This window comes from Exiguobacterium sp. UBA6309, from assembly GCF_002439205.1.
Lineage (GTDB): Bacteria > Bacillota > Bacilli > Exiguobacteriales > Exiguobacteriaceae > Exiguobacterium_A.
In genome coordinates this window covers 57,483-172,825 of sequence record NZ_DJTL01000017.1, presented here as the reverse complement: position 1 = coordinate 172,825, position 115,343 = coordinate 57,483, and the positions used below count along the sequence as shown (strand labels likewise).

Annotated in this window: 125 protein-coding genes, 1 pseudogene, 1 riboswitch and 1 other annotated feature (2 of these 128 cut by a window edge); of the genes and pseudogenes, 9 read left to right on the top strand and 117 right to left on the bottom strand. The window is 47.7% G+C overall.

All coding sequences use genetic code 11. From position 1 onward, the window contains the following. From flhA to smc, 45 genes are all read right to left on the bottom strand, one after another. Positions 1–1,149, bottom strand: the 5' portion of a protein-coding gene (gene flhA, locus B3M90_RS05205) for a flagellar biosynthesis protein FlhA (RefSeq protein WP_290782845.1). It extends 876 nt beyond the left edge of the window; the window shows 1,149 of its 2,025 coding nt (coding positions 1–1,149); the start codon lies at positions 1,147–1,149; the stop codon falls past the left edge of the window. A gap of 14 nt (positions 1,150–1,163) precedes the next feature. Next, positions 1,164–2,255, bottom strand: a complete 1,092-nt coding sequence (flhB, locus tag B3M90_RS05200; protein ID WP_035407021.1) for a flagellar biosynthesis protein FlhB — start codon at positions 2,253–2,255, stop codon at positions 1,164–1,166. A gap of 4 nt (positions 2,256–2,259) precedes the next feature. Beyond that, positions 2,260–3,027, bottom strand: coding sequence for a flagellar biosynthetic protein FliR (fliR, locus tag B3M90_RS05195; protein WP_035407018.1), 768 nt, complete (start codon positions 3,025–3,027; stop codon positions 2,260–2,262). Then, on the bottom strand, positions 3,024–3,296 hold the full coding sequence (fliQ, locus tag B3M90_RS05190) for a flagellar biosynthesis protein FliQ (RefSeq protein WP_023468705.1): 273 nt from the start codon (positions 3,294–3,296) through the stop codon (positions 3,024–3,026). Before fliQ ends, fliR begins: the two co-directional genes overlap by 4 nt. Before the next feature lie 11 nt (positions 3,297–3,307). Continuing rightward, positions 3,308–3,976, bottom strand: coding sequence for a flagellar type III secretion system pore protein FliP (gene fliP, locus B3M90_RS05185; RefSeq protein ID WP_035407016.1), 669 nt, complete (start codon positions 3,974–3,976; stop codon positions 3,308–3,310). Beyond that, positions 3,973–4,464 carry a flagellar biosynthetic protein FliO gene (locus tag B3M90_RS05180; protein WP_214854506.1) on the bottom strand — a complete coding sequence of 164 codons (492 nt, stop codon included), beginning with the start codon at positions 4,462–4,464 and terminating at the stop codon, positions 3,973–3,975. The genes fliP and B3M90_RS05180 overlap by 4 nt, the downstream gene beginning before the upstream one ends. Continuing rightward, positions 4,461–4,826, bottom strand: coding sequence for a response regulator (locus tag B3M90_RS05175; RefSeq protein ID WP_035407009.1), 366 nt, complete (start codon positions 4,824–4,826; stop codon positions 4,461–4,463). Before B3M90_RS05175 ends, B3M90_RS05180 begins: the two co-directional genes overlap by 4 nt. Before the next feature lie 12 nt (positions 4,827–4,838). Beyond that, positions 4,839–5,957: a flagellar motor switch phosphatase FliY gene (gene fliY, locus B3M90_RS05170; RefSeq protein WP_290782842.1), complete on the bottom strand. Its 1,119-nt coding sequence runs from the start codon at positions 5,955–5,957 to the stop codon at positions 4,839–4,841. A gap of 1 nt (position 5,958) precedes the next feature. Further along, positions 5,959–6,942: a flagellar motor switch protein FliM gene (gene fliM / locus B3M90_RS05165; RefSeq protein ID WP_029342065.1), complete on the bottom strand. Its 984-nt coding sequence runs from the start codon at positions 6,940–6,942 to the stop codon at positions 5,959–5,961. Positions 6,943–6,951: 9 nt separating this feature from the next. Continuing rightward, a complete protein-coding gene (locus B3M90_RS05160) occupies positions 6,952–7,356 on the bottom strand; it encodes a flagellar basal body-associated FliL family protein (protein WP_290782840.1) in 405 nt (134 codons plus the stop codon). Positions 7,357–7,375: 19 nt separating this feature from the next. Beyond that, the gene (locus tag B3M90_RS05155) at positions 7,376–7,612 is read right to left on the bottom strand and encodes a flagellar FlbD family protein (RefSeq protein ID WP_214854512.1); all 237 of its coding nucleotides are present in this window, start codon (positions 7,610–7,612) and stop codon (positions 7,376–7,378) included. After that, positions 7,609–8,463 (bottom strand): flagellar basal body rod protein FlgG, encoded by an 855-nt coding sequence (gene flgG / locus B3M90_RS05150; protein WP_214854514.1) that lies wholly within the window; start codon positions 8,461–8,463, stop codon positions 7,609–7,611. The genes B3M90_RS05155 and flgG overlap by 4 nt, the downstream gene beginning before the upstream one ends. Further along, positions 8,463–8,933 (bottom strand): flagellar hook capping FlgD N-terminal domain-containing protein, encoded by a 471-nt coding sequence (locus B3M90_RS05145; RefSeq protein WP_214854517.1) that lies wholly within the window; start codon positions 8,931–8,933, stop codon positions 8,463–8,465. Before B3M90_RS05145 ends, flgG begins: the two co-directional genes overlap by 1 nt. Next, positions 8,926–10,044 (bottom strand): flagellar hook-length control protein FliK, encoded by a 1,119-nt coding sequence (locus B3M90_RS05140; protein WP_290782837.1) that lies wholly within the window; start codon positions 10,042–10,044, stop codon positions 8,926–8,928. The genes B3M90_RS05145 and B3M90_RS05140 overlap by 8 nt, the downstream gene beginning before the upstream one ends. Positions 10,045–10,057: 13 nt before the next feature. Continuing rightward, positions 10,058–10,603, bottom strand: coding sequence for a MotE family protein (locus B3M90_RS05135; protein WP_290782835.1), 546 nt, complete (start codon positions 10,601–10,603; stop codon positions 10,058–10,060). Further along, positions 10,600–11,034, bottom strand: a complete 435-nt coding sequence (locus tag B3M90_RS05130; RefSeq protein WP_035406985.1) for a flagellar export protein FliJ — start codon at positions 11,032–11,034, stop codon at positions 10,600–10,602. Before B3M90_RS05130 ends, B3M90_RS05135 begins: the two co-directional genes overlap by 4 nt. Before the next feature lie 12 nt (positions 11,035–11,046). Beyond that, the gene (gene fliI / locus B3M90_RS05125) at positions 11,047–12,342 is read right to left on the bottom strand and encodes a flagellar protein export ATPase FliI (RefSeq protein ID WP_290753250.1); all 1,296 of its coding nucleotides are present in this window, start codon (positions 12,340–12,342) and stop codon (positions 11,047–11,049) included. A gap of 10 nt (positions 12,343–12,352) precedes the next feature. After that, entirely contained in the window at positions 12,353–13,078 is a 726-nt protein-coding gene (locus B3M90_RS05120) for a FliH/SctL family protein (RefSeq protein WP_290782833.1), read from the bottom strand. Next, on the bottom strand, positions 13,062–14,069 hold the full coding sequence (fliG, locus tag B3M90_RS05115; protein WP_035406978.1) for a flagellar motor switch protein FliG: 1,008 nt from the start codon (positions 14,067–14,069) through the stop codon (positions 13,062–13,064). The genes B3M90_RS05120 and fliG overlap by 17 nt, the downstream gene beginning before the upstream one ends. 4 nt (positions 14,070–14,073) lie before the next feature. Next, a complete protein-coding gene (fliF, locus tag B3M90_RS05110) occupies positions 14,074–15,609 on the bottom strand; it encodes a flagellar basal-body MS-ring/collar protein FliF (RefSeq protein WP_290782831.1) in 1,536 nt (511 codons plus the stop codon). A 61-nt stretch (positions 15,610–15,670) separates the two neighbouring features. Further along, positions 15,671–15,958, bottom strand: coding sequence for a flagellar hook-basal body complex protein FliE (gene fliE / locus B3M90_RS05105; RefSeq protein WP_035406973.1), 288 nt, complete (start codon positions 15,956–15,958; stop codon positions 15,671–15,673). Positions 15,959–15,975: 17 nt separating this feature from the next. Beyond that, positions 15,976–16,374, bottom strand: a complete 399-nt coding sequence (flgC, locus tag B3M90_RS05100; protein WP_035406970.1) for a flagellar basal body rod protein FlgC — start codon at positions 16,372–16,374, stop codon at positions 15,976–15,978. A 3-nt stretch (positions 16,375–16,377) separates the two neighbouring features. After that, positions 16,378–16,740: a flagellar basal body rod protein FlgB gene (gene flgB, locus B3M90_RS05095; RefSeq protein ID WP_035406967.1), complete on the bottom strand. Its 363-nt coding sequence runs from the start codon at positions 16,738–16,740 to the stop codon at positions 16,378–16,380. A gap of 251 nt (positions 16,741–16,991) precedes the next feature. Beyond that, positions 16,992–17,771 (bottom strand): GTP-sensing pleiotropic transcriptional regulator CodY, encoded by a 780-nt coding sequence (gene codY, locus B3M90_RS05090; RefSeq protein ID WP_023468725.1) that lies wholly within the window; start codon positions 17,769–17,771, stop codon positions 16,992–16,994. Positions 17,772–17,787: 16 nt separating this feature from the next. Next, the gene (gene hslU / locus B3M90_RS05085; protein ID WP_290759253.1) at positions 17,788–19,161 is read right to left on the bottom strand and encodes an ATP-dependent protease ATPase subunit HslU; all 1,374 of its coding nucleotides are present in this window, start codon (positions 19,159–19,161) and stop codon (positions 17,788–17,790) included. After that, complete coding sequence (gene hslV / locus B3M90_RS05080; protein WP_023468727.1) at positions 19,154–19,705, bottom strand: ATP-dependent protease subunit HslV; 552 nt, start codon at positions 19,703–19,705, stop codon at positions 19,154–19,156. Before hslV ends, hslU begins: the two co-directional genes overlap by 8 nt. A gap of 14 nt (positions 19,706–19,719) precedes the next feature. Next, on the bottom strand, positions 19,720–20,625 hold the full coding sequence (locus B3M90_RS05075; protein WP_251137861.1) for a tyrosine recombinase XerC: 906 nt from the start codon (positions 20,623–20,625) through the stop codon (positions 19,720–19,722). A 145-nt stretch (positions 20,626–20,770) separates the two neighbouring features. After that, positions 20,771–22,075: an FADH(2)-oxidizing methylenetetrahydrofolate--tRNA-(uracil(54)-C(5))-methyltransferase TrmFO gene (trmFO, locus tag B3M90_RS05070; RefSeq protein ID WP_023468729.1), complete on the bottom strand. Its 1,305-nt coding sequence runs from the start codon at positions 22,073–22,075 to the stop codon at positions 20,771–20,773. Positions 22,076–22,078: 3 nt separating this feature from the next. Further along, the gene (gene topA, locus B3M90_RS05065; RefSeq protein ID WP_214854532.1) at positions 22,079–24,175 is read right to left on the bottom strand and encodes a type I DNA topoisomerase; all 2,097 of its coding nucleotides are present in this window, start codon (positions 24,173–24,175) and stop codon (positions 22,079–22,081) included. Between the two features lie 48 nt (positions 24,176–24,223). Continuing rightward, entirely contained in the window at positions 24,224–25,051 is an 828-nt protein-coding gene (dprA, locus tag B3M90_RS05060; protein WP_290782828.1) for a DNA-processing protein DprA, read from the bottom strand. Positions 25,052–25,133: 82 nt separating this feature from the next. Beyond that, positions 25,134–26,051: a succinate--CoA ligase subunit alpha gene (gene sucD, locus B3M90_RS05055; RefSeq protein WP_035406957.1), complete on the bottom strand. Its 918-nt coding sequence runs from the start codon at positions 26,049–26,051 to the stop codon at positions 25,134–25,136. A 13-nt stretch (positions 26,052–26,064) separates the two neighbouring features. Further along, complete coding sequence (gene sucC, locus B3M90_RS05050) at positions 26,065–27,225, bottom strand: ADP-forming succinate--CoA ligase subunit beta (RefSeq protein WP_023468732.1); 1,161 nt, start codon at positions 27,223–27,225, stop codon at positions 26,065–26,067. An 87-nt stretch (positions 27,226–27,312) separates the two neighbouring features. Next, entirely contained in the window at positions 27,313–27,573 is a 261-nt protein-coding gene (locus B3M90_RS05045) for an EscU/YscU/HrcU family type III secretion system export apparatus switch protein (protein ID WP_035406955.1), read from the bottom strand. Continuing rightward, a complete protein-coding gene (locus B3M90_RS05040; protein WP_290782826.1) occupies positions 27,570–28,436 on the bottom strand; it encodes a flagellar hook-length control protein FliK in 867 nt (288 codons plus the stop codon). The genes B3M90_RS05045 and B3M90_RS05040 overlap by 4 nt, the downstream gene beginning before the upstream one ends. 12 nt (positions 28,437–28,448) lie before the next feature. Beyond that, complete coding sequence (locus B3M90_RS05035; protein WP_290759270.1) at positions 28,449–29,201, bottom strand: ribonuclease HII; 753 nt, start codon at positions 29,199–29,201, stop codon at positions 28,449–28,451. A 51-nt stretch (positions 29,202–29,252) separates the two neighbouring features. Beyond that, entirely contained in the window at positions 29,253–30,116 is an 864-nt protein-coding gene (gene ylqF, locus B3M90_RS05030; RefSeq protein WP_035409511.1) for a ribosome biogenesis GTPase YlqF, read from the bottom strand. A 147-nt stretch (positions 30,117–30,263) separates the two neighbouring features. Further along, positions 30,264–30,803 (bottom strand): signal peptidase I, encoded by a 540-nt coding sequence (gene lepB / locus B3M90_RS05025; protein ID WP_035406947.1) that lies wholly within the window; start codon positions 30,801–30,803, stop codon positions 30,264–30,266. 104 nt (positions 30,804–30,907) lie between these two features. Further along, positions 30,908–31,261: a 50S ribosomal protein L19 gene (gene rplS, locus B3M90_RS05020; RefSeq protein ID WP_023468738.1), complete on the bottom strand. Its 354-nt coding sequence runs from the start codon at positions 31,259–31,261 to the stop codon at positions 30,908–30,910. 112 nt (positions 31,262–31,373) lie between these two features. Further along, positions 31,374–32,102, bottom strand: a complete 729-nt coding sequence (gene trmD / locus B3M90_RS05015; protein WP_290759273.1) for a tRNA (guanosine(37)-N1)-methyltransferase TrmD — start codon at positions 32,100–32,102, stop codon at positions 31,374–31,376. Beyond that, complete coding sequence (rimM, locus tag B3M90_RS05010; RefSeq protein WP_290759276.1) at positions 32,099–32,608, bottom strand: ribosome maturation factor RimM; 510 nt, start codon at positions 32,606–32,608, stop codon at positions 32,099–32,101. The genes trmD and rimM overlap by 4 nt, the downstream gene beginning before the upstream one ends. A gap of 62 nt (positions 32,609–32,670) precedes the next feature. Continuing rightward, positions 32,671–32,946, bottom strand: a complete 276-nt coding sequence (rpsP, locus tag B3M90_RS05005) for a 30S ribosomal protein S16 (protein WP_023468741.1) — start codon at positions 32,944–32,946, stop codon at positions 32,671–32,673. A 93-nt stretch (positions 32,947–33,039) separates the two neighbouring features. After that, the gene (ffh, locus tag B3M90_RS05000; RefSeq protein ID WP_023468742.1) at positions 33,040–34,389 is read right to left on the bottom strand and encodes a signal recognition particle protein; all 1,350 of its coding nucleotides are present in this window, start codon (positions 34,387–34,389) and stop codon (positions 33,040–33,042) included. A gap of 12 nt (positions 34,390–34,401) precedes the next feature. Beyond that, entirely contained in the window at positions 34,402–34,722 is a 321-nt protein-coding gene (locus B3M90_RS04995; protein ID WP_023468743.1) for a putative DNA-binding protein, read from the bottom strand. A gap of 99 nt (positions 34,723–34,821) precedes the next feature. Then, the gene (gene ftsY / locus B3M90_RS04990) at positions 34,822–35,826 is read right to left on the bottom strand and encodes a signal recognition particle-docking protein FtsY (RefSeq protein ID WP_035406938.1); all 1,005 of its coding nucleotides are present in this window, start codon (positions 35,824–35,826) and stop codon (positions 34,822–34,824) included. Next, positions 35,823–39,386: a chromosome segregation protein SMC gene (gene smc, locus B3M90_RS04985; RefSeq protein WP_290782824.1), complete on the bottom strand. Its 3,564-nt coding sequence runs from the start codon at positions 39,384–39,386 to the stop codon at positions 35,823–35,825. The genes ftsY and smc overlap by 4 nt, the downstream gene beginning before the upstream one ends. Positions 39,387–39,512: 126 nt before the next feature. Between smc and B3M90_RS04980 the strand changes: the two genes are divergently transcribed. After that, on the top strand, positions 39,513–39,713 hold the full coding sequence (locus B3M90_RS04980) for a DUF1128 family protein (RefSeq protein ID WP_023468746.1): 201 nt from the start codon (positions 39,513–39,515) through the stop codon (positions 39,711–39,713). A 70-nt stretch (positions 39,714–39,783) separates the two neighbouring features. On the opposite strand, the gene rnc is transcribed toward B3M90_RS04980, so the two are convergent. From rnc to B3M90_RS04925, 11 genes are all read right to left on the bottom strand, one after another. Beyond that, entirely contained in the window at positions 39,784–40,554 is a 771-nt protein-coding gene (gene rnc / locus B3M90_RS04975; protein ID WP_023468747.1) for a ribonuclease III, read from the bottom strand. A gap of 56 nt (positions 40,555–40,610) precedes the next feature. Continuing rightward, positions 40,611–40,850, bottom strand: coding sequence for an acyl carrier protein (acpP, locus tag B3M90_RS04970; protein WP_029342095.1), 240 nt, complete (start codon positions 40,848–40,850; stop codon positions 40,611–40,613). Positions 40,851–40,920: 70 nt separating this feature from the next. After that, positions 40,921–41,652, bottom strand: coding sequence for a 3-oxoacyl-[acyl-carrier-protein] reductase (fabG, locus tag B3M90_RS04965; RefSeq protein WP_290759289.1), 732 nt, complete (start codon positions 41,650–41,652; stop codon positions 40,921–40,923). Continuing rightward, the gene (gene fabD / locus B3M90_RS04960) at positions 41,649–42,569 is read right to left on the bottom strand and encodes an ACP S-malonyltransferase (protein ID WP_290759292.1); all 921 of its coding nucleotides are present in this window, start codon (positions 42,567–42,569) and stop codon (positions 41,649–41,651) included. Before fabD ends, fabG begins: the two co-directional genes overlap by 4 nt. Positions 42,570–42,585: 16 nt before the next feature. After that, positions 42,586–43,581, bottom strand: a complete 996-nt coding sequence (plsX, locus tag B3M90_RS04955; RefSeq protein WP_035406922.1) for a phosphate acyltransferase PlsX — start codon at positions 43,579–43,581, stop codon at positions 42,586–42,588. Next, positions 43,578–44,147 (bottom strand): transcription factor FapR, encoded by a 570-nt coding sequence (gene fapR, locus B3M90_RS04950; protein WP_214854554.1) that lies wholly within the window; start codon positions 44,145–44,147, stop codon positions 43,578–43,580. The genes plsX and fapR overlap by 4 nt, the downstream gene beginning before the upstream one ends. An 85-nt stretch (positions 44,148–44,232) precedes the next feature. After that, on the bottom strand, positions 44,233–46,263 hold the full coding sequence (gene recG / locus B3M90_RS04945) for an ATP-dependent DNA helicase RecG (protein WP_214854556.1): 2,031 nt from the start codon (positions 46,261–46,263) through the stop codon (positions 44,233–44,235). Further along, positions 46,247–47,143: an L-serine ammonia-lyase, iron-sulfur-dependent, subunit alpha gene (gene sdaAA, locus B3M90_RS04940; RefSeq protein WP_023468754.1), complete on the bottom strand. Its 897-nt coding sequence runs from the start codon at positions 47,141–47,143 to the stop codon at positions 46,247–46,249. Before sdaAA ends, recG begins: the two co-directional genes overlap by 17 nt. Positions 47,144–47,147: 4 nt before the next feature. After that, the gene (gene sdaAB, locus B3M90_RS04935; protein WP_023468755.1) at positions 47,148–47,810 is read right to left on the bottom strand and encodes an L-serine ammonia-lyase, iron-sulfur-dependent subunit beta; all 663 of its coding nucleotides are present in this window, start codon (positions 47,808–47,810) and stop codon (positions 47,148–47,150) included. Between the two features lie 100 nt (positions 47,811–47,910). After that, positions 47,911–49,584, bottom strand: coding sequence for a DAK2 domain-containing protein (locus tag B3M90_RS04930; protein ID WP_414655225.1), 1,674 nt, complete (start codon positions 49,582–49,584; stop codon positions 47,911–47,913). Between the two features lie 25 nt (positions 49,585–49,609). Beyond that, the gene (locus tag B3M90_RS04925) at positions 49,610–49,972 is read right to left on the bottom strand and encodes an Asp23/Gls24 family envelope stress response protein (protein ID WP_023468757.1); all 363 of its coding nucleotides are present in this window, start codon (positions 49,970–49,972) and stop codon (positions 49,610–49,612) included. 283 nt (positions 49,973–50,255) lie between these two features. On the opposite strand from B3M90_RS04925, the gene rpmB reads away from it, so the two are divergent. Then, positions 50,256–50,444: a 50S ribosomal protein L28 gene (rpmB, locus tag B3M90_RS04920; protein ID WP_023468758.1), complete on the top strand. Its 189-nt coding sequence runs from the start codon at positions 50,256–50,258 to the stop codon at positions 50,442–50,444. A 140-nt stretch (positions 50,445–50,584) separates the two neighbouring features. Then, positions 50,585–51,988, top strand: coding sequence for an amino acid permease (locus B3M90_RS04915; RefSeq protein ID WP_290782821.1), 1,404 nt, complete (start codon positions 50,585–50,587; stop codon positions 51,986–51,988). A gap of 55 nt (positions 51,989–52,043) precedes the next feature. Here the strand turns inward: B3M90_RS04915 and B3M90_RS04910 are convergent, their stop codons facing one another. The 13 genes and pseudogenes from B3M90_RS04910 to gmk form a co-directional block, all read right to left on the bottom strand. Beyond that, the gene (locus tag B3M90_RS04910; RefSeq protein ID WP_290782818.1) at positions 52,044–52,646 is read right to left on the bottom strand and encodes a thiamine diphosphokinase; all 603 of its coding nucleotides are present in this window, start codon (positions 52,644–52,646) and stop codon (positions 52,044–52,046) included. Position 52,647: 1 nt separating this feature from the next. Continuing rightward, positions 52,648–53,208: an energy-coupled thiamine transporter ThiT gene (gene thiT / locus B3M90_RS04905; protein WP_214854564.1), complete on the bottom strand. Its 561-nt coding sequence runs from the start codon at positions 53,206–53,208 to the stop codon at positions 52,648–52,650. A gap of 59 nt (positions 53,209–53,267) precedes the next feature. Further along, a riboswitch (TPP riboswitch) is annotated at positions 53,268–53,377 on the bottom strand. Positions 53,378–53,399: 22 nt separating this feature from the next. Next, the gene (rpe, locus tag B3M90_RS04900) at positions 53,400–54,056 is read right to left on the bottom strand and encodes a ribulose-phosphate 3-epimerase (protein WP_214854567.1); all 657 of its coding nucleotides are present in this window, start codon (positions 54,054–54,056) and stop codon (positions 53,400–53,402) included. A gap of 2 nt (positions 54,057–54,058) precedes the next feature. Then, positions 54,059–54,964: a ribosome small subunit-dependent GTPase A gene (rsgA, locus tag B3M90_RS04895; protein ID WP_290782815.1), complete on the bottom strand. Its 906-nt coding sequence runs from the start codon at positions 54,962–54,964 to the stop codon at positions 54,059–54,061. Positions 54,965–54,989: 25 nt separating this feature from the next. After that, positions 54,990–56,924 carry a Stk1 family PASTA domain-containing Ser/Thr kinase gene (gene pknB, locus B3M90_RS04890; protein ID WP_214854573.1) on the bottom strand — a complete coding sequence of 645 codons (1,935 nt, stop codon included), beginning with the start codon at positions 56,922–56,924 and terminating at the stop codon, positions 54,990–54,992. 2 nt (positions 56,925–56,926) lie between these two features. Next, on the bottom strand, positions 56,927–57,661 hold the full coding sequence (locus B3M90_RS04885) for a Stp1/IreP family PP2C-type Ser/Thr phosphatase (RefSeq protein ID WP_056062297.1): 735 nt from the start codon (positions 57,659–57,661) through the stop codon (positions 56,927–56,929). Between the two features lie 18 nt (positions 57,662–57,679). Beyond that, complete coding sequence (gene rsmB, locus B3M90_RS04880; protein ID WP_290782813.1) at positions 57,680–59,011, bottom strand: 16S rRNA (cytosine(967)-C(5))-methyltransferase RsmB; 1,332 nt, start codon at positions 59,009–59,011, stop codon at positions 57,680–57,682. Then, positions 59,008–59,928, bottom strand: coding sequence for a methionyl-tRNA formyltransferase (gene fmt, locus B3M90_RS04875; protein ID WP_251137889.1), 921 nt, complete (start codon positions 59,926–59,928; stop codon positions 59,008–59,010). The genes rsmB and fmt overlap by 4 nt, the downstream gene beginning before the upstream one ends. Positions 59,929–59,952: 24 nt before the next feature. Beyond that, positions 59,953–60,390: pseudogene (gene def, locus B3M90_RS04870) on the bottom strand (peptide deformylase); the annotation flags it as partial. 9 nt (positions 60,391–60,399) lie between these two features. Beyond that, positions 60,400–62,724, bottom strand: a complete 2,325-nt coding sequence (gene priA / locus B3M90_RS04865) for a primosomal protein N' (protein ID WP_290782811.1) — start codon at positions 62,722–62,724, stop codon at positions 60,400–60,402. Next, positions 62,721–63,911 (bottom strand): bifunctional phosphopantothenoylcysteine decarboxylase/phosphopantothenate--cysteine ligase CoaBC, encoded by a 1,191-nt coding sequence (gene coaBC / locus B3M90_RS04860; RefSeq protein WP_214854579.1) that lies wholly within the window; start codon positions 63,909–63,911, stop codon positions 62,721–62,723. Before coaBC ends, priA begins: the two co-directional genes overlap by 4 nt. A 56-nt stretch (positions 63,912–63,967) precedes the next feature. Next, positions 63,968–64,171: a DNA-directed RNA polymerase subunit omega gene (gene rpoZ / locus B3M90_RS04855; protein ID WP_029342114.1), complete on the bottom strand. Its 204-nt coding sequence runs from the start codon at positions 64,169–64,171 to the stop codon at positions 63,968–63,970. A gap of 1 nt (position 64,172) precedes the next feature. Beyond that, on the bottom strand, positions 64,173–64,790 hold the full coding sequence (gene gmk, locus B3M90_RS04850) for a guanylate kinase (RefSeq protein WP_174316772.1): 618 nt from the start codon (positions 64,788–64,790) through the stop codon (positions 64,173–64,175). Between the two features lie 168 nt (positions 64,791–64,958). On the opposite strand from gmk, the gene B3M90_RS04845 reads away from it, so the two are divergent. After that, positions 64,959–66,650 carry an Rqc2 family fibronectin-binding protein gene (locus tag B3M90_RS04845; RefSeq protein ID WP_214854581.1) on the top strand — a complete coding sequence of 564 codons (1,692 nt, stop codon included), beginning with the start codon at positions 64,959–64,961 and terminating at the stop codon, positions 66,648–66,650. A gap of 63 nt (positions 66,651–66,713) precedes the next feature. Here the strand turns inward: B3M90_RS04845 and B3M90_RS04840 are convergent, their stop codons facing one another. The 4 genes from B3M90_RS04840 to B3M90_RS04825 all read right to left on the bottom strand — a co-directional run bounded on the left by B3M90_RS04840 (position 66,714) and on the right by B3M90_RS04825 (position 69,752). Further along, positions 66,714–67,625 carry an FUSC family protein gene (locus B3M90_RS04840; RefSeq protein WP_035406871.1) on the bottom strand — a complete coding sequence of 304 codons (912 nt, stop codon included), beginning with the start codon at positions 67,623–67,625 and terminating at the stop codon, positions 66,714–66,716. Further along, a complete protein-coding gene (locus tag B3M90_RS04835) occupies positions 67,622–68,524 on the bottom strand; it encodes a DUF4097 family beta strand repeat-containing protein (protein ID WP_214854582.1) in 903 nt (300 codons plus the stop codon). The genes B3M90_RS04840 and B3M90_RS04835 overlap by 4 nt, the downstream gene beginning before the upstream one ends. 204 nt (positions 68,525–68,728) lie before the next feature. Further along, positions 68,729–69,418: a metal-dependent hydrolase gene (locus tag B3M90_RS04830; protein WP_214854583.1), complete on the bottom strand. Its 690-nt coding sequence runs from the start codon at positions 69,416–69,418 to the stop codon at positions 68,729–68,731. 19 nt (positions 69,419–69,437) lie between these two features. Next, positions 69,438–69,752: a winged helix-turn-helix transcriptional regulator gene (locus B3M90_RS04825; RefSeq protein WP_214854585.1), complete on the bottom strand. Its 315-nt coding sequence runs from the start codon at positions 69,750–69,752 to the stop codon at positions 69,438–69,440. 104 nt (positions 69,753–69,856) lie between these two features. On the opposite strand from B3M90_RS04825, the gene B3M90_RS04820 reads away from it, so the two are divergent. Both B3M90_RS04820 and B3M90_RS04815 read left to right on the top strand, forming a co-directional pair. Continuing rightward, positions 69,857–70,348, top strand: coding sequence for a lactoylglutathione lyase family protein (locus B3M90_RS04820; RefSeq protein WP_023468778.1), 492 nt, complete (start codon positions 69,857–69,859; stop codon positions 70,346–70,348). Between the two features lie 2 nt (positions 70,349–70,350). Then, entirely contained in the window at positions 70,351–71,322 is a 972-nt protein-coding gene (locus B3M90_RS04815) for a zinc-binding dehydrogenase (protein WP_214854587.1), read from the top strand. Positions 71,323–71,433: 111 nt separating this feature from the next. Here the strand turns inward: B3M90_RS04815 and B3M90_RS04810 are convergent, their stop codons facing one another. The 35 genes from B3M90_RS04810 to B3M90_RS04640 form a co-directional block, all read right to left on the bottom strand. Continuing rightward, positions 71,434–72,243: a GNAT family N-acetyltransferase gene (locus B3M90_RS04810; RefSeq protein ID WP_214854591.1), complete on the bottom strand. Its 810-nt coding sequence runs from the start codon at positions 72,241–72,243 to the stop codon at positions 71,434–71,436. Positions 72,244–72,324: 81 nt separating this feature from the next. Then, positions 72,325–72,966 carry an orotate phosphoribosyltransferase gene (gene pyrE / locus B3M90_RS04805; protein WP_396136354.1) on the bottom strand — a complete coding sequence of 214 codons (642 nt, stop codon included), beginning with the start codon at positions 72,964–72,966 and terminating at the stop codon, positions 72,325–72,327. After that, a complete protein-coding gene (pyrF, locus tag B3M90_RS04800) occupies positions 72,954–73,655 on the bottom strand; it encodes an orotidine-5'-phosphate decarboxylase (RefSeq protein ID WP_214854596.1) in 702 nt (233 codons plus the stop codon). The genes pyrE and pyrF overlap by 13 nt, the downstream gene beginning before the upstream one ends. Next, a complete protein-coding gene (locus tag B3M90_RS04795) occupies positions 73,630–74,559 on the bottom strand; it encodes a dihydroorotate dehydrogenase (RefSeq protein WP_290759506.1) in 930 nt (309 codons plus the stop codon). The genes pyrF and B3M90_RS04795 overlap by 26 nt, the downstream gene beginning before the upstream one ends. Next, a complete protein-coding gene (locus B3M90_RS04790; protein WP_290759332.1) occupies positions 74,559–75,290 on the bottom strand; it encodes an NAD-dependent dihydroorotate dehydrogenase B electron transfer subunit in 732 nt (243 codons plus the stop codon). Before B3M90_RS04790 ends, B3M90_RS04795 begins: the two co-directional genes overlap by 1 nt. Next, positions 75,287–78,496, bottom strand: coding sequence for a carbamoyl-phosphate synthase large subunit (gene carB / locus B3M90_RS04785; protein ID WP_035406847.1), 3,210 nt, complete (start codon positions 78,494–78,496; stop codon positions 75,287–75,289). The genes B3M90_RS04790 and carB overlap by 4 nt, the downstream gene beginning before the upstream one ends. Next, on the bottom strand, positions 78,489–79,577 hold the full coding sequence (locus B3M90_RS04780; RefSeq protein WP_290782806.1) for a carbamoyl phosphate synthase small subunit: 1,089 nt from the start codon (positions 79,575–79,577) through the stop codon (positions 78,489–78,491). The genes carB and B3M90_RS04780 overlap by 8 nt, the downstream gene beginning before the upstream one ends. Beyond that, complete coding sequence (locus B3M90_RS04775; RefSeq protein ID WP_056062328.1) at positions 79,570–80,841, bottom strand: dihydroorotase; 1,272 nt, start codon at positions 80,839–80,841, stop codon at positions 79,570–79,572. Before B3M90_RS04775 ends, B3M90_RS04780 begins: the two co-directional genes overlap by 8 nt. Next, a complete protein-coding gene (locus B3M90_RS04770; protein ID WP_290782804.1) occupies positions 80,825–81,760 on the bottom strand; it encodes an aspartate carbamoyltransferase catalytic subunit in 936 nt (311 codons plus the stop codon). The genes B3M90_RS04775 and B3M90_RS04770 overlap by 17 nt, the downstream gene beginning before the upstream one ends. Before the next feature lie 120 nt (positions 81,761–81,880). Continuing rightward, complete coding sequence (locus tag B3M90_RS04765) at positions 81,881–83,203, bottom strand: uracil-xanthine permease family protein (RefSeq protein WP_056062331.1); 1,323 nt, start codon at positions 83,201–83,203, stop codon at positions 81,881–81,883. Positions 83,204–83,254: 51 nt separating this feature from the next. Then, positions 83,255–83,785 carry a bifunctional pyr operon transcriptional regulator/uracil phosphoribosyltransferase PyrR gene (gene pyrR / locus B3M90_RS04760; protein WP_035409506.1) on the bottom strand — a complete coding sequence of 177 codons (531 nt, stop codon included), beginning with the start codon at positions 83,783–83,785 and terminating at the stop codon, positions 83,255–83,257. A 248-nt stretch (positions 83,786–84,033) separates the two neighbouring features. After that, a complete protein-coding gene (locus B3M90_RS04755) occupies positions 84,034–84,957 on the bottom strand; it encodes an RluA family pseudouridine synthase (RefSeq protein WP_214854600.1) in 924 nt (307 codons plus the stop codon). Further along, on the bottom strand, positions 84,954–85,430 hold the full coding sequence (gene lspA, locus B3M90_RS04750) for a signal peptidase II (protein ID WP_056062334.1): 477 nt from the start codon (positions 85,428–85,430) through the stop codon (positions 84,954–84,956). Before lspA ends, B3M90_RS04755 begins: the two co-directional genes overlap by 4 nt. 72 nt (positions 85,431–85,502) lie before the next feature. After that, the gene (ileS, locus tag B3M90_RS04745) at positions 85,503–88,238 is read right to left on the bottom strand and encodes an isoleucine--tRNA ligase (RefSeq protein WP_290782801.1); all 2,736 of its coding nucleotides are present in this window, start codon (positions 88,236–88,238) and stop codon (positions 85,503–85,505) included. A gap of 57 nt (positions 88,239–88,295) precedes the next feature. Continuing rightward, positions 88,296–88,539: a binding site (T-box leader), on the bottom strand. Beyond that, on the bottom strand, positions 88,540–89,061 hold the full coding sequence (locus B3M90_RS04740; protein ID WP_023468794.1) for a DivIVA domain-containing protein: 522 nt from the start codon (positions 89,059–89,061) through the stop codon (positions 88,540–88,542). A 22-nt stretch (positions 89,062–89,083) separates the two neighbouring features. Continuing rightward, positions 89,084–89,854, bottom strand: a complete 771-nt coding sequence (locus B3M90_RS04735) for an RNA-binding protein (RefSeq protein ID WP_035406822.1) — start codon at positions 89,852–89,854, stop codon at positions 89,084–89,086. Further along, the gene (locus tag B3M90_RS04730; RefSeq protein ID WP_035406819.1) at positions 89,851–90,126 is read right to left on the bottom strand and encodes a YggT family protein; all 276 of its coding nucleotides are present in this window, start codon (positions 90,124–90,126) and stop codon (positions 89,851–89,853) included. Before B3M90_RS04730 ends, B3M90_RS04735 begins: the two co-directional genes overlap by 4 nt. Before the next feature lie 2 nt (positions 90,127–90,128). Then, a complete protein-coding gene (locus tag B3M90_RS04725; protein ID WP_230088523.1) occupies positions 90,129–90,608 on the bottom strand; it encodes a cell division protein SepF in 480 nt (159 codons plus the stop codon). A gap of 40 nt (positions 90,609–90,648) precedes the next feature. Next, the gene (locus B3M90_RS04720; RefSeq protein WP_290782796.1) at positions 90,649–91,320 is read right to left on the bottom strand and encodes a YggS family pyridoxal phosphate-dependent enzyme; all 672 of its coding nucleotides are present in this window, start codon (positions 91,318–91,320) and stop codon (positions 90,649–90,651) included. Continuing rightward, positions 91,307–92,083: a peptidoglycan editing factor PgeF gene (pgeF, locus tag B3M90_RS04715; RefSeq protein ID WP_290782794.1), complete on the bottom strand. Its 777-nt coding sequence runs from the start codon at positions 92,081–92,083 to the stop codon at positions 91,307–91,309. The genes B3M90_RS04720 and pgeF overlap by 14 nt, the downstream gene beginning before the upstream one ends. 84 nt (positions 92,084–92,167) lie before the next feature. Then, positions 92,168–93,322, bottom strand: coding sequence for a cell division protein FtsZ (ftsZ, locus tag B3M90_RS04710; RefSeq protein WP_029342137.1), 1,155 nt, complete (start codon positions 93,320–93,322; stop codon positions 92,168–92,170). Positions 93,323–93,369: 47 nt separating this feature from the next. After that, complete coding sequence (gene ftsA, locus B3M90_RS04705; protein ID WP_290782792.1) at positions 93,370–94,674, bottom strand: cell division protein FtsA; 1,305 nt, start codon at positions 94,672–94,674, stop codon at positions 93,370–93,372. Between the two features lie 229 nt (positions 94,675–94,903). Beyond that, positions 94,904–95,683 carry a cell division protein FtsQ/DivIB gene (locus B3M90_RS04700; protein WP_035406806.1) on the bottom strand — a complete coding sequence of 260 codons (780 nt, stop codon included), beginning with the start codon at positions 95,681–95,683 and terminating at the stop codon, positions 94,904–94,906. Between the two features lie 60 nt (positions 95,684–95,743). Continuing rightward, positions 95,744–96,838: an undecaprenyldiphospho-muramoylpentapeptide beta-N-acetylglucosaminyltransferase gene (gene murG, locus B3M90_RS04695; RefSeq protein ID WP_290782790.1), complete on the bottom strand. Its 1,095-nt coding sequence runs from the start codon at positions 96,836–96,838 to the stop codon at positions 95,744–95,746. Beyond that, positions 96,835–98,181: a UDP-N-acetylmuramoyl-L-alanine--D-glutamate ligase gene (gene murD / locus B3M90_RS04690; RefSeq protein ID WP_290782788.1), complete on the bottom strand. Its 1,347-nt coding sequence runs from the start codon at positions 98,179–98,181 to the stop codon at positions 96,835–96,837. Before murD ends, murG begins: the two co-directional genes overlap by 4 nt. 33 nt (positions 98,182–98,214) lie before the next feature. After that, entirely contained in the window at positions 98,215–99,177 is a 963-nt protein-coding gene (mraY, locus tag B3M90_RS04685; RefSeq protein ID WP_290782786.1) for a phospho-N-acetylmuramoyl-pentapeptide-transferase, read from the bottom strand. A gap of 22 nt (positions 99,178–99,199) precedes the next feature. Further along, entirely contained in the window at positions 99,200–100,519 is a 1,320-nt protein-coding gene (locus B3M90_RS04680) for a UDP-N-acetylmuramoyl-tripeptide--D-alanyl-D-alanine ligase (protein ID WP_251137862.1), read from the bottom strand. A 108-nt stretch (positions 100,520–100,627) separates the two neighbouring features. After that, positions 100,628–102,640, bottom strand: a complete 2,013-nt coding sequence (locus tag B3M90_RS04675; protein ID WP_231496838.1) for a penicillin-binding protein — start codon at positions 102,638–102,640, stop codon at positions 100,628–100,630. Between the two features lie 122 nt (positions 102,641–102,762). Then, positions 102,763–103,149 (bottom strand): cell division protein FtsL, encoded by a 387-nt coding sequence (gene ftsL, locus B3M90_RS04670; RefSeq protein WP_023468808.1) that lies wholly within the window; start codon positions 103,147–103,149, stop codon positions 102,763–102,765. Between the two features lie 13 nt (positions 103,150–103,162). After that, positions 103,163–104,101, bottom strand: coding sequence for a 16S rRNA (cytosine(1402)-N(4))-methyltransferase RsmH (gene rsmH / locus B3M90_RS04665; protein ID WP_056062348.1), 939 nt, complete (start codon positions 104,099–104,101; stop codon positions 103,163–103,165). A gap of 161 nt (positions 104,102–104,262) precedes the next feature. Next, positions 104,263–105,825: a bacillithiol biosynthesis cysteine-adding enzyme BshC gene (bshC, locus tag B3M90_RS04660; RefSeq protein ID WP_290782783.1), complete on the bottom strand. Its 1,563-nt coding sequence runs from the start codon at positions 105,823–105,825 to the stop codon at positions 104,263–104,265. Positions 105,826–105,854: 29 nt separating this feature from the next. Further along, entirely contained in the window at positions 105,855–106,211 is a 357-nt protein-coding gene (locus B3M90_RS04655; RefSeq protein ID WP_035406782.1) for a DUF3397 family protein, read from the bottom strand. Beyond that, positions 106,208–107,017 carry a ketopantoate reductase family protein gene (locus B3M90_RS04650; protein WP_290782781.1) on the bottom strand — a complete coding sequence of 270 codons (810 nt, stop codon included), beginning with the start codon at positions 107,015–107,017 and terminating at the stop codon, positions 106,208–106,210. Before B3M90_RS04650 ends, B3M90_RS04655 begins: the two co-directional genes overlap by 4 nt. Before the next feature lie 84 nt (positions 107,018–107,101). Beyond that, on the bottom strand, positions 107,102–107,275 hold the full coding sequence (gene rpmF / locus B3M90_RS04645) for a 50S ribosomal protein L32 (protein WP_012370841.1): 174 nt from the start codon (positions 107,273–107,275) through the stop codon (positions 107,102–107,104). Between the two features lie 46 nt (positions 107,276–107,321). Continuing rightward, positions 107,322–107,846 carry a YceD family protein gene (locus B3M90_RS04640; protein ID WP_023468813.1) on the bottom strand — a complete coding sequence of 175 codons (525 nt, stop codon included), beginning with the start codon at positions 107,844–107,846 and terminating at the stop codon, positions 107,322–107,324. A gap of 156 nt (positions 107,847–108,002) precedes the next feature. On the opposite strand from B3M90_RS04640, the gene B3M90_RS04635 reads away from it, so the two are divergent. Further along, complete coding sequence (locus B3M90_RS04635; protein ID WP_214854621.1) at positions 108,003–109,154, top strand: tRNA(Met) cytidine acetate ligase; 1,152 nt, start codon at positions 108,003–108,005, stop codon at positions 109,152–109,154. Here the strand turns inward: B3M90_RS04635 and B3M90_RS04630 are convergent. The 5 genes from B3M90_RS04630 to B3M90_RS04610 are packed head-to-tail and all read right to left on the bottom strand — an operon-like array spanning position 109,127 to position 111,963. Next, positions 109,127–110,125, bottom strand: coding sequence for a SepM family pheromone-processing serine protease (locus B3M90_RS04630; protein WP_290782779.1), 999 nt, complete (start codon positions 110,123–110,125; stop codon positions 109,127–109,129). The two genes, B3M90_RS04635 and B3M90_RS04630, sit on opposite strands and share 28 nt — an antisense overlap. Then, on the bottom strand, positions 110,125–110,616 hold the full coding sequence (gene coaD / locus B3M90_RS04625; RefSeq protein ID WP_214854625.1) for a pantetheine-phosphate adenylyltransferase: 492 nt from the start codon (positions 110,614–110,616) through the stop codon (positions 110,125–110,127). The genes B3M90_RS04630 and coaD overlap by 1 nt, the downstream gene beginning before the upstream one ends. Next, complete coding sequence (gene rsmD / locus B3M90_RS04620; protein WP_290782777.1) at positions 110,613–111,194, bottom strand: 16S rRNA (guanine(966)-N(2))-methyltransferase RsmD; 582 nt, start codon at positions 111,192–111,194, stop codon at positions 110,613–110,615. The genes coaD and rsmD overlap by 4 nt, the downstream gene beginning before the upstream one ends. A 46-nt stretch (positions 111,195–111,240) precedes the next feature. Beyond that, entirely contained in the window at positions 111,241–111,498 is a 258-nt protein-coding gene (locus B3M90_RS04615; protein WP_035406768.1) for a YlbG family protein, read from the bottom strand. Between the two features lie 24 nt (positions 111,499–111,522). Beyond that, positions 111,523–111,963 carry a YlbF family regulator gene (locus tag B3M90_RS04610; protein ID WP_035406766.1) on the bottom strand — a complete coding sequence of 147 codons (441 nt, stop codon included), beginning with the start codon at positions 111,961–111,963 and terminating at the stop codon, positions 111,523–111,525. Positions 111,964–112,085: 122 nt separating this feature from the next. On the opposite strand from B3M90_RS04610, the gene B3M90_RS04605 reads away from it, so the two are divergent. Then, positions 112,086–112,832, top strand: coding sequence for an ATP-grasp domain-containing protein (locus B3M90_RS04605; protein WP_290782775.1), 747 nt, complete (start codon positions 112,086–112,088; stop codon positions 112,830–112,832). Between the two features lie 110 nt (positions 112,833–112,942). Then, positions 112,943–113,293: a YugN family protein gene (locus B3M90_RS04600; protein WP_035406760.1), complete on the top strand. Its 351-nt coding sequence runs from the start codon at positions 112,943–112,945 to the stop codon at positions 113,291–113,293. Positions 113,294–113,440: 147 nt separating this feature from the next. Here B3M90_RS04600 and B3M90_RS04595 read toward each other — a convergent pair whose 3' ends face one another. The 4 genes in view from B3M90_RS04595 to ctaG are tightly spaced (at most 18 nt apart) and all read right to left on the bottom strand, a layout consistent with a single transcriptional unit that may run on beyond the window. Next, a complete protein-coding gene (locus B3M90_RS04595) occupies positions 113,441–113,698 on the bottom strand; it encodes a hypothetical protein (RefSeq protein WP_214854629.1) in 258 nt (85 codons plus the stop codon). 6 nt (positions 113,699–113,704) lie between these two features. Further along, on the bottom strand, positions 113,705–114,310 hold the full coding sequence (locus B3M90_RS04590; RefSeq protein ID WP_050677540.1) for an SCO family protein: 606 nt from the start codon (positions 114,308–114,310) through the stop codon (positions 113,705–113,707). A 12-nt stretch (positions 114,311–114,322) separates the two neighbouring features. After that, positions 114,323–114,784, bottom strand: a complete 462-nt coding sequence (locus tag B3M90_RS04585) for a DUF420 domain-containing protein (protein ID WP_214854631.1) — start codon at positions 114,782–114,784, stop codon at positions 114,323–114,325. Between the two features lie 18 nt (positions 114,785–114,802). Further along, positions 114,803–115,343, bottom strand: partial view of a cytochrome c oxidase assembly factor CtaG gene (ctaG, locus tag B3M90_RS04580; protein ID WP_214854632.1) — the 3' portion only. Its footprint extends 365 nt past the window's final position; only the last 541 of its 906 coding nucleotides appear in the window; its start codon lies off the right edge, out of view; it ends in the stop codon at positions 114,803–114,805.

Genomic DNA, 115,343 nt, shown 5'->3' with positions numbered 1-115,343 from the left:
TAGAACGAATCCAAGTTCAAGCGCTAGCTGCCGACGAATCATGACGACACGATCGAGTAAATCGCCGCCTTGGGCTTCATCAGCGAGTGGAATCAATCCGTAACCGAATTCGAATTCAATCGTATCGACATTGAGTAAGGAAATGACTGATTCGCTTGATCGTAAGTTTTCACTCGGTGCTTCTTCGACCGCAACTTCTTCTTGCATCGTCTTCGTCGTCTGCTTCATCCGCCAAGCGAAGAAGCCGAACAGGATTGCAATCGGCATCGTGACGTAGTCGGGAATCGCCGTGAACAATCCGAGTAAGAAGATCGCCCCAGCTGCGATTCCGACAAGTAAAGGTGTCCGTGCCAATTGACCGATGACATCCTCACCGAGGTTTCCGTCTGAAGTCGAGCGCGTGACGATGATCCCGGTCGCAACCGAAATTAAAAGGGCTGGAATCTGACTGACAAGTCCGTCTCCGACTGTCAGTAACGTGTACAGTTCGACTGAATCCGCCATCGGTAAACCTTGCTGAACGACACCGATGATCATACCGAAGATTAAGTTGATGATGACGATGATGATTCCGGCGATCGCATCTCCTTTAACGAACTTCGAGGCACCGTCCATCGCACCGTAAAAGTCTGCTTCAGACTGGATTTTTTGGCGGCGGGTCCGAGCTTGTAATTCATCGATCATACCGGAATTCAAGTCAGCATCGATTGCCATCTGTTTCCCTGGCATCGCATCAAGCGTAAAACGTGCCGACACTTCCGAGACCCGTTCCGAACCCTTCGTGATGACGAGGAACTGGATTAAGACGAGAATCAAGAAGACGACGAAGCCGACGAGCGGCTTACCGCCGACGACGAAATCACCAAATGCTTCAATGACTTCGCCACCGTTTCCGTTTGACAGGATTGCCCGTGTCGTCGAGACGTTAAGCGCAAGACGAAACAAGGTAACGATCAATAACAATGTCGGAAAGACAGAAAACTCTAGTGCCTCTTTGGCATTCATCGCAACGAGCAATACCATCAAGGCAATGAGAATATTGATGATGATCAAAAAGTCGAGCATGATAGCGGGCAGTGGAATGACGAGCATGAAGACGATCATGATGACGCCTAGCAGGACCGTTAAATCTCGTGTTGATATACTCATGATGCTTCACCCTTTCATTTTGCTTGTTTCAGTTGATAGACAAAGGCGAGTGTTTCAGCGAGCGCCTGATAGAACGTTTCATCCACTGCCATACCAATTTCTGATTGAGCGAACAACGCCCGCGCGAGCGGACGGTTTTCAACAATCGGGACCTCAGCTGCTGTCGCCTTCTCCCGAATCCGGAACGCGACAGCATCTACGCCTTTCGCAACGACGATCGGTGCCATATGTTTACCGTCATCGTATTGGATCGCTACCGCATAATGGGTCGGGTTCGTGATGACGACGTCGGCATTTGGTATTTCTTGCATCATCCGCCGCATCGCCATCTCCCGTTGTTGTTGTTTAATCTTTCCTTTGATTTGAGGGTCACCCTCTGTGTTTTTATGCTCATCCTTTAAATCCTGCTTACTCATTCGGATCGACTTCTCGAAATCAAATTTCTGATAGGCAAAATCAAGAATGGCTAATGCAATCAAGGCGATACTGACCGATAAACCGAGTAAAAATGTTAAATGACCAATGATAGCTAACGCATCGCCAATCGGTTCCGAGGTCAATCTCGAAATCTCGACCTTGTTGTTCCATAAGACTGTTCCACTTGTTACACCGATCACCAGCAGTTTAAAGACCGATTTCAAAAACTCGACGAGCGCTTTGACGCTCACGATCCGTTTGACGCCTTGAAGCGGATTGATCCGGTCCAGTTTCGGCTGAATCGCCTCACCGCTTAAAAGCACACCGATTTGGACGAAGTTTCCGAGAATACCAATCACGACCGCTGTTAAAAAGAAAGGTGCGACTAAAATCCCCATTTGCATCAGCATCTCGATGAGAATCTGTTCAACTCGTCCTTCTTCGACCGCTTGCAGGACTTGACTAGCACTAAGACCATCTTGCAGGACGAGAACGAAACGCCGTCCTAGAAACGGACCAAAAAAATAGAGGACGAGAAACATGGCGAACAACATGAAACTGCTTGTTAAATCTGCTGATTTTGCGACTTGTCCCTTCTTTCGGGAGTCATCCCGCTTTCGAGGTGTCGCCTTTTCCGTCTTTTCACCAGCGAAATACTGAAGATCAAGGCGTAATCGATATGAATGCATGTCCTCAACCTCCTAGTAAACGAATGGCATCTGCAAGTACATCCTGCAACAACGGAACGAATCGACCGATTCCTGTGATCGTTGCACCTGCTAATAAAAATAGAATCACATATCCCATCAGCAGTTTGACGGAAAAACCAATCGCGAAAATGTTGAACTGAGGTGCCGTCTTCGCGAGGAATCCGAGTGCGAGATCCACTAAAAATAGGGAAACGACAAGTGGCATCGCCATTTGTAACGCAGTTAACATGGCAAGCCCAACGACCCGGATGACAAGACTCATCCCAGCGTCGCCCGATACCGCAAGCAGACTGCCCGGCGGAAAGATTTGAAAACTCGTGTAGATTCCGTCAAGCAGGATTAAATGCATATCAGAAGCGAGTAGAACAAGTAACGTCAACATGTAATAAAATCGTCCGACGATCGGTGACTGTCCACCAAACATCGGGTCATAAGCCGAAGCCATCGCGAGACCCATCTGCAAATCGATGATCGAACCGGCAATTTGTGGCGCATACAATAAAAAACTAGCAAGTAAGCCAAGCGCTAGACCCACTAAAACTTCCGTTCCCATCCGAAAGAAAAAATCGAAGTCTTCTACTCGAACGTCTGTCTTTACAGCGTAACTCGCAAAGTAAGCAAGACCGGCCGCAAGCGCTAATTTATGTTGCGCTGGTAATTGCTTGGACGAAAACAATGGAGCTGCGACAAGAAAACCGACGATTCGTCCAAAGACGAGCAAAAAAACACTCAGGAAAGATAGTAACGTCATTTGCGGGAAACCTCAGCGATTTGCTTAAATAAGTCAATCGTAAAGGTCTGTAATTCCTGCATGATCCATGGTCCGAAAAAAACGAGTGCTAAAAATACGGCAACGATCTTCGGAACGAACGATAGCGTCTGTTCCTGAATCTGTGTCGTCGCCTGCAAAATACTGACGAGCAGACCGACGACGAGCGAGACCAGTAACAAGGGAGCTGATACTTTTAGTAATGTCCAGACAGCAGAGCTTGCCAACTGAATAATCATTTCTTGAGTCATCTTCTCTCCCCCTAACGCATACTGACGAGCAGTGATTCAACGATCAGGTGCCAGCCATCGACTAAAATAAATAACAAAAGTTTAAACGGTAAGGCAATCATGACCGGCGGTAACATCATCATCCCCATCGACATCAAGACACTCGAGACGACCATATCAATGACAAGGAATGGAATGAAGATCATGAATCCGATTTGAAAAGCCGTCTTCAATTCACTAATCGCATATGCTGGAACAAGTGCGACGAGTGGAATATCTTCAATCTTTTTCGGTTTTTCATAATTGCCGTATTTTAAGAACAACTCTAAATCATTCGTTCGCGTGTGTTTTGACATGAATCGCTTCATCGTATCCCCAGCTTTATCAAATGCCTCATCTTGACTGATTTTATCTGCCATATACGGTTTCAAGGCTGTCGTGTTCAATTCTGATAAAACGGGTGACATGACGAACAGCGTGATGAACAGTGCCAGTCCAACGAGTAGCTGGTTCGGCGGCGTTTGTTGTGTTCCAAGGGCAGAACGGACAAAAGACAACACGACGACGACACGCGTAAAACAAGTCATCAAGATCAGTAATGAAGGGGCTAGTGACAATAATGTCAGCAATACGAGTAGTTTGATCGATGTCGCCGTTCCTGAAGGAGTATCAAGTGAGATTAGATTTTCAATCGTGTTCATGAGCGTCCTCGATTCTTTTGCAATTGTTCGAGTTGTTGTTTGAATGTCTCAAGAAACGGTGAAGATCCCGTTTTAGATGAAGACTCTTCAAGATCCATCGGCTCATATCCCTCTAAATCATCAAGTGTATCTAACAACTGTACGTTCTCTCCAACACCCACGACATAAATCTTGTCCTGCACCTTCACTAACTGGACGGATCGATCCTTTCCTAGTGGTACACCACCTAGGTGAGTCAATCGACCAGAATGTCTCACACCTCGTGTCCGTTCATGAATGAATCGTGTCACGAGGATGAATCCGCCGATCAAAACGACGAGAACGACGACTCCTTTGAAGATAGTCAACGCCATGGAAGGACTCTCATCGACTTGCTGAGTCGTCGGTGCATCGCTCTGAGTTGGATTCAATTTTTCTTCGACTGTTTCCGCTTGCACAGGAAGCGCAAGCAGAAACAGGAGACAAATCAGCAAAGTCACTTTTTTCATGACGAGACAGTTTTCGAGACCGCTTCAAGCACACGATCCGCTTGGAACGGTTTAACGATGAAATCTTTTGCACCTGCTTGAATCGCATCGATGACCATCGACTGTTGCCCCATTGCTGAACACATGATGACTTTAGCGGCAGGGTTAAACGCTTTGATTTCTTTAAGCGCAGAGATTCCGTCCATCTCAGGCATCGTAATGTCTAGCGTGACGAGGTCCGGTGTCAATTCCTTGTACTTAGAGACCGCTTCGCGTCCGTTTTCTGCTTCACCGACGACATCATAGCCGTTCTTCGATAAGATTTCCTTGATCATCATCCGCATGAAAGCGGCGTCGTCTACGATTAATACTTTTGCACTCATATTAGTTCCTCCTTAGAACATCCGAAGACGTTCTTTTGTATTTACGATTTCTGTAATGCGTACACCGAAGTTCTCTTCGATGACGACCACTTCCCCCGTTGCGATCAATGTATTGTTGACGAGAACGTCAACCGGTTCCCCTGCCAGTTTATCCAGCTCAATCACGGAACCTTGTGTCAATTCCAATATGTCACGAACGGAGCGACGTGTCCGTCCTAACTCAACCGTGACGTTCAACGGAACGTCATATAACATCCCAATATTTCCTGGCGTACCCTCTACTTCCATCTCACCTAATTGGCTGAATTGAACCGGACTGACACCGACTGGCGTTGCTTTCAGTTCAGGTGATGCAACTGTAGTTTGTTGTGCCGTTGCTGGCGCCGATGGTGGTGATGGTGATGATTGTGCTTGCTCCGTTACTTGTGGTGCAGGCGCTGCTTGCTGAGTCGTACTCGCGCTAAAGAGTTTTTGAATCAATTGTTTCGAGAAGTCCAGTGGTGCTAATTGAACGATTTTTGAATCGATCATCGTGCCGATCTTAAGATCAAACTCGATGATGACCATGTTCTCCCAAAGAGAAAAGCTATCGACGATACTCTTATCTTGAGAAAAGTCGAAGATTTCAACTGCTGGCGGCGAAATATCGATTCGCATCGAGAATACAGTCGACATCGAGGTAGCAGCTGCTCCCATCATCTGGTTCATCGCTTCCTGTACGGCAGATAGAGCAATCGGGTCCATCTCCAGCGACTCGTCGATGACGCCATCGCCTCCCATCATCAGGTTCGCGATGACGGAAGCATCTCGCTGTGTCAGGATCAGGACGTTTTCTCCTTTGAACCCTTCTGTATAACCGACACGTAGCGCGACGTGCGGGATCGGATAGCGACTGCGTAATTCTTCCATGGAGATCATTCGGACGTGCGGTGTCGTAATCTCTACTTTTTGATTCAACAATGCCGATAAGGCCGTTGCTGAATTACCAAGTGAGATATTTCCGACCTCCCCTAATGCATCAATCTCCATGTCATCTAGTATTTCCTTTACGTCTGGCTCTTGCGGTTCATCGGTGGATGGCGTTCCGCGTAATAACGCATCGATTTCATCTTGCGAAAGCATATCGCTCATGTTATTCCTCCTCAATTCGTTGTAAGACTTGCAAAGCGAGGTGTTTCCCGTTTAATCCCGGTCGCGCCTTAAACATCTTCCGGTCGTCGACGAATACATCGACGGCATCCGAGGCTCGTGTCTTCAGGGATAAACAATCGCCTACTTCGAGGTGTAACAATTCACCAAACGAAAGCTCTGTTTGGCCGAGCACTGCTTTTAAATCGACGACGGAACTCATCAACTGCGTTTGCATGTGTTCAGACTCTTGATTATCTGCTGTCGTTCGCTTTTCTTGTTGCATCCAATAATGACTTGATAATTTCGGAAGAACGGATTCAAGGGTCACGAACGGCAAACAGACATTCAACGTACCGCTCACTTCTCCGACCGTTACGTAAATCGAGACGAGGATGACTGTCTCATTTGGAGAGACCAGTTGCAGGAACTGCGGATTGATTTCCAAATCATCGTATTCCGCTTCGACTTCCGTTACCGACTCCCAAGCCGCCCCGTATTGAACGAAGGCACGCTTGAACAGTTGTGTTAGTATACGTGTCTCGATTTCCGTCAAATTCTCGATCTTGTTCATTCCTTCACCTGGTCCCCCAAGTAAACGATCGAGCATCGCATAGGCGATGTTCGGATTGACTTCAAATAAGACTTTTCCATCAAGTGGATGAAGATTGACTAGATTGATCAACGTCATGTTCGGAATGGAATGAATGAATTCATCATACGGAAGTTGTTCGACCGTATTAACCGTGAACTGAACATATGTCCGAAGTTGTGCAGAAAAATGTGTCGTCAAGACTCGGGCGAACTGTTCATGAATACGCGTCAAATTCCGTAATTGATCTTTTGAGAAACGGAGTGCTCGTTTAAAGTCATAGACCTTGACTCGACGCTGCTCCTCTTGACTTCGGATTTCCTCGACTTCCATATCTCCGCTTGAAATGGCTGATAGCAAGGCATCGATTTCATGTTGGGATAATACTTCGCTCATGCTGCCACCTCACTGGATGATTTTTTTCGTCGTGTAGACACGCTGGACATCGCCTTCTTGGATGAGCTTTTTGAATTGCATCCGTAACCGCTCTTCAAGCTTCTCCATATCAGCTTTTGAGTCTAAGTCCGACTTTTTCATAGCCGAAAGGTCACCCAAGATGATGTTATTGATTTGAAACTTTCGTAATTCTAAATCGTCACGTGTTGCTTGATCATCGGTGACGATCGTGAACTGAACATTTAAGAAACGTTCGTCAGCGATGTTCGTTGTCAAGTCGTCCGTTTGCAGACTTCGTGCATCAAGTTCTTCACCTGTCGGTTGTTCAACTTTTGCTTCCGTCATGTCATTTGCTAAAAAATAATTCATGATCATGTATCCTGCCCCGATCATCAATGCTGCAACAATGATCATGATCAAGGGGATTTTCAGTTTACTCTTCTTCTTTTCCTCGGCCATCTTCGAGCCTCCTTACACTGTTCAAGCCCGCTAATCCGATTTCTTGATAAAAAGCGATTGCGATTGCTTTGACCTCTTCCATTGATTCCTTCACGACATAAATCTGTCCTCCGATGAGTTGAATCGTCGTATCCGGTGTAGAACGGACGGATTCGATCAACACGGCGTTCAGTACGAGTGGTGCGTTACGTAATGTCGTTAACGTGATCATCGTTTCAAATTGACTAGTTCCTCAAGAACCTGGTCCGATGTCGTGATGATTCGTGTATTCGCCTGGAAACCACGTTGAGCAATGATCATCTCCGTGAATTCTTCTGATAAGTCGACGTTCGACATCTCAAGCGTTCCCGACGTCAACTGTCCCATTCCGTTCAAGCTCGGTGTTCCGAGTACCGGTGGACCTGAGTTCTGTGATGCGGCGAATACGTTGACACCTGATTTTTCTAGACCACCTGGGTTAGCAAAGTTCGCGATCGTGATATAACCGACGTTTTGCAATGCTCCCGTCGTATCGACGTAAGTGACGAGACCGTCTTTACCAATCGATAAGTTACGTGCATCCGTTGGTACTTTTAGTTTTTGGAATCCTGCACCACCTGCTTCCGGAAGGGGTACCGGTGGTGTCTCCCCATCTGCAATTGCTTGAGAGTCACTACCAATTAAATAGTTTCCGTCGCCGGTAACTAAGTTTCCATCAAGATCCGTATAGAAGTTACCAGAACGCGTATAACGAATCCCTTCCGCTGTGACGACCTGGAAGAATCCTTCCCCAGAGATCCCGACATCGAGAACGCGACCCGTATTTTGAAGCGCACCTTGGTTATACACATTATCGACTGTTGACATCGATGCTCCAAGACCGACCTGTTTCGGGTTCGTCCCACCGACATTGCCGCCTGCACCAGATGATGAGCCGACCGATTGACTGACGAGGTCTTTAAACGTCACCCGTCCTTTTTTATAACCGAACGTGTTGACGTTCGCGATGTTATTCCCGACGACATCCAGTTTTGTCTGGAAGTTCTTAAGCCCACTGATTCCTGAATACATTGAACGTAACATTATTTTTCCTCCTTTGATTGAATCTGCGTCAACTCGTAAACACTGATCTGTTTTCCGTTCGATAGTTCGGCCATGATATCCAGCCCATCCCGTTTTACACTAACGACACTGGCTGTCTCTTCGACGGTCGTCGTCTGCTCAGCACCTGAAGCATCCGTCGTCTTCGACTCCGCTTCATAACTGACTTTTTTACCAATCAGATTGCTGTAGGACAGCAATGCTGTTGCATGTTGGTTCAAGACCATCGTATCCATCGTCTTCCCGATTGCTTGCATCTGTTCCAGCGACGAAAACTGGGCCATTTGAGCGATGAAATCCTTGTCTTCCATCGGTGCTGTTGGATCCTGATTCGAAAGCTGGGCAATCAGAATTTTCATGAACATATCCTTATCCATCGCTTTATTCGTCGGTACCTGTGATTTTTCAGGAAGCTGGTATGAACTACTATCCGTTTTGATTGCCTCAGTCATCGTCTTCCTCCTCTTCTTCGTCTACTGGAACGGGTGTCTCTTGATACGGTGACTCATGCTCCTGCTGATCACGTGTGAAAGATTGTTGGAACTCCCGCGCACTCGAAGCAATCATCCCCGTCTCGATCTTTACGACTGGCGTCTGTTGATGCAAGACGGTTTGTAATTTCCCAAGTTGTTGCTCGATTGATTGTTTTGCTTGCTCGGTGCTCGCAAATAGTTTGACAGTCAATGTCCCTTCTTTACGATCGAGTCGAACGACAACCTCACCAAGTTGCTCTGGGTACAGGCGAATCGACAATCGTGTGGACCCATCCGCACCTTTTATGAATGGTGCTTGTTGCAGTGCGGCCTCAATCCGTTGTTGAATCTGTTCTGGGACAGGTAGCGGCACTGGACGAATCGTTTGCAACGGAGTACCTTTGTAAATCGGCATGCTCATTGGAGTCGGCGCGACTTTTCCTTCTGAATCAACGGGCATGGTCGCTTTTCGCATGAGTGAAGCGAATGCCAACGGAAGCGGTGTCTTTCCTTTTGCCTGCTCAGATACAGCTACAGTGTCCGACTTGAGCGTTTCGACAATAGGACCAGTTTGCGGGAGCGTCTGTTTCACAGGCAACGCGGAAATGTCTCCTTCAATCGTAGGAAGTAATGGTTGTTTTAAGTTGTTCGTATGATGATCTTTCATTTTGATCGTATCGTTCGTTACTGTCTGCAAGACGACTTGCTGAAGCAATGGTGGCAATTGATCGAACTGATTTTTCGCCTGCTCGACATTTCCCTCAAGCAATTGTTTGACGAACGCTAGTAGTTGTTCCATTTTCTTTGGTTCTTGTTTTAACGTCTCTACTTCCGGTTGTTTCAGTAAAGAGAGAAGCTCGTCCGGTTGATCTACGAGTTCTTGTATCCAATCCGGTAATAGTGGTGTCTCCACTTTTGTCTCGAGTGCTGTCAAATCAGCTGAGACCGGTGACGATGACGTTGTTGGTAACTTCGTCAGATAATCCAGTAACGAAGCAAATTGACCACCAACCGTGGTCATCTCTCCTTTTTTCCCTGTTCCAGTATTCAAGTTCGGGGAGGATGATTGTATTACTTCCGTCATGTTCATCTGGCTTCCCTCCTTACTTCGTCGCGAGTAGCTGTGTTAAGGCCGCCGCTTTTTTAGCATCCATCTTGGCAATGATCGCCGCCTGTTGTTCCGCATCGATGTCCTCGATGATCGGTACGACTTCTGTCGGACTAAGTTCGTTTAAGATAAGCGCAGCATCCTTTGGTGCCATTTCAGCATAGACATCTGTCACAGATGCTGCTTTTTTCTTCGTCGTCTTCGTTTGATCCGTCGTCGCGGGCGTGGGTGTTTGTTTTAAACGATCCCGTTCTACAATCAAACGTTCGACTTCCTGTTCTTTAGCTTTTAAAGTATCCGATTGTTCCTTACTTTGATTGCGTAATTTTTTGATCTCTTGATTCGCTACTTTCAGACGACGTTCGAGTTCTGCTGATGGATTCGCCTGATTTGTAGTCGTTTTTTCGGTTGCGAACGGTAAGGATAGTAGTGGACGTCCATTCGCATAATTCAATACGAAATAAGCCGTCAACAAGATTAAAATCAAAGGAATGACCAATAAAGGTAAAATCCACCCTTTTGATGTTTTATTTTCACTCATATCATCCGTCCTCTTCCAAACTGTAACAATGCCAGTTCATCTAATTGATTTTGTTCCGTCAATGCTTCGATTCGTTTCGTTTCGACTGTATGATTCTCTTGGAGCCGGCTAAATTTCTTCTCTTCGATTAACGCTCGTTCGAGTGCTTCTTGTGTACGTTCGTAACGATTTTTCGATTGTGTCACGTACAATTGCTGTCGTTCGATTTCCTGCTTCACGACATCCCGAGCGCGTTCTCGATATTGCGAAGACGTCAGTTCCACGACGCCAATCTCATCTTGTGCCTTCAGAAAGGACTCATATCGAACGAGCAGATGATATAATTTTTCGACTTCAAGCTCATATTGCTTTTTATGAAGGCTCAGTTCTTTAGCGACGCGATCCTTCTCCGCTTCAGCTAAAGGAATGATTCGTTCATAGATCGTCTTCATCATTCGTCCTCCTTACTGAATCGTTGCCATGAGTTGATGACAAGCCGCTTCGAAATCACTGTCTTCATGAATTTGTTGTTTCAAGAAACGAATCAGCTCCGGATATGTATCGACGGCACGGTCAATTTCCGGGTTCGTTCCTGTTTTGTAGGCTCCGATATTGATTAAGTCCTCCGAATCGAGATACGTCGATAACAATTGTCGAAATGCGACAGCAGCGGTCTTTTGTTCAGATGTCGTAATTTGATTCATGACACGGCTGATGGACCGTAAGACATGAATCGCTGGGAACTGCCCTTTGTTCGCAAGGTTACGATCCAGAACGAAGTGACCGTCTAAGATCCCTCGTACGGCGTCGGCAATTGGTTCATTCATGTCGTCTCCATCGACGAGGACTGTGTAGAAAGCAGTAATCGAACCGTCTTGTGTTTTCCCGCTCCGTTCAAGTAGCTGAGGAAGCAGAGCGAATACGCTTGGTGTATATCCTTTCGACGCAGGGGGTTCACCTGTTGCAAGACCGATTTCCCGCTGTGCCATCGCAAAACGAGTAACTGAGTCCATCATCAAGACCACATTTTTCCCTTGATCTCGAAAATATTCAGCGATTGCCGTTGCCGTATAGGCGCCCTTTAGACGAACAAGTGGCGGTTGATCACTTGTCGCTACGACCAAGATGGAGCGTTTCATTCCTTCTTCACCGAGTTCTGCCTCCACGAATTCCTTGACTTCGCGTCCGCGTTCACCAATCAAGGCAATGACGTTGATGTCTGCTGTCGATCGTTTTGCAATCATACCGAGTAGTGTCGACTTCCCAACTCCTGATCCTGCAAACAAACCAACGCGTTGCCCTTGACCGACTGTCAACAGCCCATCGATGGCACGGATGCCAGTCGAGAGAACATCACTGATGCGAGGACGTTCGAGTGGACTAGGTGGTTTACGAACGATCGATGTCGTGCGTAAATTTTCTAATGACTCACCATCTAGTGGTCTTCCTAGACCATCAAGCACCTTACCAATCAGTTCGTTCCCTACTGGAACGTGGAGTGGTTTTCCTGTGGCAAGAACAATCGAGCCTGGAGCAATCGATGTCGTTTCACCATACGGCATGAGTAGGACATGCCCTTCTCTAAATCCGACGACTTCTGCTTCGATTGTCTGACGTTGTTGGATTTGGATTAAACACCGCTCACCGATTGCCACTGCTGTCGGTCCTCGCGATTCGATCATCAACCCGATCACTTGGACGACCTTACCAGAGTGCTGTACAAGTTCTTCTGAGCGAATTTCTCGAACCGCGGCCTGCATCGCATTGAGATTAAACATGATGTAAAACCTCATTTATTTTGGTTTGCAATGCTTCAAAGCCACTGGTTAAACCGCCAGTGATTGCTCCATTCTCCGAATCAATCCGATAATCGCGTGCCTTTAACGCTGGATCAAATCGCAATTGAATCGTTGCGTTGGCACCTAGAACGCCTTGTAGTCGTTCTTCAAGTAACACGACCCGTTCAAAATCAGCCGGTGACGCATAGATGATGATTTTTTCACGATCTCGGAACTGAATGATCAATTGATGTAACAATTGGTATAACGCTTCTTCCTCTTCATCATGTAACTTTTCTAAAAATTGATGTGTCACTTGGAGTCCGAGGACACATAATTCATGTTCTAGTCGCATCAATCGTTCTTGACTCTGCTCTTCTAGGCGATCAGCAAACGAATTCGTTTTGGCAATCTGCTCTTCAAACGTTGCTTGTCCTTCCGCATGTCCTGTTTCAAATCCAGCTTGATACCCTTGTTGACGTGCTTCTTCTAACGCTTGAAGGCGTTCTTGCTCGAACTGCTGTTGACGCTGTTCGAAATCTAGGAGCATCGCCTGTCGAAGGCGCTCTAACTCAGCGTGTCCTTCTGCCATCTGCTCTTCGTAGAATGTATCTGGAACGATCGCAGGCTCTTCCTGACTAGTGCGAACCTGCACGAGCGTTCGTTCCTGTCGTTCAATTACTGCTTGTCTCTTGATGACGTTAGACAACAATATCATCTCCTCCACCACGAGCAACGACGATCTCACCCATGTCCTCTAAGCGGCGGATGATTCCGACGATTCGACTTTGAGCTTCTTCGACGTCTCGGAGACGCACAGGACCCATGAATTCCATGTCCTCTTTGAACGACTCGACCATCCGTTGTGACATGTTGCGATAGACCATGTCCTTGACATCGTCTGACGATACTTTGAGTGCCAATAGTAAATCCTCGTTTGAGACTTCGCGAATGATTCGCTGTATCGCCCGCGCATCGAGTGTGACGATGTCTTCGAAGACGAACATCCGTTTTTTGATTTCTTCCGCAAGCTCTGGATCCTGAATCTCGAGCGTATCGAGAATCGTTCGTTCCGTTGTGCGGTCGACGCCATTTAATACTTGAACGACAGCCTCGATGCCTCCCGATTGAGCAAAATCTTGCATCCCTGCTTGTGACAGATTCCGTTCAAGAATTTGTTCTACCTCGCTGATGATTTCCGGATTCATCCGGTCCATCGTCGCAATCCGTCTTGCTACATCGGACTGTGCTTCTGCCGGGAGCTCCGAGAGAATCTGACCTGATTTTGCTGGATCGAGATGAGCAAGAACAAGTGCGATCGTTTGTGGATGTTCATTTTGAATGAAGTTCAGAAGCTGTTTCGGATCTGCCTTTCGTGCAAACTCAAACGGACGGACTTGTAACGTCGACGTCAGGCGATAGATGAGTTCCATCGCTTTTTCTTCGCCAAGTGCTTTTTCAAGGACAGATTTAGCAAATCCGATTCCACCTTGCGTGATATAGTTCTGCGCCATCGCTAGTTCATGAAACTCATCAAGGACGACTAACTTCTCTTCTGGATCAATCCGTTTCATGCTAGAGATTTGAAGGGTTAACCATTCCATCTCTTCTTCCGATAAATGTTTATATACACTGGCAGCGACTTCAGGACCTAACGAAATCATGAGAATCGCAGCCTTTTCACGACTGTTCATTTCTAGCTTCTTCATCTCATCAATCCTCCGCTAACCAAGTACGTAATAATTTTGCGAACTCATCCGGATTAGACGCGGCGAGTTTCTCAAGCTGTTTGCGTTTGACCGCACCATCGCTTGTATCTTCTGTTGAGAGTTCAGGAATTTCGGTTTCGATCGGCGTCCATTCCTCAAGTTCTTCGATTTCATTCGCTCTCCGTCGACGCATGAGGAGAATGACTGCTCCAATGACGAGGATTGCTGCACCACCAAGCGCGAACCATACCCACATCGGTGTCGTTGTCGTCGTTTTTGTCGCCGTCGTTGTTTTAGCGAACGGTCGAGACATGACAACGACTTTATTAGCAAGTTCTGCATCCGTCAGCGTCGTTTTCGCATCCGTCTTCGTTAACGACGTCCGGATGATGGAATACATCATCGTTTGTAAATCCGTCTGTAATTGCGGATCGATTTGATTTTGACCTTTTGGCGGCTCGACGATGATTTGAATTCCTAAATCCCGAATTTCATAAGGAGCACCTGTAATCTGTTTCGTGATGCGATTGACTTCATAGTTGATGATGTCGTGCGTCTTCTCACTCGTATCACCGGTCGTTCCAGTACCTGCTGGGAAGTTCGTCGTCTCATTTTGTCCCGTACCTGCTGTTCCGGCATTCGCAGACCCTGTATACGCCTCTGCTACTTTTTCTGCCGATGTGACAATCCCTTCGATTTTATCGGGATCTACTGGTTCAACAAGCTTTTGTTCTTCCTGACGTTTCGTGACATCGACATCTGCCGTAACCGAAACGAGCGCTTTTTGTGGACCGAGAACGACAGACAACATTTGTTGAATCTGTTTACGTAAATCGTTTTCCGTCGTTTTTTTCAGCGCCATCGGATCTGTCCCGCCCGCTGTTTGCGTAGCGTTACCTGGCTCGTAATACGTAAAGTACTGATCCATGATCGTAATATTTTCTTCTTTTAAGTTCGGGATACTCTTTGCAATCAGATGGTAAAGACCTTGGACTGTTTGATTGTTCAGATTACTACCCGCACTAGAAGTCAAGACGACAGAAACCGTTGAAGATTCTTTTTCATCGGAGAGAAAGACGCTCTTTTCTGGAAGAGTAATCATGACTTTTGCAGACTCGATCCCGTTAACTTGTGTAATCAAGTTTTCAAGTTCTGTCTGCATCGTATCGCGTTCAAGAATATTCATTTCTTTATCTGTCGTACCAAATCCAGCATTCTCACTAAAGAAGGAATAATCAATCTGACCGGACTTCGGAATACCTGCCGTTGCTAATTCGACTTTCAAGTTTTCCACGTTTGCTTCCGGAACGAGAATCGTCACACCGTTTGCTGAGCTGACGACTTCCGACGCGATTCCATCCTCATTTAGCTTTTCTGTTACTTGCCCTGCCTCTTGAGGTGACAATTTCGAATAAAGTGGCGTCATCGTTGGTTTAGATAACCAGATAATGGCGACAATCAACGCTGCTAAAACGACGACGATGCTTCCAAGAACCATCGCTTTTTTCGCAAGTGACCACTCTTTCCATGTCGTATTCATAGCTCCGAATCGAGCTTTTATTCGTTCGTTCATTCAACATCTCCCACGCTTTCCTTAACAGTCACAGTTGCATACGCATCATTTCTTGGTATGCTTCGATGCCTTTGTTTCGGACTTCAAGGGCGAGTTGCATAGAAAGCGATGCCTCTTCTGTTTTAATCATGATGTTATGTAGATCCGTCGTCTTCCCTGTCGCTAGGTCGACACGCGCTTGAGATGAGGCTTGCTGTGTTGCATTCAGTCCGTTCATCGCCTCGCTGAGCACCTCACTGAAATCACTTGGTGTCGTCTTCGCGATTGTCTGAGTGGGTAAGACCATTTGCATGTTTTGAATAGGTTGAATTGCCATCCCGTCATCTCCTCTATTTATTTACCGATCTCCATCGCTTTGACGAGCATCGCTTTTGTTGCATTTAAGGCCGTTACGTTCGCTTCGTATGAACGTGTCGCTCCCATCATGTCGACCATTTCTTTCAATAGATCGACATTCGGCATCTTGACGTATCCAAGTTCATCCGCATCTGGATGCGTCGGATTATATTCTAATTTGAACGGTTCAGGATCTTTCTTCAATTCGCTGACCGTGACCCCATTAGCAGTTTCTTTTAAAACAGCAAGTTTCCTCGCATAGGGTTGCCATTGACCGTTGACAAGCTCACCACGTGTCGTTTGAGCATTGGCGATGTTTGCTGAGACAGTATCCAGTCGTAAACGCTGGGCAGTAAGCCCAGACGCAGATGTATGAAAGCCATTGAACATACTCATCGATTATTTTCCTCCCCGGATGACAGACTGGATACCCGAGAACTTACGATTCAATTGCTCCACGAGCGCCTCATACTCAATTTGATTGCGTGATAATTCAGACATCTCAAGATCGATATCGACACCGTTTCCATCATTACGCATCGTATTTGGTCGATCGACGATACTACCGGTCGTTCCGATTGTTGCATGACGTTTTAGGCTCATCTTCATCTCTGAATCGAGAACATCTCCAAACGCCACTCGCTTCGCCTTATAACCCGGTGTATCGACATTCGCGATATTTTTAGCAATAACTTCTTGTGCCATGACCGTTCGATTGACGGCTTGCGTCATCAAACTGTAGTCAGACCCTAACCAATTCATGTTCTTTCCTCCACTCATGGAACTAGTATTCGAATTTGCGACAAATATTAAGTCATTAGTAACACATCTGAAATAATTGAAACAAATAGGTCAATGTTTGAAAAGAAGTTTTTTGAAAAATAGGGTAATGAGATGCTAATTTTCTGTTTTTTATTCCCTTTTCTTATAAAAATGATAAATAATACCTAGTCAAACAAAAGAGACCTAGTACTTTACTAGGTCTCTTATTTATTAATAGCCATTTTCTATTTTTAGTTTGATTTAATTCGCTCTAATTCATATAGGAAGTTATCATTTAAGATTTTAATATACGTTCCCTTCATACCAAGCGAACGTGACTCGATGACTCCTGCACTTTCGAGTTTACGAAGTGCATTGACGATAACAGAACGCGTAATACCGACACGATCGGCAATTTTTGAAGCGACAAGTAGTCCTTCATTACCCTCGAGTTCTTCGAAGATATGCTCGATTGCTTCGAGTTCTGAATAAGATAACGAATTGATCGCCATCTGAACGACTGCTTTCTTACGTGCCTTGTCTTCCGCTTCATGAGCCTTCTCACGAAGGATTTCCATCCCAACGACTGTCGCCCCATACTCTGCAAGCACGAGGTCTTCTTCGTTGAAGTCTTCCACCATACGGCCGAGGACAAGCGTACCAAGGCGTTCTCCACCACCGATGATTGGTACGATCGTCGTTTTCGACGTTTCGAACGTATCACGGTTGTCGACCGGGAATGCCGTATGTTCGCTGTCGATGGCAATGTTTGCTGTCGTTTCAGTGACGTTAAAAAGTTTTTTCGTGTAATCTTCCGGGAATTGGCGTTCTTCCAAGAAACCACGGACCCGGTCATTTTCGATTTGTTGCTTAATTGCGATACCTAGTAACTTACCGCGTCGACTTACGATGAATGTGTTCGATTCCATGACTTCGCTGAGCCGATCAGCCATGACCTTGAAATCAACATGTGTGCTTGCTTCTTGTTGTAACATCGTATTCAACTTCCGCGTTTTCGCCAATAAATTCATTTTTTCTTCCTCCACTTTATAAGATGAACTGACTTAAGTCTCGATCATCTGCTACTTTTCCAACACGATCCGTCACGTATTGTGGCGTGATCGTTACATCCGTTTCAGGCATGTCTGCTGCTTCGAAGGATAATTCTTCAAGTACGCGCTCCATGATCGTATACAAGCGCCGCGCTCCGATATTATCCGTCTCATCGTTTACCTGTGCAGCAATACGTGCAATTTCACGAATGGCCTCTTCTGTAAAGGTGACATGAACGTGCTCTGCCCCTAGTAATGCTTTATATTGTTTGAGTAATGCTTGATTCGGTTCAGTTAAAATTTTAACAAAGTCATCTTCCGTCAAACTGTCGAGTTCGACACGGATCGGGAAACGACCTTGGAGTTCAGGAATTAGATCAGACGGTTTCGCCATATGGAATGCACCGGCAGCGATAAACAAGATATGATCCGTCTTGACTGGTCCATATTTCGTGACGATCGTCGATCCCTCAACGATCGGCAAAATATCTCGTTGAACACCTTCTCGTGAAACACCTGCTGAATCATGTCCCTTTGTCGCAATCTTATCAATCTCATCAACGAAAATGATGCCCATTTGTTCTGCACGGCGGACCGCTTCGTCATGAACTTCATTTAAGTCAAGCAATCGTTCCGCTTCTTCTGCTGTCAAAATCGGACGTGCTTCCTTAACAGTAAGCTGGCGCTTCTTCGTTTTCTTCGGCATGACTTGTCCAAGCATATCCTGAAGATTTGCGAGCCCCTCCATGCCTTGTTGTCCGGAGAATAAATCAACTTGACGTTCTTCAACATCGACCTCGATCATTCGATCTTCGAGTTGACCTGTCAGCAATTGCTGACGGAGTAGCGAACGATCAGCTGTCGCTTCCGATGTATCTGGCTCTTGCTGCTTCTGGTTCCCACCGAACAACATCTCAAACGGATTCGTACCACCACCGAGACCAGTTGACGCTTTTTTGCCAGACAACGCATCAACGATTCGTTCGTTCGCCACTGCCTCCGCCCGATCTTTAAGCGCTTCTTTTTTCTCATCTTTGACTAGACGTAGAGACGCTTCCACAAGATCTCGCACCATCGATTCTACATCGCGACCGACATATCCTACTTCCGTGAATTTCGTCGCTTCGATTTTAACGAACGGCGCTCGGACGAGTTTCGCGAGACGTCGCGCAATCTCTGTTTTTCCGACACCGGTAGGTCCGATCATCAGGATATTCTTTGGCGTGACTTCATCCCGCATCGATACATCGAGTAATTGTCGACGGTATCGATTACGTAAAGCGATCGCCACCGCACGTTTAGCATCAGCTTGTCCGATGACATGTTCATTCAACTTCTCGACGATTTGTCTTGGCGTCAATTCATGCATGGTCATTGCCTCCGATCGTTTCTAAGATGATTTGATCGTTCGTAAAGACACAGAGTTCTCCAGCCGTCTCAAGCGCCGCACGAGCGATTTCTTCTGCCGTGAGATGACTTGCGTGTCGAGCTAACGCGCGACCTGCAGCCAGCGCATAATTACCACCTGAACCGATCGCAAGAATGCCGTCATCCGGCTCGATGACTTCTCCGTTTCCGGATACAAGTAACAGATGTGTTCCATCCATGACGAGTAAGAGTGCTTCTAGTTGACGCAACATCTTATCGCCTCGCCATTCCTTCGCCAGTTCAACAGCTGCCCGTTGTAAGTTCCCGTTATACATTTCAAGCTTCGCTTCGAATTTTTCAAAGAGTGTAAACGCGTCCGCGACACTTCCAGCAAATCCGGCAATGACTTTGCCACCATAGAGGCGCCGTACTTTTTTCGCACTTTTCTTCATGATGACCTGGTTTCCGAAAGTCACCTGTCCGTCTCCACTCATCGCGGATTGTCCGTTATGTTGAATCGCAAAAATCGTCGTTGCATGAAACATCAATGTTTCCTCCCTTAGGCACGAGGATGTGCTTGTTGATAAACATGTCGTAATCGTTCCGTTGTTACGTGTGTATACTGACCGGTCGTCGAAAGAGATGCATGTCCAAGTAGCTCCTGGACCGCTCGCAAATCGGCTCCTCTTTCTAGCAGATCCGTCGCGAAACTATGACGAAGCGCATGGGGTGTCACATGTTTCCCAACGAGTTGTTCCCCTTTTTTCATGATTTTCCGAATCGCATCCGTCGTCAATCGACGCCCTGAATGAGACAAGAACAACGCTTGCTCATGACCTGCGATTGGATCTCGTGATGGTAAGTACAGTTCTAATGCATCTTTCGCAAAGGTTCCAATTGGCGCAATGCGCTCTTTCCCACCTTTTCCATACACGTGGACGTAGGAATGATCAGTTGCGAGATCACGAAGATCCAGTTGAACGACCTCGCTGACTCGCATACCCGTCGCATATAAAAGTTCCACTAACGCGACATTCCGGTTACCAAGCGTATCACTCGATCGAAATGCATCGAGGAAACGTTCATATTCCGTTGGGACAAGGAATGTCGGAAGTCCTTGTTGTCGTTTTGGTGCTTTTAATCCATCAAATGGATTAGGTTCATCGGTGTCACGTGTCAAAAAACGACCAAATTGTTTGAGGCAGGAAACTTTTTGTGCAATCGTCGCCCGCGCCAGCTCCTGATCGTAAAGAGCATACAAATAACGCCGTGCACTTGCCAATTCAATCGATCGTAATTGATGATCGCGGCAAAAAGCGGCGTATTGTCGAAGTGTTTGATCATAAGAGCGACCTGTATTCGGAGATAATTGACGTTCAATATGAACATACCGCATGAAATCTTCTAGCAGTCGCTCAAAAGCAGTGTCTATCCCCATGAATGCGCCCCCTTCTGACCATTTCATTCTCGAATCGCCCTTAGCATAGCACAGACCAAGTAGTCTGACAATAGACCAAAAACCGAAAAATTAACGAAATTATCGCGCTTTTGTGACAAATTAAGAAATGGGGAGAAAGAGCGCTGAATCACGCCTTTCTCCCCATCAACAATCACATATCCGTGAAATCTTTGATTGCTTCAAGTGCTCGCTCTGCGTAGAGCGCATACTTCTCAGGTTTTTTCATCCGAACCGGATGACCGACGAGTGCTGGTACCAATCCGAAGTTGGCATTCATTGGCTGGAAGTTCTTCCCTTCCGTCGTCGTGATATAGTGCGACATCGCACCCATCATCGTTTCCTGCGGGAATGTTACCGGTTCCGCCTCATTGACGAGACGTGCCGCATTGATTCCTGCCGTCAAACCGGATGCTGCTGACTCGACGTATCCTTCGACCCCTGTCATTTGACCAGCAAAGAACAAATCGTCACGCGTACGTGTCTGATACGTCGGTTTCAACAAGTTCGGTGAGTTGACGAACGTGTTACGATGCATGACACCATAACGGACGATTTCTGCATTTTCAAGACCTGGAATTAAACGAATGATCCGCTTTTGTTCGCCCCATTTCAAATGTGTCTGGAAGCCGACAAGGTTGAACAATGTTCCAGCTGAGTTATCCTGACGCAATTGAACGACAGCATATGGTCGTTTGCCTGTCTTCGGATCTTCCAGTCCGACTGGCTTCATTGGTCCGAACAAGAGTGTTTTCGGTCCGCGAGAAGCGAGAACTTCAAAAGGCATACAGCCCTCGAAGTAAATCTCTTTTTCAAATTCCTTCAGTGGAACGACTTCCGCATTGATCAGCTCATCATAGAAGAGTTGGAATTCTTCTTCCGTCATTGGACAATTCAAGTAGGCAGCTTCGCCTTTATCATATCGTGATTTCAGATAAACCTTCTCACGATCAATCGTGTCTCCATCGAGAATCGGTGCCGCTGCATCGAAGAAGTATAGGTAATCTTCACCTGTGAATTGTTTAAGTGATTCCGATAAGGCCGCACTCGTCAACGGACCTGTCGCGACGATCGTCGGACCATCTGGAATCGCTTCGATTTCTTCATGATGGACAGTAACGTTCGGATGGTTTTTCAACGTTTCCGTCACATATCCTGCGAAGTCATGCCGATCGACAGCAAGTGCTCCACCTGCTGGAACGCTCGCTAAGTCTGCCGCTTTCATGATCAAGGAATCGAGCTGACGCATCTCTTCCTTTAATACACCGACTGCATTCGTCAACTGATTTGCTCGAAGTGAGTTCGAACAGACGAGTTCTGCGAATTGGTCTGTATGGTGTGCGGGTGTCTGTTTGACTGGCCGCATTTCATATAAATCTACTTGTACGCCGCGTTTTGCAAGTTGCCATGCTGCTTCAGAACCTGCAAGTCCCGCGCCGATTACCGTTACACGTTTCAACGGTCATTCCTCCTCTTGCTCCTGATCGATGCGTGTTTCATGATGTCCACAAGATGTACATTCTACTTTCACACCGTTCTTGATTTTCTTTTGTACCATCATACTGCTACATACCGGACATGGTTCTTCGACCGGTTTATCCCATGAGACGAACTCACACTCCGGATAGTTCGAACAACCGTAGAACAAACGTCCTTTTTTACTACGACGTTCGACGATGTCGCCCGTTCCACATGTCGGACACTTCACACCAATCTCGACTTGGATCGGTTTCGTGTTACGACACTCTGGGAAGTTCGAGCACGCCATGAACTTACCATAACGTCCCATCTTGATGACCATCGGATGACCACAGACTTCACAATCTTCTCCAGCCGGTTCATCTTTGATTTCAATCTTCTCGATCTCTGCTTCTGCTCGTGTCAGACGTTTCGCAAAGGATTTATAGATTGGATCGACGACTTCCGTCCACTGCATGTCGCCTTTTTCGATCGCATCGAGTAAAGCTTCCATGTCTGCCGTGAACTGGACGGTGATGAACTCCTGGAAATAGTCGCTGATCATATCGATGACGAGTTCACCGAGTTCCGTTGGTAAAAACTTTTTCTCCTCGAGTGTCACATAACCCCGTTTTTGGATCGTATCAAGTGTCGGCGCATACGTCGACGGACGACCAATTCCGAGTTCTTCCATCGCCCGGACAAGACGTGCTTCCGTATAACGTGGTGGTGGTTGAGTAAAGTGTTGTTTCGGTTCGATCGCTGATCGTTTCAACTCTTCCCCTTCATCAAGTGGAGGAAGTAGTCCTTCCTTGACGTCTGTGACGGCCTCATCATCGGTATCTTCGATGTAAACCTTCATGAAGCCTGGGAATTTAACAGTTGATCCGTTCGCACGGAACATAACATCGTTCGAGACAAGGTCAATTTTGACGGTATCGAGAATTGCTGGCGCCATCTGACTTGCGACGAATCGTTCCCAGATCAGTTTATATAAACGGAATTGGTCACGCGATAGATACGATTTAACGAGTTGTGGCTCACGCATTGTCGAAGTCGGGCGAACCGCTTCGTGCGCATCCTGTGAGTTCGCTGATTTCTTTTCTTTGCGTTTTTCACTTGCGATGTATTCTTTTCCATACGCCTGCTCGATGAACCCGTGTGCTTCGAGGTTCGCCGATTCAGACGTCCGTGTTGAATCGGTACGCATATACGTGATCAAACCGACCGTACCTTCTTTTCCGATCTCGATTCCTTCGTATAGCTGTTGTGCGATCATCATTGTCTTCTTCGCTCGGAAATTTAGTTTACGTGCTGCTTCCTGTTGCAAAGAACTAGTCGTAAACGGTAACGCTGGATTCCGTTTCCGCTCTTTTTTCGTGACGGAATCAACTGTGAAGTCTTCTGAGAGTTGATTCAAGATTTGATCGACTTCTTCTTGCGAATGAAGTTCACGTTTCTTACCATCGACTCCGTAGAAGTTTGCTTCGAGCTTTTCACCGTTTGCATCGAGTTCGAGTTTGATTGTCCAGTATTCTTCTGGCATGAACGCATTGATTTCTTGTTCCCGGTCGATAATCATCTTAACGGCAACCGATTGTACACGTCCTGCAGATAAACCTTTTTTGATCTTCTTCCATAATAACGGACTCATGCTATAACCAACAAGGCGGTCCAAGATACGACGTGCTTGCTGTGCATCCACAAGATCATAATTGAGCTTGCGTGGTCGCTTGAACGAATCCTTGATGGCATCTTTCGTGATTTCATTGAAGACGACGCGGCACTCTGTTGATTCATCAACGCCTAATGCTTTGGCTAAATGCCATGCGATCGCTTCCCCTTCACGGTCGGGGTCGGCTGCGAGATAGATTTTTTGTGCTTTTTTCGCAGCTGTCTTGAGTTCTTTTAAGACCGGACCTTTACCACGGATCGTGATATATTTCGGTTCATAGTCATGTTCGACGTCGACTCCCATTTGGCTTTTCGGCAAGTCAATGACGTGCCCCATCGACGCTTTCACGGTATAGTTGGATCCGAGATAACGTTTAATGGTTTTTGCCTTAGCGGGTGACTCGACGATTACTAGATATTTTGCCATTGCAATCGCTCCCTATTAGAGGCGTACTCCGTATTTTAATCTCACTTATCATAGTAGTCTCGATTCCCATTTGTCAACGTTCAGCCGAATAGTTTTTGAAACTTCTTCCGGATCAAGGAGTGGAATCGCTCCTTCTGCGATCAATTGATTCGTTCCGGCAAAGAACGTTTCAGTCGGACACCCCGGTAAACAATAGACATCTTTTCCTTGATCGAGCGCATGACTTGCTGTGTTCATCGTACCACTTCGTTTTGCTGCCTCGACGATGATCAACGACGAGGACAAGCCGGCAATAATCCGATTTCGTTCTAGAAATTGAAATTTTTGAATGGGTGTGCCAGGTGGATATTCGGAGAGAAGAAGACCATTCGAGAAGATACGTTCAAAAAGAGCAGCATGGGAAGTAGGATATAGACGATCAAGTCCGCCGGCCAGAACCGCAATTGTTGTCTGTTGATGTTTTAAGGATAGACGATGGACGAGGGCATCGATGCCATATGCGCCTCCGGAAACGGTGGCGAGATCTGGATGAAAGAAGGGTTGTAGAAAATGCATGCGGGAAAGGTGTTGCGGTGAGGGAGTTCGACTACCGATGATACTGATGCGTGGAAGAGTTAGGTGGGACGGATCACCGCGGTAAAAGAGGGCATAGATAGGTTGAGGAATCGTCAGTAGTACGGTTGGAAATAGTGGATCTCCTTTGACTAGAATCGACTCTTCGATCCGATCAAGTTGCAGTGCCTGTTCATATCGTTTTCGAAGCCGATTTGAAACAGGCAATTCATGACTTAGAACGATTCCGAACCGTTCAATCAATTGAACAATCGGATACGGTACCTGACACATGGCGAAGCGGACATACAGTTCTCGATTCATGAGATCAACGCTCCTTCTTTAAGCTTCTTATTTATATAGAAGAAAGCCGTCCTGATTTGATCAGGACAGCTCTTTTTTTGATTTATTTGACTGTGCTGTTCGTCACGCACTCGTCATAGATCCCTGCTTCTTTGATGACACGGATTAACGTCTCACCAATGACAGCTGGTGTTTCTGCCACTTCAATTCCGTTTGCACGGAGTGTCTTGATTTTTTCAGCAGCTGTTCCTTTACCGCCGGAAATGATCGCACCTGCGTGACCCATCCGTTTACCGGCAGGAGCCGTTTGACCACCGATGAAACCGATGACTGGCTTCGTCATGTTCGCTTTGACCCACTCAGCCGCTTCTTCTTCCGCTGTTCCACCGATTTCACCTAACATGATGACGGCTTTTGTTTCTGGATCTTCATTGAACGCTTTTAGCGTATCGATGAAGTCTGTTCCATTGACTGGGTCGCCCCCGATACCGACAGCTGTCGATTGACCGATGCCTGCCGTCGTCAATTGATGAACAGCTTCATACGTCAACGTTCCAGAACGCGAAACGATTCCGACATGTCCCGGTGTATGGATGTATCCTGGCATGATACCAAGTTTTGCGACACCTGGAGTGATGACGCCTGGGCAGTTTGGTCCGATAAGACGAACTGGCTTGCCCTCAAGGTAACGTTTTACTTTAACCATATCAAGAACTGGAATACCTTCCGTGATACAGATGATCAATGCGATGTTCGCATCTGCTGCTTCCATGATCGCATCTGCTGCGAATGCTGGTGGCACGTAGATAATCGATGCGTTCGCACCTGTTTTGTCGACCGCTTGTGCGACCGTATCGAAGACAGGAACACCACCAAGTACTTCCGTACCGCCTTTTCCTGGTGTGACACCACCTACGAGGTTTGTTCCGTAGTCGATCATCTGTTCACCATGGAACATCCCTTGATTACCTGTAATCCCTTGAATAATGACTTTCGTCGATTCGTTCACCCAAATACTCATCTTTAGCTCCCCCTTACTTCACGAGCGCAGCAATTTTTTCTGCGCCGTCTGCCATTGATGTAGCTGCTGTAATCGCTAGACCTGAATCTTTGAGAATTTGTTTTCCTGCATCAACATTCGTCCCTTCAAGACGAACGACGAGCGGCAATTCGAGACCGACTTCTTTTGTCGCCGCAACGATACCTTCTGCGATGACGTCACATTTCATGATTCCACCGAAAATGTTAACGAAAATCCCTTTAACGTTCTCATCCGACAAGATCAGTTTGAAGGCTTCTGTTACCTTCTCCTTCGTCGCACCACCACCGACATCAAGGAAGTTCGCAGGATCACCACTGAAGTGTTTGATGATATCCATCGTTGCCATGGCAAGACCAGCACCATTGACGAGGCAGCCGATATTTCCATCGAGCGCGATGTAGTTCAAATCACTCTTCGATGCTTCGACTTCGCGTGGATCTTCTTCTGTTTCATCACGTAACGCCACGATGTCCGCATGACGATATAATGCGTTCGAGTCGAAGTTCAACTTCGCGTCCAGCGCGAGAACTTCGCCATCCTTCGTCGTAACGAGTGGGTTAATTTCTGCGATTGAACAATCCTTGTCGACGAAGAAATTATAAAGTTTCGTGACCATACCGACGAACTTGTTGACGAGCTTCACAGGAACACCCATTGCGAACGCAAGTTTACGCGCTTGGAATCCTTGAAGACCAACTGCAGGATCGACGACTTCTTTAATGATTTTTTCCGGTGTCGCTTCCGCCACCTCTTCGATGTCCATACCACCTTCGCTTGATCCCATGATGACGACACGTCCTGTCACACGATCAAGTACGATTCCAAGATAGTATTCTTTATCAATCGCACAGCCTTCTTCGACGAGAAGACGTTGAACGACTTTTCCTTCGGGACCTGTTTGGTGCGTGACGAGCGTTTTGCCGAGTAACTCCGTCGCATATTCCTTCACTTCTTCTTGCGATTTCGCAAGCTTGACGCCACCTGCTTTACCGCGTCCCCCCGCGTGAATTTGAGCTTTAACGACTTTAATCGGGCCTGACAATTGTTCTGATGCATCGACCGCCTCTTCGACGGTGAAGGCTGCGATTCCGTTTGGTACGGGTACCCCGTACGAACGAAGTAATTCTTTTGCCTGATACTCATGTACATTCATGAAAAAATCCCCCTTAACCCCTTTAGTTTCGGCTCTTTCATTGTAGTTAAAATTGGAAGCGCTGTCTATCGTTATCGACCGAAAGCTTTATTTTTTCAGAATTCCATCTTGATCAAGACGATATAAAAAGGCGAATAATTCGGCAATGACACCGTATAGTTCTTCCGGGATCTGTTCTGATACTTGAACTGCATCCAGTAACGTCATCAGCGTTTCGTCCTGCCGGATCGGAATATCGTGCTTTAATGCCTCTTCTAAAATCCGTTCCGCGATGTGTTCTGATCCCTTAGCGACGACTTTCGGCGCATGCATTTGTTCTTCGTATGATAGAGCAATCGCTTTTTTCATATATGGAGATCCACCCTTCCATTACGCGTCGAGATATCATGTGGTACACGTTCTTTCGTCTGTTCGACCCAATCGAATCGCGTCAACGCATAGCCCTGTTCCTCGAGTCGTGCTTGAATCTGAGGCGTATAGGCTTGCATGAACGTATTGACGTGTGCGTTTGGATGAAAGACGGAAATCGAAACGTTCCGGTCTACGATCAAGACATCAATTGCGACCTCACCAAGCGTCGGTAATTGTAAGTATAAGACGATACGGGCATGATTTGGATCAAACGTTCGTTCGAACGGTGCTTCCATCATGAGATCAACATCTTCGAAAGGTCCGAATTGAGGTAATTGAAATAAATATACTCCTTTTCCTACTTCATTTGTTGCTTGAACGAGTTGTTGCGCTAAAATTTGATCACTCGTCTTTCGATCAAGCGATCGACCTGCCTCGTCGCCCTTTGCCAATTGAACGAGTTCAGTAAGAGCGTGTTTTAACTGCTTCGCTTCTCCTTCCGTCACGGGTTGACCGATTTGCCTTAGTAGTTCCCGTGTTTCCGCAGTCGGTACCGTCTGGCGCTGTAAAAAGGAATCGAGTAACTGGGGTAATGCTGATTTTTGCGGGACAGACTCAGTCGAGATGATTTTTAAGACCGGTTGTCCTTCTGCTGAAACGACTTGAAAGCGATACATGCTCCCTTCTTTTAGTTCAGCCGTCGTCCCTGCCGTCAAGACGCGTTGACCGACCTGTAGTTCCATTAATCCGTCCGGCAACAGTTTTAAGACTTTGCCGACGATGTTTGCGCCTTCCCGTAACGGTAAGTTCGCATGATCGATGATTTTAAATGGTAGTAAGGCACGATGTTCGATGTGCATGCTCGATCCCTCCTAGAGACGTTCTTTGACAGGACGGAATGTTTTTCGGTGAATCGGTGTGACGCCCAGTGTATCAAGCGCTTGTAAATGCGTCGCAGTCCCGTAACCTGCGTGTGTTTCAAATCCGTATCCCGGATACTCGATCGCGTATTGTTCCATCATCGCATCTCGTGTCTCTTTTGCGACGACGCTCGCTGCTGCGATGGAGACACTTCTCGCATCTCCTTTGATGAGAGAGAGTTGTGGTGTATCGTCGTCGAGTGTCATCGCATCAACCAGCAAGGCATCAGGTTTGAGTTGACGAACCGCGACTTGCATTGCCCGTTTCGATGCTTGATAGATGTTGATCTCGTCAATTTCAGCTGGTTCGATGATGCCGACCGCAATCTCTGCAACGTCTTGTAGGTGTTTAAATGCCGCTTGTCGTTGTATTTTACTCATTTGTTTTGAATCCGTTAGGCCTGGATGATAGAATCCTTCTGGTAAGATGACAGCTGCCGCGACGACTGGACCAGCAAGCGGTCCCCGTCCCACTTCATCCACTCCGGCAATCCGTCTATATCCTTGCTGATGATACTGTTCTTCGAACGTGAACCGCTCCTTGAAATCGATCCGTTGTTGCTCTTCGAGGGCAAATCGTCGTTCTGTCTGACGAAACAGTGTATGCACCCCTTTTCGCGCGTCCGATGCGAGTTCCTGCTTCAATTGTGAAAACTCCTCGATCGTGATGTTGTGTAGACGTTCCTTTAATTCCGTAATCTTCATCTGTTTCGCTCCTTTGAAAAAAACTTGGACATCGAAGGATGTCCAAGTCCGTTATGCATGCGTTTCCCATTCTTCCACTGTTTCGAGCGTCACACGCCCTAGCTTTTCCGTCCGTAGTTCATGCAGAAGCATTTCACTCGTCCGTTCGAAATCGACGTAGCCACCTGAAACGAATCCGCGCTTTTTACCGATGGCTTCGAGTACATCAACCGCTTCTCCTGATACTTCGTCGAGACGATAACGCTCACGTAACTGCTCTGGATAACGCGTCTTTAGCTCACGAAGGGCAAACAGCGCGATATCGTCGATGTTTAAGATATCATCCTTGATCGCTCCTGTCGCTGCCAACCGATACCCGACGACTTGATCGTCGAACTTCGGCCAGAGGATACCTGGTGTATCGAGTAATTCCATCTCACCTGTCTTCATCTTGATCCATTGCTGGCGTTTCGTCACACCTGGGCGGTCACCCGTGATCGCGATGTTCCGACCGGCGAGTCGATTGATGAGTGTCGACTTCCCGACGTTTGGAATGCCGATGATCAAGGCACGAATCGCACTCGGATTCCGCCCTTTCTCCCGCATTCGTGCATGTTTTTCTTTCATTAGTCGCAAAGCACCTTCATGAATTTGATTCAATCCTTTATTGTGCTTCGCGTCGACCGCGACGACATCAACACCATCTGCCCGTAATGCGTGCATCCACTGTTCTGTCACTCGTTTGTCCGCCATATCCGCTTTGTTGAGGACGATCAATCGTGGCTTACCTGCCGTGATTTGTTCGACCATCGGGTTACGGCTCGACATTGGAAGACGTGCATCGACAAGTTCGATCACGACATCGATCAACTTTAATTTTTCTGTAACTTCCCGCCGTGCTTTGGCCATGTGACCGGGGAACCATTGAATCGTCATATCCTTCACCTCGTTCATATATTCCTGGACTTCTTGCTGATCATACGATACTTGAAAAAACATCCACTCTCTAGTATACGCAACTTAAGACAAGAAAAGAAGATGAGGTACTTACTTTTCACGGTAAGCGTCTCATCTTCTTTCGTTTTAATCGACAGAGCGTACATCATTGAATGGATAGAATACGAAGTTCGTCGTTCCGACGATTTGATCCTCATCCACAAAACCGATATCACGACTATCTTTTGAATTTTGACGATTATCTCCCATGACGAATACCTTCCCTTTTGGAACAGTCGTTTTTCCTGTCCGTTCCTCAAGTGTAAAGTCCTCCGTCAATGGAACACCATTCATCTGAGCTTTGTACTCTTTTAAATACGGTTCAGCTACTTTCTTATCGTTGACGTACAACGTATCGTCTTTATAATACATCGTATCTCCTGGAACAGCGATTACTCGTTTGATATAGTCGCGTGTTTCCGTTGCATGAAAGACGACGATATCGCCTCTTTCTGGTTCATTAAAATAATACGGAATCTTATTGACGATCATCCGATCCGCATTGTGTAAGGTCGGCATCATCGATTCCCCATCGACGATGACGGGTACGAACAGGAACGTTCGAATGATGAACGCGATGACAAGCGCTACGACGAGCGCTTTTACCCAACTGAATAACTCCTTCACGAATTCCACTCCCTTGATTAACGCAATTTCTTCCTATGGACTAGTATACGCATAAACAACAAAAAAAAGAAGCTTGTCCGGAGACAAGCCACTTTTTCACATGATTAACGACGAATTTCTTTAATACGCGCCGCTTTACCACGAAGGTTACGGAGGTAGTAAAGTTTCGCACGACGGACTTTACCGTAGCGAACAACTTCGATTTGTGCAACACGTGGTGAGTGGAGCGGGAAAGCACGCTCAACGCCAACTCCGTAAGAAATTTTACGGACTGTGAATGTTTCACTGATGCCGCCACCGTGACGTTTGATGACTACGCCTTCGAAGAGCTGAATACGCTCACGCGTACCCTCGACGACTTTAACGTGTACACGGACTGTATCCCCAGGACGGAACGCAGGGACGTCTGACTTGATTTGTTCTTGTGTAAGTTCACGGAACAATTGTTGTGTGTTCATGAATGATTTCTCCTTTTTTCACCAATGTTCTTATCTTCATTTGCTTTCAGCATCCGACAGCGGAACATCGTTAATGGGTGGCTTTTGCCACATGTTTTAACTTATCATAGATTCAATCGTTTGACAATCCTGAAATCGATTCTAAATAAAGACGATCATCCTCGGTTAATGGAGCATCAGTCAACAGATCCGGACGACGCTCAAATGTGCGTTTTAATGACTGTTCCCGTCGCCATTTTGCAATCCGCGCATGATTGCCTGATAACAAGACGTCTGGTACCTGGTATCCTGCATATTCAGCAGGACGTGTATAGTGTGGATATTCAAGAAGTCCCGTCGAAAAGGAATCATCTTCATGACTCGCAGATGCACCGAGGACATCCGGTAAGAGGCGGACGACAGCGTCAATCATTGTCATCGCAGCCAGTTCCCCTCCCGTCAAGACGAAGTCCCCAAGCGAGACCTCATCCGTTACAAGATGATCATGAATCCGCTGATCAAATCCTTCGTAATGACCACATAGGAAGACCAGTTCTTCTTCTTGTGCCCACTCTTCTGCCATCCGTTGCGAAAAACGTTTACCGGTCGGTGTCATGACGATGATTCGTCGTTTTCCTTCCGGCAGACTCGCCATCGCGTCGAAGACGGGTTGAGGGGTCAACAGCATGCCTGCTCCCCCACCATACGGATAATCATCGACTTTACCATGACGATTCGTCGAGAAGTCTCGAAAATTGATTGTTTCAAGACTGACACGTTCATCATCTTGCGCTCGTTTGACGATTGAATGATCGAGCGCTGAAAACATTTCCGGAAACAGCGTCAACACTCGGATGTTCATTCTTCAATCAATCCTGGAAGCGGTGTGATCTGGATACGTTTTTGCTCGACATCGACGGAAGCAACGACTTGCTCGATATACGGGATCAGGACATCCTTTTTCCCATCGCGTTTGATCGTCCAGACGTCGTTTGCGCCTGTTTCAAGAATGTCGGATATGACTCCGATTTTCGTTTCACCGTCATAAACCGTACAACCGATGATCTCATGATAGTAAAATTCATGCTCGTCTAAGTCTTGTAAATCTTCTGCGTGGACATAGAGTTTCAATCCTTTATACTTCTCGACGTCATTGATATGGTGCATCCCTTTGAACGTCACCATGATGAATTGTTTGTGTTTTCGGTAACCACTGATCGTCACCGGTGTATACGTACCTTCAGAGCCAATGAAGACTTCCTTTCCGACTTTAAAGCGTTCTTCCGGGAAGTCCGTGCTCGCGAGTAACTTTAATTCACCTTTTAGACCATGTGTATTGGCGATTTTCGCAATTTCCAACCATTCCATTCATTTCACTTCCTTTCTTGAATTAAAAAAAGGAGGTAAGCTTTTGCTCACCTCCTAACGTCTTACTTCGCGAGTTTCGCGTTGTGGAATTTCTCCATGATACCAGCTTGTGAGAAGAGGTTACGAACTGTGTCCGAAGGTTTAGCACCTTCAGAGAGCCATTTAAGAGCTAGCTCTTCGTTGATTTTAACTTCTGCTTCTGGTTTAGCAACTGGATTGTAGTATCCGATTTGCTCGATGAAACGACCATCACGTGGTGCACGTGAGTCTGCTACTACCACACGGTAGAAAGGTGATTTTTTTGCGCCCATGCGCTTAAGACGAATTTTAACTGCCATTCGTAAGTCCCTCCAAATAATAGATGATTTTTTCGTTTAGTCAAATTGACAACTTCATTAGTATACAACGTTACAGCAAAAGAGAAAAGACTTTTAAAAGAATGGAAGGCCAAAGCCTTTCTTTTTCCCTTTGCCCATCTGTCCGGAAAATTGTTTCATCATTTTCCGCATGTCTTCGAACTGTTTAATGAGACGGTTGACTTCTTGGATACTGCGTCCGCTACCACGGGCAATCCGCTTCCGACGACTCGCATTCAAGATTTCAGGTTCAGTCCGCTCTCGTTTCGTCATCGATTGGATAATCGCTTCGACATACACGAGTTGCTTCTCATCGATTTGGGCGTTTTTCAACCCCTTCATCTTCCCTTTACCTGCCCCAGGGATCATTCCCAACAGTTCGTCGAGTGGACCCATCTGTTTCACTTGCTGCAACTGCTCGATGAAATCATCGAATGTAAACGATGCATCGCGCATTTTGCTTTCTAACTCTTTGGCACGCGTAGCGTCCATTTGTGACTCTGCTTTTTCAATCAGTGTCAGCATGTCTCCCATGCCTAGAATCCGAGACGCCATCCGCTCGGGATAGAATGGTTCGATGGCATCGAGCTTCTCTCCAAGACCGACGAACTTAATCGGTGCTCCGGTGACTGCCTTGATGGAGAGTGCTGCACCACCTCGCGTATCTCCGTCGAGCTTCGTCAGAACAACCCCCGTCACGCCAAGCTTCTCGTTGAAGCTTTCTGCGACATTGACGGCGTCCTGACCCGTCATCGAATCGACGACAAGGAAGATTTCATGCGGTTTGGCGATCTCTTTAACATCAACGAGTTCCTGCATTAGTTCCTCATCGACGTGCAGACGACCTGCCGTATCGATCAACACGATATCGTGATGATGCTCTTTTGCATAATCGAGTGCACCGGTAACGATTTCTTGCGGACTGACCTGATCTCCCATTGAGAAGACCGGCAACTCCAATTGTTTCCCGAGTGTCTCTAATTGTTTGATTGCTGCCGGACGATAAATATCCGCCGCAACAAGCAAAGGACTACGATTATGTTTTTTACGTAAATGATTGGCAAGCTTACCCGTTGTCGTTGTTTTACCTGCCCCTTGCAGACCTGTCATCATGATGACGGTCGGAGGACGGTTCGCAAGCGTCAATGGTGACACTTCCGCACCCATCAGATTCGTCAGTTCATCATGGACGATCTTGACGACTTGTTGCCCTGGCGTCAAAGATGTCATGACGTCCTGTCCGACGGCACGTTCCTTTACATCATTTACGAATTGTTTGACGACCTTGAAGTTGACGTCGGCTTCAAGTAGCGCTAAGCGAACTTCGCGCATCATCTCTTTGACGTCTGCTTCAGAAATCTTACCTTTACCTCGCATTTTAGCGAGACTGGCTTGAAGCCGTTCCGATAATCCTTCGAATGCCATTAAGAATGCCTCCTACTCTAATTGCTCCAATGTCTCAATGATCACTAGGGCTTCACCCGGAAGGTCGCATTGCTTCAGCTGATCGAGTAACTGCTTTCGCCGTTCGTGTTTCTTGAACAGGGATAGTCGTTCTTCATACTGCTCGAGCATGGCTTCCGTGCGTTTTATGTTGTCGTAGACTGCTTGTCGGCTGACTTCAAACTCATCGGCGATCTCACCTAAGGAAAAGTCATCTAAGTAATAGAGTGACATGTAATTCCGTTGTTTTGGTGTCAAAAGCTCCTGATAAAAGTCAATCAGATAGTTCATCCGGTTCGTTTTATCAAGTGTCATCCGAGCACCTCCGCAATGTTAAGTGAAATTCCTTTACAGATAGTATAGTACAGCCCTCACAGTGTGTTGTCAAGTTTTTTTCTTTACATGAAACGTCGCTTATTCTGCGCTTTCTTCCGTGTCAACGTTTTCTTTTTCTTCAAAGACATCACCGAACAATCCATAAACGAATTGTTCTGCATCAAACGGTTGTAAATCATCGATTTTTTCACCAAGACCAACGAACTTGACCGGGAGGTTCAATTCGTTCTTGATCGCAAGGACGATTCCACCTTTTGCTGTTCCATCAAGCTTCGTCAAGACGATCCCGCTGACGTTCGTCGCTTGTTTGAAGGCTTTCGCCTGCACCATCGCGTTTTGTCCTGTCGTCGCGTCAAGCGCCAGCAATACTTCATGAGGAGCGCCTGGAATTTCACGTTCGATGACACGCTTGACCTTTTCAAGTTCGTTCATCAGGTTGACCTTGTTTTGAAGGCGTCCTGCCGTATCGCAAATCAGGACATCGACCTTACGTGCTTTAGCTGCTTGGACAGCGTCGTAAACAACAGCGGCCGGATCCGATCCTTCTCCTTGACGGATGACCGGTACACCGGAGCGTTCGCCCCAGACTTGCAGTTGATCGATTGCACCCGCACGGAACGTATCACCCGCTGCTAACATGACGCTCTTGCCTTCTTGTTTCAAGCGATTCGCAAGTTTCCCGATCGTCGTCGTCTTCCCGACCCCGTTGACACCGACGAAGAGAATGACGTTCAGCTCGTGATCGAGATCAAGTGCTGTCTCTTCCTCTTCAACTAACATCTTCGCAACGACTTCAACGAGGACATCACGTACTTCTTTTGGATCCTTGACGTTACGTCGTTTAACTTCTGTCTTTAACTCTTCGACCAAATCCATTGTCGTCGTCACGCCGACGTCGGCTTGAATCAATACTTCCTCTAATTCTTCGAAGAAATCCTCATCGACTTCGCGGAAACGATAGACGAGATCATTGACGGCACTTGCTAGTCCATCGCGTGTCTTCGTCAGTCCTTGTGTGAATTTCGTCGTGACTTCTTGCGTCGAAGTCGTCAAGCGGTCTTTCAGTTTTTTAAAGAAACTCATTGTTTAATCTCCTTTGGTTCTTCACTTAATGTACGTCGTGCCTCTTCTAGTTTAACGGATAACACTTCAGATATCCCGTTTTGCTGCATCGTGACGCCGTACAAGACGTCTGCCGCCTCCATCGTCCCTTTCCGATGAGTGATGATGACGAACTGTGTCTCGCGCGCTAGCTGATGGACGAATTCGCCGAATCGCGCAACGTTCGCTTCATCAAGTGCCGCCTCGACTTCATCGAGGACACAGAATGGGACAGGACGGGTCTTTAGAATCGCGAACAAGAGAGCGATCGCCGTCAAGGCACGCTCTCCACCTGACAAGAGCGACAAATTTTGTAGCTTTTTACCTGGCGGTTTCGCGACGATATCGATTCCGCTCGTCAGTAGATCAGTCGGATCGACGAGTACAAGGTCGGCTTCTCCACCCCCGAACAACTCCCGGAACGTTTCTCGGAAATGCTCACGGACGGCATCATACGTTTGTCGGAACAATCGAATGACTTCACGGTCCATCTCTTCAATGACACTATAGAGATCCGTTTTAGCGGCGACGAGATCGTCTCGTTGCGCCGATAGGAACGTAAACCGTTCATCGACTTCCGCGAATTCTTCGATTGCACCGATATTGACGATGCCGATTTCTTCGAGTTGTCGCTTGAGCAGATGAATTTCCTCTTTCGCCTCTTCATACGATTGATCGAGCGGAGCGATCAACTCGAGCAGTAATCCCATCTCTTCCAGCATTTCTTGTCTTGTCTCAAGGCGTGTACTCGTTTTCCCTTGTGAGAGTCGTAGTTGTTCAAGTGCCTGTTTCGTCGTATGTTGATCGTCCTTCGTCTTCGCTTCGCGAATTCGAATTAAGCGCAAGGATTCTGCCTGCACTTGAATCCGTTGCCCGATCGCGACAATTTCGGTCTCGACCCGTTGTTGTTCCTGTTCCTGTTCGCGCTGCTCGCCGTGCAAGGCATCGATTTTCGCTTCATCGAATCCTTCAAGGACATGACGCAAGTCACGGCGTTTATGACCACGTTCAAGCTTCGCGTGACTGACCTGTTCCGTCAGACGCTCGATCTCTTGCGTGAGTTGCGCTTGTTTCATTTGAATCGTCCGCTCTTCAAGAACTGCTTCTGCTTGTTCCTTCTTCAGTTCGTCCATCGTGACGGCACCACGGGCTTGAGCATCCTTGAGACGATCAAGTGCTTGTCTGAGCTCTGTTTGACGTTCCGTCCATTTCGCGATCTCGACTTCTGACATTTCGATGATACGGCGTGCTTCCTGTTCTTGTTCGAGCACACGTGCCATCTGCCGATCTTCAACCGATAATTCGGACGTCATGACGGCGAGGTGACGCTTCGCATCTGCTAACGTATCCCGCGATTGCTCGAGTTGTCCTTGTAATTCTTGAATCGTTTCTGTCCGCGTCCGAGCAGTAGCATCAAACGTCTGAATCGCCGCTCTTAGATCTTCCAAGCGGCGCATCTGTTCCCGAATGACCGCTTGTCCTCGCGTCAGTCCCTCTTTTAACTCGTCGAGCTCGCGCGATTGACTGAACAATGGTGTGCCTTTTTTCCGACTTCCGCCGGTCATCGTTCCACCGACGTTGACGACATCTCCTTCGAGCGTGACGAGACGATAGCGATGTCCTGTCGAACGGGCAATTTGGTTCGCTTGTTCAAGTGATTCGACGACGAGTGTCGTACCGAGTAAGTTCATCTTTAATTTCGTCAGCGTCTCGTCTGTCGTCACAAGATCACTTGCGATCCCGACGAATCCAGACATCCCCCCGACTTGTTCTCGCACCGAACGGTTGACTTCACGTGTTTGGAGTGAGGCGAGCGGCATGAACGTCGCTCGACCGGCATTTAAGCGTCGCAGTTCCTGGATTAGACGACGTCCTGTCGCATCGGTATCAACAACGATATTTTGCATTGCCCCACCAAGCGCCGTCTCGATTGCCGCTTCAAATCGCGCAGGGACCGAAATCAACTCCGCGACCGCTCCGTGAATACCTGGGTACTGATCTCGTTGTTTTAATATCGTCTTAACGGCACCGAAATAACCGCTATAGTCGGCTTTGACGGATTCAAGAAATTCAATCCGATCTTCCGTCTTATGACGACGTCGCTCTAAATCCGCAACGGACTGTTCGACTTGGCGTAACGCATGTTGTTGTTCGTCTCGCGCCGCGAGTGCCGTTGCCTCTTCCTCAATCGCTTGATCTAATTCTGTCCGGATCGAAGCAACGTCCGCTTCTAGTCGAGCGACGTCTTCCTCGAGTTGACGACGGGTCGATTGTTTCGTACCGCTGTCCGCCGTAAAAGAACGTTGTTGTTCTTCTGCCTGCATGAGATCTTGCTTCGCCCGATTATAAGCATTATTCGTCGCAGCTAATCGGCTCGCCACTTCAAAGGCTTCCGAACGTAATGCTTCGGCTTCCTTATCAAAATCACGATCGGTTTGTGTCAGCGCTTGATCAGCTCGTTCTCGCTCAGCCGTAATCCGTTTTGCTTCCTGATCGACTTCTGCTTGACGCTCCTGTAAAGCGGTTAGTTCGAGTTCCAGTCCCTTGACGCGTTCTTCGACGATCGCGACCTCTTGTTCGAGTCGCTCTTTCGTCTCGGTACCGTGTTTTTCACGTTCTTTTGCTAGGTTAAGGGCACCTTGGATCTCAACAAGTCGCGTCGAGACATGTCGAAGTTGCTCCTGCAACGCGTTTTCTTGTTGTCGTTCTTCTTCAAGCGTCGCTTCTTGTTTCTCCCGGGACACGACGGTCTCTTCGTGAGTCGTCTTTTGAGATGCAAGACGTTCTTCACATTGTGCGATATCACGCGCCAGTGTTTCGAGCTCCGTCTGATACGTCGTGATTTCATGCGCCAAGATGCCACGTTCCAGTACATCATGCCGTTCTCGAGCGACGAGATACTCTTTCGCGAGCGCCGCTTGTTCACGTAACGGCTCGATTCGTCCACCAAGTTCATATAAAATATCATCGACACGTGATAGATTCGCTTCCGTATCATTTAATTTCCGTTCGGCTTGCTTTTTGCGATGACGATACTTCAAGACGCCTGCTGCTTCTTCGATGACAGCACGACGTTCTTCCGGTTTTCCGGAAATGACTTGTTCAACTCGCCCTTGTCCGATGATCGCAAAGGCGTCACGCGACAAGCCTGTGTCCATGAACAGATCAAGGACATCCTTCAGGCGACATGGTTTTTTATTTAAAAAATAATCGCTATCGCCATTGCGGCTGACACGCCGCGTGACACTGATCTCCTGATACGGTAACGCGACCGTTCCCGACTCGTTGTCTAAGACGAGCGTCACTTCGGCAAATTGTTTCCGGTGTTCAGACAGACTGCCGGCAAAAATAACATCTTCCATCTTCGCCCCACGTAGTGACTTCGCAGATTGTTCTCCGAGTACCCAACGGACAGCATCCGATATATTTGATTTTCCACTTCCGTTCGGTCCGACGACTGCCGTGACACCCGGAAGGAATTCTAGTTCAGTTCGACTGGCAAATGATTTGAAGCCATTAATTTCAATTCGTTTTAAGTACATCTTGATCACCCGTATGTTTAAATTTCTTTTGAATTTCTTTCAGTTTACCATAGCCGAAACGCTAGCAACATGATAGGTTTTAAGGTAGTATCATGCGAAACGAGAAGAAGAGGAGCGAATAACACGATGACGATTGAACAAATGATTGAAGCGATCTTAGATAAATTGAATATCATCAACAAAGGGGTCATTAAAGCAGAACAGTTCGATGGCTCAAAAAATGAGGACTTAAAAGAGATTTATGAGTTCGTCATGATGCGAGACTCGTTATCACTCGCAGAGGTCGACGCGATCGTCGACGAACTGAAATCCCTCAAGACCGTCTAATCAAGCGAGCCTCAGACGATAAAGGCCGATCATCTCTCACGCGTTTGAGAGATGGTCGGCCTTTTGTTGCTTAAAACTGTTTCTTTAATTCAAGTAAGGCTTGTTTTGCCGCCTGTTGTTCTGCCTCTTTTTTCGATCGGCCTGTCCCGATCCCTTCCAGCTCATCCGCGACTTGGACACGCGAGATGAATTCCCGACTATGCGCCGGACCGCGCTCCTCGATGATTTCATACTCGATGACACCTAAGCCGACACGTTGAATCGCTTCCTGTAATTGACTCTTGAAATCTGTCTGTTCTTCAAAAAATCCTGTCGCCACTTTCGGAAAAACCGCTTCGGCGAGGAATCGTTCGGCTGCTTCGATGCCTTGGTCAAGATACAAGGCGCCAATGAAGGATTCGAAGACATCCGCAAGTAAGGCTGGACGATTCCGACCACCGGTCAGTTCTTCCCCCTTACCTAACAGAATCATATCGGAAAACTGATAGTGATTCGCAAATTGGACGAGTGACGGTTCACAGACGATTGCCGCTCGCAATTTCGTTAATTCCCCCTCGGAACGTTCCGGGTAGTGTTCGAATAGATAGCGTGACACCGTCAACTCTAAGACCGCGTCCCCTAAAAATTCTAGGCGTTCGTTATCCCCTTCAGACTCGCGTTGTTCATTGACGAACGAAGAGTGCGTGAAGGCTTGTTTTAATAGCTCGACATTAGAAAACGTGATATTCAGGCGCTCTTGTAACGCTTCGAATTTCTGCTCGATTTGAGCGAGCGTCCGAGCATCCTTGCGTCGTTTTACATAGGGTCCTTTTCGGACACGACGTCCTTTTTGATTCGTCATAGTTCCTCCTAAACAGCTAAAGCCCACCGCAAATTGCGGTGGGTCAGCTTCAATGATCAGACTTGTGTTTCGATGTAGTTGACGACATCGCCGACAGTCTTCAAGTTTTCTGCTTGCTCATCTTCGATCGTGATTTCGAACTTGTCTTCTAAGTCCATGACGAGTTCCATGACTTCGAGAGAGTCAGCACCGAGGTCATCTTTGAACGATTTATCAAGTGTGATTTCACTTTGTTCTTTTCCTAATTTTTCTGCGATTGCTTCTTGTACGTCTACTAAGATTTGTTCTTTTGTCATTTTAAAATCCCTCCATGAGTTGAGTATATAAGATGATTACCGATTTGGCAAAGTACTTCCGTTAGTTCTGTTACATCGTCATGCCGCCATCGACGGCTAGAGTTTGACCTGTGATGTATCGTGCTTCATCTGAAGCGATGAAACTGACGAGTGAAGCGATATCGTCGGTTTGACCGAAGCGTTTCAACGGAATTTGCCCGAGTGACAGGTTCCGCTGTTCTTCTGTCAATTCATCCGTCATGTCCGTCTCGATGAAGCCTGGACAGATGGCATTGACTGTGACGCCTTTACTAGCGAGTTCACGTGCGACGGATTTCGTCAGCCCGATCAGACCCGCTTTCGCTGCGACATAGTTCGCTTGCCCTGGATTTCCAGAAATACCGACGACTGATGCGATATTGATGATACGACCGCTTGTCTTTAACAACGGACGTGTCGCGGCTTGTGTGACGAGGAATGCCCCTTTCAGGTTCGTATCGACGACGGCATCAAAGTCTGCTTCCTTCATACGCATCAGTAAACCATCGCGCGTGATGCCGGCATTATTGACGACACAATCCAGTTGACCGAACGCATCAATCGTTTGTTTGATCATCTGTTTGACAGCATCCGCTTCAGCGACATTCGCTTGAATCGCGAGTGCTTCACCGCCTGCCTCCTTGATTTCACGGACGACAGCTTCCGCCTTGTCCGTGCTTCCTGCATAGTTGACGACGACACGGAAACCATCTTTTGCCAATCGCTTTGCGATGGCCGCTCCGATACCGCGTGACGCGCCAGTGACGAGTGCTACTTTACTCAACGAATTCCCTCCGCTTCCAATTGCTCAAGTGTCGTGATGCTGATGATTTTCGCATCTTTTTTGATTCGTTTCACGAGACCGCTAAGTGGAGATGACGGACCGAACTCGATGAACGTATCCGCACCCTCTTCGATGAGACGCTCGACGCATGATTCGAACCGGACCGGCGAATAGAGTTGCTGAACGAGCAAACGAATCAATTCGTCTGGTTGATCGTGAAATGCACTGTCGACGTTCGAGATGAATTTCGTCTTCGCGGCTTTAAACGGTGACGAGACGAGAATATCTTCGAATCGTGGTGCGAAAGGTGTCATGAGCGACGAATGGAACGCACCCGAGACATCAAGTGGTAAGACTCGTTTTGCTCCGAGCTCTTTTAACTTCGCTGTAGCGGATTCGACCGCCGCGATTTGTCCAGAGATGACGAATTGCCCAGGACAGTTGTAGTTGGCGATTTGAACGATTTCTCCCGTTGCCGCAATTGATTCAACCGCGTGATGGGCTGCCTCGACATCATTCATGCCAATGACTGCTGCCATCGTTCCACCCGTGACTTGATTCATGAGTTTTCCGCGTTCGCGGACGAGATAGACGGCTTCAGACGGTGTGATGACAGAAGCTGCGACGAGCGCGCTATATTCTCCAACACTGTGTCCGAGTACGAAATCAGGTGTATGTCCTTGTGCTGCGTACTGCTGTGCGAGTAATGCACTGTGTGCGACGATGGCTGGTTGAGCGATATCCGTCGCTTTCAATTCATCCTTCGTCCCTGTCGTCATCAGCGTCGTCAGATCCAGACCAATTCGCGTTCCGAGGTCAGCGAGTGCTTGGCGTGTCTCGTCTTGCGTGATGAGCGTCTGTCCCATTCCAGGCGTCTGTGACCCTTGTCCCGGAAACATCCAAACTGTTTTCCCCATCTCGTCTCACTCCTTCTTAACGTGCTTCAGTTGCTTTCGCCTGAACGATTTTGGCAACGACTTCTTGTTCGACCATCTTTTCCGCTTGAACGAGCGCTCTGCTGAATGCATAGGCATTACTTGATCCATGCGCCTTGATGACCGGAGCCGCAATACCGAATAGTCCGGCACCGCCATATTCTTCATAGGCGAGCAACTGCTTCATTTTTTTCAACTTCGGTTTCAGTACGAGAGCGGCGAGCTTTGATGTCCACGAGCTCATGAATTGTTCTTTCATGACACCCATGATCATACTGGCTGCCCCTTCAGTACTCTTAAGTAACGTATTGCCAGCAAAACCTTCCGTGACGATGACATCGACGTCACCGCTCATCGCTTCTCTCGCCTCGACGTTCCCAACGAAATGAATCGGTGCTGTCTCAAGTAGCGGATACGTTTCCTTCGTCAATGCATTCCCTTTACCGGCTTCTGATCCGATATTCAGGAGCCCGACTTTAGGACGTGTGATACCGCGAACTTGTTCTGCGTAGACAGACCCCATGATGGCATAATCGAGCAAATGCTCTGCCTTCGCATCCGGGTTGGCGCCGACATCTAAGATGACGACACCCTTCCCATTACGTGTCGGGAAAGTCGGGGCCAGTGCAGGACGGTCAACTCCTTCGATCCGACCGATGACGAACAATCCGGCAGTCATGAGCGCTCCCGTGTTGCCTGCTGAAATCAAGGCATCTGCTTCTCCTGATTTCACCAGGTTTGCAGCCACAACGAGTGAGCTATCTTTCTTGCGGCGAATGGCACGTACCGGTTCATCTTCTCCGGTGATGACGGATGCTGCGTGGACGATCGTCACGCGCGGATCCTCGATTGTGTATGAGCGTAACTTCAACTCATCTCCGACTAGTCGGATATCGATGTTGTCGTTTGGACGTTCTGCCAGATAGGCAACGACCCCTTCTACGATGGCACGGGGTGCATGGTCGCCCCCCATGGCGTCAACTGCTAAAATCATTTCGATTCCTCCTTACTACTTCGATACACTGTGAATTCGCCGATAAAGACACATTCTTCACCGACATAACTCTCTACCGTGATGTCAGAACGTCCATCTTGGCGATGGGAACTGACGAATGCCTTCGCAACGACGCGTTCTCCGACGTGGACGGAGCGTGTGAACTGAACGTTCGCACGGGTCGTTAACGCGAGTTCATCATCGATGAGCGCAATCGCAAGCGAGTTTGCCTGTGCGAACAAGATATGTCCGCGGGCGATTGCATTTCGACTAAACGCATGTTCCGGCAAAACCTCAAGGATCGAGATGGCAGATGTATCGAGTTTCAGGTCAATCATATCACCAATGACTTCATTTTCAGTCAACGTACGCACATCATCCAGCCGTTCAGTCGCGACATGTTTAATTCGCTCCCGTAATTCCGGAATCTTTAATTCCATCCGGTCCAGACGAATCGTCTGGATACTGACATGGAATCGTGTCGCCAGCGCTTCATCCGTGATGAACGGATTTTGCTCGATCGTCTGTAATAATTCTTGTTGTCTCTCTTTTTTAGGTACCCGCATGTACGTTCCTCCCACAAGAAGGATGACTACTATTATTACCTGGTACTAACAGTAGTATATATCCCTTGTTGTTCACTTTCAAGTATTATTCGATTCTTTCTCCTTCAAGAAGCCCTTGCCGTTCGATATATTCACGTAAGACATCGTATTCCGGCGCTTGCCAAAAGGCGTCCGATCGCAGTAATCGGACTGCATCTTGCCGCGCCGTTTCCATGACTTGAATATCAAGTGCCGGATCGGTCAAGACGAATCTCGGTAATCCACTTTGTTCGGTACCGAAGAAATTTCCGGCTCCGCGCAGTTTTAAATCCTTTTCCGCTAGCTTGAAGCCATCGTTCGTCTCCGTCATTGTCTTGATCCGTTCTTTTCCCGTATCGGAAGAGGGATCGGCGATTAGAATACAGTAAGACTGGGCATCGCCTCGACCGACGCGCCCTCTTAATTGGTGTAACTGCGCAAGACCAAAGCGTTCTGCATCATGAATGACAATGATCGACGCGTTCGGAACGTTCACGCCGACCTCGACGACCGTCGTTGAAACAAGGATTTGAACAGTATTCTCCTTAAAAGCCTGCATGACCTCGTCTTTTTCTGAAGAAGTCAAGCGCCCATGCATCAAACCGACATGATAGGGCTTGAACCGCTCGGTCAATGTCGCATGTAATTCGATCGCATTTTGAACTTCGAGTGATTCGGATTCCTCGATCAATGGCGTGATGACGTAGGCTTGTCGACCTTGCGACAATTCTTTCTCGACGAACCCGAAAACACGTTCCATCTGTTGCGGTTTCGCCCAGTAGGTCTCGATTTCCTTTCGTCCCGCCGGCATCTCATCGATGATCGAAACATCCATATCTCCAAAGACCGATATCGCAAGCGTACGCGGAATCGGTGTCGCTGTCATATATAATACATCTGCCTGTTCAGCTTTCGCGCGCAAACGCTTCCGTTGTTCGACACCGAAGCGATGTTGTTCATCGGTGATGACGAGGTGCAATGCCTTGAACTGGACAGTGTCTTGAATCAGCGCATGTGTTCCAACCAAGACGTCGATCTCTCCTGTTGCGAGGGCTTCGAGCAAGTGTGCACGCGCTTTCCCTTTAACGGAACTCGTCAGTAGACCGACTCGGATCCCAAGTGGTTCAAGCAATGGGGCGAGCGACGCTGCATGCTGTTCCGCTAAAATTTCGGTCGGCACCATCAAGGCGCCTTGTTTTCCGGCACGAACCGTCGCGAACAAGGCGATGGCAGCGATGACGGTCTTCCCGCTTCCGACATCCCCTTGCAGCAACCGATTCATTCGTTCGCCGCGACCGATGTCGTCTAGAATCTCTTTTGTCACACGTTGCTGTGCACCTGTCAGCGGAAACGGCAGGCTCTTGATGAAATTGGCAATATCCGTTTCATGAAGGGGAAGAGCAATCCCTCGACCTTTCCGTCGTCCAAGACGTAACGCCTGTAATTTCAGCTGGAAATAGAGGCACTCCTCGTAGACATAACTGCGACGAGCAGCCGTTAACTCTTGTCGATTCGTTGGGAAATGAAGCGACTTCAACATCGTCATCCGGTCTTGCAACCGATACGTCTTCCGGATGCTATCCGGGATTCGTTCAGCTAATGTCTCAGTCTCCTTGAACGCCAAGTCGACGACGCGTCGAAACGTCTTCATCCGCATGTCACCTCGGAGCGAGTAAACGGGTGTCAATTCGCCTTCGATTGCCCCGAATTGCAATTCCGTCGCAGAGATCGTCATCCGGTGTAAATCCCACTTGCCACTGACCGTCACTTCTGCCCCGAGTTGCAATTGGTCTTTGTAGAATGCCCGGTTGAACATCGTTACGGTCACACTATACCGTTCTTCAACGAGCAGACGGAACGTCAAACGATTCTTTCCTTTGCCGTAATAGCGCACAAGTGGTTCAGACTGGACTTGACCCGTGAACTTGACTTTATCCTCATGGATTGCTTCCGTTAGACTTCCCGTCACGAAGTCGTCATAACGAAACGGGACGTGCTCGAGCACGTCCGCAACGGTGAGAATATTCATCTCTTCTAGTTTTTTCGCTAAATCCCGTCCGACACCTTTTAATGTCTTGACGTCACGTGATGGATTCATTCGATAACTCTCCGAAGATTTTTGCTTCGAGCCAGCGTCCTGTCGGTGTATTCGCGAGTCCACCTTTTGCTGTCTCGCGAAGCGCAGACGGCATCATCTGACCAATCTCATGCATGGCTGAGATGACTTCATCACACGGAATCCGTGACGTGATTCCAGCGAGTGCCATGTCGGCAGCGACAACAGCATTCGCCCCGCCCATCGCATTGCGTTTCACGCATGGCACTTCGACGAGTCCTGCAACAGGATCACAGACGAGTCCAAGCATGTTCTTCAGCGCGATCGCAAAAGCATGCGCTGACTGATCCGGTGTCCCACCTGCCATCTCAACGATGGCAGCAGCTGCCATCGCTGTCGCTGAACCGACTTCTGCTTGACATCCACCTGCCGCTCCGGAAATCGACGCATTGTTCGCGACGACAAAGCCGAATGCACCAGATGTAAACAAGAAGCGTAACATCTGCTCACGCGTCGGGTTTAATCGATCTTTGACCGCAAATAGTGTACCAGGCACGACACCCGCACTCCCAGCCGTTGGTGTCGCACAAATTTTTCCCATCGCAGCATTGACTTCATTCGTTCCGATTGCCTTACTAACGGCGTCCAGTAATAAATCACCGGATAATCCTTTACCCGAAGCACGGTACCGTTGAAGCAAGACAGCATCCCCACCGGTCAGTCCTGTCACCGATTGGACACCATCACCATCAAGTGAACGAGCGACCGCCTCTTCCATCACTTGTAGGTTTCGTTCCATCATCGCATAGACTTCATCTCGCTCCAAATGACGAACCGTCATCTCTTGTTCGATCATGACTTCCGAAATCGGAATATTGCGTTCCGTCGCGATGGCGACGAGTTCTTTCACGGATTTAAACATGTCTTCACTCTCCCATCATGACGGCACGCTCGACTTGAGGTAACCGATCGATTTCTTCCAACACTTCTGCCGTAATCCGGTCATCAATCTCAATTGCCATAAGTGCTTGTTTTCCTTTTTCATGCCGTGACACTTCCATATGCCCGATATTGATTTCGTAATCAGCCAAAATGCTCGTCACGGCTGCAATCGCACCAAAGCGGTCATGGTGCAAGACGACGAGTGCCGGTCCCCCACCGGACAAACGAAGCGGTACACCATTTAATTCTGTGATTTCAATCGTTCCCCCACCAATTGAAATACCAACCAATTCAAACTCTTCTACTCCATTCGTCAAATGGACACGAGCCGTATTCGGATGATCCGTCAACGCTTCACTCGTCTCGAAATGAATCTCAATCCCTTTCGACTTCGCGATATCGATCGATTGTGGAATCCGATCGTCAAACGTATCGTATCCGAGAACACCGCCGATGATGGCGACATCCGTTCCATGTCCACGATACGTATCCGCGAATGAACCGTAAAACGTGATGTGGATGACAGTAGGCGTTTCCCCGAATAATTTACCCGCCATCAATCCAATCCGTGCAGCCCCTGCTGTATGCGAGCTCGATGGACCAACCATGACTGGTCCGATGATGTCAAAGACGCTACGATATTTCATTTCTTTTCCCCTTTCTATGAAACAAACGAAATCCCACCTCTATTATCGCAGATGGTGGGATTCGTGAAAAGGCTAGTCGCCCTTTTTCAGTATGATGGTTTTATTCGACGCTTAAAATGTACGAATAAAGTGGTTGTTTGCCGTCGTGGACTTCCACTTCAGCATCCGGATTGACCGATTCGATGTACGCGACGAGTTCGTCGACCTCTTCCGAAGCCACGCCTTCACCGTAAAGAACCGTGACGATTTCGTCGTCCTCCGTGACGAGTGTATCGACCAGTTTCTTGACAGCACCAAGACTCGAAGTGTCCGTAGCAACGATTTGTTTTTCAGCAATCGCCATGTGATCGTCTTTCTTGATTTCAACACCATCAATATTCGTATCACGTACGGCATAAGTGACTTGACCCGACTTCACAGCTGCGATCGCATGCTCCATATGTGCTTCGTTCTCTTCAACAGTCGCTTCCGGATTATAGACGATCGTCGCCGCCAAACCTTGTGGAACTGTCTTTGATTTCACGACGGTTACGCCACAATTCGCAACAGATGCTGCTTGTTCAGCGGCCATGATGATGTTCGAGTTGTTCGGATAAACATAGACATGTTCAGCGTGTGCATCCTCGATCGCCTTGACGATGTCTTCCGTTGACGGGTTCATCGTTTGTCCGCCTTCGATGACGACACTGACACCGAGTGATTTAAAGAGTTCACTGATACCTTCACCCATTGCGACTGTGACAAGGGCCGCTTTTGCTTTTGCCTTCGGTGCAACGACTGGAGTGACTTGGTTCGCGCCCTCTTCTTCGAGGATCGTCGAGTGTTGTTGACGCATATTTTCAATCTTAACAGCAACGAGCTCACCGAAACGTTGTCCTTTTGTGATGACTTCTCCTGGCGTTTCGACGTGGACGTGAACTTTAAGGAGCTCTTCGTCCGCGACGACGAGCAACGAATCACCGAATTCCGATAATTCGTTCCGGAATGCTTCTTCACTGAACGGTGCATTTGCTAACTTGTCATCTTGGAAGCGAACCATGATTTCCGTACAGTAACCGTAATGGATCTCTTCTGTCGACATGAAGCTTTGAGCCGATTTATGATGCTCTGCTTCGACGAGTGCTTCCATGACTGGCGCATGTGGCTTATCAAGTTCTTTTCCTTCGAGTGTCGCGAGGAATCCTTCATAGATACAGACGAGACCTTGACCACCAGAGTCAACGACGCCGACTTCTTTTAATACAGGAAGAAGTTCTGGTGTACCGTCAAGCGATACTTTCGAAGCTTCGACGAGTTGACGCATCAACTCTAAGAAATCCGTCGTCGTCTCAGATTGTGCGATAGCAGCGACAGCTGTTTCACGGGCAACTGTCAAGATTGTCCCTTCGACCGGTTTCATGACTGCTTTGTATGCTGTATCGACACCTTTTTGTAATGCATCTGCGAATTCCTTCGTATCAATCGTTGTTTTGCCTTCGATTGATTTCGAGAATCCACGGAACAATTGACTTAAGATGACGCCAGAGTTTCCGCGCGCCCCCATTAATAATCCACGTGCGAAGACGTTCGCGACTTCCGATACAGAATCCGAAGTGGATTTACCTGCTTCTTTTGCTCCTGAAGTCATCGTCAAATTCATGTTCGTTCCCGTATCACCATCTGGCACAGGGAAGACGTTCAATGAATCGACGAAATCTGCGTTTTGATAAAGATTCGCCGCGCCATTTTGAATCATCTTGACTAACTGCGCTCCTGTTAAACGATCTACACTCACTAAAGTTTCCTCCTCTATTTCCGCCTTAGACATTCGTCAAGCGGACTCCTTGGACAAAGATGTTCACAGATGTCACGTCAAGACCTAGTGCCTGACTGAGCGTGTATTTCACGCGACTCTGTACGTTGTTCGCCACCTCTGAGATTTTCGTCCCATAACTTACGATAATATGCATATCGATATGAACTTGCTCTGAAGCCTGTCGAACGATGACACCGCGTGCAAAGTTCTCACGTTTTAAGAGTTCAGCAAGACCATCCTTGATTTGAGACTGGGATGCCATACCAACGACACCAAAACATTCCATTGCTGCGCCGCCCGCAAGTTGCGCGACGACATCATTATCTACATCAATCTTTCCATAGGTCGTTTTCATCTCGATCGCCACCTGAGTAGCCCCCTTTGAATATTGTATTCTTCTCATAATTCTACTATAAGGACCTACTATTGAAAAGTCGCCGTACTGACTATACAATGAATAAGTGAAAAATAGTAGCGGTCAAATGAACTTTTACCATCATCCTCATCCATTATTTTAAATTTCGAGGTTGTCTGTCAAGTTTTTTTCTTGTCAGCTACTTTTTTTATGTTGCAACCGCCCTGACACCATGCTAAGATAGCAAAGTGTCTATTAGGACGAACGCAAAACAACATAAAAGGAGGCGGAACGCATGGCACGTAAATGCTACGTTACTGGGAAATCGCCAAAGTCGGGTAACAACCGTTCACACGCATTGAACAAAACAAAACGTACTTGGGGAGTCAACGTACAAAAAGTACGTATCCTCGTCGACGGTAAGCCAAAAAAGGTTTGGGTTTCAGCTCGAGCTCTTAAATCAGGTAAAGTCGAACGCGTATAAGGCGCAACCACCGGATGGGAATCTTCCCTTCCGGTTTTTTTATGCCCTCATTTATTTTTCTCATAAACTAATTGTCGCTTTTATTGAAAACGCTTACAATAGGAACGTACTTTATTTTGTCAGAATTGGGGGAAGTCATCATGCAACTCAAACGAGAGATGACGAGTCGACACCTGTTCATGATTTCACTCGGTGGAATTATCGGAACAGGCTTATTTTTAGGGTCAGGATTAACGATTTCACAAGCAGGACCTCTCGGGGCGGTCCTCAGTTACATCGTGGGTGGGACCATCATGTATCTGACGATGTTATGTCTTGGAGAATTAGCGGTCTATCTGCCGGTCTCGGGGTCATTTCAGACCTATACGACCCGCTTTATCGGACCAGGGGTCGGCTTTGCCGTCGGTTGGATTTACTGGCTCGGCTGGGCTGTGACGGTCGCACTTGAAATCACAGCTGCAGGTAGTTTGATGGACCGTTGGTTTCCGAATGTGCCGGTCGTTGTCTGGTGTACCGTCTTTACGGTCTTGTTATTCGGTTTAAACGCCGTCTCCGCCAAAGCGTTCGGGGAAGCGGAATTCTGGTTCTCAAGTTTAAAGGTACTCGCCATTCTTTTCTTCATCATTCTTGGTGGCGCAGCTTGGTTTGGCTGGTTACCGATGGAAGCAGATCGTCCATCCTCATTGTTTGCAAACTTCACGGCAAGCGGTTGGTTTCCGAACGGAATTCTCGGTGTCTTGACGACGATGATTGCTGTCAACTTTGCTTTTCAGGGGACCGAATTGATCGGTGTCGCGGCTGGGGAGTCCGATAAGCCTGAAAAATCGATTCCAAAAGCTATCCGGAATACAGTTTGGCGCACGTTCATTTTCTTTGTCTTATCGATCACGATCGTCGGTGCATTGATTCCGTATGAGACGGCTGGCGGAGTCAGTAGTCCATTCATCATGGTCTTTGATGCGATCGGCATCCCGTATGCCGCTGACTTGATGAACATCGTCGTCTTGACAGCACTATTATCCGTCGGGAACTCGGGATTGTATGCCGCGACCCGAATGTTATGGGCAATGGCACAAGAAGGGATGATTTCAAAGAAATTATCTTATGTTAATGCCCGTGGTGTGCCGATGCGCGCTTTACTCTTTACGATGATGTTTGCGATGTTATCTCTTCTGACAGCTTTTTTCGCAGAGGATACCGTCTTTATCTGGCTCTTGTCTTTAGCTGGACTCGGTGCTCAAGTCGGTTGGATTTCAATTTCCGCTTCGCAACTTGCGTTCCGCCGTCAGTTCATCCGAAACGGACATGATCTATCCGAACTAAAGTTCAAGACGCCATTCTATCCAGCATTACCGTTGATATCGTTGACACTTAATGTCGTTGTCCTTTTCAGTCTTGCGTTTCAAGCGGATCAACGAATTGCTTTATACATCGGTGTTCCATTTTTCCTCGTCATGTGGGGAAGCTATCATCTGTTCGTTAAAGGAAAACACCTATCGGCTCAAAGTGACATTCGAGTCGCCCCTTCCCAACTCGAAGAATAATGCCATATGAAAAGAGGCCGCGGTATCATCCACGGCCTTTTTTCATATGCTTGTTCTATTCCTTAAGTGTTCGCATCATCAATAGTTCTCCTTGATGGAGCTCTACTGTCGCTTCTGACGTACTCCATTCATTACTGACGGTCAAGGAACCTCCGACCGGAACAGGATGCATATCAAGTGGATATTTGACTCCAGCTAAACTCAAGATTGACGGCACAAGTGGAATGAAAGAAAGATAATGATAGATTTCGGCTTCGACTGCATACGATCCTACTGCCAAATATCGCACCTCTTCCCGTTTCGTGACGAGTCGCGCTTCAGGGTATTGCTTCAATAAATACACATTTTGAACGGTCATGTCGAGTCGTCCACCTGTTGCTCCGACGATGATAGTATCATCAAATCGTTTCATCTCTGATACTGTACGAAGGGCGAGTTCGAGATCCGTCTCATCTTTCTCAGCCGGATGAACGATTGCTCCTTCAGGTACGTAACCAAGCGAATCAAAATCACCGATCGTCATGTCGCATGTCAGCCCAAACAATTCAATAGTCTGAACACCACCATCGACACCAATGATGAAATCACTAGACTGACAAAGCATCCGCAAATCAGGCACTTCTTCTTGAGGACCGGCGCACACGAGAATCGCCCGCATCTCAGACGCCTCGTGCTGAATAACGTAGTAAACGTGGCGCAGTTGTAAAGAGGAGACCCGCGACGACACCGCATAAAACATAAGATGGTACCATGTATGTCGCGTTATAAACTAATGAATATGGCACGACTGGACCTTCTGCATATTTCGCGAAGAACACGATTCCGCTGATGACATGACAGATATAACGGAGTCCTGCGCCTAATAGTGTTGCAAGGAGAACGAACGCCATCAAACGTTTCTTTTGTCCGTTACGTGCAGTTTGTCTAACCTGACGGGCGAACAGACCGCTCAGTCCGACGACACCGTATGCAATCGTGTAATCGAGTAATGGTTGGACGATCGTCAAGACTTGTGGGGCGAACATCAGTTGGATCGTACCAACAAGCGCTCCTGTGACGACACCTCCGATGACACCGTGGCGAAATGCCATGACAAAGATCGGTAACATCGCTAAGCTGATTGAACCGCCTTGTGGCATTTTAAATGGAATCAGTAAATCAAAGACGACCCCGAGACTTGCGAAGATGGCAATTTCCATCATCATTTGTAACCGTTTCATGCTATTTCCTCCTTCATTGTACGAGAGGACGCAAAAAGGCAATACGACGAACGCCGTACTGCCTGCGTGCGCCACATCCCTACGTCCGTTTGAACGGAACAGGTTCGAAGGGTTAAAGTCTAAAAGACTCCTCTCAGCCGCTTTTCAAGCGACACCCCTTGCGGTCATCATATTTCGTTTTCTCGTTCTTATTATACGGCAGCCCCTTGACGAATGCTAGTGATCGCTTCCGCATAATCTGGTGCATTGTAGATTGCTGATCCCGCGACAAGAACGTTCGCGCCGTTTTCGATGCAAAGTTTTGCTGTTTCCGGGTTGACGCCACCATCAATCTCGATTTCAAATGTCAGATCACGATCTGCTTTCATTTGTGCAAGTGATGCGAGTTTTGGCATGACATTCTCGATGAAGGCTTGTCCACCAAAGCCCGGATTGACCGTCATCAATAAGACCATATCGACATCCTCAAGGACGTGTTCAATCGTCGATAATGGCGTGTGAGGATTCAAGACGACCCCTGCTTTTGCACCGGATAGCTTGATTTGTTGTAAAACACGGTGGACGTGGTTCGTCGCTTCGACGTGGAACGTCACGATATCTGCCCCTGCCTTAACGAAATCTTCAACGAAACGTTCTGGCTGGTCAATCATTAAATGGACATCAAGGACCATATCCGTCTTTTGACGTAAACTGCTGAGCACAGGTAGTCCAAACGAGATATTCGGTACGAACTGACCATCCATGACATCGAAATGGATATAGTCCGCGCCTGCTGCCTCGACTGCTTTGACATCACGCTCAAGATTCGCAAAATCTGCTGATAAGATAGATGGTGCAATTTTAATCATCTTCAATACCTCCGGGCTCGATTCTTGATTTCGTCTATAAACATACCATAGTTCTCATAACGAGAGGACATGATTTCTTGTGCTTCGACGGCTTCCTTGACAGCACATCCGGGTTCATTCAAGTGCAAACATCCTCGATACTTACATTCGTCCTGTACAGCCACGAATTCAGGAAAACTCCACCGTACATCCTCGATTTCCATATCATATGGAAAATCAAGGTTCGAGAAACCTGGTGTATCAGCAATCAAGCCTTCGGCAAGTGGCATCAACGTGACGTGTCGTGTCGTATGCCGCCCACGTCCGAGTGATTTCGAAATCGCACTCGTCTCTAAGTCGAGTGTTGGTTCAAGTGCGTTCAAGAGCGAACTTTTCCCAACTCCAGATTGTCCGGCAAGAACACTCGTTTTCCCGGCCAGTAACGGACGGACTTGCTCAACACCCGACAACGTCTCACTGGATGTCTCGATGACCGTATATCCAATCTTCCGGTAAGCGGCAATTGCCTTTCTAACTGCAGGACCTTTGACATCATCAAGCAAGTCCATCTTCGTTAACAGGATGACGGGTTGGATTTCCTTCGCTTCGATCAAGACGAGGAAACGATCGAGCAAGTGCGCTGAAAAATCAGGTTCTGCAGCCGAGACGACAAGCAACGCTTGATCGATATTCGCGACAGGCGGGCGTACTAAAAAGTTGTCCCGCTCCTTCACTTCGAGAATATACCCGGTCTCACTTTCGATATGAAGAACGACTTCGTCTCCAACGACTGGACTGATGCCGCGTTTTCGGAAATTCCCTCTTGCCCGTGAACGGACCTCTCCTTCTGGTGTCATGACATCATAAAAGCCACCCTGCAGGCGTATGATCGTTCCTTCTCGATTCTCTTCGATGCGTTGTTCCGTCATCCTATGCACTCCTTTTTCATCACATTCACTGTGCGTCTTTTGCTTGATTGTACGTGATGGTTTTTGAACGATACACCGTATCGTCTTTATAAATCGTAATCTTGCCTTCTTCTCCCGGATCAATCGTCACCGGCACGTCGAATGTCTCATCTTGGTCAATTGATTCCTCGATGACGGTCCGCTTCCCTTTCGCATCTTCCGTCTCAATCCGGATGACTTGTTTCGGTGGTTCCTCGTCCTCGTTCTCGCTGACCGCGTCATAGACGACCTTTTCAGGGAACGTCGCTGTCAACGTTTTTTCTTCCTCACCTTTTGAGATGAAGACCGTCACGGAGTCGTTCGGTTCGACTTGAGTCCCTGCTTGTGGGAATTGACGGATAACTTGATCGAGTTTCACGTCGCTAGAAAATTCTTGCTCGAACGTTCCATCGAGCCCTTTTTCGTCCAGGTAGGCTTTTGCTTCGTCACTCGATAAGTTCGTCAAATCCTTCAACTCGAAGGAAGATGTTCCTTCCGAGACGGTGATCGTAATCGTTTGTTCTTTCGCGATGACCTCCGTACCAGCCGAGATCGATTGCCGGATCACATTACCTCGCTCGATTTCATCCGACTTTTCACGTTCGACCTCGACTTTAGCGAATCCAGCCTCTTTTAACGTCTCAATCGCCTCTTTTTCAGCGTCATCTGTCACATCCGGTACTTCGACCGGAGCACTTCCGGTAGAGACGACCAAGTTGACTGTCGAGCCCTTCTTGACCTGTGCGTTTTCACGCGGTGTCTGACTGATGACGTCTCCCTCATCGACCGTATCACTGTTTCGTTCTGTCGTCTCGACAACAAATCCAAGTTTCTCAAGCTTCGTTTCCGCTTCATCTCCATCCGTTTTGACGACGGACGGTACCGTAACGGTAGGATCCGGCCACATCGCAAACGTCGTAGCCGCTCCACCGAGTAATACCAGTAATAATAGGATGACCCACCAGCGTTTTTTCTTTTTCTTTTCTGACGGTTTCGGTTGAACGGTCGTGACGACAGGTGTGTCCGGTTCCGCTTTTGATTCTTCTGGCACTTGTACAGGTGATAAGACCATCGTCTTTTCCATCTCATCCTCTTCTGCACCTCGGATGCCTTCACTTGCTCGTTCGTCAGACAACGCCGTCACCATATCTGCCTTAAAGGCTGCGACGGACTGCTGACGGTCATGCGGTGCTTTTGCGAGCGCCTGCATGATACAGTTCTCAAGCGCTTGTGGCACTTTCGGATTCAAGACGGATGGACGACGCGGTGTATCTTGCAGATGCTTCAAAGCGATTGCAACCGGTGAATCACCCTCGAACGGTACTTGTCCTGTCACAAGTTCGTATAAGACAGCACCAAGCGAATAGATATCCGACTTCTCATCGGCAAATTTACCTTTTGCTTGTTCTGGCGAGAAGTAATGGACAGACCCAAGGACGGACATAGTATGCGTCAGAGTCGCATTCGACATCGCCACAGCGATTCCGAAATCCGTTACTTTGACGGTACCATCCTCTCGAATCAACATGTTTTGCGGTTTGATATCGCGATGGATGATTCGGTGTGCATGGGCATGATCGATCGCATCACAAATTTGAGCGATGATATCGACGGCCTGCGGCACAGGTAATGCTTGATTTTCACAAAATGTCTTTAATGTCATACCATCGATATACTCCATGACGATGTAATAGATGGCATCTTCTTCGCCTACATCATAGACGGCAACGATGTTTGGATGATTCAAGCTGGTAGCAGCATGCGCTTCACGTTCGAATCGACGAATGAACTGTTCGTCATGCGAAAATTCAGTCCGTAAAATCTTAATGGCAACATGACGCTTTAAAATCTCATCATAGGCTTGATAGACATTCGCCATCCCGCCACTTCCAACTAGCCGTTCTATGCGGTAGCGGTCATTTAATCGATCTCCGTATCGCATATTCAGACCCTCTTTCTTTCTTTGAACCGGATGGCGGCAATCGTAATATTATCCGCGCCTCCTCGAGCATTCGCTTCTTTCACCAATCGTCCGACGATCTCATCAAGCGGATCATCCCGTAAGATGATTTGTTCGATGACATCATCTGGCACTTCATCGGTCAACCCGTCGCTACACACAAGGACGAGGTCATAGTCTGGAGCATCTCTTACTTGAATGTCGACTTCGACCGTTTCGTTCGAGCCGACCGATCGTGTGATGACATTTTTACGTGGATGATTTTCGACTTCCTCGTCCGAAAGCTCTCCCATTTGTCGTAACATGTTGACGTAAGAATGATCATCCGTCAATTGTTTTAACGCCGTACCCTCAAGGGCATAGACCCTACTGTCTCCAACATGACCGATGACGAGCAAATCCTCGACCCAGCACACACAGGCAATGGTCGTTCCGACGATCGCAAGTTGTTCTTCTTTTGAAAACTGAAGAATCCGGGCATTCGCTTCGGCTACGCGTTGTTCTATCCATTCGGACAATTCCATCGGACGATTTGGCATGAGGGAAAAGGATGCTTCAAATACCTCGCGAACGATCGCACTTGCGATATCGCCAGCAGCGTGACCTCCCATACCATCCGCAACGACGGCAAGACCACGTTCAGCGTTCCCGATGAGTAATACCGTATCCTCATTTTTAGTCCTGACTTTCCCAGTGGTCGAAAGGTGAGCTAACTCCATGACAGTCCTCCGTTCGTATCAATCTTCTCGTTTCTTAAACGCGGCAATGTAGAAGCCATCCGTTCCGACTGTCGTCGGTAACAACTTGAGTTCTGCTCGATCTCCGATTAGATGCCGCACGGATTCTGGCATGCGTTCCGCGAAAGATGCATCAAAGTCAAAACCCTGATCGAGAATGAACGCTGTCTGCTCCTCGTTTTCGGTCGGATCAATCGTACAAGTCGAATAGACGAAGATTCCACCTTTTTTAACGAGTGGTAAGACAGATGTCAAGATGTCTCGTTGAATTTTTGGGAGTTGCTCGAGTTGTTCTGGACGTTTCGTCCATTTGATATCCGGTTTTCTCCGAATGACACCAAGTCCTGAACAAGGTGCATCGACAAGAATCCGGTCAAAGGATTCTACTTTGAAGCGTTCCCCTGCTTTACGGGCATCTAACGCTTCTGCTTGAACAGTCGTAAGACCTAATCGTGTCGCCTGCTGTTCAATCAATTTAATCTTATGTGGATGAAGATCAAGTGCCTGTAGTGTACCCGTCGTCAAACCTTCAGCAATATGCATCGCTTTCCCACCAGGTGCGGCACAGCTGTCGAGTACATGATCGGATGCTTCTGCACCAAGCGCACGGGCGACGAGCATTGAGCTCTCATCCTGAAGAGAAAGATACCCACGGTCAATCAGATCCGTTTTTTGGACGCTTCCTCGTTCGATTTCGAGACCGTCCGGCGCGACCGTAGATGGTTTTGCCGTCACACCTTGATCGAGTAGAAGCTCGATTGCTTCCTCCCGCGTCGTTTTCGTGCGATTGATGCGGACCGTGACGGGTGCCGGTGTGTTATTCAATTGACAGATCTGAAGCGTTTCTTCCGAACCAAACAGTTCGATCCAACGTTCGACGAGCCACTGCGGGTGACTCGTTTCAATGCTGATTCGTTTTGCAGCAGGCTCAATCTCAGCGAAATGAGGCATTCCCGCCCGTAATACATTCCGTAGCACTCCGTTGACGACTTTCGAGACATGGACTTTCCCACGTTTTTTAGCAATTTCAACGGCTTCATGAATGACGGCATGATCCGGTACACGATCGAGATAAAACAACTGATAGACACTCATTCGTAACAATGGGCGCATGAATGGATCAAGTTTTTTCTGTTTCGCTAAATATGGTTCTAAAATATAATCAAGCGTCAATTCACGACTGAGCGTCCCGTAAACGAGTTCCGTGAACAAGCCGACATCTGTTGCTGAGATAGCACGCTTTTCAAGCATCTGGTGGACGGTGATTGTCGAGAAGGCACCACCTTGACCAATTTTCATCAGTGTCGTTACTGCTGCGTCACGTACATTCATGCGTTCTCACCTACTTGTTGTCCGAGTTCAAGCGATTGACCGATCCCACGCATGAACGTAGCACCGTCCATCCGTTTTTTGCCGGACGGCTGTAAGTCGATCAGCTTCAACGCTGTTTCGGAACCTGTCGCGATGACGGGACCATCCGCTTCTAATGCGATGATTTCACCCGGTCGTCCCGTTCCTGAGACTTTCGTTGCGAAAAAGACTTTTAATCGATCGTTCCCAAGCATCGTATACGTACTCGGGAATGGATTCATCCCACGAATTTGATCATAGAGTGTCTCACCCGGTAGCGTAAAATCAAGTCGTTCCCGCTCACGTGAAATGTTCGGCGCAAATGTCGCTTCTTCCTCGACTTGTGCTTCCGGTGTCAATTCACCTGCGAACAGACGTGGTAACGTTTCAAGTAACAGGCGCGCTCCTGCGTCCGCTAACTTCTCGAACATCGAACCGGCTGTATCGTTCTCTTCGATTGGAACGATGATTTTTGACAACATATCACCTGCGTCTAGCCGATCGACCATATACATGATCGTCACACCTGTCTCTTTTTCTCCATCGATGATCGCTTGATGAATCGGTGCACCGCCACGATATTTAGGTAAGAGTGACGCGTGGACATTAATCGCCCCAAAACGTGGTGCTTCCAAAATAGCTGTCGGGACGATCTGACCGTAAGCTGCGGTGATGATGAGATCAGGTTTTAAATCGAGAACATCTTGATAATCCTCTCGAATTCGTTTCGGTTGCAACACAGGAATATCGTGTTCCATCGCGACGAGTTTTACAGGCGTCGGTTTGACTTCCCGTTTTCTTCCGACTGGTTTATCTGGTTGTGAGACGACACCGACGACGTCATACCCAGCATCGATCACTTCACGCAGTGTCCCTGCCGCAAACTCAGGTGTCCCCATGAAGACGACGCGCGGTTTTTCTTTCTGGACGAGTTTATCCGTGAACAGGACACCGTCTAAATGATCCATCTCGTGCTGGATGGCACGTGCAAAAAAGCCGTTTGCTTTGATTTTAACCGTCCGCCCGAGACGATCTTGAGACTTGACGACGATTCGGTCGAACCGTTCAACCGGTCCGAAGATGCCTGGCATGCTAAGGCAGCCTTCGTCATCGATTTGCGAACCATCCGCTTCGATGATTTCCGGATTGATCAGCTCGATTGGTCCCGTCTCATCATCGGTATGAACGACGGCTACACGAATCGGCTGGTTGATTTGCGGTGCGGCTAAACCAACCCCGTCATATTCGTACATCGTATCGAACATCCGGTCGATCATTTTACCGAGTTTTTTATCAAACTTCGTGACAGGTTCACACACCTGTCGTAATACATCATTTGGTACTTCTACTACTTTATACATACAGACACCTCACATGAATACAAATGGATTCAAGTCAATCGCGACTTGTGTTTTTGATTTTTGACGACGGGATAAGATATCACGAAGATGTGTCCGGACATCCTCCTGTCCTTTATGTTTAATTAAGACCTGTTGCCGGTACATATTTTTGAGTCGAGCGAGTGGTGCATCAAACGGTCCATTGACGACTAAATCCTCAGATTCAAAGGCACGAAGCTCGGAAGCGATTTGCTGCGCTTCTGCTTGTGTTTCGAGCGGATGCGCTGCTGAAACTGTAATCAGACCAAGGAACCAAAATGGTGGATGCCCACCGAGCTTTCGCAATTGCATCTCTCGCTTATAAAACGTTTCGAAATCATGCTGTTTGGCAGTTTGAATGACGTAATGCTCCGGGTTGTAGGTCTGGATAATTGACTGACCAGCGAGTTGACCCCGTCCGGCACGACCGGACACTTGGGTGATCAACTGAAACGTGCGCTCACTTGCTCGAAAATCCGGAATACCAAGCGTCGCATCGGCAGCAATCACTCCGACGAGTGTAACGTTCGGAAAGTCGAGACCTTTTGCGATCATCTGTGTTCCGAGCAGAATGTTTCCTTCCTTGCGTTCAAAGGCATCGAGTAATTTCTCATGCGCACCTTTACGCGACGTCGTATCCTGATCCATCCGGATGATTCGCGCCTCCGGAATCAAGTGTGCCAATTCTTCCTCAATCTTTTGCGTACCCGTTCCGAACTGACGAATTTTCGTCGATTCACAGGACGGACAAGTTTTCGGCATTGCGGCTTCAAACCCACAGTAGTGGCATTTCAAGCGATCTTCATGTTGGTGATAGGTTAAATTGACGGCACAATGCGGACATTGTAGCGTCTCCCCGCAATCCCGACATAAGACGAAGGTCGTATATCCGCGACGGTTCAGGAGTAAGACGGTCTGTTCCCCACGTTCGATGCGTTCTTTGATGCCTTCGACTAGCGCGAGGCTGAACGGCGTACGATTGCCCCGTTCGAGTTCCTTACGCATATCAACGATGTCAACTGGAGGCAGTTCCCCACCAAATCGTTCACGAAGCGGTAAGTAACGATAGACCCCTTTTTGTGCCCGGGCGTACGTCTCGAGTAACGGTGTTGCACTTCCGAGCACAACCGGACAGCGATGATAGGCCGCCCGCCACTTCGCGACATCGCGCGTATGATAGCGCGGATTCTCTTCCTGCTTATAAGTTGTTTCATGTTCTTCATCGAGAATGATGATGCCGATGTTCGTCAGCGGCGCAAACACAGCAGACCGTGCACCGACGACGACATCGACCTCGCCTTGGGCGATTTTGCGCCACTCATCATACTTTTCGCCGAGCGATAGACCGCTATGCAAGACAGCGACCCGTTCTCCGAAACGGCGTTTAAACCGTTTGACCATCATCGGCGTCAGACTGATCTCTGGGACGAGCAAGATCGCTTGTCTACCGCGTTCGAGTTGTGCATGAATCGATTCAAGGTACACTTCCGTCTTACCGCTTCCTGTTACGCCATGTAACAAAAATGTTCCGGTCTCAGCTTCAGCCGTAATCGCCGAGACAGCTTCCTGTTGCTTTTCCGTCAAAGAGGACGGCACAAAGATGTCTTGGACGAGATGTTCATAAGGATTTCGCCGAACATCGATCGTCTCGACTTGAATGATGCTCTTTTTCTCAAGAGCGTTCAACGTCGCGCTCGTTGCGCCCGTTGCCTGCTTGACTTCACTCCAAAGCGCATCCGGAAATTCTTGAATATACGAGTAAAGTGCCGCTTGTTGGCTCGCTTGTTTCGTAAAAGTTGCTTGCTCCTCTAGAAGACGAATCCGTTTATCGATCTTAGACGTCTTCTTCTCGCGGATGACCGGTTGAAGCGTCACGTCAGCTTGTTTCGCCGCTGTTAAGACGATTTGCTGCACTTCCGTTGGTAATTGACTCATTTTCTTACCATGATATGTCCGAAGTGGGCCCGACTCGACTATGACCAGTTTATCATAACTCACCTTTAAGGCAGCCGGCAGCATCGCAAGCAATGCCGTCGCCTGAAAACACAAAGTCGTTTCCGATAGATACGCTGATAACTCGAGTAATTCCTGTGTATAGGTCGGGGTCTCATCTAAGACACGCACGATCGATTTGACGTTCGTCAGATCAGAGGTAGCTTTCGTTCCGACGACGATTCCAAGCAACGCCCGTGGACCAAATGGTACTTCGACGCGCATACCGGGAACGATCAGCTCTTGCCAAAGTTCTGGCACGGCATAATCGAACGGACGATCGACCGTTGCTGCTGCGACGTCAACGATGACTTCGGCTATCATGCCAATGCCTCCGCGAATTGGCGCATGAGCGATTTGGCGAGCGTCGATTTCAATTGTTGATCGTATCGCGTGACGGAATCATTCTCCCCAAAAACGACGACCTCATTTTCATCACTGACGAATCCGATATCAGATCGTGACACATCATTCGCGACAATGAAATCGGCTTTCTTTCGGACGAGCTTTTGTTTCGCGAACGTCTCGACGTCCGTCGTCTCAGCCGCAAATCCGACTAATAACTGATGTTGTTTCTGCTCACCAAGTGTCTTCAGAATATCGGTCGTCTCTTCGAGTTCAATTCGAAGTGGTCCGTGGATTTTCTTTTGCTTCTGATCGTATTGGATAGACGGTCGATAGTCAGCTACGGCAGCAGACATGATGACGATGTCTTGCGTCTCATAATCACGTAACATGGCTTCGAGCATCTCTTCTCCCGATTCAACAGCAATCGTCGTTATCCCGGTCGGTAATCCGATCCGAAGTGGTCCATGGACGAGCGTGACATCGGCACCTGCGTCTCTTGCCGCTTCTGCTAGCGCAATTCCTGTCTTTCCTGAAGAATCATTCGTCAAGTAACGAACCGGATCAATCCGTTCCACGGTCGGTCCCGCACTGATCAAGACTTTTCGTCCGGCTAGATACTTCTCTTCAAAGAACGTTGAGAGTGTTGCGACTAAATCTTCCGGTTCAGGTAAACGACCTTTCCCGACCCAACCACATGCGAGATTTCCGACTCCCGGTGCAATCACCTGGACACCGTCCTGCTTCAGTTGTTCGATGTTGCGGACTGTCGCCGGATGTTCGAGCATGTTGACATTCATCGCTGGAGCGACGATGACGGGACATGTCGCTGCAAGGATCGTCGTCGTGATGAAATCATCCGCGATCCCGTGCGCGAGTTTTGCAATCAAATTCGCGGTCGCTGGTGCGACGACGATCAGGTCCGCTTCGTCCGCTAAATCGATATGGGCGATCTTTGACGGATCATGCTCGATGAAGACGTCATCATAGACCGCTTTTCGCGTCAGTGCTTCAAACGTCGTCTTACCGACGAATTGTTGCGCATTACGCGTCATCGCGACTTGAACGTGTGCGCCTGCTTGAACAAGCTTTGAAGCGAGTGCTGCTGATTTGTAGGAAGCGATTCCACCGCCGACACACAGTAGAATGTTTCGGTTGGTTAACATGTAGGTGTCCTCCTTATTGAAAAAAACAGCCACGATGACAAGTGGCTGCTTCAAAATTAGTCTTGCGGTTGGTTCGTGACGGATACTTCTTCGAAATAAAGCTCTTCTAAAGCTTTCCCGACCGGTTTATGCGATTTTGGGTTCGTGACTTTCACGCGTTTCCCGTCTTGGATTTGACGCGCACGCTTAGCGGCAACTGTAACGATTGTATATTTCGACGGTACTTTCTTTTGAAGCTTATCAACTGATGGATATAACATATCACTTAACCTCCATGGCTTTTTTATATAGGGACGCGACACGTTCCCGACTGCAATGTTCCGCTGTGACGATCGCTTGGATCCGGTCACAGGCTTTATGAATTTCGTCGTTCGTCACGACATAGTCATAGGCATCCATCATCTCGATCTCTTCCTTAGCGACGAGAAGACGTTGCTTAATGACTTCCTCCGATTCCGTTCCACGCCCTACGAGGCGGTTCCGTAATTCTTGGAGGCTTGGAGGTGCAAGGAATAAGAAGACAGCTTCCGGAAAATGTTCTTTGACCTGCATGGCCCCTTGAACTTCGATTTCGAGAATGACGTCTTTTCCTTCATCTAGGATCTGGTTCACCCATTCGACAGGTGTTCCATAGTAGTTCCCTACGAATTCAGCATATTCCAAGAGTTGATTGTTCGCAATCATCTCTTCGAATTCTTCACGCGATTTAAAGAAATAGTGGACACCATCTACTTCTCCTTCACGCGGTTGGCGCGTCGTACAGGATACCGAGTAATGCAGATCGTTATCCTGATCTTCGCGCAAGGCACGACAGACCGTTCCCTTTCCGACACCACTTGGACCAGATAATACGAGTAATAAGCCACGCTCTTTGAAAATCACTTCAAAACCCCTCCATCTCACAAACTTCACATTGTTTCATATTAGCAGTAGAGACGGGAAGTTCGCAAGTCATCTTTTTTAGCTCGACTGCTTTATCATACCATAACGATGCCATTTCTGTTACCTTTAGAAAGTGAGAACGAAATCAAGAAAGAAGGTAATCGTATGGCTTTTGACGGATTGATGACGACACGCGTCGTCAAAGAACTCCAACCGCTCGTTGGAGGACGGATCAATAAGGTATACCAACCATATACATTGGATTTAGTATTCCAGGTCCGCGCCGAGCGAAAAAACGTATTGTTGCTCGCCTCTGCGAATGCCATGTATGCACGGATGCACATTACGTCGGAAGCGGTCAGCAACCCGAGTGAACCCCCACTCTTCTGTATGATGCTTCGCAAGCATGTCGAAGGCGGATTCATCGAATCGATCGAACAACTCGAACGCGACCGAATCATTGTCTTACGTGTCCGTTCCCGGAACGAACTTGGCGATGAGGAAGCGAAAAAAATCTATGTCGAGTTGATGGGACGACACTCGAACATCATTTTGACCGATGGACAAGATAAGATCCTCGATGCGATCAAACACTTACCACTCAGTCAAAATACATTCCGGACGATCATGCCAGGGATGACCTATCAACTTCCACCAGCACAGGATAAAGTGGATCCACTCACAGGAGATATCGAAAAGGCACTCCACCGAATCGACTGGAACGCTGGGAAACTGGATCGCCAGTTACTTGGTCTGTTCAGCGGTTTGTCTCCACAAATCGCTAAGGAAGTCGTCACGCGGGCAGGTCTTGCGAACCGGACGAATCTTGCTACCGCTTTCCAGGACGTCTTAAAAGAACTAAACGGTCCTTATGTATTGCAACGGATGGAAGGCGGCAAAGAACGCTTTGCACCGGTCCGCTTAACGGAAGGTTCAATCATTGACGAAAAGACGTTCGCGACGAGTGGTCAAGTCCTCGACGCATTCTTCCATCAAAAAGCAAACCGCGATCGTGTCAAACAACAAGCGGCCGATCTCGAACGGTTCATCAAGAGTGAGTACGATAAGAATATCTTAAAGCGCTCAAAACTCGAAAAAGATTTAGAAGCGACGTTACGAATGGATGAATGGAAGCATAAAGGAGAACTGCTGACGACTTATCTCTATCAGCTCGAACGCGGGATGAAGGAAGCAACCGTCGTCGATTACTATGATCCAGACGGTGCTGAAATCACGATCACGCTTGATCCCCGCTTCTCGCCAAACGAGAACGCACAGCGTTATTACAAACGGTATAACAAATTAAAGACCGCCAAAGTCGAAGTCGCGCGCCAGCTTGAGAAGAACCAAGCCGAGATTGCGTACTTCGAAGGTTTGCTTGCGCAACTCGACGTCGCATCCCCGGAAGATATCCGGGAAATGCGCGAGGAACTCGTCGAAGAAGGTTATCTGCGCGAACGACAAAAGAAGAAAAAGAAACCGCAACTCCCACAACTCGAAGCATACCGTTCTTCGACCGGCCTTCCATTCTTCGTCGGAAAGAACAATAAACAAAATGATTACGCGACGTTCAAGTTTGGACGTCGGTCCGATACGTGGTTACACACGAAGGATATCCCAGGATCGCACGTCATCATTCAAAGTGATGCACCGGATGAGACAACGTTAAAAGAAGCAGCGATTGTTGCCGCCTACTACTCGAAAGCACGTGAATCGAGCCAAGTCCCGGTCGATTTTACGGAGTTACGATATGTCAAGAAACCGAGTGGTGCAAAACCCGGCTTCGTCATCTATACGGATCAAACGACACTTTACGTCACACCTGATCCAGATGTCGTCCAATCCTTACGTCAATGACGCTACACAAAAAAGCGCTGTTTTTCCTAAATATCACTTAGGAGAAACAGCGCTTTTTCATCTTCACTTCATTTTTTCTAACTGTTCCCGGTAATCGAGCAAATGCCCATGGATGATATCCTTCGCCTCGCTTAATTCTTGATCGAATGAGAACATCGCTTGTTTTCGTTCGTGGGAGAAGATGACATCGTAATGATGGCTGAGTAAGAAATCAATTTCCTGGCCGAGCGTCTTTTCCTGTTCTTCTGTCATCGGGATATCCCGATGACTGGCAATGCTTTCAAGCAAGACGAGCAACTTGTCTTCAAGATCGACAAGCTCCTTCAGTCGGATGAACGCTTCACTTTGACCGCTTGCCATCAATGGATATTTTTGATCTTCTTGAAGCATCAACATCATTTCTTCATGTTTGAGAATTTGTTTCCGAACGGCAAGCAACCTCGTATCATCTTGCACAAGGCTCCGCCAATCTTCCATCAACTGTTGCGTCGTTTTTTTGACAAGCAAGAGTAAACGATCCTCATAATGTGGTGGGAAGACGATGTAATTGATGAGGACAGCAGATAATACACCGACGACAGTCAGCAACGACCGTGATAAGGCATAGTGGACGTAGTCGGCGGTCGGACTCTCGAACATCAACACGATGGCAAAAGCCGCGAACGTCGACATATCCGTTCTTCCAATCATCGAATTAAGGACGAGCGAGACAATTACGGCGAGTCCAATCGTCAGCGGATTCGCCCCAAGTGTCGCAACAATCGCAAGACCACACATTAATCCAAGTACTGTTCCGAAAATCCGGTTGAAGACGATTTTAAACGACCGATGAATCGTCGGTTGCATCGCAACAATTGCTGCGACAGCCCCCATTCCCGAATAAATATCGAACACATACCAGGAGATACTAAGCGCAAGAGCTACCGCGATACCGGTCTTGACCGTTCGTAGTCCAATCCGAAACTTTAATTTCACTCGAGCGTCACCTGCCCGACTTCACTATTGACTGTCACTTCCGGTTTTTCTTGTTTCGACAGTTCATAAATTGTCTCATCCTTATTCTTTTGTTTCGTATATCGGTCAGAGGCTTTAATATCGCCTCCTGTGTCAATCGTAATCGTACCGGCTGATTTATTTGGTTTTAGCTTCGTCGCGCCGTCAATCGTTGTGACGTCGAGACTCAACTTCGCCACATATTCCGCAAGAGAAACACTTTCACCTGTCACTTGCGCATGGACGGCATCCATCTCTTTGATGGAAATCGCACGTGATGCATTCAGTGTAATTTCATCACCTTTTACTTTATCGAGACTCATCGCTTCTCCGTTCATCTCGATTGTTTTTGCGTAGATGCCCATTCCTTTAAGTGTTCCAGCATCGACATCGACACGGTTCATATAACTCGGTAGTCCCACTTGAATCGTATAGTCTGCTGTTTTTTCGCTCGGACGATTGCCGAGTCGAGACAGCCAACCATCTCGTCCTGTCACCGTTACCGTATTCGTCGATGTACTGATTTTCAGTCGTTTTCCACTCGATGCACTATCGACAAGTTTGATTTGGACGTTTCCGTCTGTGCTTCGAACGAATTGTACGGTTGCGTGCGGCGCCTCGATGGCGAGAGACTTATAGCGATTCGTCGTCTTGAATGTTTCGCCGCGCGATAACAATTCCGTTGAGACGAGCAATGTAATCGAATAGATGACGACAAGTCCGAGAACGACACCACCGTACAAATAAAGCGGTCGCTTCACTGGTCCTTTTTCTCCAATGCGGTTCAACCGTGCATCCATCTTTTGTTTTTGTTTATTTTTTAAGCGTGTGAACGACGATTGTTTTCGTTTCCGCACACTCCTACTGTTATGCTCTTCCATGTCAGTCCCTCCATCTCATGTCTACCATTATTCCGAATATCTGAATCGGCTGTCAACAGCCCCTACTTATCATAGAAGAAGTTCACTGTTTCGCCATCGGGCGGAAGAAGGAAGCGTCATCGGATGAACTACAGATATTCCAGAAGAATAATCGACAAAAAGGAGAGGAACCTTGACGTTTCCTCTCCTTTGCTTAAGAACGGATTATAATTCGAGTGACTCGCCGATCGCAAGTAAATGACCAGTTTGACCTTGCGCTTCAATTTGTTCACAGAATGCGTTCGCATCTTGTTTGATTAAATCAAATGTATCGTAGTGGATCGGTACGACTGCTTTCGCTTGCAACATATCTGCAGCGATCAACGCATCATCCGGACCCATCGTGAAGTTATCACCGATCGGTAAGAAGGCTAAATCGATTTCATGATGGGCGCCATAAAGGGCTAAATCCCCGAACAGTGCCGTATCGCCTGCGTGATAGATTTCTTTGCCTTCGATCGTCAGTAAGAATCCAGCCGGCATCCCCATATACGTAATGGTTTGTTTCTCTTCATCGATGATGCTTGATGAATGGAATGCCTGTGTCATCTTTACTTTACCAAACGAGAATTCAAACTGTCCGCCAAGGTTCATCGGGTGGACATTCAATCCTTTGAAGCTTAAATACGTTGCCAACTCATGCGTAGCGATGATCGTCGCCCCCGTTGCTTTCGCGATCCGCTCTGCATCAAGCATATGATCGGCATGGGCATGGGTTAACAAAATAAAATCTGCCTTGACGTCATCTGGATTCGTCGTCGCTTTTTCATTACCGCTAAAGAAGGGATCGATGACGAGATGGTGACCATTCGTTTCAATCGTTACTGTTGACTGTCCATGATAAGTTAGCTTCATCTAATTCACTGCCTCTCGATTAGGATTCGGATAATTGATTCCCTTCCCCCCATGCGCATAAACCTTTCATGGCTGGTTGCAGTGTAAATGCCGCTTCTGTCAATTTGTATTCGACATGTAAGACGGCTTCATCATACTCAATCCGTTCAATCATTCCGAGACGTTCGAGTTCTTTTAATTGATCCGTCAAGACTTTCCGAGAAATCCCGGGAATGGCACGTTGTAACTCTAAAAAACGTTTCTGACCGTTCTCTAACGTGCAATATAATTGTGGACGCCATTTTCCGCCGATGATGGCGAGCGCCCGATTGACCGGAAATTGTTCTGTCGACATGTTGTTCTCTCCTCCAGAGTAGTTACTTCAAAGTGCGTACTATGCAATCGAGTGTAGCGTAAGTTAGAGTATGCGTAAATCATTTTGCAAAAGGAGTGTTAAGCATGACGTATCCACGTAATTTTTCGCACATCGGTCTTTCTGTACCGAATCTCGACGAAGCCGTCCGTTTTTATCAAGAGGTGATGGGTTGGTATATCATCATGGAACCATCTGATGTCCTCGAAGATGACTCTGCCATCGGTGTCATGTGTACGGATGTCTTTGGTGCAGGATGGAACAAGTTCCGGATTGCTCACATGGCGACAGGTGACCGCATCGGAATCGAGTTGTTCGAGTTCCCGAACAATGAACAACCCGAAAATAACTTCGAATTCTGGAAAACAGGCATCTTCCATTATGCGATCCAAGATCCAGACGTCGAAGGACTCGTCGAAAAAATCGTCGCCCACGGCGGCAAACAACGGATGCCAATCCGCGAATACTATCCGGGAGACAAGCCGTATCGAATGGTCTACTGTGAGGATCCATTTGGTAATCTCGTCGAAATTTACTCTCACTCATATGAACTTACCTATTCGGAAGGAGCTTATTAAACATGAAAGCATGGTTAAATCACTCAGGTACAGCGATTGATCAATGGACATTCGAAGAGGTCAAGACGCCGACGCCAGGAGAAGGACAAGCCTTGATTCGCGTCAAGACGGTCGCACTGAATCCCGTCGACTATAAGGCGACCAACAATCCAGCTTGGACGTTCCCGCATATTCCGGGCGTCGATCTAGCGGGTGTCGTCGAACAAATCGGACCCGGCGCAGAAGTGAAAATCGGCGATCGTGTAGCGATTCATACGAACCTGCAACGCGATGGTGCTTTTGCTGAATATGCACTCGTCGATACGCGTGCCCTCGCCCTGATTCCGGAAGACATCTCATTCACTGAAGCCGCTGCGATTCTTTGCGCAGGCATGACTGCCTATGAAGCGATCGTTCAGAAGATGAACACGACAGGGAAAGAAACGATCCTCATTCATGCTGGTGCAGGTGGTGTCGGTGGCATCGGCATTCAACTCGCGAAACGCCTTGGTCTTAAGGTCGCGACGACTGCTTCGACAGAAAACCATGAGTGGGTCAAGCGACTCGGTGCCGATCTTGCCATCGACTACAAAAAAGAAAATGTCACGGATGTCATTCGCGATTGGACGAACGGTCGCGGTGCTGACTTGATTTTCAATACGGTCGGTCGAGATGAAGCAACAGCGGATCTCGGACGTCTTGCCTTCTCGGGGCAACTCGCCTTCATCGCCGGTGGTCCCGATCAGTCGGTCGTCAAGCCGTTCACGCTCTCCCCTTCGATCCATGAAGTGGCACTCGCGGCTGCTTATGCCAGCGAAGATGACCGTGCGATCCGAAACCTCGGTCATATGGCAAGTGAATTATTAAAACTCGTCGCAGCGAAAGAACTCGATCCACTCGTCACAGAGGAGATTCCAGCAACTGACATCGTCAAAGGATTACAACGTCTATCTGAACGTCACGTCCGTGGTAAAATCATCGCTAAATTTAACTAATACTTGCCGTGGCACAAAACAGCCGACTGTCCTTAGATAATAGGACGGTCGGCTGCTGTCGTACTCTATTTTTTAATTCCTGAACGTTGACTGAAAAAGCATCAGCCATGTTCACCGGTAGCGTTCTTGTTTTTTGATATGTAAGGATCGTCCGACTAACTCGAAACCGACATGCTGATAGATTTTATTCGCTGTCTGGTTCGACCAATCGGTATAGAGCGTCACGACCGGATAAGACTGTAGGAGGTGTTCAGATAGTTTTGCGACAAGATAAGAAGCATATCCATTCCCACGTAGTTTTTTCGGCGTATAGACGTAAGAAATCGTAATCCCAGTTTGCGTGGGACGTGTCGCTGCCGCCATCGCGACGAGCGTATTTCCACTAAACAATCCGAACAAGCTTCCTTGCTGAATGTGTCGCGTCATTGACTGATGGAGTTGCGTAAGCTGTCGATCAGATGGACGCGTTTCGACCTCATATAAAAATCCGGACGCAAATTCTAAGGCTTGTTGTCCTTCATCGTTCAAAACCGGTCGGAAGACGACGTTCTCCTGAACATGTGGCATCTCGACCTTCGTCAATGCATACATCCCTTGTTCCATATGTACCTCATACATGGAATGTGGGAGTAAAAGCGGCGCTAAGATGACCTGTTCTCCGACGAATCCTGGACTATCCAGAATTCGCGCAAGCTTTCGAATCCCTTCTTGCGAGAACATATCCCCTGCGACGATGACTTGCTCCGGTATCGTTTGCAATATGACGAGACGATGATCGCCTTCTTGTGCCGTTGCCATCAAGAGCGGTTCATCTCCCCGTTCCAATATACCTAGAATCAACTGATGCGTATCTGGACGTTCAAGCAGAAACGGGAGGACGACCATTTTGAATTGTTCATAATCACGATAATGCGTCACCATAGTCGACGACCTCCTTTATTTCTATAGTGTACCAAATCATGCACTAGAAATCGTAGGTCGTCCGACGGAATCTATCTGTTTTTACACGTTTGCGGTAAAACGTTCGCTCCAAGCAACTGGGTCCTTCGACCAATCTGCCAATTGTTCCTGTTCTTCTACCGTGATATCCCCTTGTTGTTGTGCCGTTTCGAGTAACGCTTCGAACGTCAGTAATGCATCCGCGTCAATCTTCGCGTCTCGGAGATTGTTCTTCAAGCGTTCCATCCCGTAAGAGAAAATCGCTTGAATCCGAATGACGTTCGCTCCCTTTGCTTGGAGTGCTTCCGCTGCCTCGATCGCAGACATCCCCGTTGACAATAAGTCTTCGATGACGACGACGCGTTGGCCTGGTTGAATAACACCTTCGATTTGATTACCTTTCCCATGTTTCTTACTGCCACTACGCACGTAGACCATCGGTAACCCTAATCGTTCCGCGACGAATGCCGCGTGAGGAATACCTGCTGTCGCTGTTCCGGCAACGACTTCGATTCCTAAATCCTTCACTTTCTCAGCGAGGGCATCGGCAATCAAGGAGCGGACTTCTGGGTACGAAAGTGTCAAACGATTATCGCAATAGATCGGAGAACGGAGCCCACTCGCCCACGTATACGGATCGTTTGGAGATAACGTGACGGCTTTGATACGGAGTAATGCATTTGCAATTGGATTTACCATGATAATTGCCCCTTCCATTCTTCGAGTAACGCCTGATAGACCTGTTCTGGATGTTTGGCACGTGTAATCGGGCGACCAATTACTAAATCCGTCGCTCCATTTCGACGCGCATCAAGAACGGTCGCGACTCGCTTTTGATCATCTGCTTCACTGCTAGAAGGACGAATGCCTGGTGTGACAAAACGGAAGTCCGTTCGGCAAACTTCGATTAGTTCAGGAAGATCGAGCGCCGAACAGACGATACCATCTAGTCCGGCTGCTTCTGCCAGTTGCGCATACTCACGAACGACTGCCGGCATCGCTCCTTCAATCTTTAAGTCGCGTAACATCGCTTCATCCGTCGATGTCAACTGCGTCACGCCGATTAGTTGTGTCTCGGCATTCGTTTCACGAAGTCCTTCTCGCGCCGCGATCATCATCTCTTTCCCACCGGCAACATGGACGTTCGTCAATTCAACACCTAATTGCCCGATGATGCGCATCGTCCGGCGCGCCGTTTCTGGAATGTCATGGACTTTGACATCGAGGAATACAGCGTGCCCACGCTCGACGAGTTTTTGGACGAACGGTCCACCTGCAGCATAAAATAATTCCATCCCAACTTTTACGGCTGGTCGTGTCTCTTTGAACTGTTCGAGGAACGAAAACACTTCTGTTTCGGTCGGAAAATCAAGCGCGATGTAAAGTTGATTCATATGCTTTCCCCCTGATGTCTAAGATATGGTCGATGCCGAGTTCATCCATGCGACCCGGTAACTGCTGGATTAATTCTTGACAGATGTATGGATTGACGAAGTTTGCGGTACCGACGGCAACAGCGGAAGCCCCAGCGTATATCATTTCTAAGACGTCATCGACTTCCATCACGCCACCCATCCCGATAATAGGAATCGAGACTGCTTGTGCGACATCATGAATCATCCGAATCGCGACTGGCTTGATGGATGGACCGGATAATCCACCAATCCGGTTGGCAAGGATTGGCTGTCCCGTTCGGACATCGATTCGCATCCCAACGAGTGTGTTGATCATCGTCAGCCCGTCTGCACCTGCTGCTTCGACGGCACGTGCCATCTCGACGATTGAAGTGACATTCGGTGAAAGCTTAACGTAAACCGGTTTGGTCGAGACCTGTTTGACTCGACGCGTTAATTCAGCGGCAAGCAACGGATCCGTTCCGAACTGGATTCCACCTGATTTGACGTTCGGACAGGAGATATTTAATTCCAATGCATGAATGCCAGGGTGACGGCTCATTTTTTCTGCGACAAGCTCATACTCTTCTGGTGTCGATCCGGCGACATTCGCAATGATTGCTGTATCAAACGTCTCAAGGAACGGTAGTTTTTTCATTAAGATACCATCGACACCCGGATTTTGGAGACCGATTGCATTCAACATCCCCATTCCACTCTCCGCGACACGCGGCGTCGGATTTCCGTAACGTTCTTCGCCCGTCGCTGCTTTGATCATGATTGCCCCAAGCTCTGATAAATCATATAACTTTGCGTATTCCTCACCGAATCCAAAACATCCAGATGCCGGCATGATCGGGTTTTTCAAGGAAAGTCCCGGCAACTCGACACGTAATCGTTCTATCATAATACGACCTCCTCTGCCCGAAAGACTGGACCATCGGAACAAGTCTTGACGTACCCGCCTGTTGGTGTTTTACAGACGCAGGCAAAACAAGCACCGATGCCGCACCCCATTCGATTTTCGATGGAGAGATACTTATGCTCAATCGGTTGTTGCTGGAGTGACCGCAACATCGGCTCTGGTCCGCAAGCGAGTAACACATCATAGTTTTCCGGATGTAAGGCAACCGTAACGAACCCTTTCATTCCATGCGTTCCATCAACCGTCGAGACCGTCGTCTTACCAAGTGCTTGGAATTCCGCTTCGTAAAAGACACTCGTTGCCGTATCAAATCCTAGAATCGCTTCACACGTCACACCACGCGCGACAAGTTGGCGCATCGTCTCATACAGCGGCGGTACCCCAATCCCTCCACCAACGAGAACGACCCGTTGATCTCGGTTGATGGCGTCGATCGGAAAACCGTTTCCGAGTGGTCCGAGGGCATCGATTTTGTCGTCGGGACGCAAGGAAGCTAGTTCTGCTGTTCCTTGTCCGATTTCTTTAAAGAGAAACGTAATCAGATCACGATCGACCCGAGCAATCGAGATCGGTCGGCGTAAGAGTGGACCGACGCGTAGATGCATGAATCGCCCCGGCGCAATGTCCTGCGGTTGCTCGAGGCGACAGACGAGTTCTGTCGCGCCTTGAGCTACCGTTCGTCGAGAGACGACCGTCAAGAGTTGCTTCATTGGATCACCACTTTCTTTTCGTGTGTGAAGGCTTGAATCGCACTCGCTTCGAACGAGCGACTCTCGATGACGCGTAGAATCGCTTCCGCCGTATCGAGTGATGTTAGACAAACGACTTGATTCTCCGCTGCTGCCCGGCGAATGATGAAGCCGTCTTTCGTGACTTGTGAGTCGCGACTCATCGTATTGATGACATACTCGATCTCCCCTTTTTCAATCACGTCGAGCATCGATTCGGAAGACGAGTCGATTTTACCGACCGTCTGAACCGGTAACCCTTGCTCCGTCAAGTACGCTGCCGTTCCTTCCGTCGCAAGCAACGTGAATCCAAGTGAGGCAAAGCGTCGTGCGAGATCTGTCATTTCTGCTTTGTCCGGGTCTGCGACCGTCAAGAGAACACGACCGTGTTCTGGAATCGCCATCCCAGAAGCAAGCAATCCTTTGTAGAGTGCTTTTTCAAGTGTTCGGTCTGTTCCGATGACTTCTCCGGTCGATTTCATTTCCGGTCCGAGCGTCGGGTCGACTTCTTTAAGCTTCGCAAACGAGAAGACCGGTACTTTGACCGAGACGAGCGATTCTTCCGGTAGGACACCACTTGTTAACCCGTAAGAAGCGAGCGTTTCACCGAGAATGATGTCCGTCGCGAGCCGCGCGACCGGAAGTCCCGTCACTTTCGAGATGAATGGCACCGTCCGGCTGGCACGCGGATTGACTTCAAGAACATAGAGTGCGCCGTCCGCATAGACAAACTGGATGTTGAGCAATCCTTTGATGCCGAATGCTTTGGCGATTCGTGTCGTGTAGTCGACGATCCGGTCCTTGATGTCTTGGGAGACACGTTGTGGCGGATAAACTCCAATCGAGTCACCTGAGTGAACACCGGCACGTTCGATATGCTCCATGATGCCTGGAATGACGACATCTGTTCCATCACAGATCGCGTCGACTTCGAGTTCGATTCCTGTCAGGTAACGGTCGACGAGGACCGGTCGTTCCGGTGAGGCGATGACCGCGTGTTTCATGTAATGTTCCAGTTCTTCTTGTGCATAGACGATTTCCATTGCCCGACCGCCGAGAACATACGATGGACGAACGAGGACCGGGTAACCGAGTGACGCTGCTGCCGTGACCGCTTCTTCGACCGTGACGGCCGTTTTACCTGGTGGCTGTGGAATGTCGAGCGCCGTCAACGCTGCTTCGAACTGTTTTCGGTCCTCTGCCCGGTCTAAATCCTCAAGCGATGTCCCGAGGATTTTTACACCTTCTGCTGCTAATGACTCAGCTAAGTTGATTGCTGTCTGTCCACCGAACTGGACGATGACACCGAGCGGACGTTCATTTCGGATGACTTCGAGGACATCCTCCGTCGTTAATGGTTCAAAGTAGAGTCGATCGGAAATCGAGAAGTCGGTCGACACGGTTTCCGGATTGTTGTTGACGATAATTGCTTCATAGCCAGCTTGACGAATCGCTTGAATCGAATGGACTGTCGCATAGTCGAACTCGACTCCTTGACCAATCCGGATCGGACCCGATCCTAAGACGAGGATCGAAGAACGATTCGTCGCGATTGCCTCATTTTCGCGTTCGTATGTTCCATAGTAGTACGGTGTATCAGAAGCGAACTCTGCCGCACACGTATCGACCATTTTATACACTGGATGAATCGCTTGCGCTTCACGCATCCGGCGAATCTCTGTTTCCGTTTGTCCTGTGATCCGGGCGAGCATTGGGTCACTGAATCCATACCGCTTCACATGAAGTAGCAGTTCAGGTGTCAAACCGGTAGCGACCGATTGCTCAAGTTGCCAAATGTGCTGTAGCTTTTCGAGGAATAAGCGATCAATTGCCGTCCAAGCATGAATCTGTTCGACGCTATAGCCGCGGACAAAACCAGCGTATAAGGCGAAAAGTCGATCATCTGTCGCCTGGCGAATCGCTTGTTGCAAAGCATCATCTGCCATTTCGATGAAGCGTGGCATGTACAAATCCGCTGTACCGATTTCAAGCGAACGAACGGCTTTCAGTAATGCCTCTTCCATCGTCCGCCCCATTGCCATAACCTCACCGGTCGCCTTCATCTGTGTCCCGAGCGTCCGATCTGCCGTTTCGAATTTATCGAACGGCCAGCGCGGAATTTTGGCGACAACATAATCGAGTGCCGGTTCGAACGAAGCAAAGCTCGTCTCGGTGATCGGGTTCTTTAATTCAGATAAGGCATACCCGACGGCAATCTTTGCAGCAAGTTTTGCGATCGGATAACCGGTCGCTTTTGAAGCAAGTGCGGACGAGCGAGAAACACGTGGATTGACTTCGATGACATAGTAGTCAAAGCTCGTCGGATCCAGCGCGAACTGGATGTTACATCCACCTTCGATACCGAGTGCGCGAATGATATCGAGTGAGACGTTACGTAGCAGTTGATAGTCGCGATCCGATAACGTTTGCGTCGGAGCAAAGACGATCGAGTCTCCGGTATGAACACCAACCGGGTCGAAGTTTTCCATCGCACAGACGATGATGGCTTGGTTCGTTGCATCACGCATGACTTCAAATTCGACCTCTTTCATCCCAGCAATTGATTTTTCAAGGAGTACTTGTGTTGCCGGACTTGCCTTGAGTCCCCCTTCGACGATTCGCGTGAACTCTTCCGGTGTATGGGCGATTCCACCACCCGTTCCTCCGAGTGTATATGCTGGACGGATGATGATTGGTAGACCAATCTGTTGTCGGAATTGTTGTGCTTCTTCGAGCGAATGCACGATTTCACTATCCGGTACGCCATGTCCGCGTCTAAACATCAGTTGACGGAACAAATCACGATCTTCTGCCTCTTCGATTGCTGATAATTTCGTTCCGAGCAACTCGACATTGTATTCAGCTAGGACACCAAGACGATCTAGTTCAACAGCCAAGTTCAGACCCGTCTGACCGCCAAGTGTCGCAAGTAAGGCGTCTGGTCGTTCCTTCCGAATGATCCGCGAGACGAACTCTGCTTGAAGAGGCTCGATGTAGACGCGATCAGCAACTGTTGGATCTGTCATGATTGTCGCTGGATTCGAGTTGACGAGGATGACTTCATATCCTTCTTCCTTTAAGGCTTGACACGCTTGTGTTCCTGCGTAGTCGAATTCAGCGGCTTGTCCGATTACGATTGGACCGGACCCGATAACGAGAATCTTCTGGATATCTTGACGTTTAGGCATGAGAGACCTCCTGTTGTTTCGTGATTTCTTCTAAAAACTGTTGGAATAGACCGTTCGCATCCATTGGACCGGGTGATGCTTCCGGATGATACTGGACGGAGAAGACAGATGCTGACGTATGACGGATGCCTTCGACCGTTCCGTCATTGATCGCAAGATGCGTCACTTCAAGCACGGTATCGCGTAATGACTGTTCATCGACGGCATATCCATGGTTTTGCGACGTGATGTCGACGCGACCTGTCCGGATATCTTGGACGGGATGATTCGCACCCCGGTGACCGAATGGCAGTTTGAACGTATCCGCGCCATGTGCTAGTGCAATCAACTGGTGCCCAAGACAAATTCCGAAGATGACGACTTTCCCTGTCAATTCTTGAATCAGCGGAATCGCTGTCGGGACATCCTTTGGGTTCCCTGGTCCGTTCGACAGCATTACACCGTCTGGACGATAGCGTAAGACTTCCGTTGCGCTCACGTCGTATGGTACGACGACAACTTCACAGCCGCGTTTGACAAGTTCGCGGACGATTCCGAGCTTCGCTCCGAAGTCGACGAGAACGATTCGTGGTCCAGCTCCTGGGATGATATACGCCCGTTCCGTTGAAGCACGTTTGACTTGATCCGTCTCGATTGGTGCATCTTGCAGGTGGCTTAATTCCTCTTCTAGGTCGAACTCTCCATCAACGAGTCGGCCGCGCATGACGCCTTTCGAGCGGATATGTCGTGTTAACTGTCGCGTATCGATTCCACTTAATCCTGGAATATCAAGATCTCGAAGAGCTGCATCGAGCGACATCTCACTGCGGAAGTTCGACGGTGTTTGGCAATGTTCGCGGACAATCAATGCTTTAGCGAGTGGACGCGTCGTTTCATAGTCTTCTCGATTGACTCCGTAATTGCCGATCAACGGATTCGTCAGCACGATCATCTGATCACAGTAAGATGGATCCGATAGCATCTCTTGATAACCAGTCATTCCGGTTTGGAAGACGACCTCTCCTGTTGTTGTCGTGTCCGATCCAAACGCCGTTCCTTCAAACGTCATACCATCCTCTAACACCAGTGTCCGTTTACGCATGTGCTATGTCCTCCTTGAATACGATTTCTCCCTTGACGAGCGTCATGACCGGGAATCCTTTTAACCGTTCTCCTGCGAACGGTGTGTTCTTACCTTTTGAACGGAACCGTTCCGGTGAAACCGTCCGCTCCGTCTCTAAATCAAGCAGGACTAAGTCTGCTTCCGCCCCCACTTCGAGTTTGCCGTAAGGTAGTTCAAAAATCGCTGCTGCCTTGTCCGTCAAATTCCGAATCAGTGTCTCAAGTGTCATCTTGCCTTCAGCGACAAGCTTCGTATAGAGGAGCGGGAATGCTGTCTCGAATCCTGTGATGCCAAACGGGGCGCGTTCGATACCGAGTGCCTTCTCTTCTGCTGCATGAGGAGCGTGATCCGTTGCGATGCAATCAATCGTTCCGTCTGCTAATCCTTCGAGCAATGCTTGGCGATCTGCCTCACTCCGCAGTGGTGGATTCATTTTAAAGTTCGGATCCTGATTCGATATGTCTTCATCGATCAATACAAGATGGTGCGGTGTGACTTCTGCTGTCACTCGGATCCCTGCTCGTTTGGCGTCACGAATGACGCGAACGGATTCTTTCGTCGAGACATGACAGACGTGATAATGACAGCCGGTTTCTTCTGCAATCAGGACATCACGTGCGATGTGGATACTCTCAGCAAGCGATGGAATACCTTGCAAACCTTCCCGTCGACTGTAGTTTCCTTCGTGCACACATCCTGCTTTTAACGAATCATCTTCGCAGTGGGCAACAATCGTCTTCCCGAGCCGTGCTGCTTGTTGCATTGCCGTTCGCATGACAGCTGCCGTCTGGACCCCGACACCATCATCCGTGAATGCCACGGCATCCGTTAATTGATCGAACGCGACGAGTTCTTGTCCGAGTTGATTTTTTGAAATCGCCGCGTAAGGCAAAACCCGGACAGATGCCGTCTCTTCAATCTTTTGGAACAATGCATCAAGTGTTTGACGATCGTCCGGTACGGGACGCGTATTCGGCATCGGGCAAATCGTCGTAAATCCACCAGCTGCCGCAGCTGCCGTACCTGTCGCAATTGTCTCCTTATGTTCGCCGCCCGGTTCCCGCAGGTGGACATGGATGTCGACGAATCCTGGTGCAACGAATAATCCGGAAGCATCAATGACCGTTTCCCCAACTTGCGGTATTGCTGCTAAGTCCGTGATTTTTCCAGCTTCGATTCGAATATCCCCTGTTCGAACTTGTCCAGCCTCGTACCATCTCGCATTTTCAATTCGTGTTGTCATCTGCATCGTCTCCTTTGATTGTTTTCATCGAAAAGCACCATTCCAGAATCGCCATTCGCGCAAAGACACCATTTTTCATCTGTTCAAAAATCCGCGATTGCGGGTGTTCGACGAGTTCGTCGGCAATCTCGACTCCGCGATTGACCGGTGCCGGATGTAGGACGATCGCTGAAGGTTTCAGTCGATTCATCCGCTCATGCGTCAATCCATGTGTGACGTGATAGACATTTGGATCAAACCGTGTCGTTCCGTCATGCCGTTCGTGCTGGACTCGAAGCAACATCAAGATGTCACACTGTTCAACTGCTTCGTCCATTGAAAGATACGGTATTCCCATCGCTTCGTCATACCATTCGCGTGGCCCTGATCCATAGACGATGGCCCCAAGTCGTTTTAAGATATCGGCATTCGACCGAGCGACACGACTATGTTGTAAATCCCCACAGATGACGACTACTTTTCCTACAATCGTTCCAAACGTCTCGACCATCGTCATCAAATCAAGCAAGGACTGCGATGGATGCTGTCCGCTCCCGTCTCCTGCATTGATGATCGGAATATCGAGTGTCTGAATCAATTCTTCATAATAACCGGTGTCACCGTGACGAATGACCAATCCATCGGCGCCAATCGCTTCGAGTGTTTTGCACGTATCGTGTAACGTCTCCCCTTTTTGCACGGATGACGTCGCTGTTTCAAACGGCAGTAGATGCATGTTCAAGCGATGCTCTGCCATTTCAAAGGAAGAGCGTGTCCGCGTCGAGTTTTCAAAAAACAGATTGACGAGTGTCTTGTCGGAAAAGTCTGGTGCCGGTTCGCCTTGTTTAAAAGCGAGACTACGTTCAATCAACGAATTGATCTCCGTTATGGATAAGCTTTCTAAATTGACGAAATGTCGGGTTTGCAAGATCGTTTTCATGTATTTCACTCCTTCAGGTCATGAAAAAGGCGCACCTTCTAAGTGAAGGTGCGCCGAAAGAAGACAGAGGAGTCCCTGCATCTTTTCATGGCCTTCACTTTATCGTTCTCTCGGAACGTCTTAAAAGTTGTTCGCTACAGATTGAGTTGTAGAGTTTTCCGTTGTTTCAGCTGTTTCTTCGACCTGTTCCGTCGTTTTCGGAAGGATCAGATTCAGGATGATCCCAAGGATCGTCGCCAGTGCCATACCTTCGAGGGAGAAGTTCCCGATTTTCAAGGCGGCCCCTCCGATTCCCGTGACAAGAATGACAGCTGTGATCGTCAAGTTCCGTTTATCAGCAAGGTCGATCTTACTTTCCGTCAGTGTCCGGAGACCGTTTGACGCGATGACTCCGAATAAGAGAATACTGATGCCACCCATGACTGGTGTAGGAATCGTCTTGATGAATCCTTCGACATATCCGAGGAATCCGAAGCTGATCGCAAGAACCGCTGCCCCACCTAGAACGAAGACACTGTAGACCCGTGTGATCGACATGACGCCGTTGTTCTCACCGTACGTCGTAACCGGTGGTCCACCAAGCATCGAAGCGACTGTCTTCGCGATTCCGTCGCCAAGTACTGTCCGGTGCATCCCTGGATCAAGGAGCGTCTCGCGCCCGATGATCCGTGATGTCACTTTTTGTTCGCCGATGTGCTCCGTCAGTGTGACGAGCGTCACGGGAACGATCAGAAGCAAGGCAGCTGTATTCCATGATGGTGTGTAATTCAAGAACGGAATCGTGAAGTCCGGCACGTGGAAGAACGTTGCCTGTTGAAGTGGTTTGAAGTCAATGATTCCGACCGATGCCGCAACGAGATAACCGACCGTGATTCCGAACAGGATCGGAATCGTGCTCCACATTCCTTTTAAATACGTCATTGCGAGAAGTGTGACACCGAGCGTGACCATCGCGACGAGGAAGTAAAGTCCGTTGTACTTACCGTCCGCTCCGTTCATCGCCATGTTGACAGCGGTCGGGGCAAGCGATAACCCGATAACCATGATGACCGGACCGATGACAACAGGCGGGAGTAAGCGAAGCAACCAAGCAGCCCCCGTGTAACGGATGAGAAGTGAGACAAGTCCGTAGACGAGTCCAGCGACCATTCCGCCGATTAAGGCGTCCTCGACACCCCACCGTTCACTGACGGCGATGATCGGGGCGATGTAGGCAAAACTAGAACCAAGATATGTGGGTACTTTGAAGCGAGTGACGGCGAGGAAAATCAGTGTGCCGACTCCGCTTGCGACGAGCGCGACCGATGTGTTGAGTCCCGTTAAGAGCGGGACGAGCACGGTCGCACCAAACATCGCGAAGACGTGTTGTAGGCTGAGCATCAGCCAATTTAGAGGGTGAGTAGGTACTTCTTGTACATCAAGTACTGCGGCATGTTTTGCCATATGGATGACTCCCTTTCTGGTCTCTCTGGACCACCTTAAAGGTTTTGATTTTTAGCGTTTAATGAATACTTGATCGGCTTCGTCGACTTCAGCGAGCGCGACGACGACTTGCTCGTCACGTGACGTCGGAACGTTCTTGCCGATGAAATCTGGACGGATCGGTAACTCTCGATGCCCACGATCGACGAGGACAGCGAGTTGAATCATACTCGGTCTTCCGTGGTCGACGAGTGCGTCCATCGCGGCGCGAACGGTGCGTCCTGTGTAGAGGACGTCGTCAACGAGGACGACGATTTTTCCGGTGATGTCTTCCGGTAGATCAGATCCTTTTATTTCTGGCTCTAAACTTCGCTTTGACAAGTCATCTCGGTACATTGAGATGTCGACGACACCGAGTAAGACCGGCTTTCCTTCAATCTGTTCGATCCGCTTCGCAAGGCGGCGCGCGAGTGTCTCGCCACGCGTCTTGATTCCGACGATCATTAAATCAGCAATACCTTTGTTACGTTCGATGATTTCATGGGCGATCCGTGTCAGTGCGCGTCCAATCGCGGCTTCATCTAAGATGACGGCTGGTTTCATGGTTTCTCCTTTCATACAAAAGACCTTCTGCGGAAATCCGCAGAAGGTCATCGAAGACAGAATCATGGCATACGTCTTGTATGCATGCCTACGCACGTTTGTGGTAGGTTCTCCCTTTCGCAGCCTCTCCGGACTCGATTAAAGGTGATACTAGTTTGGTAGGATCGTCGCTCGGACGACCGAAGTGTCAGTAGAGGATGTCTCGCATCGCTCTCTAGGTGATACTCTACCGTTTTATTAGAAAAACGTCAAGACTCTAATTCAAGTTTTTTCAGCTGACCGATTTCAAATGTCATCTCTTCTGGGAGTGGTGCTTCAAAACGCATCCATTCGCCTGTACGTGGATGTTCGAAGCCGAGAACCGCAGCATGCAAGGCTTGACCATTCATTTTCATCGTCTTACGTGGACCATATTTCGGGTCACCGGCAAGCGGGAAACCGATATAACGCATGTGGACACGGATTTGGTGTGTCCGCCCTGTTTCGAGTTTACATTCAACGACTGTAAAACCTTCGTACCGATCGAGAACACGGAAATGGGTTACGGCAGATTTTGAATTCTTATCCGTTACCGTCATCCGTTGACGATCGTTCTTATCGCGTCCGATCGGTGCTTCGATCGTTCCGAGCTCGTGAGGAATTTCACCGTGTACGAGCGCAATGTAGAGACGTTCCGTCGTTTTTTCTTTCAACTGATGCGCGAGTGATTCATGCGCTAAGTCGTTCTTAGCAACCATCAACAGACCAGACGTGTCCTTATCGATTCGGTGAACGATTCCTGGACGTTTGACACCATTAATGCCCGAGAGATCTTGACAATGATGTAATAAGGCATTGACGAGGGTTCCTGAGACATGACCTGCCGCTGGGTGGACGACCATACCTTTTGGTTTGTTGACGACAATGACATCTGAGTCCTCGTAGACGACCTCAAGCGGGATATCTTCTGGTAAAATCTCAAGTTCTACCGTTTCCGGGATATGAACGGTAATCGATTCTGTTCCCGATAATTTATAGTTTGGTTTAACGACACGACCATCGACTTCGACGCGTCCCGCTTTTAACCATTCCTGTACTTGCGAACGCGACCATTCATTTTGTTCTGCGAGCCACTTATCAATGCGCCCTGTCGCTCCATCCGCTTGTACGGACCATGTTTCTACTTCATTCATTTATCCATCGTTCCTTTCTTAGTCAACCGTTCTTCGAACATGACGCTAATCAGCATCGTGATGACACCAAACGTCAAACAGACGTCTGCGACATTAAAGATCGGGAAATTATAGCCGAACGGGAAGAAGTGGAAGAAATCAACGACTTCTCCTCGAACCATTCGATCAATGAAATTTCCGATCGCACCACTAAGTAGTAGCGAGATACTCCAAGCAAATACCTTATTTTTCGTGCCTTCCTTGTAGAGGAAGTAAATCAATCCAATGACGACGATAATCGTGACGAAGAAGAAGAAACCGAATTTACCTTCGAGCATTCCCCATGCGGCGCCACGGTTCCGATACGAGTTGAGATAAAAGAAATCCGGAATGACTGTGATCGCTTGACCGATCGTCATATTTTGAACGACGATCCATTTCGTCAACTGGTCGATTCCAACGAGTAAAGCAGCAATCCCTAAGTAAAGCCACATCCTATTGTCCTCCGCATCCAAAAATAATGAGGGACGTCCTGCGAAGTCGCAGTCGCCCCTCCCTTTGTATCATTATAAAGAATTGACGACTTCAGTACAACGTGGGCAAAGCGTCGGATGAGCCGGATCTTGTCCGAGTTCTGTCGAATATGTCCAACAACGTTCACATTTTTCACCGTCAGCTTTTTGAACTGTAATACCGGTCGTCTCATACATCTTATCCGTTGTATCCACGAATTCGAGTTGTGAGACTTGGAGCAACTGCTCAAGATGATCAATCGTTTTAAGCAATGCTTTCGTTTCTTCCTTCGGTGCAAGCAAGAGTTTTGCTTCGAGTGTCTTACCGACGAGTTTCTCGACGCGTGCTTCCTCGAGTGCTTTTAAGACATCATCACGGAATGTCAGGAACGCGTTCCATTTCTCGATGAGAGCAAGTCCTTCTTCTGAGACTTCGACCGTTTCTGGAAGGTCCGTCAAGAAGATACTCTTCGTCTCAACAGCTGGTACGAATTCCCATGCTTCGTCTGCCGTGTGTGGCAAGACAGGTGCCATCAATTGTAACAAGGCGACGACTGTATCATACATGACCGTCTGAACCGCACGACGCGATGTCGCGTCTGCTTTTTCGATATACAGGATATCTTTCGTGTAATCGAGGTAGAACGACGACAAATCAAGGACACAGAAGTTGTGGAGCAATTGATAGACCGACATGAAGTCGTACGCATCATAAGCCGCTTTTACTTTTCCAACAAGTTGGTCCAGTTTCGTACGCATGAAACGGTCTGACTCTGGTAAGTCTTCAAATGCGACTCGGTGCGTCGCAGGATCGAATTGATCCAAGTTTCCGAGAAGGAAACGAACCGTGTTCCGGATTTTACGATATGATTCTGAGACTTGTTTGAAGTTATCCATCGATGCCCGAACATCAGCTTGATAATCGACAGATGCCACCCACAAACGAAGAATCTCTGCTCCGAATTGTTGCATGACTTGGATTGGTGCAATCGTGTTCCCAATCGATTTCGACATCTTGCGACCTTGACCATCCAGAACGAATCCGTGACTGACGACCGCTTTGTATGGTGCTTTCCCAGTCGTTGCGACGGCTGTCGATAGCGACGAGTTAAACCAACCGCGGTATTGGTCAGAACCTTCAAGATAGAGATCCGCTGGACGCGTCAATTCAGGACGTGTCGCAAGGACACCGGCATGTGATGAACCAGAATCGAACCAGACATCCATGATGTCCGTTTCTTTTTTGAAGATACCGTTCGGACTTGCTGGATGTGTGAATCCTTCAGGAAGCAAGTCGACTGCTTCGCGCTCATACCAGACATTTGATCCGTGAGTTGCAAATAGATTCGCAATATGATCAATCGTTTCTGGCGTGACGATTTCCGTTCCATCTTCAGCGTAGAAGATTGGAAGTGGAACGCCCCAAGCACGTTGACGGGAGATGACCCAGTCACCGCGGTCTTTGAACATGTTGTGGAGACGTGTTTCACCCCACTCTGGTACCCACTGGACGCCTTTGATCTCATCAAGGATTTCTGCACGGAAGTCTTTGATTGAAGCGAACCACTGTGGCGTTGCCCGGAAGATGACCGGTTTTTTTGTCCGCCAGTCGTGTGGATACGAGTGTTTGATGAATGACAGTTTTAAGAGAGCGCCTGCTTCTTCGAGTGCGAGACCGATTTCTTTGTTCGCATCTTCATAGAACATGCCTTCGAATCCAGGAGCTTCTGCCGTCATGACACCTTTATCATCAACTGGGCAGAGAACGTCAAGCCCGTATGCTTGACCAATACGGAAGTCATCCTCCCCGTGTCCTGGAGCTGTATGAACGACACCCGTCGCTTCAGCTGTAACGTGGTCGCCAAGCATGACGAGTGACTCACGGTCATAAAGCGGATGTTTCGCTTTCACGTACTCGAAATCCGCACCGTTGAAGACACGTCCAATTGTTGCGCCTTCCCATCCGAGCGCTTCGATGACTTCTGGAACAAGTGTTTCCGCTACGATATATCCTTTTCCTTGATACTCGATCCGTGCATACGTCAATTCCGCACTGACAGAGATTCCAAGGTTCGCTGGGATCGTCCAAGGAGTGGTCGTCCAGATGACGAAATGATCCGTCGGCTCAAGGATGTTTTTTCCATCCATGACTTGGAATGCGACATAGATCGCAGCTGACCGTTTGTCTTGATATTCGATTTCTGCTTCAGCTAATGCTGATTCAGAAGACGGTGACCAATAGACCGGCTTTTTCCCTTTATAGATATAGCCTTTGTTCGCCATGTCCCCGAACAAACGAATTTGAGCTGCTTCAAATTCTGGTTGAAGCGTGATATATGGATTGTCATAGTCACCGAGAACACCGAGACGTTTGAATTGATCACGTTGGTGATCGACTTGTTCGAGCGCATATTTCGCACATAACTCACGGAATTCCGCGACCGTCATCGATTTGCGGTCAACACCTGCTTTTTGAAGTGCTGTCTCGATAGGCAAGCCATGTGTGTCCCAACCTGGTACGTAAGGGGACTGGAAGCCATTCATCGATTTGTAACGGACGATGATGTCTTTTAAAACTTTGTTTAATCCGTGCCCCATGTGGATGTCACCGTTCGCATAAGGAGGACCATCGTGAAGGATGAACGTCGGCTTTCCAGCATTCTTTTCTTGGACCGCAGCATAGAGATTCATCTCTTCCCATCGTGCTTGCATATCCGGCTCACGTTTTGGCAAGTTGCCTCGCATTAAAAACTCCGTTTTCATCATCAATAAGGTTTCTTTGTAATCCATCTGACCATCTCTCACCTTTCGCTTTAAAAGTACAAAAAAAACCAAGCTCATCCCTGAGATAGGGACGAGCTTGGCTGAACTCGCGGTACCACCCTACTAATCCTGCTGCTCGTATGTTCGACGACGCAGGACCGCTTAAGAACTCGTTAACGGGAGTGAACCGGCATGACTTACTGTTCGGCGAACGTTCAGTCATACACTCTAAGGGGATATCCCATCTCTTTCGTTGCTCGGGCTTCCACCATTTCCCGATTCGCTGTCAACTGTCCAAGATGCGACGTGTCCTTATCATTGATTTTATTTATACGACATCGTCGTCATTATACGCAACTGCTGGAACATCGTCAAGCGCTCCACGTGAAGAGAAATCAAATGCATCCCAGTCGTGGCTCGTCAATAATTCCATTTGAGCATCGATCAACACTTTGAAGCGATTGCGATAGAGTTCGATTTTCTTACGCATCTGTTCCACTTCGAAGTCCGTCCGTTGTGCCCGGCGTTGTGCCGCATCTTGCAATTGCTCTGCTTCGCGTTCTGCCTGTTTCAAGATCAAGCTTGCTTCTTTTGAAGCATTCGCTTTCACTTCTTCTGCCGCTTCCTGTGCGACAATAATCGATTTATTCAATGTTTCTTCCATCGAACTAAAGTAATCGACACGCGCTTGCATGTTTTGGATGACTTCCTGTTGTTGACGGTTCTCACGTAACAACAACTCAAAATCCTTGATGACCTGATCTAGGAATTCGTTCACTTCATCCTCGTCGTAGCCGCGAAACTTTCGTGTGAACTCCTTATTATGAATATCGAGTGGCGTTAATGGCATGATGAATTCCTCCTCCGCATTTTTATCCTTTTAAAATACCGTATTGTAGTTTGATTCGATCCCGTTTCGTTGATCCGAGAATCGCAATCAGTTTGACGCGTCCCGTTCCACGTAAGGAAAGCAGATCCCCTTCTTCAAGCATGAAACTCACGTCATCGACTACCTTATAATTCACTTTACTTTCACCCTGTTTAATGAGCGTCTGTGCCTTTTGACGGGAGAAGCCGAGAATTTCACTGACGACCGTATCGAACCGAAGTGAGCTGACGAACCCGAGCGTCTCTTCCCACTCTTGTTCCTTCACTTTCAAGCGATCTTCTGCGTCTACGCGCGAAAGACGAATCTTCGTCTTACCTGCGCGTTCGACGTTTGCTTCGATATATGTCGCAACTTCGTCCGCGACAGCAAATTGCACTTGATCCTGGATGATGACGTCGCCGAACTTGGCACGTTTCAATCCGACGTTCAATAATGTACCGGTGACTTGACGATGAGATAGTTCAACGAATTTAGTAGGATAATGAATGCGATAAATGGAAATGTCAAAGTCATCCGCGTTGTATTCATAATAGTCTGGTGCGAGGATTGCTCGTTTACGTTCGGCGCCTTCGAAACCGCCCTCAAAAAAGAGGGCGCATTTCGAACCGACGAGTTCTTGTGTGATTTGCTGTTCACGAGGGTCTAGAAAATCCGTTAATTTAAACGTATACGTCGCTTCCACGTGATCAATCCAGTTCAAGACCGAATCGACGAATTCCCGCTCGCTTCCACGATAATGATCATATACACTCATACGAAGAAGATAGCTCGGATACCGGATTGTGCCAAGTTCAAGACGAGAAAGGCAACAATCGGCGAGATATCTAGCATGCCTCCGATAGGCGGGATAATACGACGGAAGGGTGCTAGGAATGGCTCGACCAACATCGCGAGCACTTGTCCGAATTTCGAATCACGGGCATTCGGGAACCAAGATAGCAGAATGTACACAATCATGACATAACTATAATATTGTAATAACGTACTTAATGTACGACCAATCGCGTACATCACTTGTGAATCCATACTTACCACCCCTTATGATTAATATCATCTTCTCCTAGAAGATTCGAGATGCTACCAGCCAACTCGACATTGTTTGGAACACAGAGGAGGGTATTCTGACTGATCGTCGTGATCGTTCCATCGAGAGCGAAAACGACACCAGATAAGAAGTTGATCATCTGTCGTGATTGATCTTTTGACATACGTTGCATATTGACGATGACAGCACGGTTCTGACGAAGATGTTCCCCAATCTCTTGGGCTTCGTTAAAGACACGTGGTTCACTCAAGATGACCTGCGATTTCGTTTTTTTCGTCGCATGTAGCGGCACGATATTCGATTGTCTCACGCTGTCCTCCTTTTGAGTAACACTTGGGGTAGATTCCTCGTAATACTCTTCGTACTCTTGTTGTGAAGCACCTCTACCTTTATTTATTGTAGCATCATTTTCATATTCGAGTTCATCTAAATCATCGCTGTTGCCGAGAAATAGATTTTGCATTTTTGATTTGAAACCCATATCCATTCTCCCTTCTTCTCGTTTAGGTGTGAACGAGCGTCGTCCCGACTCGGACGAACGTCGCCCCTTCTTCGATGGCAATCTCAAAATCCGATGACATCCCCATGGATAACTCTGTACATGGAGCATACGACAATTTTTTTGCCTTGACCTCTTCTTGCAATGTTTTTAATGACCGGAATACCTCACGTACACGCGTCGTGTCTTCCGTCAACGGTGCCATCGTCATCAGTCCGATGACACGAATCGCGGGATACTGACCGATTTCGTGTAAGAACGACGGTACATCCTCCGGTGCAATACCTTGCTTCGATTCTTCTCCCGAGATATTGACTTGAATGAAACAATCAATGATTCGGTCCGTTCGTTTATTGATCTCTTCTGCCAAATGAAGACGATCGAGCGAATGCAGTACATCAATGGAATCAATGATTTGGCGAACTTTACGCGTTTGTAACGTGCCGATAAAGTGCCACGTACAGGCTGTACGTCCAAGTTCTGCTTGTTTTTCGAGCAGTCCATCCGGACGATTTTCTCCAAGATGCGTTACACCGGCCTCTAATAATTCAGAAGCAACTTGACTTGAGACTGATTTCGTCACGCCAATCAACTGTACCTGCTTTTTGGATGAACTCTTTTCACTTGCTTGTTCCATTCGTTTTGTAACCTCTTGTACATTTTCAAGAATTGACATCCAATGACTCCTTTACGATCAAACTTGCGAACCGACCGCCGTGGTCGCCGTGGCGATAAGAGAAGTAATCTTCCGCCTGACAATGTGTACATAGACCTGAGTCAAGGACATCACCCACTCCACAACGCTCAGCAAGCGCAGCATTTGTTTTTTGTAGCGATAACATCGCTTTTCCATCTTCCTTGCGTATGTAAGGAGACTCATCGAGTTCAAGTGCGTCGATCGCATCTATGACGGGTTGATCGACTTCGTAACAACAATCACGAATCGATGGACCAATGACCATCTGAATCGATGAGCGACTCGCACCTGCACGCTCCATTTGTTTGACTGTCTCTTCAACGATATTGCCAACAGTCCCCCGCCATCCAGCGTGCGTATTCGCGATGATTCCTGTCGTCGGATCACAGAAGACAAGCGGAACACAATCAGCGAAGAGCATCATCAATAAGACATTCGAATCGGTCGTCACCAATCCATCTGTACCCGGAATCGCTGTTTCGTAATCCAGAGAGCCGCGTCCGGAGTCAAGTGTCGTCACCTGTTCAACGTGATTCCCATGGATTTGCTGCGCCCAAATTGAGTTCTCAAGAGATAGATCAAGCTGTCGAGCAATGACTTGTCGGTTCTGAATGACGCCGTCACGATCATCGTTGACATGTAATCCTAAGTTACCGTTTCCATGTGGTGCTGCAAACTTCGTCGTAAAGGCGGCACGTACGGTACCTGTTGGTGTATCCCATTTGATCCATTGTCCAAACATGTTGATGCCTCCTTCGATTTTAAAAAAAGAGGCGCCGCTTTCGCGACACCTCTTGGTTTAGCAGTCGTGTCACTGGAACATCGTTCAACGATTATTCCGGCGAAGGAAAGATGGGATGTCCATCGTTTCTTCGACATCTGGCGCTTTAGCTGGTTCAGGATTTGAGCTGACAGGCGTCTCTTCGACTTGTGGTTTAGACTCCTCTGTTGGTGGTGGAGTCGCTTGTTTTTTCTTCAATAGGTTTTTCATCATCTCTTGTGCGGATGGAATTTCGAAGTCGAGTGGTTCGTTTTCGAATTCCGTCGCGATGACTGTAACGATGATTTCATCTTCTAGGTTATCATTGATGACCGAACCGAAGATCAAGTTAACTTCCTCATCTGCTGCACTTTGAACGATCTGTGCGGCTTCCGTTACTTCATACAAGCTGAGGTTCGCACTACCCGTGATGTTCATTAGAACACCTTTCGCGCCTTCGATTGATGTTTCAAGCAATGGACTTGAAATCGCTTTTTTAGCGGCTTCCGTCGCGCGATGTTCACCTGTTGCGACACCTACACCCATCAAAGCAGAACCTTTTTCAGTCATGATCGTCTTCACATCGGCGAAGTCGAGGTTGATTAGACCAGGAACGGCAATCAAGTCCGTGATACCCTGTACACCTTGACGTAAGACGTTATCCGCTTCTTTGAACGCTTCAAGCATCGGTGTGTTCCGATCGACGATTTCAAGCAACTTATCATTCGGGATGACGATCAACGTATCGACTTTTTCTTTGAAGTTCTGGACACCAGAAACAGCATGTTGCATCCGTTTACGTCCTTCGAACATGAATGGCTTTGTCACGACACCGACTGTCAATGCGCCGATTTCTTTTGAAATTTCAGCGATGACTGGAGCAGCTCCTGTTCCAGTTCCGCCACCCATACCGGCTGTGACGAAGACCATGTCAGCTCCTGAAAGGATTTCTGTTAATTGTTCACGGCTCTCTTCAGCCGCTTTTTTACCGATTTCCGGATTTGCACCCGCACCGAGACCACGTGTCAATTTTGCGCCGAGTTGTAATTTCACGTCAGCTTGTGACATGTTCAATGCCTGAGCGTCTGTGTTTACAGCGATGAACTCTACGCCTTGGACACCGTGTTCAATCATTCGGTTGACGGCGTTCGAACCGCCACCGCCTACACCGATGACCTTGATTTTTGCTACTTGGTCCATCATTTCATCAAAATGCAACATAAAAAGGGCCCCCTAATATTTTTTACTCATTGGATTTTTTGTAGGCATTAACCAAAGAATTTCTCAAAGAAACTACTGAATGACTTTTTCTCTTTTGGAGGCTGTTCACGCGTTGGTCGTTCTTCACGAGCAGGTGATGCCTGTTCGTTCATGAGCAGTGCATCCTGCTCACGTCCGGATGCTACGACTTCTTTCTCTTCTGCCCGGTCGAAACCTGATTTCGATACGGCGCTTCTTGAGAGTACATAACGTAACATACCAGCTGCAACGGCATACTTCGGATGACGAATACCAAGACTAGCAGGCTGATAGACATTGACGCTCTGCTTGAAAATCCGTTTTCCGACCTGATCGATGCCAGGTAGTGAAGAACTTCCACCACATAAGATCAAGCCGCTATTCATGTGAGCGTATCCCGCTTGCGTCATTCGTTTTTGAATCATCTCGAAGATTTCCTCAAGTCGCGCTTCTAAAACGAATCCGATCTCTGATTGTGGTTCGAAACGATGTTCCCCGTTGATCGTGACGTATGAGACTTTCTCCTCCGGATCACCGAGTGCTTCGAGTGCAACGCCGTATTCTTCTTTAGCGAGTTTCGCATCTTGGTATTTGCAGTTCATCTTGTACGTCAAATCACGTGTCAGATGATCTCCACCGTAAGGCAACGTCGTCGAGTAGACGAGATCGTTCTTTTCATAGATGGAAAGCGTCGTCGTCTCATGTCCGATATCGATGATCCCAACACCGAGTTCTAGTTCATCAATCGATGCTGCGATTCTAGATACCGCTAAACTCTCCAGCACATATCCAGCAAGCTCTAAACCAGCCCGTTCAATGGAACGTTTAATGCTATGTAGGATCGTCTTCGCTCCGATGATGAGCTTCCCTGTTACTTCGAGACGATAACCAATCATTCCTCTTGGATCAGTGATTTCTGTTTGCTGATCAACCGTAAACGTCTTCGGCAAGACATCAACTACACTGAGTTCATTTGGAATTCGCATGACCATCGCAGAATGCAAGACATCTTTCACATCATCATCCGTGATTTCATTGTCCTCACCTTTGATTGACGTCATCCCCTGGCAATCCTTGACTTGAATGTGCTCGCCCGAAATAGCGACATATACTTCACCAATTGGTTCACCAAGTGTACGTTCCACTTCTGTGACCGCTTGTTTAATGGCATGTACCGTTTGATCGATGTCAACGATGACACCTCGTTTAACACCCGCGGATGGTGCAGAACCTTCAGCAAGAACGTTCAGCGTTCCACCAAGTAGTTCACCGACGATGAGCTTCACCTCCGATGTCCCAATGTCGAGTGCGGCAATCGTACCTTTCGTTTCCATGGGAGTGACACCTCCACTTTCATAATACTAATCCCTTTTATTCCTAATTATATTCTAGGAATAGATCAGGCTTCTTCTCGTTTAAGTCTACACTATATAAATACTTACGAAAAGAAGTTATTGCCCGTCTTAGCGTCCTAATAGATTACGATTTGATGACGAATCAAACAAAGGTCGACGAATGAAAACACATGTTTGTTTTTTTGTTCGTCAGCTCTTTACGAATCTTCTATTTTTTCCCTTTATATGGTTTGAAATAGATACCACCATCAATTGTAATTGTTCCTGTCTTTCCTTTTGGTAAGGCAGAAATGACCTTTACATATTCATTCAATGAATTGGAAAAGGCAGAAGTACTGAGCAAAACCGTATTCCCATCCGTCATGAATAACTTCAGACCACCTTTGTCAGTCTTATCATTAGCGACGATCTCGGATATCCGGCTCCGTACTTTCGGCTCGATTTTAACAAGCTCCTTCGTCAATCGATTTAGAGATTGATCGGTGAAGCCAGTCAGGATCGGAGCGTCAAACAATTCTTCCTTCGACTTACCGGGAATGATCGTTCCATCCGCAAGGACGATCCGGTCTCCCGGTTTATCTTTCGCATAGGCAATCTCTTTCTCTTCCGTCACCGTCACGCGATATTGGTGCAAAAATTGCTTTTGCATCGTTGCTTCTTGAATACCTGGGACCTTCTCAATCCGTTCAAGAACGTCTTCCTCTGACACATTAAAGGCATGTGTCTCTTTCACCTTGATCCCGGATGCTTGCAAAATATCCTCTGATTTCACATTGACGTTACCATCAACATCAAATCGAGCGACCCGGGAATAGCTTGACTGCAGATAAAAGACGACACCGACCAATAGACCAATCAAAATCAGGACATAAATGAGTCTTCGGTTAGCTTTTTTGCGACGTTGTTCACGGATATAAGGTATCTTATCCTCGAGACTGCGGACGTTCTTGTCCTCTTGCGGTCGTTCGACCGCTCTCCGTTCCCTCACGTCTCATTCCTCCTCTATACGTAACAGTTCATTTCCCTATCGGTCTTTTCCTGCAATAGTTTAGTATTTTTGTCCTGTTAGTCGTAACAATTCATCAACTAAGTCTCGTGATGCATTCGGCATACCGAGCGCAAGTGCTGCTTCAGACATCTTTTGTTGTTGCGCCAATGCTTTTTCACATGCATCAAATAACCGTTCACCTGTCAGTTCTTGTTCACGAATCAATAGACTCGCACCTGTCTCGACGAGCGATGATGCATTGACTTCTTGATGGTTTTCTGTCACGTAAGGACTTGGAATGAGGACACTCGGTAATCCAAGCGTCGTCAGTTCTGCTAATGTACTTGCTCCCGAACGCGAAATGACAAGTTGACTTGCTTTTAGGATGTTCGGTAAATCATATACGAATGGACGCAGTTGAATGCGTTCAGGTACTGAGCCAACGCGTGAAACAATCGTATCGTAATGAATCTGACCCGTAACGAAGAGGAGCGACCATCCGGCTTGTTCAACTTTCGGCATCATGTCGACGACTGCTTCATTGATGGCAGGCGCACCACGACTACCACCATAGATGACGACGAGTGGACGCCCTTCCTCGAAACCGAAACGTTGACGCTCTTCCGTTGGGTTGATTTGTAACTCCGCTACTTCAGAAGCGCGTGGGTTTCCGATCAGAACCGTCTTTGTTTCGTTTTTACCGAAGTGATGACCGGATCCTTTGAAGGATAATGCGACACGGTCCACATAACGCGCTAAAAATTTATTGGTGATACCGGGAAGACTGTTTTGTTCATGAACGAGTGTCTTAAAACCCATTTTTGCTGCCGTGTACAGAACAGGTCCACAGACGAACCCACCTGTACCGACGACAATATCCGGTTGGAACTGGCGCAGTAGTCGGCGAACCCGTCGGACACTCTTGACGAACCGGATACCCGTCTTGACGTTCTCGAACGACAGCGAACGACGGATGCCAGAGATCTCAATCGATTCAAATGGAATTCCTGCCCGACGGACGATATCCGCTTCGAGACCGTTTTCTGTTCCGATATAGAGGACCTCACACGGCATGCGTTCTTCGAGCTCTCGGATCATGGCAAGTGCCGGATAGATGTGACCACCTGTACCGCCACCAGAGACGACGATTTTCATACTGTTGTTCCCCCTACTTCATGTACGGCACGAACGAAATGATCGCCGCGCTCTTCATATGTCTTATACTGATCCCAACTTGCGGATGCTGGTGATAAAAGAATGATGTCTCCAGGTTGTGATACTTCAAACGCTACTTTCACGGCTTCATCCATCGTCTTGACGACCGTTGATGAATAGCCGTTTTCAGATGCAAGCGTTCCGAAGCGATGTCCGGTTTCTCCCAGTCCGATGACATGTTTGACGTGCTTCATCGCATCGAGTAGCGGTGTCAAATCCGCTCCACGCTCGAGCCCACCACATAACCAGATGATGTTTGTCGTGAATCCAGATAGGGCTGCTTCTGTCGCGACGTTATTCGTCGCTTTCGAATCGTTATAAACTTTTCGACCAGCAATTTCACCGACGAACTGTGTCCGGTGCTCTACTCCTCCGAATGTCCGTAGCACATGCTGGACATTCGCTAATGGTAAGTCGAATGGTTCGACGAGCGCTAAGGCCGCGAGGACGTTCTCAACATTGTGACCACCACCGAGAGCAAGTTCTTTGACGGGTAGAATACTCGATCCATTGATCGTCAACACATCATTCACTATTTCTGCATAAGCAGATTGACGACGTGAGAACAGGAGCGGCGTCACATTTGCTGTCTTACCGAGCTCGTTGACCGATGCATCATCAGCGTTCAAGATAAGCCGATCCGAAGATGTCATGTTTTTGAAAATCCGAGCTTTTGCTTCTCCGTATGATTCAAAATCACCATGATAATCGAGATGTGCCGGTGATAGATTTAAAAAGGCTGCTGTGTATGGTCGGAACTGATCGATCCCCATCAATTGAAAACTCGATAATTCAATGACGATGATGTCTTCTCGTTTCGCCTGACGTGCGATTTCAATTGCCGGGAATCCAATGTTTCCTGCCAAATGCACACGTCGAGACCCTGTTTTCAACAATTCATGAACGAGTGTCGTCGTCGTCGTTTTCCCGTTTGATCCTGTGATAGCAATCCACGTCGCATCTGTTGCGTGATACGCCAGTTCCACCTCTGTCCAAACGGGAATGTTGCGTCGTAATGCTTCTTGTAACAATTCGATCTGATACGGAATCCCTGGATTCTTGACGATCAAATCGATGTCATCGAGTAGTGTAAGCGGATGCCCACCATAAACCGTTTGGACATCGAGTGATGCAAGCACTGCTTGATCACTCTCGGATGGTGTTTTCCCGTCATTCACTGTCACTTCTGCACCTACGCTCGCTAAATAACGAGCGGCTGCGATTCCACTTTTCGCCGTTCCGAGAACGAGCACCTTTTGATCATTCCATTGTCGTTGTTCCATTGTTGAATCGCTCACTTTCTCTCTTCGTTTTTATCACATAAATACGTAGGCGATGAATGCCATCAAACAGCTGATTCCTGCGAATGTACCGACAATCCGCCATTCGCTCCAACCAACCATTTCAAAATGGTGATGAATCGGACTCATTTTAAAGATACGTTTCCCTGTCGTCTTAAATGAGATGACTTGTAGAATGACAGATAGTGTCTCTACAACGAAGACAATGCCGATCAAGACAAGGAGAAGTTCTAGTTTTAGGACAATCGATAGACCTGCTAGTGCGGCACCGAGTGCAAGGGACCCTGTATCGCCCATGAAGATTTTTGCTGGATGAGCATTGTATAAAAGGAATCCAATTAGGGCACCAACTGCTGAGAAGGCAAAACAAGCAGCACCCACTTCATCCGCGATGAACCAACTGTACAAACCGAAGAAGAGGAATGTCGGAATCGCCGTAAACGATACGAGACCGTCTAACCCGTCTGTCAAGTTGACAGCATTCGAGAATCCGACTAACCAGAACAAGGCAACGAACGGATAGATGATACCAAAATCAAGTTTGAAGTCTGTGAATGGAATCGACAGATACGTCGCGTCACTCGTAAATCCACCACTCAACCAAACGAATAACAATCCGACGACGATTTGCCCAATCAGTTTTTGCTTCGAATTCAAACCGAGATTACGCTTCTTGACGACTTTGATGTAGTCATCGATGAAACCAATCGCTCCATATGCAAGTGTTAAAAAGAGTAACGATAACTGTGTCGTTGATAAATCACCCATGACGATCGCACCAAGAACACTGACGATCATCGCAACGAGAATGACGATCCCGCCCATCGTTGGCGTTCCCGATTTGACTTGATGCCATTGAGGTCCTTCTTCCCGAATTTCCTGACCGAACTTCAATCGGTGTAGAAACGGAATTGCCTTTGGCATAACAAGTAGTACAACAAGAAATGCAAGAATAAGACTGATGAATAATGTGATCATAGCAGACACCCTTTTTCAAAAATTAGTTTTCGTTCAGATAGGTCAATATCCGTTCGAGCGCCATCCCACGTGACGCTTTCAATAAAACGATTGTTCGTTCTCCAAGCAACGGACGCAATTGTTCAGCAGCATCTTCAACAGTTGCCGCAAATTGGATTTGGACGGATGGGTCGCTGATTCCTTCAGCAATCCACGCGCCTTTCTCCCCTACTAGAATAGCATGCGAGACCGGTAACGTAATCCGCTTTCCGACCGAGGCATGTAACAAGCGTTCCTGGTCTCCTAGTTCATACATATCGCCGAGCACGAGAACGCGCGTCGTATACCCTTCTAATGCAGTGATTGTCTCAATCGCTGCATTCATCGATGTCGGACTTGCGTTATACGCATCGTTGATGACCGCTGTCTCCTCAAAGAGCAGTCGTTCCATCCGCATTGGTGTCAGTTCAACCGCGTCGAATCCTTCTTGGATCCGGGCATCCGTCACGCCAAGCGCGCGCGCTGTCGCAATCGCGTACGCTGCATTTCGGACTTGGTGTTTTCCTAGCACAGGGAGATGAAAGGCAGTACCATCGTAAGCAAAGGCTGTTCCGAGAAATGTTGCTTCTGTCGTCTCGATCCGGTACGTATTCCCAATCTGATAACCGATTTTCTCCGCTTCGACTTCTGCTAGAAGTGGTTCATCCCCATCAACGAACAGATGACCTCCTGGTTTAAGACCAGACCGAATCTCAAGCTTTGCTTTGGCGATTCCACTACGTCCACCGACTTGCTCCGCATGGGATTCACCGATGTTCGTGACGAGCGCAATATCTGGTTCAGCAAGATTCGATAAGAATTCGATATCGCCAAAACCGTTCATTCCCATTTCCAGTACGGCGACTTCCGTGTCAGCCGGCATCATGAGAATCGTTAACGGCATCCCGATATCCGAATTGAAGTTCCCTTGTGTCTTATGTGTCTTGAACGTTGTCTTGAGTACACTTTCGACCATGTCTTTCGTCGATGTCTTGCCATTCGATCCAGTGATGGCAACGATTTTTGGCGCAATCCGCATTAAGTATTGTTTAGCGATCTCTTGCAAGGCAACCAGTGGTTCATCGACTTCTAAGAAAACGACATCGATGTCCGGTCGATCAATCCCTTTCTTCCATAAGGTGACGATCGCTCCTTGATTTTTTGCGCCTTCCAGGAAGCGATGACCATCGACGCGTGCTCCTTGAATCGGAACATAGAGACCATCTTCAAGATGTGCGCGTGAATCCGTTGCGAAGTGGCGGACGACCCGATCGTCTCTGACATCAAGATGCAGCCACTCAGCAATTTGCGTAATTGTTAACATGATATATACCTCCATTCGATGACAACAAAAGAGGACGAATGCAAAAGTCAACGAATGACTCCTGTTCGTCCTCGTCTTCCTGTAGAAATCAGGAAACTTGCCCCACCGTTATTCTTTAGGTTCAGCTAGTTCGACCGTCAACTTTCCATTTTCCTTCACTAGTGTACCAGTTCGAGCTGATTGTTTGGTTACAAAACCTTTACCGATGACATCGAGCTTCAAGTCATATAAGCTGACGAGCTTTTTGACGTCTCGCTGCGACCACCCCGTCAGATTCGGCATCTTAAATGTGTTCGCTGTCTTCAGCAAGACACGTTCTCCACTGACGAATTCTTGACCACGAGACGGAATCTGCGAAACGACCTCCGCTCCATCCCCAAGGATGATTGGAACAGCTTCTTGTTCTTTCGCCAAATCCGTTGCTTGTCGAGCGCTCTTCTTGATATAGCTCGGCGTAATCTTCGCTTTGACATCCACCGAATCTTTTTGCGTTTCCGGTTGAATGCTCCGGTACTGTAATGCTGTATTCATGACACTTTTGAACACCGGACTCATGATGAGTGGTCCTGAAACCGATGATTCATTTTTTGACGGACGATCGACCGCGATGTACATGATCAATTCCGGATCATCTTTTGGTGCCATGCCGATGAACGAGTGAATGAATTTTCCTTGAATGTATTTTCCGTTCTCAGAAATTTGAGCTGTACCGGTCTTACCGATGACACGGTAGTCTTTCAACTTGTACATTTGACCCGTTCCGATTTTACTGTTGACGACACCGTCCAGTGCATCCCGCGTCGCTTTGGCCGCCTCTGCCGAAATTGGCTTACCGACGACTTCTGTTTTCGCTCGGTAAGGTGCTTTATCCGTATGATCAGCTTTTTGGATGATATGCGGTTTGACCATTTCACCGTCACCAGCAATTGCTGTTGCCCCTTGGAGTAATTGCATTGGTGTGACTGCAGTTGATTGTCCCCATGAAGTGATGAGCGCATTCAGCGGTTTTGACAAATCAGACTGACTGTTTACTTCTCCCGAGATGTCTATACCCGTTCGTTGGTCAAAATGAAACTTCTTAAAGTATTCTTTATACCGTTCGATCCCAAGTTTTTCTGCTGTCAACTTCGAGAACATGACGTTCGAGGAGTGATAGACGCCCTCGATCATCGGAATTGTGCCCCAACCAACATCATTGTAATCCTTGATGACCGTTCCTTTGTAATTATAGCTACCCGATTTATACTTCTCGTTCGGACGGAAGACTCCCGCATCAATCGCTGCTGCGAGCGTAAAAATCTTCATCGTTGAACCCGGTTCGAATCGTGAGGATACGGCGAAGTTCGTAAAATCTTTCATGTCACGTAAATTCGGGTTGAACGATGGCCGATCCGCCATGGCAAGGATTTCACCAGTCTTCGCATCCATGACGATACCCGTTGCGTTTTTCGGCTTATACGTGTTGTACATTTTTTGCATCTGTTTCTCAAGCGACTGTTGAATGCGATGATCGATTGTCAAGTACAGATTCGATCCGTCCTTCGGTTCATTCGAGACACGTGAAGAACCTTGGATCAACGGATTACCACTCCGGTCTTTCTCGAAGACGCGTGCACCGTAAGACTCACTCAAGGCATTATCATACTGTTTTTCGATCCCCATTTGTCCCTGTAACGCGACACGACCATTCTCCTCGGTGATCTTTTGGACGAATCCGAGTGTATCGGACAAGAAGATACCGTTCGGATAGTATCGTTTTGGCTCTTCGATCATCCGGATTCCAGGGAGTTTTAACTTGTCGATCTTCTCTTTTTGATCGAGTGTTAAGTCATTTCCCTTTTTCCCGAATTCGATTTGCGAACGTTCTTTGTTCTCAATCAAATAGGTTTCCAGTTCCTTCGTCGTCATTCCAAGTATCGGCGCAAGACCTTCAGCCGTCTTTTTGAAGTCGACGATCGTCTCATCCGGATCCTTGACGCCACCTAGTCGGTAAATACCAATCAGGTGATACGACGGAACATTAATGGCGATTGGAGAACCGAGACGGTCAAAAATTTCACCGCGTTCTGCCCCAAGCGTCTCCTGGGACTCCCATCGCTTTTTCTCAGCATAGGCAATCATATCTTCCCCATGGAATTGTTTGGTTGTCGCTAAGTATAAAAATCTGCCAATAAACACAAAAAAGAGAGTAGCAAATATCACCATGATAAAGGCTACTCTCCAACGGGATTTTTTCAGTGGATTCATTTAGGAATCACCTTGATGTTCCCTTTACGCATATCAAGACCCTGTTCTTTTGCAATCTTATAAATCCGTTCCGGAGAGCTTAAGTTCGTGACCTCTAGTTGTAAACGTTCATTTTCTTTTTTGAGTGACTGTGTGACTTGGTTTTCTTTCGCTAAGTCACGACTGACATTGTACGCCTCGTTGTGCGTACTGATCGTCAAACTCCCAAATAACACAAGACCACCAATCATCGCACTGTATAAGAATTTTTCAAAGGGATACAAGCGATACTTCGGACGGACGGCGACGCGACGTGCGATATCTTCCGTCTTCCGTGGTTCCTGAACAGGTTGTTGACGAACGGGTTGAACCGTTTGGACCGATTTACGAAGTGGTTCTGCCATTGGAATGCTCCTCTCAAGATTCTTTCATTTTTTCAGCGATTCGTAATTTTGCCGATCGAGCGCGACGATTATCATCCAGCTCTTCGACACCAGCTGTAATCGGCTTGCGTGTGACGAGTCGGAGTTCGGGTTCCATCTCGACCGGTATCATCGGCAATCCCGGTGGAAGCTCCGGTAGTGATGATTTTTCTTTGATCGCCTGTTTACACATACGATCTTCAAGTGAATGGAACGTAATGACACATAAACGTCCACCAACCCGTAACACATCAATTGCTTGGTGTACCGCACGGTCAAAGACGTTCAATTCGTCATTGACGGCGATTCGGATCGCTTGGAACGTCCGTTTCGCAGGGTGACCACCTTTACGTCGTGCTGGTGCTGGAATCGCATCCTTGATCAATTCGACGAGTTCGAACGTCGTCTCAATCGGTTGCTCTTCCCGCGCTTTTTCGATTTTGCGTGCAATTTGTTTTGAGAACTTCTCTTCCCCGTATGTAAAGAAGATACGTACGAGATCATTGTAAGACCATTCATTGACGACTTCGTAGGCAGAAAGTGGAGAAGATTGATCCATACGCATGTCAAGACGTGCATCGTGATTGTAACTAAATCCCCGTTCCCCTTCGTCTAATTGTGGTGAAGAGACACCAAGATCGAATAAGATGCCGTCTACTTTCTCGACGCCATGTGCTGCTAATTGCTCTTTTAGATAAGCAAAATTACTCTTTATTAAAGTAAAGCGACCTTCATACGCCGCGAGACGTTCTGCTGCATGAGCAAGGGCGACATCATCTTGATCAAATGCGTATAGATGACCTGTCGTCAGTTGTTTGACGATCTCTTCGCTATGTCCTGCTCCACCTAATGTACAATCGACGTAAATACCGTCGGGTTTAATCGCGAGTCCTTCGATTGACTCCCATTTCAATACCGTTTCATGCTCAAACATGTCCTGCCTCACCTTTCACTGTCCTTGAAGGACGTTACTCTTTTTCAATGTATCACATTCTCTCATGAAAACGTTACGAAAATGAGACAGTTTCCTTGATTTATTTAACTTTTGTGTAATTTTCGCTAAAAAATCAAAAAAACCTGCTTGTTTCAGCAGGTTTAAAGGAAAATTTTCAGTTGTTCAGCCGCATTTGCCTCATAAGCGTTCCTTAAGTCCCGAACAAAATCAGGACCATGATGATTCAACCACGGTAAGATGGAGTGAATCCTTTCTTGTGGCGCTCCATCCGGTAGCAAATGATAGGCCGTTTCTTTATACTGTCGCGTCTGTCGATCAAATTGACGTCGATCTTCTGCTAACAAACTAGCAATCGATTGTTCGAGTTGTTTCTTGATTTTCTCACTCTTACTCGAAGTTCGCAGTAGCTGATGTTCGAGCGAAAGAAACTCGGAGACGAAGCTATCTTTCAGCATCGCTGCCGTCTGCAGGCGCCCTGTCATCTGCTCTTCCGAATAGACGGGAATCGGAACGCCTGACCGGACGATCTCTTCGAGCGACACGTCGAGTTTCATAAGCCGTTTTTCATCGCTATGACGCACGAGTAATCCGCCCATACGAGGGATCAATAACGGCATCGTCCACTTCAGATGGTGAAACAGTGGGCGTAAGCGCGTCCAGTAAGCTAATTCTCCCGGTCCACCAATGTAGGCAAGCGTCGGGAACAGATAATCCTGCATCAATGGTCGGGTCACGACACTGTTTGAGAATCGTTCCGGATTGGCGTACAGTAACGCGATTAATTCAAGTTCTGTATACTGATTCCCTTGTTTCGTCTCAAATCCGCTTGCTGTCGGATAAAGCAACTGACGACCGTGATCATCGATGAAAAGATGCGCGGCCTCCTCGTTCAAGAATGTGTCGGGTAATTCTTTCGTCTGTGTTATTCCGTCCGTCAATGCCTGTCTGAATTCCGCATTGTCTTGAATCAATCGTTCAAAAAACGGAATCTCGAGTTCACGGACAGGGTGTGTATCAGCATCAAAGAAGACGATATCGAAATCGATCAATTCGCCGATTAATTGTGAGAAAAACATGCCATACGATCTACATTCTTCAACGAGTTGTTTCAGCCGCGCAACTAATCGTTTCGTGTGGATCGTCTCCGGCATTGCCCGGAACGTTTCTTCAATGATTTCTAGAAGTGCCGGCTGATCAAAAGACAAGCGACTGACCGAGCGGGCAATCGTTTCCGCAGGGGCGACTGCGATTTTTCGCGTTTGAAAATCTGCTGTCGGAACATAAACATGATTGATCTCATCAAAATCGTGATCTTCGGTCGCGAGCCAAAAAATCGGAACGACAGGGCGATCAAGTGTCGCTTCCGCCTGCTGCGCGACCTTAAGACAGGTCAACAGTTTATAGATGGCATATAATGGTCCGCCAAAGATGCCGGTTTGTTGCCCTGTGACCACAGCTTGTGCCTCACCTGTACGAAGTTTCGCGACACGCTCCCGCAATCGCTCCGTCATATTTGGATTTTGGCGTTCGAGTTCGTCCGTTAGCGCCGCAAGATGCGGATAGTGACGCTCTTCAAGTAAGCGGCTTCTCGACGCTAAACCACTCGTTCCGAGGTGATCGACATATGTTAAGAATTCTTCTCGTGAAGCACGATGCATCAGCGAGTTGTCATCATATAAGGCTTCAAATGGTTGTACCTTCAAACAAAATCCCTTCTTTCTTACCTAACTCGTCAGCTGATGAACAGTTGACGTATACCGAGCACGAACAACACGAAATGAACGGGTAACGCTAGCAAGATGATGATCCGCCAACTGTGCCGAATCATTTGTCTTAAATCGACATCAAGTTGCCGAATCCGTTGCCAGAGCGCGTTCAACGCAAACACTACCAACACGACGATGACGATCCATCCTAAGTAATTTGTTCCGGTCAAGGCAATCAATGCGACATGAATGGCATATAGAACAATGAATGTCCCAACGTCGAGTGCGAATCGGACTGCCTTCCCGTGTTTTCGAAACAGAAGTAAAAAGATGAGATACAACGCAAGTAGGCTGAATAAAGGAAAAATGATGAAGACCGTCACTGCGGACCCTCCCTCTGTTTGATCTGTTCATAATAAAAAGATAAACGTGGCGTCGCAGTCGTCGCCTGACGTAACGCGTATCCAAGTATCGGTTCCACTTCTGTTTGGCGTCCTTGCTCAAGATCTCGTAACATCGAAGAACGATTTTTACTCGTGTTCTCCATGATTCGCTCGATTTCGGAATAAGTAATGCTATGATTCGGAAAAATCGTCTGCATTTCGTCAAATAATTGACGTGCTTCTTGTCGATAAGGCATTTCTAACAAGGAGCCATTCTCAACACCGTAATATGCCGTCACTGGATTGATGACGACGTTGATGAACAGTTTCGTCAATAAGACCGCTTCCATATCCGACTCGAATTCAAAACGGAGCTGTATTGACGACAAGTTCGAAATTTCTTGATTTCCGTAGCGGATGCGTCCTTGTCCAGTATGCCTGACTTCAAACGGCGCAGTGCGCATGGCTCCATGTTCGACGACACCGAATAAGACTTGCGGCAATTGCTCTTTCCATTTCAAATGATCCATTCCATTTTGCAGGAACATGACGGGACACGTCAGCCGTTTGAGGAATGGAATCACACTTTTTATATCATACGACTTTGTCGCTACAAACACCAAGTCTTCTGACTCGAGTCGATCAATCTTCCGGATTCGTACAAGTCGACTTGCCTGTCCATCGCGAATGATCGAACGTTCCTCTTCTTGTTCTTGTCGAGTATAGAGCGTGACTGCATGCTCTTCCGATAAATAAGAGGCAAACAATAAACCGATGGCTCCCGCGCCAATGATTCCAACGTTCATCTTCATCATTTCCCCTTTCATGAAAAAAGCGACCCCAAAACCGATTTCTCGATTCGAAGGTCGCTTTTATACCGATCAATCAGCTTACTTGCTGACGATTTCTTTACCTTTGTACGAGCCACATGCTTTACAAACACGGTGTGAAAGTTTCATTTCACCACAGTTTGGGCACTCGACCATACCTGGTACACGGAGTTTGAAATGAGTACGGCGAAGACGTTTGCGTGTTTTCGACGTTCTGCGGAATGGTACTGCCATCGTTGTCCACCTCCTTGAAAAAATACACTCGCCTTTACTTCAGAAATCAGGAATCCTGATCTTTTTTAAAGAACTGAGCGAGACCCGCGAGTCGCGGATCGATTTTTGGTTCGGTTTCCTCTGGATCCTCTTCAGAAAGAATCGTCCAGCCTTCCCCCTCAACCAACTGATTCTCTTCATCATCCCCATGCACTTGCACTGGCACATGAAGTAAAATCAATTCTTGCACGAGCGGTCGAAGATCGACCGTATTCCCGATCGGCACGTTGATGTCATCTGCTTCGTTCGAAACAGCATCAACCTCGAGCAGGAATGGCTCGATGGATTCAATCTCGAATGGATAAGCGACGTCATTTAGCGTCCGGGCATCCGGAAGCGTCATTTCGCCGGTAATCCGGAGATTGAATATTAATTGATTCGATGTAAACGATGCATTTGCACGAACGTGCACAGGTTGCACCGCCCGGATATCCGGATGGAGGGCGACTAGCTCATTGAGCTCGATCGTCTCGTTAACCTGAAGTTGACCCAGATTGCGCAATTTATTCAATTGCATCAGGGACCATTTCATCCGAATCACCTCAATTGCAACAATATGAATTATAGAGAGGACATCTTGTTTTGTCAATGTTTTTTCTTTACACTGAAATCGCTAGAGAACGAACACTTTTGGACGTCTTTATCCATATTACCGCACTTAATTCGGTTTGCAAAGGAGAAAGTTTTCATGAGGATGACAGCTATCATTTCAGAGTACAATCCGTTTCATAATGGACACTATTATCAAGCGACGACAGCACGACGGGAAACAGATGCCGACGTCATCGTCGCCATCATGAGCGGGACGTTCATGCAACGTGGGGAGCCCGCTTTTACAGACAAATGGACACGTGCTCAAGCAGCAGTCGCAAGTGGTGCCGTTGATCTCGTTCTTGAACTCCCCTTTTATTTTGCCGTCCAACGCGCAGATCGGTTTGCGCTCGGTGGGGTGACGATCGCTGAAACGATCGGTTGTGAGTCGCTTTCGTTCGGAAGCGAATGTGGAGACATCCATCCCTTTTTGCATGCGGCAGCGGAACAAATTGAAGAGATTCCTGCATATAAGCAAGCGTTACGTGACGGATTAACAGCTGGTCTTTCTTCTGCTCATGCTGCTAGTCAAGCGTTCAAGAGTGTCTCACAGACGCTTGATTTGACACAACCGAACAATACACTTGGTTATTATTATGCTCGCGCCGCGAAGACCGTTTCGCTTCATACGACCAAACGAATTGGAAGTGGCTATCATGACCTATCAACCGGAGCTATCATGAGCGCCACTGCGATACGCGCCCATTACCAGACGCACGGTCAGCTGCTCGCACTTCCCGAACAGACGGAGGACGTCCTGACAAACGCCTCTTTCGCTCATTTTTCGCACTATTATCCATGGATTCGACAACGCCTATTGACGACTCCCGTATCTGAGTTGATACGAATCGCCGGAATTGATGCTTCACTAGCTCCTCGTCTCATTGAAAGTGCCAAACAAGCAGAGACGTTCGATTTCTTTTTAAATCACGTCAAAACACGTCGTTATACGCGTACGAGCCTGCAGCGTGCCCTTGTCTATCTGTTGACTTCAACGACAACGGAAGAGATCGCACGGATTGATTATGACCATGTTGATTTCGTTCGCCCCCTCGCTTTTTCAGAACAAGGACGACTGGCACTTAAGAGTATTAAAACGCGTGTCCCTGTTTTAAGTACCTTCACGAGCCATCCTTGGCTAACGAAAGAAAGCCAAGTGACAGCTGCATACGCACTGCCCTTGGCTCGCTACGACGCGTTGCTCGAACACCGTCGTTTTCCTTATTTCGCTGGAAGTTCTTCTAAATAATCAATCGCATCTTCAACTGTCTTGATCGGAACGAGCTTCATGTTCGTTCCGAGTTTTTTAATGGATGGTTTTGCTTCTTTGTAGTTCTCTCCTGCTGGTACGAACATGATTTCAGCTTCTGCCTCGTCAGCAGCGACGACCTTTTGCCACGCTCCACCGATCGGTCCAACTTTACCACCTTCTTCAATCGTCCCTGTACCGGCAATCTTATGTCCTTTCGCCAAATCACCCGGCGTCAATTGATCATAGATTTCAAGCGTGAACATCATCCCGGCAGAAGGACCACCGACATCCTCAATCTGAAACTTAATAGTGGGGTCCGTCGTTACGTTTGAGATCGGTAATGGTTCATAAATACCAAGTCCGACACGTTTGACTTCTTTCGACAACTGATCCACCCGAATCGTCGTCTTCTTGATTTCCGATTTACGCGTGAACTGAATTGGAACAGCTGTTTTTGCTTTTTTCGATTGAATCGTCTTCATGAATCCGTCAAACGACGTAATCGGTTTTCCGTCGACGCCCGTGATTCGGTCCCCAGCCTTTAGTTTTCCTTCGGCTGGACCTCCTGGAATGACACCGGACACGTAAACTCCTTTAAAGTCGATATCGACCTTTTTATCAGCTAATTCATAGGCCTCGATCGTCGCATTATGTTGTGCTTCTTCCATGTATAGTTTCTGACGTGTTTCATACTGTGCGTCTGACTCACCGTCGTACAAATAATCACTTACACTAGATGTTTCAGAAAACGGCAGGAAGAGGCTTTCTACGAGGAAGTAAGGGGTTGCCCGACGTTGGGCGATCGTCAGCATCATCAAATCGCCTGGCTCCTTGTCCCCCCCAGACACATCAATCAAATCTTCCGTCGATGTCGCATCACCTGGATAGGAGATGAAATACGGAAGTGGCACGAAAAACACGAGCAAGGCAGCAATGACCGCTGCTAAGGCCGGTTTCCAAGCTTTCATCACAGTTCTCCTCTCGTATATCTCTGACGTAGCGCCTCTTCAACGGATGGCGGTACGAGATCAACGACGGAAGCCCCGTATTTAGCTGCTTCCTTGACGATCGAAGAACTTAAGAAGGAATATTGATTGTTCGTCATCATGAACAGTGTCTCGATTTGATCATTCATCTTTTTGTTGATGGATGCGACCTGCATTTCATATTCAAAGTCCGAGACCGCTCGTAGTCCGCGGACGATTGCAGTTGCGCCGACTTCCTCCGCATAATCGACAAGCAATCCATTGAAGGAATCGACCTTGATATGTGGTAGATGCGACGTCACATCTGCAATCAACTCCATCCGTTCCTCAACAGAAAAGAGCGGTTGCTTCGAAGAATTGTTCAATACGGCAACGATGATCTCATCAAAAATCGGAACAGCCCGCTCAATGATGTCTAAATGTCCGTTCGTGATTGGATCAAAGCTCCCTGGGCAAATGGCGATTCGTTTCATACGTGGTCTTCCTCCGCTTCCATGAATTCATATAACGTGATTGAGATGACAGCGGAATAACGAAGTCGACGAACGACCTCTAGCCGTCCGATTCGGTCCGGTAATACAACAGCAGAGTCATGTTCACACACGATGACACCATTGTCTGTCAGCATGTCGTGTTGCTCTATGTACGTGACGTGTTCCGTCAATCGTTCTTTTGCATAGGGTGGGTCTAAATAAATCAATTTAAACGGCTTTTCGGAGGCTAGTTCCGTCAAGGCGATCGTAACATCTTTTTTCATCACACGTGCTTGATCCGTGTAGTGTGTCGTCCGTAGGTTATCTTGAATGGTCTGGATGGCTTTATGGTGTTGGTCGACGAATACCGCCTCATCGCATCCTCTTGAAAGAGACTCGATGCCGAGACCTCCGCTACCGGCAAACAAATCAAGCGCTCGCCCTCCGTTGAAATAAGGACCGATGACGTTGAATAACGATTCTTTTACTTTATCCGTCGTCGGTCGTGTCTGATCGCCTGGAACAGCCTTTAACCGTGTTCCCTTCCGTTCTCCTGAAATGACTCGCATTTCCTTCATTCCTTTCAACAAAGAAGCGACGAGGATGTCCTCATCGCTCCATGGATTATGCTTCTTCTTGCATTTTTCCTTTTTTGTTCGCGAACGTCTCCGTGATGAACGGTCGTTCTGATCGTTTGATCGATTCGACGAACGGGAGAGTCGAAATGACTTCCATCACCTGTTCATGCTGATCTAAATCGACATACAGATGAACGTATCGTTCACGTTTAGACGTAAAGTAGACGTTCCCGTAACGGCGCAATTGACGGGATGCTTTCATCGCATTGACATAGACGATGAGTCCCACTCGTTCCTTGATCACGCCAGCCTACCCCCTTCATCTTCGTTATCCGCTACAGCTGCAGCTGCCACCGGTTGAACAGCCTCCGGCACATCCTTGATCAAAGAATGGATTCCCCGTTGGTACTTTGATTTGCGGTGATACTTCTCCAGCGAGCTTCAGACTGATTTGCCCGAGTAACGTCTCGAGTTGTTTTTCCGCTTTTTTAAACTGCGCGACTTCTTCTTGTAAATCAAGTCGCCGTTTGACTTCGTGGACCTTTTTCGTGATCGTCTGATAGTCAGGGTGATATCGTCCGAATCGTTGTACGAGTTCGTAGTCTTCCTTGACTTGATGAAAGTCTCGAATGACGGACTGTGCCTCTACTGACTCTTGCTGTGCTTGTTTCGCACATCTATATGCTTGCCCCGTTTCACTTTGAGCGAGAGATCGAATGAGGTCTTCCGCTGCGTTGATGAGGTCAATCGTCTTATCGGTATATATCACAACGAATCTCCTCCTTAACTTTACCATCTTATCATAACATTTCTCTCCCTCCTAGCCCGTTGAATTGTGTATAATTTGTTCAGAAGGAAGGAATGAACTTTATGCAACTGCTCTCTTTTAATATGTTCCGGACGATTGGAATCAAGACGGAACATGCCAAATCAGATTATCACTTTGATTCCTTGAAAAAGATTGAACAGGCGGATGTCGTCTTGTTCCCGGAATACTGGCAAATCCACTCGATCATCTATGGAATGAAGAAGCCGATTTTTCCATCTGCTGCTACGTTCCACCTAGGTCATGACAAGATTGAGATGACTCGGATTTTTCAGACCGTCATTCCGGATAATATCCCTCGAACAGGCATCTACGGGAAAAATGAGTTCACGGTCGATCGAGTCTTACGTGAATTTTCGTTTCCGTTCGTCGCTAAGACAGTCCGTAGCTCGATGGGGCAAGGTGTCCATCTCATCAAAAACGAAGCGGACTGGAAGAAATACACGGATACCCACGAGACGTTCTACATCCAAGAGTACATTCCGAACGAAAAGGATTTACGTGTCGTCGTCGTCGGTGATCAAGTCCTCGCTGCGTATTGGCGCGTCGGTGGTGCACAGTTCTTAAATAACGTTGCTCAAGGTGGCGTCCTTGATTTCGATGATGTGCCACAAGGTGCAATTGATTTCGTGCTCGCGCTTGCGAAACAGCTTGATATCGATCACGCTGGTTTTGATCTTATCATCCGCGACGGACAATGGTACGTTCTCGAGTTCAACGTCTTCTTTGGTGGTGAAGGACTTAATCACCTCGGCATTCATGCACCAGATACGATCCTTGAGTACGTTGAACGAAAATACGGAAGTTCATGAATTCTTCAAAATGACTTCACAACTTTTACGTCATCGTTTCATTCATTATGGTATGATAGTTTGGAAAGACTAGTATCTACTAGCAAACTGGGGTATAGGGGGATTCAAACATGAAGTTTGAACAATATGGCATCGAAGGCAAGGAACTGAAGTTCGGTCTTCTTGAAACAATTATGGATCATCACCGTTTCGTTCGCGAAGGACAATGGGATTACGAACGTGCGATGTACGACATGAAATACGAAAAACAATCAACAGGCGAAGTATTCTATCTCCGTGTTCCTGTCTATGCGATCCAAGGCGAGATTGAAGACCGCCATGCTGTCGTCCGTATGATGACACCACTTCTAGGGAAACACTACTATCCACACGGTGTCGAGTATGATGAGACGTTCCCTCCGGAAATCGTCAAGGACTGCGAACGTCGTTTAGCAGCATTGCTCGAAACACTCGAAAAATAAGATCCACACGTAGAGGTTCCAAATTAAGGAGCCTCTATTTTTTGTTCTTCATTCCAAACAAAAAAGCTAACGACCTCGCATCATCCACGAAATCATTAGCTGTTCTGTCCACCTGATTGTTATTCTTTAATACGCGCGAAACCGCTTTTAACGCGCGACGAATTGTACATAAGATACGACATCGTCTCCGAGCTGAATCCCAAGCTGCTCGCGTACATGAAGATAAAGCGCGTGAAGTGACGTTGCCGGTGCATTGACCTTTACGCTAAATGCAATCTCTTCCCGGTCCATCCGTTTGATCCGGGAGTGATGGATTCCATAATCCTCGATCGCACAAGCAAGTAATTCCTCGATGGCTTGAATAGAGACGGTAACATCTCCTTGCAAGTACTCTTCATAAGTCATCTACCTTCACTCCTTTGCTAATTGTGTGACCGAAGACATGACCTCTTCTAAGTCGACCGGTTCATCCGGCGTCTTCGCCATCGAAGAGATCGCCCGTACTTTATTCTCACGGTCCAAAATGAACATTTGTGTTCCGTGAGTCACTAAGCCACTCTCAGCTTTTGAGTAATAGAAATTCAACTGACGTGTCAGACGATCGATGACGACTGGATCTCCCGTCAATACTTTCCATCCTTTAGCATCCGCTTCAAAGTTCGAAGCATACTTTTTCAGGACTTTCGGTGTATCCACTTTTGGATCAACCGTCACAGCGACGAGTTCGACGTCATTTCCGTATAACTCTTCACTCCGAAGCTTCTTCTCAAGCTTTCGGTAATCATTCAATGTCAGCGGACAAATATCAGGACAGTTCGAGTAGAAGAACGTCAACACTTTGACTTTTCCGTCTTCTGAATTGAATGATTTTCCGTCTACGGCATTCGTTAATTCAAATGGCGTCGGTTCAGCGATGACAGGTAACTTTTCTTTCATGAAGAAATAATAATATCCCCCGGCTGCCGCAACTAAGATGAGGACGACGGCAGCGACCGTCAAGTAACTGTTCTTTTTCAAGTTGGCTCCCCCTTAATGACTCCAGATCGCCCGGAATACGTTCGTCGTCTCACCCGGATCGTAGACGACATATAATAAGCAATACACGATCACACCGGTGATGGCCGTCAAAAACCAAATGATCGAAGCAACTGGTCCGATTTTACGGTGACGTGCAAAGTTCTTCTTATACGCGTGATAGAGTGCCATCAAACCGAGCACCCCACCTGATGTCGCAAGAAGGATGTGGAAGATCAAGAATCCTGTGTAGTAGGCTTTGACAGACTCTGGACCGCCAAAGGCTGTGTTGCCGAGCAGAATCGTCCGCAAGGCATACATGATGAAGAATAATAAAGCGAGTGCAGCTGCAATCGTCATCACGGTTTGGTGAGCTTTCATGTTACGACGCGTTTGGGCGATCAAAAACCAGCCAATCGCTACGAAAATCGCACTGATGACAATCAGCGATACACAAATCAACGGCAAATAAATCATGTTCCAACTTCCTCCAATTTAATCCGCTTTTGGTGTGAAGGACATGCCTTCATCCACGGCAGTACTTTTTGAACGGCGCACCCATGTAAAGAAGGTCAGTCCGAAGAATAGACCATACACGAGTTCTTGACCGAGCTTCATGAGGACACCACCAAAGCGTTGGTCCTCTAATAAGTCATCTGTCGTTCCGAGCAATCGTTCCAGGTTCAATCCGCTTAAATCATTGTTAGGCATACAGTAAGCGAGTACTTTCGCGAACGTCGCCGGATCCTGATACGCTTGATACTGAAAACTTTGACTGAAGATCATGAAGGCACAGGCAGGTGTCAACAACACACCGTTCGCGACGATATAGACCATCTTCTTCAGGTCAGACAAACTATCGTTTTCGTTGACGGGTGCAATGATCGGATACCACATCGTCATGCTCAAGAAAATAAGTGTTCCATGGAACAGACGGTGAACGGTATAGTTCGTCAGGACATAATCAAAAATAAATGGCATATGATAAAACGTAAACAAGGCATTAAAGACGACGAGTGCAATCAACGGCTTGACG

Coding starts and splice junctions, on each gene's coding strand:
- flhB (WP_035407021.1), bottom strand. CDS start 2,255: ATGCATTCATATCGATTACGCCTTGATCTTCAGTATTTCGCTGGTGAA.
- fliR (WP_035407018.1), bottom strand. CDS start 3,027: ATGACGTTACTATCTTTCCTGAGTGTTTTTTTGCTCGTCTTTGGACGA.
- fliQ (WP_023468705.1), bottom strand. CDS start 3,296: ATGACTCAAGAAATGATTATTCAGTTGGCAAGCTCTGCTGTCTGGACA.
- fliP (WP_035407016.1), bottom strand. CDS start 3,976: ATGAACACGATTGAAAATCTAATCTCACTTGATACTCCTTCAGGAACG.
- B3M90_RS05180 (WP_214854506.1), bottom strand. CDS start 4,464: ATGAAAAAAGTGACTTTGCTGATTTGTCTCCTGTTTCTGCTTGCGCTT.
- B3M90_RS05175 (WP_035407009.1), bottom strand. CDS start 4,826: ATGAGTGCAAAAGTATTAATCGTAGACGACGCCGCTTTCATGCGGATG.
- fliY (WP_290782842.1), bottom strand. CDS start 5,957: ATGAGCGATATGCTTTCGCAAGATGAAATCGATGCGTTATTACGCGGA.
- fliM (WP_029342065.1), bottom strand. CDS start 6,942: ATGAGCGAAGTATTATCCCAACATGAAATCGATGCCTTGCTATCAGCC.
- B3M90_RS05160 (WP_290782840.1), bottom strand. CDS start 7,356: ATGATCATTGTTGCAGCATTGATGATCGGGGCAGGATACATGATCATG.
- B3M90_RS05155 (WP_214854512.1), bottom strand. CDS start 7,612: ATGATCACGTTAACGACATTACGTAACGCACCACTCGTACTGAACGCC.
- flgG (WP_214854514.1), bottom strand. CDS start 8,463: ATGTTACGTTCAATGTATTCAGGAATCAGTGGGCTTAAGAACTTCCAG.
- B3M90_RS05145 (WP_214854517.1), bottom strand. CDS start 8,933: ATGACTGAGGCAATCAAAACGGATAGTAGTTCATACCAGCTTCCTGAA.
- B3M90_RS05140 (WP_290782837.1), bottom strand. CDS start 10,044: ATGAACATGACGGAAGTAATACAATCATCCTCCCCGAACTTGAATACT.
- B3M90_RS05135 (WP_290782835.1), bottom strand. CDS start 10,603: ATGAGTGAAAATAAAACATCAAAAGGGTGGATTTTACCTTTATTGGTC.
- B3M90_RS05130 (WP_035406985.1), bottom strand. CDS start 11,034: ATGAAGACGATCTATGAACGAATCATTCCTTTAGCTGAAGCGGAGAAG.
- fliI (WP_290753250.1), bottom strand. CDS start 12,342: ATGCAGGCCGCGGTTCGAGAAATTCGCTCAGAAGAACTTGTACAGCAC.
- B3M90_RS05120 (WP_290782833.1), bottom strand. CDS start 13,078: ATGATATTGTTGTCTAACGTCATCAAGAGACAAGCAGTAATTGAACGA.
- fliG (WP_035406978.1), bottom strand. CDS start 14,069: ATGAAGAAGCTAGAAATGAACAGTCGTGAAAAGGCTGCGATTCTCATG.
- fliF (WP_290782831.1), bottom strand. CDS start 15,609: ATGAATACGACATGGAAAGAGTGGTCACTTGCGAAAAAAGCGATGGTT.
- fliE (WP_035406973.1), bottom strand. CDS start 15,958: ATGGCAATTCAACCTATTCAAAACATGCAAATGGTCTTACCCACTCAG.
- flgC (WP_035406970.1), bottom strand. CDS start 16,374: ATGAGTATGTTCAATGGCTTTCATACATCTGCGTCTGGGCTTACTGCC.
- flgB (WP_035406967.1), bottom strand. CDS start 16,740: ATGAATTGGTTAGGGTCTGACTACAGTTTGATGACGCAAGCCGTCAAT.
- codY (WP_023468725.1), bottom strand. CDS start 17,771: ATGAATTTATTGGCGAAAACGCGGAAGTTGAATACGATGTTACAACAA.
- hslU (WP_290759253.1), bottom strand. CDS start 19,161: ATGCATGAATTGACGCCAAGACAAATCGTCGAGAAGTTGAATGAACAT.
- hslV (WP_023468727.1), bottom strand. CDS start 19,705: ATGTTTCATGCAACGACGATTTTTGCGATTCAACATAACGGACAATCC.
- B3M90_RS05075 (WP_251137861.1), bottom strand. CDS start 20,625: ATGAAATGGTCAGAAGGGGGCGCATTCATGGGGATAGACACTGCTTTT.
- topA (WP_214854532.1), bottom strand. CDS start 24,175: ATGGCAAAATATCTAGTAATCGTCGAGTCACCCGCTAAGGCAAAAACC.
- dprA (WP_290782828.1), bottom strand. CDS start 25,051: ATGAATCGAGAACTGTATGTCCGCTTCGCCATGTGTCAGGTACCGTAT.
- sucD (WP_035406957.1), bottom strand. CDS start 26,051: ATGAGTATTTGGGTGAACGAATCGACGAAAGTCATTATTCAAGGGATT.
- sucC (WP_023468732.1), bottom strand. CDS start 27,225: ATGAATGTACATGAGTATCAGGCAAAAGAATTACTTCGTTCGTACGGG.
- B3M90_RS05045 (WP_035406955.1), bottom strand. CDS start 27,573: ATGAAAAAAGCGATTGCTCTATCATACGAAGAACAAATGCATGCGCCG.
- B3M90_RS05040 (WP_290782826.1), bottom strand. CDS start 28,436: ATGCACATCGAACATCGTGCCTTACTACCATTTAAAATCATCGATCAT.
- B3M90_RS05035 (WP_290759270.1), bottom strand. CDS start 29,201: ATGAAGATTACGGAATTAAAGGAACGTCTACACAACATCACGATCGAG.
- ylqF (WP_035409511.1), bottom strand. CDS start 30,116: ATGACGATTCAATGGTTCCCCGGTCACATGGCCAAAGCACGGCGGGAA.
- rplS (WP_023468738.1), bottom strand. CDS start 31,261: ATGAACACACAACAATTGTTCCGTGAACTTACACAAGAACAAATCAAG.
- trmD (WP_290759273.1), bottom strand. CDS start 32,102: ATGAACATCCGAGTGTTGACGCTGTTTCCGGAAATGTTTTCAGCGCTC.
- rimM (WP_290759276.1), bottom strand. CDS start 32,608: ATGGAATGGTTGGAAATTGCGAAAATCGCCAATACACATGGTCTAAAA.
- rpsP (WP_023468741.1), bottom strand. CDS start 32,946: ATGGCAGTTAAAATTCGTCTTAAGCGCATGGGCGCAAAAAAATCACCT.
- ffh (WP_023468742.1), bottom strand. CDS start 34,389: ATGGCATTCGAAGGATTATCGGAACGGCTTCAAGCCAGTCTCGCTAAA.
- B3M90_RS04995 (WP_023468743.1), bottom strand. CDS start 34,722: ATGACACTTGATAAAACGAACCGGATGAACTATCTGATTGACTTTTAT.
- ftsY (WP_035406938.1), bottom strand. CDS start 35,826: ATGAGTTTCTTTAAAAAACTGAAAGACCGCTTGACGACTTCGACGCAA.
- smc (WP_290782824.1), bottom strand. CDS start 39,386: ATGTACTTAAAACGAATTGAAATTAATGGCTTCAAATCATTTGCCAGT.
- B3M90_RS04980 (WP_023468746.1), top strand. CDS start 39,513: ATGACGATTGAACAAATGATTGAAGCGATCTTAGATAAATTGAATATC.
- rnc (WP_023468747.1), bottom strand. CDS start 40,554: ATGACGAATCAAAAAGGACGTCGTGTCCGAAAAGGACCCTATGTAAAA.
- acpP (WP_029342095.1), bottom strand. CDS start 40,850: ATGACAAAAGAACAAATCTTAGTAGACGTACAAGAAGCAATCGCAGAA.
- fabD (WP_290759292.1), bottom strand. CDS start 42,569: ATGGGGAAAACAGTTTGGATGTTTCCGGGACAAGGGTCACAGACGCCT.
- plsX (WP_035406922.1), bottom strand. CDS start 43,581: ATGATTTTAGCAGTTGACGCCATGGGGGGCGACCATGCACCCCGTGCC.
- fapR (WP_214854554.1), bottom strand. CDS start 44,147: ATGCGGGTACCTAAAAAAGAGAGACAACAAGAATTATTACAGACGATC.
- recG (WP_214854556.1), bottom strand. CDS start 46,263: ATGAATCCATCACGTGACGTCAAGACATTAAAAGGTGTCGGACGGGAT.
- sdaAA (WP_023468754.1), bottom strand. CDS start 47,143: ATGTTTAAATCCGTGAAAGAACTCGTCGCCATCGCGACGGAACGCAAT.
- sdaAB (WP_023468755.1), bottom strand. CDS start 47,810: ATGAAATATCGTAGCGTCTTTGACATCATCGGACCAGTCATGGTTGGT.
- rpmB (WP_023468758.1), top strand. CDS start 50,256: ATGGCACGTAAATGCTACGTTACTGGGAAATCGCCAAAGTCGGGTAAC.
- B3M90_RS04915 (WP_290782821.1), top strand. CDS start 50,585: ATGCAACTCAAACGAGAGATGACGAGTCGACACCTGTTCATGATTTCA.
- B3M90_RS04910 (WP_290782818.1), bottom strand. CDS start 52,646: ATGCGGGCGATTCTCGTGTGCGCCGGTCCTCAAGAAGAAGTGCCTGAT.
- thiT (WP_214854564.1), bottom strand. CDS start 53,208: ATGAAACGGTTACAAATGATGATGGAAATTGCCATCTTCGCAAGTCTC.
- rpe (WP_214854567.1), bottom strand. CDS start 54,056: ATGATTAAAATTGCACCATCTATCTTATCAGCAGATTTTGCGAATCTT.
- rsgA (WP_290782815.1), bottom strand. CDS start 54,964: ATGACGGAACAACGCATCGAAGAGAATCGAGAAGGAACGATCATACGC.
- pknB (WP_214854573.1), bottom strand. CDS start 56,924: ATGCGATACGGAGATCGATTAAATGACCGCTACCGCATAGAACGGCTA.
- B3M90_RS04885 (WP_056062297.1), bottom strand. CDS start 57,661: ATGGAGTTAGCTCACCTTTCGACCACTGGGAAAGTCAGGACTAAAAAT.
- rsmB (WP_290782813.1), bottom strand. CDS start 59,011: ATGAATGTACGTGACGCAGCAGTAACGACACTGATGAAAATTGGTCAA.
- fmt (WP_251137889.1), bottom strand. CDS start 59,928: ATGGGGACACCTGAGTTTGCGGCAGGGACACTGCGTGAAGTGATCGAT.
- priA (WP_290782811.1), bottom strand. CDS start 62,724: ATGATAGCCGAAGTCATCGTTGACGTCGCAGCAGCAACGGTCGATCGT.
- coaBC (WP_214854579.1), bottom strand. CDS start 63,911: ATGTTAACCAACCGAAACATTCTACTGTGTGTCGGCGGTGGAATCGCT.
- rpoZ (WP_029342114.1), bottom strand. CDS start 64,171: ATGTTATATCCATCAGTTGATAAGCTTCAAAAGAAAGTACCGTCGAAA.
- B3M90_RS04845 (WP_214854581.1), top strand. CDS start 64,959: ATGGCTTTTGACGGATTGATGACGACACGCGTCGTCAAAGAACTCCAA.
- B3M90_RS04835 (WP_214854582.1), bottom strand. CDS start 68,524: ATGGAAGAGCATAACAGTAGGAGTGTGCGGAAACGAAAACAATCGTCG.
- B3M90_RS04830 (WP_214854583.1), bottom strand. CDS start 69,418: ATGAAGCTAACTTATCATGGACAGTCAACAGTAACGATTGAAACGAAT.
- B3M90_RS04825 (WP_214854585.1), bottom strand. CDS start 69,752: ATGTCGACAGAACAATTTCCGGTCAATCGGGCGCTCGCCATCATCGGC.
- B3M90_RS04820 (WP_023468778.1), top strand. CDS start 69,857: ATGACGTATCCACGTAATTTTTCGCACATCGGTCTTTCTGTACCGAAT.
- B3M90_RS04815 (WP_214854587.1), top strand. CDS start 70,351: ATGAAAGCATGGTTAAATCACTCAGGTACAGCGATTGATCAATGGACA.
- B3M90_RS04810 (WP_214854591.1), bottom strand. CDS start 72,243: ATGGTGACGCATTATCGTGATTATGAACAATTCAAAATGGTCGTCCTC.
- pyrF (WP_214854596.1), bottom strand. CDS start 73,655: ATGAATCAACTTTACATCGCGCTTGATTTTCCGACCGAAACAGAAGTG.
- B3M90_RS04790 (WP_290759332.1), bottom strand. CDS start 75,290: ATGAAGCAACTCTTGACGGTCGTCTCTCGACGAACGGTAGCTCAAGGC.
- carB (WP_035406847.1), bottom strand. CDS start 78,496: ATGCCTAAACGTCAAGATATCCAGAAGATTCTCGTTATCGGGTCCGGT.
- B3M90_RS04780 (WP_290782806.1), bottom strand. CDS start 79,577: ATGCGTAAACGGACACTGGTGTTAGAGGATGGTATGACGTTTGAAGGA.
- B3M90_RS04775 (WP_056062328.1), bottom strand. CDS start 80,841: ATGACAACACGAATTGAAAATGCGAGATGGTACGAGGCTGGACAAGTT.
- B3M90_RS04770 (WP_290782804.1), bottom strand. CDS start 81,760: ATGAAAACGATCTTGCAAACCCGACATTTCGTCAATTTAGAAAGCTTA.
- B3M90_RS04765 (WP_056062331.1), bottom strand. CDS start 83,203: ATGGCAAAACATGCCGCAGTACTTGATGTACAAGAAGTACCTACTCAC.
- pyrR (WP_035409506.1), bottom strand. CDS start 83,785: ATGAAACCAGCCGTCATCTTAGATGAAGCCGCGATTGGACGCGCACTG.
- B3M90_RS04755 (WP_214854600.1), bottom strand. CDS start 84,957: ATGAATGAAGTAGAAACATGGTCCGTACAAGCGGATGGAGCGACAGGG.
- lspA (WP_056062334.1), bottom strand. CDS start 85,430: ATGTGGCTTTACTTAGGGATTGCTGCTTTACTCGTTGGAATCGACCAG.
- ileS (WP_290782801.1), bottom strand. CDS start 88,238: ATGGATTACAAAGAAACCTTATTGATGATGAAAACGGAGTTTTTAATG.
- B3M90_RS04740 (WP_023468794.1), bottom strand. CDS start 89,061: ATGCCATTAACGCCACTCGATATTCATAATAAGGAGTTCACACGAAAG.
- B3M90_RS04735 (WP_035406822.1), bottom strand. CDS start 89,854: ATGAGTGTATATGATCATTATCGTGGAAGCGAGCGGGAATTCGTCGAT.
- B3M90_RS04730 (WP_035406819.1), bottom strand. CDS start 90,126: ATGGATTCACAAGTGATGTACGCGATTGGTCGTACATTAAGTACGTTA.
- B3M90_RS04725 (WP_230088523.1), bottom strand. CDS start 90,608: ATGCAAAATCTATTTCTCGGCAACAGCGATGATTTAGATGAACTCGAA.
- B3M90_RS04720 (WP_290782796.1), bottom strand. CDS start 91,320: ATGTCAATTCTTGAAAATGTACAAGAGGTTACAAAACGAATGGAACAA.
- pgeF (WP_290782794.1), bottom strand. CDS start 92,083: ATGTTTGGACAATGGATCAAATGGGATACACCAACAGGTACCGTACGT.
- ftsZ (WP_029342137.1), bottom strand. CDS start 93,322: ATGTTGCATTTTGATGAAATGATGGACCAAGTAGCAAAAATCAAGGTC.
- ftsA (WP_290782792.1), bottom strand. CDS start 94,674: ATGGAAACGAAAGGTACGATTGCCGCACTCGACATTGGGACATCGGAG.
- murG (WP_290782790.1), bottom strand. CDS start 96,838: ATGAAAATCGTCGTCTCTGGTGGCGGTACAGGTGGTCACATCTATCCG.
- murD (WP_290782788.1), bottom strand. CDS start 98,181: ATGGAACAACGACAATGGAATGATCAAAAGGTGCTCGTTCTCGGAACG.
- mraY (WP_290782786.1), bottom strand. CDS start 99,177: ATGATCACATTATTCATCAGTCTTATTCTTGCATTTCTTGTTGTACTA.
- B3M90_RS04680 (WP_251137862.1), bottom strand. CDS start 100,519: ATGTTAACAATTACGCAAATTGCTGAGTGGCTGCATCTTGATGTCAGA.
- B3M90_RS04675 (WP_231496838.1), bottom strand. CDS start 102,640: ATGATTGCCTATGCTGAGAAAAAGCGATGGGAGTCCCAGGAGACGCTT.
- ftsL (WP_023468808.1), bottom strand. CDS start 103,149: ATGGCAGAACCACTTCGTAAATCGGTCCAAACGGTTCAACCCGTTCGT.
- rsmH (WP_056062348.1), bottom strand. CDS start 104,101: ATGTTTGAGCATGAAACGGTATTGAAATGGGAGTCAATCGAAGGACTC.
- B3M90_RS04650 (WP_290782781.1), bottom strand. CDS start 107,017: ATGAACGTTGGAATCATTGGCGCGGGAGCCATCGGTTTATTGTTTGCC.
- rpmF (WP_012370841.1), bottom strand. CDS start 107,275: ATGGCAGTACCATTCCGCAGAACGTCGAAAACACGCAAACGTCTTCGC.
- B3M90_RS04640 (WP_023468813.1), bottom strand. CDS start 107,846: ATGAAATGGTCCCTGATGCAATTGAATAAATTGCGCAATCTGGGTCAA.
- B3M90_RS04635 (WP_214854621.1), top strand. CDS start 108,003: ATGAGGATGACAGCTATCATTTCAGAGTACAATCCGTTTCATAATGGA.
- B3M90_RS04630 (WP_290782779.1), bottom strand. CDS start 110,125: ATGAAAGCTTGGAAACCGGCCTTAGCAGCGGTCATTGCTGCCTTGCTC.
- coaD (WP_214854625.1), bottom strand. CDS start 110,616: ATGAAACGAATCGCCATTTGCCCAGGGAGCTTTGATCCAATCACGAAC.
- rsmD (WP_290782777.1), bottom strand. CDS start 111,194: ATGAAGGAAATGCGAGTCATTTCAGGAGAACGGAAGGGAACACGGTTA.
- B3M90_RS04605 (WP_290782775.1), top strand. CDS start 112,086: ATGTTCCGGACGATTGGAATCAAGACGGAACATGCCAAATCAGATTAT.
- B3M90_RS04600 (WP_035406760.1), top strand. CDS start 112,943: ATGAAGTTTGAACAATATGGCATCGAAGGCAAGGAACTGAAGTTCGGT.
- B3M90_RS04595 (WP_214854629.1), bottom strand. CDS start 113,698: ATGACTTATGAAGAGTACTTGCAAGGAGATGTTACCGTCTCTATTCAA.
- B3M90_RS04585 (WP_214854631.1), bottom strand. CDS start 114,784: ATGATTTATTTGCCGTTGATTTGTGTATCGCTGATTGTCATCAGTGCG.